The sequence below is a fragment of the Streptomyces sp. NPDC006134 genome (assembly GCF_040628835.1).
Lineage (GTDB): Bacteria > Actinomycetota > Actinomycetes > Streptomycetales > Streptomycetaceae > Streptomyces.
Genome location: NZ_JBEXTV010000004.1, coordinates 57672 through 170356, shown reverse-complemented (window position 1 = coordinate 170356; position 112685 = coordinate 57672). Strand labels below are relative to the sequence as shown.

The following is a 112685-nucleotide window of genomic DNA, read 5'->3' as shown; positions in this document are numbered from 1 at the left end:
GCCTCCCTGAAGAAGGACGCGACGTTCCGGGCCGCCATGGAGAAGTGCGCCGGCCACCTGGCAGCCGTGCCCGAGAGCATCGAGAAGGGCAATCAGTCCAAGCTCACCGCCGAACAGATCAAGGTGAAGCAGCGGTACGCGACGTGCATGCAGGACAACGGGGCCGCCGACTTCCCCGACCCGGGCCCCGACGGCCTCGGACAGGGCGAGTGGGACCAGAGCTCGGCCGGCGCGGAGCGGGCCATGCGGATCTGCGGGCCGATCGTGGGCGTTCCGGCGACCCCGGGCCCCGGCAAGGGCTGATCATGACGGATACGGTGCCGCAGCTCGATGACGGGCCCGGGACGGACGCCGGGCCGCCGCGCGGCGGACGGGGGCGGCGCACGGCGCTGATCGCCGTTGCCGTGGCCGTCGCGGCGGTGGTCGCGGTGGTGGGCGCCCTGGGGCTCGGCGGCGGTGGGGACGAGGGCCCGGACGCACCGCCCCGGACCGGTTCGCTGGTTCCGGTGACCCGGGCCACGCTGACCGAACGCACGCGGGTGGACGGCCGGCTGGGATACGGCGCGGAGACACCCCTGCCGGTCAAGGCGACCGGAACCGTGACATGGCTGCCCGAGGCGGGGACCACGGCGGAACGCGGCGACACGCTGCTGCGTGTCGACGACCGCCCGGTGGTGCTGCTGTACGGGTCGCTGCCCATGTACCGGGACCTGGGCCTGACCACCGCCGCGCCCGGGGGCGGGACCGCTCCCGGGGACGGCACCGGGGAAGGCACCGGAGAAGGCACCGGGGTTCCCGGCGAGCGGCAGCCGGACGGCGGGACCGGCAAGGCCACCGCCGCGAGCCCCTCGGCAGCACCGGCGGTCCCGGTGCCGACGGGTGCGGGGACCACCGCGGTGACGGAGCTCAGGGGCATGGACGTCCTGCAGTTCGAGACGAACCTGGCCGCCCTCGGCTACACCGGCTTCACGGTGGACGAGAGGTTCACCGCCAGGACCGCCGCCGCGGTCGAGCGCTGGCAGAAGGCGCTCGGGGTGCCGCAGACCGGCACGGTCGGCATCGGGGACGTCGTCTACTCCGGCGGCAAGGTGAGGACCGGCCGGCCGGGCGTCCGGCTCGGCGAGGCCGTCGGTGAGAACGCCCTCACGTACACCGGTACGGCACGCAAGGTCGTCGTCGACGCCTCGGCCGCGGACGCCTCCTGGGCCGTACGCGGAACGACCGTCCGGGTCCGGCTGCCCGACGGCACGTCCGTGAAGGGTGAGGTGGCGTCGGTGGGCAGGCAGGCCAGTGCGCCCGAGGGCGGCTCCGGCGAGGACGGCTCGGGGCCGGGCGCCGCGACCCTGCCGGTGACCGTCACCATCGAGGACCAGAAGTCCGTGGGGCGGCTGGAGAGCGGCCCCGTCACCGTCGAGTACGTCGGCCGCGAGGTCGAGGACGTGCTGACCGTCCCGGTCGCCGCGCTGGTGGCGCTCGCGGAGGGCGGCCACGGTCTGGAGACGGCGAACGGCGATTTCGTCGCCGTGAAGACCGGACTGTTCGCCGACGGCAAGGTGGAAGTGAGCGGTCCCGCGGTGCGCGAGGGGCTGAAGGTGAGGATTCCGGAGTGAACGGCGGGTCTCAGGCTGTCGTCGAGTTCGACGCCGTCTCCAAGACGTATCCGGGCGGTGTGGCCGCGGTCCGCGACGTGAGCCTGCGGATCGGGCGCGGGGAACTGGTCGGGGTGGTAGGACCGTCCGGGTCCGGCAAGTCCAGCATGCTCCATCTCATGGGCAGCCTCGACCGGCCGTCCGCGGGCCGGGTCCTGGTCGACGGCTACGACGTGGCGGAACTGTCCGACCGCGAGGTCTCCGCGCTGCGGGCCACCCGGATCGGTTTCGTCTTCCAGCAGTTCCATCTCGCGGTCGGGGTTCCGGTCCTGGACTCGGTGGCGGACGGACTGCTCTACGCGGGCGTCCCGCTGCGGCGCCGCCGGGCCATGGCCGAGGCCGCGCTGGCCCGGGTCGGGCTCAGCCACCGCGTCCGGCACCTGCCCCACCAGCTCTCCGGCGGCGAGCGGCAACGGGTCGCGGTGGCCCGCGCGGTGGTCGGCGGGCCCTCGGTACTGCTCGCGGACGAGCCGACCGGCAACCTCGACTCCGTGTCGGGAGCGACCGTGCTCGCCCTGCTGCGCGAGCTGCACGCGGCCGGCACCACCGTCGTGGTCATCACGCACGACCGCGAGACAGCCGCGCACCTCCCGCGGCGCATCGAGATGCGCGACGGACGCCTGGTCGCCGACACGGCGGCCGGCGCGGCGACCGGGGCACCCCGGTGACGGGCGGCACCCCGGACGTCCCCCGCCGGGAACCGGAAACGCACGACCGGCTCGCGCCGGCGGCACCGGACCGCGGCCGGGTCCGCCGACGGGCGGACGCATCCGGCGGCCGGCGGCTGCGGGCCGCCCGGCTCGGGCCCGCGGACGTCGTACGGCTCGGCGGAACGGGCCTGCGGACCCGTCCGCTGAGGGTCTTCCTCTCCGCGCTCGGCATCGCCATCGGCGTCGCCGCGATGATCGCGGTGGTCGGCATCTCCGGTTCCGGGCAGGCGGAGGTGGACCGGCGGCTCGACGCCCTCGGCACGAACCTGCTGCGGGTGGCCCCGGGCGAGTCCCTGACGGGTGAGAAGTCCGAACTGCCCCACGAGGCCGTCTCGATGATCCGCCGCATCCCGCCGGTGCGACAGGTGGCCGCCACCGGCGCGACCGACGCACACGTCTACCGCAACGACCACATCGCCATCGGCCGGACCGGCTCCCTGACCGTCCTCGCGGCCGGCACCGACCTCCTGCCGGCCGTCGGCGGGCAGGTGCGCAAGGGACGCTGGCTGGACTCCGCGACCGACGCGTACCCGGCGGTGGTGCTCGGAGCCACCGCCGCCCAGCGGCTCGACGTGTACACCCCGGGCACCCGGGTCTGGCTCGGCGGCCGCTGGTTCTCGCTGATCGGTGTCCTCGATCCGGTACCGCTGGCACCGGAACTCGACAGCGCCGCCCTGGTCGGGTGGCCGGCGGCCCGGACCTACCTGGACTTCGACGGCCACCCGTCGACGGTGTACGTCCGCGCGGAGGACAGCCGGGTCACGGCGGTACGGGCGGTGCTCCCGGCCACGGCGTACCCCGAGAAGCCGGGTGAGGTGCGGATCTCACGGCCCTCCGACGCGCTCGCGGCCCGCGAGGCCACCGAGTCGGCCCTGACCGGGCTGCTGCTCGGCCTCGGTGGAGTCGCCCTGCTCGTCGGCGGCGTGGGCGTCGGCAACACCATGGTCGTCTCGGTACTGGAACGGCGTCCGGAGATCGGTCTGCGGCGCGCCCTCGGGGCGACCGAGGGCCAGATCCGTACGCAGTTCGTGACGGAGTCACTGCTGCTGTCGCTCATCGGCGGTCTGGCCGGAACGGTCCTCGGGACACTGATCACGGCGGGATACGCCCTCAGCCGCGGCTGGCCGACGGTGGTCCCGGCGTGGGCGAGCCTGGCGGGCATCGCCTCGACCCTGGCCATCGGCATGATCGCCGGCCTGTATCCGGCGGTCCGTGCGAGCAGGATGTCCCCGACGGAGGCACTGTCCGGCACCTGAACGCCGTCCCTGTCCCGTGCGGTGTCCCCGTACGGGACAGGGGCGGCCCCGATCGGGACCGCCCCTGCCGGTGTGTCACTGCGAGGTGCTCAGTTCGGCGAAGGGGCTGTCAGAAGCCGCAGCTGACGTAGCTGCCACCGTCGCTCAGCAGGTCGTCACGCACCCAGCCGGTGACCCCGGTGGCGTCGTTTCCGAGGTACGTCCAGGTGTAGCCGTCGTTGCCGACGGTGTAGCAGTGGTAGTCCAGCGCGTGCGTGCTGTAGGCGATGCCCTTGACGGTACAGCTGGTGCTGGAGCCGCTGCGCTGGTTGGCCCCGTCGGCCCTCTTCCCCCACGAGCTGCTGTCCTTGTCCGAGGCCGTCGTGCCGCACGGGGCGTGCGCGGCGGCCGGCGTCGCCAGGGACAGCGGAACCGCCATGGCGGCGGCCGCGAGCACTGGGACGAGAGCTGCGAGTCGTTTCATACTGAATCCCCTTGTGTTGTTTTTGCCAGTGCCGCACTCGCGTGGCCGCACTCGCGTGCCGGACGAGGGCAGGGCGAAAGCGGCGGCCCCTGCATCAGCCGGGATGAGGGTGGCCTTGAGTGCGATCACCTCCGAAAAAAGATGAAGAAAGCATTCCGTCGACGAGTGACCGCTTTTGGCTCACAAGAGGCCAGAAAGCATCCAGGCGAAATGTGATGATCTATTTTTGAGTGGTATTGGCCGATTGTGCCCTTGCAGAAATCGGAAAAAAATTGAAGGAGGCGCGGTGAGCTTCCGGCTCCGGGTCCTCGGACTGCTCATGCTGGTGGCGCTGGCCGCCACCGCCGCCACCGCGTGGCTGACGCTGCGCCAGGCCAACCGCCAGGTGCAGGAGACCGTCGCGGCCGGTCGCCAGGAGGTCTCCCGGATCACCGGCGAACTGCGCGCGTACGGATTCGCGCACGGTACCTGGGAAGGGCTCTCGCCCACGGTGGCCGAGCTCGCCCGGGACACCGGTCAGCGCATCCGGGTCGTCACGGAGTCGGACGTCCTGCTCGCCGACTCCGACGCCCTCGCCGGCCGTCAGCCCCGCGCGCCGGGCAGTCAGCCCTCGGTCCTGGTCGACCCGCGCCCCGTCCTGCGGTTCCCGGAGGGCCGGGTACCGCGGACATCGATGAAACTCACCGCCACGGCGATCGCCGACTACCGCGCGGTGATGGCGTACGCGACCTGCCTGACCCGGGCCGGAGCGGAGGTGACGGCCGCCGCGGACGACTTCGGGGTGCCCCGGATCAGCGCCGACCGGCGGCCCGCGCAGTGCGAGGAGCCGAAACCGGGAGCACACCCACCGACCACGCGGGACCTTGACGCGGTCGGGTCGTGCGGGACCGAGCCGCGGCTCGCCGACTGCCTGCGACGGGTGTTCAACGAACGGACCGCCTCCGCCGCCCCGCCGCGCCTGGAGATCCGCCTGGGCGTCCAGGACGAGTCACCGCCCACCCTGGCCGCCGCGCCCACCGTGGCCGTCGCGGTGGGGGTCGCTCTCGCGGCCATCCTCGGTGCCCTGCTCCTGAGCAGGGCCGTACTGCGCCCCGTCCGGGCCATGACGCTGGCCGCGAAGGGACTCGGCGAGGGGGATCTGAGCCGCCGGGTTCCCGTCCCCGGCCGGGACGAGATCGCGCAACTCGGGGGCGCCTTCAACCGTATGGCCGATTCCCTCCAAGCCGGCGAGGAGCGCCAGCGCCGCCTCATCGGCGACATCGCGCACGAACTGCGCACCCCGTTGGCCAATCTGCGCGGCTACCTGGAGGCCCTGCGGGACGGCGTCGTCGAACCGACCCCTGAACTGCTCGCCTCCCTGCACGAGGAGGCGATGCTGCAGCAGCGGATCGTGGACGACCTCCAGGATCTCGCGCTGGCGGAAGCCGGCGCGCTCACCTACCACCCCACCGAGGTCGACTTGAGGGAGCTGCTGGAAACCGGCCGTACGGCCCACCGCGCCCAGGCCGAGGCGGCGGGCGTCTCACTCGAACTGGAGGCGTCGCGCCCCGTGTTCGTGACGGCGGATCCGGACCGGCTGCGCCAGGTCGTCGGCAATCTGGTGGGCAACGCGTTGCGGGCGACCGCGGCGGGCGGCAGCGTGACCCTGGCGCTGATCCTCCGGGGGGAACTGGCCGTGGTGGAGGTGCGGGACACCGGCAAGGGGATAGCGGCGAAGGACCTGCCGCATCTCTTCGACCGTTTCTGGCGGGCGGACGCGTCCCGGGGCCGGGCGACCGGCGGCAGTGGCCTGGGGCTGTCCATCGCCCGCCAGATCATCACCGACCACCGAGGGACGATCGAGGTGCGCAGCACGGTCGGGGCGGGCACGACGTTCACCATCGTGCTGCCCACGGCTCCGGGAGGCGGGGCGTCAGGGGGATGCTGAGCCGGGACCGTCGTTGAGACGGTAGCCCCGGCCGTACACCGTCTCCAGGTGGCGGGGACGTCCGGGATCCGTCTCCAGTTTCCGGCGCAGGTTCATCACATGGGCGTCGACGGTCCGTTCCTGCACGTGGTGGTCGAAGTCGAAGACGCGCTCGATGATCTGCGCTCGGGTGAAGACCCGGCCCGGCTCCCGCGCCAGTGTCTCCAGGATGGCGAACTCCTTGGCGGTCAGGACCACGGGCTGCCCCGCCACCCGGACCTCGAAGCGCGCGGTGTCCAGTTCCACCGCGCCGACCCGCAGCACCGCGGGCTCCGCTGCGCCGGCGGCCTTCCTCGACCGGCGCAGCAGTGCCCGTACCCGGGCGGTCAGCTCGCGGGGGCTGTAGGGCTTGGTGAGGTAGTCGTCGGCACCCAGGTCGAGGCCGAGGAGCATGTCCTCCTCGGTGGTGCGGGCGGTGAGAAGAAGAATAGGAATGTCCGATTCAGTGCGCAGAATTCGGCACACATCAAGTCCGTCGACCAGCGGCAGCATCACATCGAGAACGAGGAGATCGGGTTTCGACGAGCGGGCCCGTTCCAGTGCCGCGCGGCCATCGGCCACGACCTGCACCACGTTCCCTTCCCGCTCCAGATAGATTCGGATCAGTCGAGATTGTTTCTCGTCGTCTTCGGCCACCAGAATCCGAGCGCTCACCGATCTCCCCCAGCAAGGTCCTGCGCGTTCCTGAACGGTAATACACCAGGCGTGCCAGCCGCCCGCCGCGTCACCGGCCGCACGGCAAAGACCAGTGGCCCCCTCCCGGCCGAGAAGGGGCCACTGGCTTGCCACTCCACCGAGAGAACCTCGTCGACTCCGGAGTGACGGTGACCCGGACAGATCCAGGCGAGGATGTCGTTCCATTGTTCCGGGGTTTCCGGGGTTTCCGGGGTTTCCGGGGTTTCCGGGGTTTCCGGGGTTTCCGGGGCAAGGAACAGTCCAGGGCGGTAAGGCCCCGGGCTGGGTCTTTTGGACCGAGCAGCCTCATCGCGGCGGAAAACCGGGTTTCTCCCGCGCCAGTGAGCGGAGCCGGTCGAGGTAGTCCTGCGCCGCGGGTTCCGCGGCGTAGCGACTCCGGATCTCGGCAGCGAGTTCGCGGCTGGTCATGATCAGCGACGGCACCGACCGACGTTCCCCCGCGAGGGCCCGTTCTCCCATGGTGAGTGCCTGCTCCAAGTCGCCTTCGCGAGCTGCCGTGACTCCGAGCGTGACCCGCGCTTCCGCGTTGCGCATCGGCGAACGTTCGGTGCCGTCGCGGTCCGTCCCCGCCCTCAGCACCTCCTCGGCGAGCATGCGCGCGATCTTGTCGTCGCCGACGAGGCGGTGGCAGTCCATCGCGTAGAAGTCGAACTTGGCCGGGTCCACCACGAAGTGGTGGTCCGGGTTCTCGGGATACGGCATCGCTTCGAGCATCCGCCGGCCCTTGTCGAGGGCCACCTCGACGTGTCGTCGGTCCCCGAGCCGTGCCCACGCCTTGGCCTCCTGCGCCGCGAGCTGAACGGCGACGCCGTGATGCGGCGCCACGTCGAGCCCGGCCCGTGCTGCCGTGATGGCACCGCGGTAGTCACCGGTCGTGAGGGCGAACCACGCGCGCATCTCGTGGGCCCACCCGGCCACCTCGGCGTGCCCGGCCTCGGCCGCGAGGGAGAGAGCAGCACGCCGTGCCGACTCGGCCGCGTGACGGTCCCCCGTGTCGTACTCCACACAACCGACCAGCAGCGCGAGCCAACCGGACAGGGCCAGCACTTCGCGGCGCTGGGCGAGCGTGAGGCTCTTCGTGCGGAGCCCGATCACACGGCGGAGCCACTGGCGCCCCTCGACGAGGAGCTGTTCGCCGGGCATGAACGGGTACTCGGAGGCGAGCCGGTCGGCCGTGACGCGCAGCGCGTCGAGCGTGGCGTCGTCGACGTCGGAGCGGTTCAGCCGGCTCACGGCCTCCAGCGTCTCCATGCCGCTCGCGGCCACGATCTCCTTGTCCCCGTCCCGGCGCGACGGCGCGGGGAAGAGGGCACGCGTCACCGTGCCGAACGTGGCCGCGATGATCGGTTGGTAGAAGTCGTCCGGCAGCCGGCCCGACTCCCAGCCCTTCCACCGGCGCACCATGCTGTCCTCCGCCGGGAGCGCCGTGGGGGCGTGCGCCCGCAGCGCCCGGACCGCATCACGCCGCGACCAGCCGCGCGCCGACCGTTCGGCAGCGATGCGCCGTGCCCAGGCAGGTCTGTCGTCGGTCATGTGCCCTCCTCCGAGCGCCTCCTCCGAGTCTCCCCGCGCGAGAGGGGCCGGGAAAGCGAGGCAGAAGCAGGAGCGGGGCATCAGGGGGGAGGGAGAGGGCCCGGGAGAAGTGCCCGGCAGACCAGGAAGAGGGCGACGCGGTGACCTGATCACCCTCGTTTGGCCCCCGAACACGACAGAGGGCACGTACGGATTTCCGTACGTGCCCTCTGACCAGCGTCGGGGTGGCGGGATTTGAACCCACGACCTCTTCGTCCCGAACGAAGCGCGCTGCCAAGCTGCGCTACACCCCGAGTGTCGCTGCTGTTCGCGGCGACGACGTTTACTTTAGCCCACTGGTGGCTGGAGACGAAATCCGGTTTTCGGGCGGCGGCGGGTCGGGTCCGGGCGGGCGTGGTCGAGGCCCACCAGGAGGACGGCCAGGGCGTACAGGGACAGGCCCAGGAGGAGGGCGTTGCCCAGGACCCCCTTGTAGCCGTGCCGGGCGATGTCGAGGAAGGGGTAGAGGTGGCGGGCCGTGGTGCCTGTGACGAGGATCTCGCTCCGGAGCAGGGAAAACGCCAGGTAGGCCAGGGGGAAGAGCAGCCATGGGGCGGCGTGGCGCAGGCGCAGGCGGCCGGGGGCGGTCAGGAGGAGCCAGTCCAGGGCGGCGGCGATCGGGACGGCCGTGTGCAGGAGGTGGTCCGCCGTGGAACGCAGGCCCGTGACGGCTCCGCCCGTCAGGGAGGAGGGGCCCGCCGCGTCGGCCAGGAGCAGGTGGTGGACCAGGGCGGCGGTGAGGACGTACAGCAGTGCCGCGCCGGTCAGGGCGGCCGGCAGGGGGTGGCGGGCGGTCCAGGCGCGGCAGGCCGAGAGGGTGAGGACCAGGGCCAGCAGGATGGCGCTCTGGACCGTGAAGTGGCTCAGGGCCCGGAGCGGGCCGCCGAGGAGGAGCGCGATCGTGACGCCGGTGACGGCCAGGAGGGCGGTCAGCAGGCGGAAGGCGGCGGCGAACGGGCGCCGTACGGGGGTGAGGACGGCCGCGGCGGGCACGGGGGAGGACAGCGGCTTGGGCATGCCCGGGACCGCGGGCAGATCCGGTATGTCCCTGGGTATCGGGGCGGTCATGCCCTCACGGTAGGAATGTGGGGCGAACGGGACCATGCGGGTGGGCCGTGCGGGGGATGACCCGGCGTCCCGGGCCGCCCCCCCACACACAGTCATCGCCCGCGGCGGTGGTCGTGCCGGGCCGCGTCCTACCGTTCCCGGCCTACCGTTCCCGGCCCACCAGCGTCAGCAGCGTCGCCTCCGGCGGGCAGGCGAAGCGGACCGGGGTGTAGCGGTTGGTGCCGCAGCCCGCGGAGACGTGGAGGTAGGCCGTACGGCCGTCCGCCGTGTGCGTGGACAGGCCCTTCACGCGGTCGGTGTCCAGGTCGCAGTTGGTGACCAGGGCGCCGTAGAAGGGGATGCACAGCTGGCCGCCGTGGGTGTGACCGGCGAGGATCAGGGGGTAGCCGTCCGTGGTGAAGGAGTCCAGGACGCGCAGGTAGGGGGCGTGGACGACGCCCATCGAGAAGTCCGCGGACCCGGACGGGCCGCCCGCGACCCGCGCGTACCGGTCCCGCTTGATGTGCGGGTCGTCCAGGCCCGTCAGCTCCACCGAGACGCCCTCGATCTTCAGGGTGCCGCGCGTGTTCGTCAGGTTCAGCCAGCCTGCCGCGTCGAAGCCGTCGCGGAGGTCTTCCCACGGGTTGTGGACCGCTCCCACGGCGGGCGGGTTGCCGTTCAGGCCGTGGCGGCCCTGGACCTTCTCGATCAGGTAGCGGGCGGGATTGCGCAGCTTGGGGCCGTAGTAGTCGTTGGAGCCGAAGACGTACGCCCCGGGGAACTCCATCAGGGGGCCGAGGGCGTCCAGGACCTCCGGGACGCCCTCCGGGTCGGACAGGTTGTCGCCCGTGTTGATCACGAAGTCGGGGCGCAGGCCCGCCAGCGAGCGCAGCCAGCGCTGCTTCTTGCGCTGCCCGCCGACCATGTGGATGTCGGAGACCTGCAGCACGCGCAGGGGGCGCATCCCGGACGGCAGGACGGGAACCGTCACCCGTCGCAGACGGAAGGAACGGGCCTCGAAGCCCGCCGCGTAGACCAGACCGGCGGCGCCAACCGCCGTGATTCCCAGGGGTACTCCGTATCGCGCGCGCATGTGTCCATCGTGTCAGACCACGGCGGTACGGCACGTCCCGGCCGCCGGTACCGACGATCCGGGCGCCCATGGGCACGGACCCGGCCGCCGCCCGTCGCCGTCTTCCCCGCGCCGATGGGCGGACCGAGGGCGGACCGAAGGCGGGCCGGCGGGTAAATCGACGGCGCCTTTCCTTCCCCACCTGCGACAATCAACCCCATGACCACGCTCAAGTCGAAGCTGCAGGATGACCTCAACGCCGCGATCAAGGAGCGCGACGAGCTCCGCTCCTCGACGCTCCGGCTGACACTCGCCGCGATCACCAAGGAGGAGGTCGCGGGCAAGGAGAAGCGCGAGCTCTCCGACGACGAGGTGCAGAAGGTGATCACCCGGGAGGCGAAGAAGCGCCGCGAGGCGGCCGAGGCCTTCGCGCAGGGCGGTCGCACCGAGCAGGCCGAGCGGGAGAAGGCGGAGGGGGAGGTCCTCGCCGCCTACCTGCCCAAGCAGCTGTCCGACGAGGAGCTGGACGCGATCGTCGCCCAGGCCGTCGAGGAGGCGAAGGCGGCCGGTGCCGAGGGGCCGCGGGCCATGGGCGCCGTGATGAAGATCGTGAACCCGAAGGTCGCGGGGCAGGCGGAGGGCGGTCGCGTCGCCGCCGCGGTCAAGAAGATGCTCGCCGGCTGACCGTCCCCGAAGGCAGAACGGCCCCGGTGCCCGCGTACGCGTCCGTCGTACGCGGGCACCGGGGCCGTGTCACTCTCGTGGCCGGCGACCGGTGCGGTCGTCAGCCGCGCCGCCCCCCGTTCCCGTTCCCGCCGCCGTTCCCCTGGCCTTGGACGAAGTTCTCCGGGAGGGAGAAGGAGGGATTCGGGAAGGCGCCGCCGTTCGTGCCGCCGTCGATCAGGCCACCGAGGAAGCCGTCGCCGTCACCGCCGCCGTGGTCGCCGTTGTTTCCGTCGTCGTTGTCGGCGCCGTCACCGGCGTCACCGCCGTCACCGTCCTCCCGCTCCCGGTCCCGGGTGTCGTCCGGGATGTCGACGAGGTGGAAGGACGGGGCCTCCTTGCCCGCGAGGGCGCCGGACATGGCGTCCTTCCAGATCGGGCCGGGGACCTCACCGCCGTAGACCAGGGGACGGTAGACACCGCCGATGGTGATGTTCTTCATCTCCACCTGCTGGGTGGCGCTGCCGACCCACACGGCGCCCGACATGTTCGGCGTGTAGCCGACGAACCAGGCGTTCTTGCGCTCGTCCGTCGTACCCGTCTTGCCGGCGCTCTCGCGGTCGCTGAGGCCGGCCTGCTTGCCCGTGCCGGAGTCGACCACGCCGCGCAGGAGGGTGTTGATGCTGTCCGCGGTCTTCTCCGACATGGCCCGCGAGCAGGTCGACTTGGGCACCTGGAGCGAGCGCTTGTCGTTGCCGATCTTCTGGGTGACCGACTCGACGGCGACCGGCGTGCAGTACATGCCGCGGGAGGCGAAGGCGGCGTACGCGCTCGCCATCGTCAGCGGGGACAGGCCGATCGAGCCGAGGGAGAGCGAGGACGGGGTCTGCGGGACCTTGTCGCCGTTGCCCTGCCGGACGTGCAGCTTGTCGGTGAGGTTCACCACCGGGCACAGGCCGATGTCGGAGAGCAGCTGGACGAAGTAGGTGTTGACCGACTTGGCCATCGCCTCCTTCATCCGGTAGGGGCCGACCTCCGACTCGTTCTCGTTCTCGACCGTCTCGCCCCGCGCGTTGACCCAGGGCTTGTCGCTGCACGTCCGGACCGGGCTCGGGTACTCCATCTCGTACGGTGAGGAGTACTCCTGCGTCGGCGGCCGGCCCTCCTCCAGCGCCGCCGCCGCCACGAACGGCTTGAACGTCGAACCGGTCGGGAAGCCGAAGTTGGAGCCGCCCATGGCCGCGTCGACCGAGTAGTTGTACTCGGTCTCGTGCTTCTTGACGTCGGAGCCGAGCGGCTTCGACTGGCCCATCGCGACGATCTTGCCGGTGCCGGGCTCGACCAGCGTGGCCGCCGCGGCGACCTCGTCCGACCGGTCGACGTGGTCCTTGAGCGAGGCCTGCACGGCCTCCTGCGCCTGCGGGTCCAGCGTCGTACGGATGGTCAGGCCGCCCTGGTTCCAGAGCTTGGCGCGCTCCTCGCGGGTCCGGCCGAAGGCCGGGTCGGTGAGGAACACCTTCTCCACGTACTTGCAGAAGAAGCCGGCGTCGTTCACCGCCGTGATGCAGCCGTTCCTGGGCTGGCTGACCTTCAGGCCGAGCGGGGTCTTCTTGGCCCGGTCGGCCTCCGCCTGGGAGATGTCGCCGACCTCGGCCATGCGCTGCAGCACGACGTTGCGCCGCTTGGTGGCCTCCGCCTCGTCGTTCACCGGGTTGTAGCGGGTGGGCGACTGGACGATGCCCGCGAGGAGGGCGGACTCCTGGAGGTTGAGGTCCTTGGCGGGCTTGGAGAAGTACCGCTGGGCGGCGGCCTCGATGCCGTACGCCTGCTGGCCGAAGAAGGTGATGTTCAGGTAGTTCTCGAGGATCGCCTTCTTGCCGAGCTCCTCCTCGACCTGGATCGCGTACTTCAGCTCGCGGATCTTGCGGCCGAGGGTCTGCTGGGTGGCCTGGGCGACCTTCGTCGGGTCGTCGCCGGCCTCCTCGACGAAGACGTTCTTCACGTACTGCTGGGTGAGCGTGGAGGCGCCCTCGGCGACCCCGCCGCTCTGCGCGTTCTTGTTCAGGGCGCGCAGCACGCCCTTCAGGTCGACCGCGCCGTGCTGGTAGAAGCGCGAGTCCTCGATCGCGACGATCGCCTTCTGCATGTACGGCGAGATGTCCTTCAGCCCGACCACCGTGCGGTTGCGCGAGTAGACCGTGGCGATCAGGCCGCCGTCGGCGTCGAGGATCGTGGTGCGCTGGCTCAGCGGCGGGGTCTTCAGATTGGCCGGGAGCTCGTCGAAGCTCTCGACCGATCCCTTGGCGGCGAGGCCCAGCGCGCCCACCGCGGGCAGCGCGATGCCGGCCAGCACCGCTCCCGAGAGCACGCTGACACCGAGGAACTTGGCGGCCTGCTGTGTCGGCGACAGACCACCGCCCGAGCGCTTCTTTGGCATGAAGGAAGCCTACGTTCTCATTCGCCGGACACGCGTATATCCCTTGGCCTAAGCTGCTCTCAACTGTCACAGCAGTCAGGTCGTGTATCAACACGTCCGGCGCTGCCGAATCGTTCCGGTGCTGCTCTGTTTTCTTCCGTCGGGGCTCCGGCCGGTGTGCGCCGGAGCGCGTCGGGGTGTGGCGGCGCGTGTGCCACGGCGTGGTGAGCCCGTGTCCGAATCCGCCTCATGTGTTATCCGGTGTCCGTTGTGGCGCAGGGAAAATGGCCCGTATGCCGGGTTCGTCGCGCATGTCGCCAGGTCACTCCCCCGGGTGATCTGCCGCTTACCCATAGTCCGTTCGGACCATTCAAGATTGGGCCCGCTGGGGGTGTTGCGCTGTGCCCGCCTTCCGTAACGTCCTCAACTGGCGGCGGTGAATATGCCGCTGCCGCCGTGGGGGAGCCTCGATTCGGGAGAGGACGGCGCCGGTATGGGCTGGGTAACCGACTGGAGTGCGCAGGCTGCCTGCCGCACTACCGATCCGGATGAACTGTTCGTTCAGGGAGCAGCGCAGAACAGGGCCAAGGCGGTGTGCACCGGATGCCCGGTGCGGACCGAGTGCCTGGCCGACGCGCTGGACAACCGCGTCGAGTTCGGCGTCTGGGGAGGCATGACGGAGCGGGAGCGCCGCGCACTGCTGCGCCGGCGGCCCACCGTGACCTCCTGGCGCAGGCTGCTGGAGACGGCGCGGATGGAGTACGAGCGGGGGACCGGTGTCGTGTCCCTCGACGACGACGTGTGCGAGGCGACGACCTACGCGGCCGTGAGCTGAGGCCGGCCGCCTCCGCCTCACCCCTGCGGCTCGGGCAGCTCCGGCCGGCCCGTCGCGAGGCGGTCCCCGATGTCCCGCAGCCCCGCGAGGTCGTGCACGTCGCCGGGGAGCGCGGCCACCTCGGTCACGGCCACCTCCGGGTGGAGCGCGGTGAAGCGGTCACGTGTGCGCTGCTCGCGGGAGAGCAGGTGCATACGGTCCGCGTGCAGCCTCAGCAGACCGGCGGCCAGCTGGTCGACCGAGCGTTCCGCGTCGTCCGCGTCCGTGTCCGCGTCGTCCGTGTCCGTGTGCGTGCCTGCCGCCAGGTCCGCCTCCGGGGCCGTGGCCCCGGTAGGCCCGGTGGCCTGCGTGGTGGTGGGGGAGCCATCACCGGGATCCGGTGCCTTGGCGGCGGGAGCGTCCGGGGTGGCGGAGCCCTGCCGAGGAGCGTCTGAACTACCGTACGTGTCGGGAGAGTTACGAAGACCAGCTTTCCCGTCGTCCTGATCCACAATGCGGGACTCTTCAAGATTTTCCGCGGCGGCGAGCGCCCGCTCGGCGGAGAGCCGGGCGGCACCGCTGCCGTGGACCCGGTTGAGCACCAGCCCGGCGAGCGGCATGTCCTCGGCCGCCAGCCGCTCCACGAAGTACGCGGCCTCGCGCAGCGCGTCCCGCTCCGGGGCCGCGACCACCAGGAACGCCGTGCCGGGGGCTTGGAGCAGCCGGTACGTCGCGTCCGCGCGCGTACGGAACCCGCCGAAGGTCGTGTCCATCGCGGCCACGAACGTCTGCACGTCCTTCAGGAGCTGACCGCCCAGCAGCTTGCCGAGCGTGCCGGTCATCATCGACATGCCGACGTTCAGGAACTTCATCCCGGCGCGCCCGCCCAGCTTCGCCGGAGCCGTCAGCAGCCGGATCAGCCGCCCGTCCAGGAAGGAGCCGAGGCGCTTGGGCGCGTCCAGGAAGTCCAGCGCCGACCGGGACGGCGGCGTGTCGACGACGATGAGGTCCCACTCGTCGCGGGCCCGCAGCTGCCCCAGCTTCTCCATCGCCATGTACTCCTGCGTGCCCGCGAAGCCCGCCGAGAGCGACTGGTAGAAGGGGTTGCCCAGGATCGCGGCCGCCCGCTCCGGGTCCGCGTGCGCCTCGACGATCTCGTCGAAGGTGCGCTTCATGTCGAGCATCATCGCGTGCAGCTCGCCGCCCGCGGAGTCGTCGATGCCCTTCACCCGGCGCGGGGTGTTGTCGAGGGAGTCGATGCCCATGGACTGGGCCAGCCGCCGGGCCGGGTCGATGGTGAGGACGACGACCTTCCGGCCCCGCTCGGCCGCGCGCAGCCCGAGCGCCGCCGCGGTGGTGGTCTTGCCGACCCCGCCCGAACCGCAGCACACCACGATGCGGGTCTTCGGGTCCTCCAGCAGCGGATCGATCTCCAGCACCCGCGTGGGGGAGAGGTGACGGGCGCCCTCCTGGGCCTGGCTCCGGGCCTGATCCCGCTTGTGGGAAGGCGCCCGGGTCTCGGCCGGGTCCGGACTCATGCGATCCCCTGCTTCCGCAGCTCGGTGGCCAGTTCGTACAGTCCCGCCAGGTCCATTCCCTCGGCGAGCAGCGGCAGTTCGTGCAGCGGCAGGCCCAGCTCGCCGAGGACGGCTCGCTGCTCCTGCTCCAGCGCGTACCGCTCGGCGTACTCCTCCGCCTGCGCCAGCAGCGGGTCCACCAGCCGCTCGGCGTGCCCGCCGCGCCGCGCCCCGCCGAGCCCGGCGGAGGACAGGGACTTCGCCAGGGCCGTACGCGGTGTGGTCCGTACGAGGTCCAGGCCGGCCGCGTCCAGCACCTCGGGCCGGACCATGTTCACGATGATCCGCCCCACCGGCAGCCGTGCGCCCCGCAGCTCGGCGATGCCGTCCGCGGTCTCCTGGACCGGCATCTCCTCCAGCAGCGTCACCAAGTGCACCGCCGTCTCGCGCGACTTCAGCACGCGCATCACGGCCTGCGCCTGATTGTGTATCGGGCCGATCTTCGCGAGCCCGGCGACCTCGTCGTTGACGTTGAGGAAGCGGGTGATGCGCCCGGTCGGCGGGGCGTCCATCACGACGTAGTCGTACGCGAACCGCCCGCTCCTGTCCTTGCGCCGCACCGCCTCGCACGCCTTGCCGGTCAGCAGGACGTCCCGCAGACCGGGCGCGATGGTGGTGGCGAAGTCGATCGCGCCGAGCTTCTTCAGGGCCCGGCCCGCGCTGCCCAGCTTGTAGAACATCTGGAGGTAGTCCAGAAGGGCCAGTTCGGGGTCGATGGCGAGGGCGTACACCTCCCCGCCCCCCGGAGCGACGGCGATCTTCCGCTCCTCGTAGGGCAGCGCTTCGGTCTCGAAGAGCTGCGCGATGCCCTGGCGGCCCTCGACCTCGACGAGAAGCGTGCGCTTCCCCTCGGTGGCGAGGGCCAGCGCGAGGGCCGCGGCCACCGTGGTCTTGCCGGTTCCGCCTTTGCCGCTGACGACCTGGAGCCTGCTCACGTCTTCGAGCGTAACCAGTCCGGGCGCGGTCCGGGCGGCAGGCTGTGGACAACGGGGCCGCGGCCGGCCGCCGGACCCGCCCGCACCGGCGGCTGGAGTCGGCCGCCGGACCCGCCCGCACCAGCGGCTAGAGTCGGCCGCATGACCAAGTGGGAATACGCAACCGTGCCGCTGCTCGTCCACGCGACGAAGCAGATTCTGGACACCTGGGGCGAGGACGGCTGGGAGCTCGTCCAGGTCGTGCCCGGGCCGAACAACCCCGAGCAGCTCGTCGCCTACCTGAAGCGGGAGAAGCAGGCGTGAGCGCGGTCGAGGCGAAACTGGCCGAACTCGGCCTTTCGCTGCCGCAGGTCGTGCCGCCGCTCGCCGCCTACCAGCCGGCCGTGCAGTCCGGGCCGTACGTCTACACCTCCGGCCAGCTGCCGATGGTGGACGGCAAGCTGCCGGTGACCGGCAAGGTGGGCGGGGAGGTGACCCCGGAGGAGGCCAAGGAGCTGGCGCGCACCTGCGCGCTGAACGCCCTGGCCGCCGTGAAGTCCGTCGCCGGTGACCTCGACCGCATCGCGCGCGTGGTGAAGGTCGTCGGCTTCGTGGCGTCCGCGTCCGACTTCACCGGCCAGCCGGGCGTCGTCAACGGCGCCAGCGAACTCCTCGGCGAGGTCCTCGGCGACAAGGGCGTCCACGCCCGCAGCGCGGTCGGCGTGGCGGTGCTGCCGCTGGACGCGCCGGTGGAGGTCGAGATCCAGGTGGAGCTGGTGGCGCAGGCGTAAGAGCCCCGAACAGAAGGGGCGTCCGGGGCCGGGCGGGCCGCGGCTGTTTGCCGGTTCGGCAAAAACCCTGGTGCCGGTGTGACGGCCGTCGCAGGATCGTCGGCGGGGCCCCGCACGGGACCGTGCGGCCGTCCGCGCGCCGGCCGCTCGCGTGCCGTCCGGCCGCGCTCGCCCGGGTGCGGGCCGCCCGCGTCCGCCCGGGAGCAAGGCCGCCCGCGTCCGCCCGGGAGCAGGCCGCCCGGGAGCCGTCCGGAGCGCCGGGCCCCGTACGGACCCGGCAGCCGTCCGGATGCCGGTCGCCCGCACACGTCCGGGAGGACTCCATGCCGCACCCGTCCACGACCGGCCCCGTCCACCGCCTGGTGCCCGCGCCGGCCGGCCGGATCCACCTCGTCGAGCAGGGGAGCGGCCCCCTGGTCCTGCTCGTCCACGGCTTCCCCGAGTCCTGGTACTCCTGGCGCCACCAGCTCCCCGCCCTGGCCGCCGCCGGATTCCGCGCCGCCGCGCTCGACGTCCGCGGCTACGGGCGCTCCTCCCGGCCCGAGGCGGTCGACGCGTACCGGATGACGGAGCTGGTGGCGGACAACGTCGCCGTGGTGGAGGCCCTGGGCGAGCGGTCCGCGGTGATCGTCGGACACGACTGGGGCGCGCCGATCGCCGCCACCTCCGCGCTGCTGCGGCCCGACGTGTTCCGCGCCGTGGGCCTGCTCAGCGTGCCGTACACCCCGCCCGGCGGACCGAAGCCCAGCGAGGCGTTCGCGGCGATGGGCGGCCCGTCCGCCGGGCAGGAGTTCTACGTCTCGTACTTCCAGGAGCCCGGCCGCGCCGAGGCGGAGATCGAGCCCGACGTCCGCGGCTGGCTCGCCGGCCTCTACGCCGCCCTGTCGGCCGACACCATGCCCCCGTCCGGCGCCCCCGACCCGCACTTCGTCACCGCCGGCGGCAGGATGCGCGACCGGTTCCCCGCCGGGCGGCTGCCCTCCTGGCTCACCGAGGAGGACCTCGACGTCTACGCCGGGGAGTTCGAACGCACCGGACTGACCGGCGCCCTCAACCGCTACCGGAACATGGACCGCGACTGGGCCGACCTGGCCGCCCACCACGGCGCCGCCCTCACCCAGCCGTCCCTCTTCGTCGGCGGCGCCCTGGACGCCTCCACCACCTGGCTGTCCGGCGCGATCGAGGCGTACCCCGACACGCTGCCCGGCCTGTCCGCCGCGCACCTCCTCGACGGCTGCGGCCACTGGGTCCAGCAGGAGCGCCCCGAGGAGACCAACCGGATCCTGACCGACTGGCTGGCCGCCCTGCCCGTGTGAACCCACGGGCCCCTCGAACATCCGCCCGTCACCGGATAGCCTCCGGCCATGGCGCATGGACAGGCGAATGGTCAGTGGTACCCGCCGGAGTGGCCCGACCGCATCCGCGCGCTCGCGGCGGGCAGCCTCACCCCGGTCACCCCCAGACGCGCGGCCACCGTCATGCTGCTCAGGGACACCGGCGCCGGCCCCGTCGTGCACATGCTGCGCCGCCGCGCCTCCATGGCCTTCGCCGGGGGCGCGTACGCCTATCCGGGCGGCGGCGTCGATCCGCGTGACGACGACCGGGACATCGGCTGGGCGGGCCCCACGCGCGCGTGGTGGGCGGACCGGCTCGGCGTCGACGCGGCCGCGGCCCAGGCCATCGTCTGCGCCGCCGTACGGGAGACGTACGAGGAGGCGGGCGTCCTCCTGGCCGGTCCCACCGCCGGCTCCGTCGTCGGCGACACCACGGGCCCGGACTGGGAGGCCGACCGGGCGGCCCTGGTCGCCCGCGACCTGTCCTTCGCGGAGTTCCTCCAGCGGCGCGGCCTGGTCCTGCGCTCGGACCTGCTCGGCGCCTGGGCGCGCTGGATCACCCCCGAGTTCGAGGCCCGCCGCTACGACACGTGGTTCTTCGTGGCGGCGCTCCCGCGCGGGCAGCGCACCCGCAACGCCTCCACGGAGGCGGACCGGACGGTGTGGATCACTCCGGCCGGCGCGGCGGCCGGGTACGACAAGGGCGAGCTGCTGATGATGCCGCCGACCATCGCGACCCTGCGCGAGCTGTCGGCGTACGGTTCGGCGGCCGAGGCGCTCGCCGCGGCGCCCGGCCGTGACCTGACGCCCGTCCTGGCCCGGGCCCGCCTGGCCGACGGCGAGATCGTGCTCTCCTGGCCGGGCCACGACGAGTTCACCCGGCGCGTCCGGCCCGCCCCGGCCGCCGGGCACACCACCGAGCAGAACCCGACGACCACCGAGACCGGGGGAGCCCCCGCATGACGGACACGACCGCCCTGCCCGGCCGGCCCCGCGGCGGGGCCCTCTCGGGACCCGCCACCGCACGGGCCGTGAACGTCCTCGCGCCCAACCCCTCGGCGATGACCCTGGACGGCACGAACACCTGGATCCTCTCCGAGCCGGACTCCGGCCTGGCCGTCGTCGTCGACCCCGGCCCGCTCGACGAGGGCCACCTGCGCCACGTCGTCGCCACGGCCGAGCAGGCGGGCAAGCGCGTCGCCCTGACCCTGCTGACCCACGGCCACCCGGACCACGCCGAGGGCGCCGCCCGCTTCGCCGAGCTGACCGGCACGCGCGTACGTGCCCTCGACCCGGCGCTGCGGCTGGGCGACGAGGGCCTGGCCGCCGGGGACGTGATCACCGTCGGCGGCCTGGAGCTGAGGGTCGTACCGACCCCCGGCCACACCGCGGACTCCCTCTCCTTCCACCTGCCGGCCGACCGGGCCGTCCTGACCGGCGACACGGTCCTGGGGCGCGGTACGACGGTCGTGGCGCACCCCGACGGGCGCCTGGGCGACTACCTGGACTCCCTGCGGCGCCTGAGGTCCCTCACGGTCGACGACGGGGTGCACACGGTGCTGCCCGGCCACGGACCCGTCCTGGAGGACGCCCAGGGGGCCGTCGAGTACTACCTCGCCCACCGCGCGCACCGCCTCGCCCAGGTGGAGACGGCCGTCGAGGACGGCTACCTGACCCCGGCCGAGGTCGTCGCCCACGTGTACGCGGACGTGGACCGCTCCCTGTGGCCGGCGGCGGAGCTGTCGGTGCGGGCGCAGCTGGAGTACCTGGAGGAGCACGGGCTCATCTAGCCCGGACGGGGGAAACGCGCGAGGTCCCGCCTCCCGGAAGGGGGGGACGGGACCTCGACGGCACGGGTGACCGCGCGGACGTACGGACATACGGCCGTGCGGGCGTACGGACATACGGGCCGGACATACGGCCGTACGGGTGGCGCGGTGCGTCAGCGCGAGCGCTTGGCGAGGCGCTCCACGTCCAGCAGGATCACCGCGCGGGCCTCCAGGCGCAGCCAGCCGCGCTGGGCGAAGTCCGCCAGGGCCTTGTTGACCGTCTCGCGGGAGGCGCCGACCAGCTGGGCCAGCTCCTCCTGCGTCAGGTCGTGCACGACGTGGATGCCCTCCTCGGACTGCACGCCGAAGCGGCGGGAGAGGTCCAGCAGGGCGCGGGCGACCCGGCCGGGGACGTCGGAGAAGACCAGGTCGGACATGGCGTCGTTGGTCTTGCGCAGGCGGCGGGCGACGGCGCGCAGGAGGGCCGCGGCCACCTCGGGGCGGGCGTTCAGCCAGGGCTGGAGGTCGCCGTGGCCCAGGCCCAGCAGCTTGACCTCGGTCAGCGCGGTGGCGGTCGCCGTGCGCGGGCCCGGGTCGAACAGCGACAGTTCGCCGATCAGCTCGCCGGGGCCGACGACGGCCAGCATGTTCTCGCGGCCGTCGGGGGACGTGCGGTGGAGCTTGACCTTGCCTTCCGTGACCACGTACAGGCGATCTCCGGGGTCGCCCTCGTGGAACAGCGAGTCACCGCGGGCGAGGGTCACCTCACTCATGGAGGCGCGGAGCTCCGCGGCCTGCTCGTCGTCGAGCGCCGCGAAGAGCGGATTGCGCCGCAGAACGTCGTCCACGAGTTCTCTCCTTGTCGACCTGCTCAGGGGATCTTGCTCCCCCGGGTACCAGGGGACCGTGGTGCCCATTTTGCCGGACGGTCCAAACAGTGTGATCTGTCACAAGGATGCCGCACACGTGTCCCGGGGTACGCGGCAGGGGTCCGATTGGACGCCGATCGGGCGCCGATCTCCAGGGTCCGGGACGGATGTCCGCGCCGGGCCGTAGGCTGGCCGGGTGTCCAAATCGCCGGTGAGAGCGCAGGCCGAGGGGGCTGAACGGGTGGTTGCACCTCGTGATTCCGCCATGGGCGAACAGAGCCCGGATGGTGGCAGGAATGCGGCGAAACCCGCACAGCGGGCGGCCGGGAAGAAGACCGCCGCCGACGGCGAAGGCGCCGCCCCGGTGAGAACGGCCGCCGCGAAGCCGCCGCGGAACGAGTCGCGCACCGCGCTGGTGCGCCGCGCCCGCCGGATCAACCGCGAGCTCGCCGAGGTCTACCCCTACGCCCACCCCGAGCTGGACTTCGACAACCCCTTCCAGCTGCTGGTCGCCACGGTCCTGTCCGCCCAGACCACCGACCTGCGGGTCAACCAGACCACCCCGGCCCTGTTCGCCGAGTACCCCACCCCCGAGGACCTGGCCGCCGCCGACCCGGAGCAGGTCGAGGAGATCCTGCGGCCCTGCGGGTTCTTCCGGGCGAAGACCCGGTCGGTCATCGGGCTGTCGAAGGTGCTGGCGGAGGAGTTCGGCGGCGAGGTCCCCGGGCGGCTGGAGGACCTGGTCAAGCTGCCCGGCGTCGGCCGCAAGACCGCCTTCGTCGTCCTCGGCAACGCCTTCGGCAGGCCCGGCATCACCGTGGACACGCACTTCCAGCGGCTGGTGCGCCGCTGGAAGTGGACCGACGAGACCGACCCGGACAAGATCGAGGCGGCCGTCGGCGCGCTCTTCCCCAAGAGCGACTGGACGGACCTGTCGCACCACGTGATCTGGCACGGCCGCCGCATCTGCCACGCTCGCAAGCCCGCCTGCGGCGCCTGCCCCATCGCCCCGCTCTGCCCGGCGTACGGCGAGGGCGAGACGGACCCGGAGAAGGCGAAGAAGCTGCTCAAGTACGAGAAGGGCGGCTTCCCCGGCCAGCGCCTGAGGCCCCCGCAGTCCTATCTGGACGCGGGCGGCAGGCCGGCGCCGCCGCTGGGGGCCGGGTGACGGAACGATCTCCTCGGTACCGGGCGTTGAGCAGGGCAGGACGACGGGGGTGGCGATGACACGCGCGAGCCGGACACCGGATGTGACGCTCAGCACGGAGGGCCTGCCGGGCTGGCTGGACCCGGTGGTGCGGGCCGTGGAGACGGTCCAGCCCCGGCAGCTCAGCCGCTTCCTGCCGCCCGAGGACGGCGCCGGGCGGCAGTCCGCCGTGCTGATCCTGTTCGGCGAGGGCGAGCGCGGCCCTCAGCTGCTGCTGATGGAGCGGGCGAGCTCGCTGCGCTCGCACGCCGGGCAGCCGTCCTTCCCCGGCGGCGCCCTCGACCCCGAGGACGGCGACCCGGAGGGGGACGGCCCGCTGCGGGCCGCCCTGCGGGAGGCCGAGGAGGAGACCGGGCTCGACCCGTCCGGGGTGCAGCTCTTCGGCGTGCTGCCACGGCTCTACATCCCGGTCAGCGGCTTCGTCGTCACCCCGGTGCTGGCCTGGTGGCGCGAGCCCAGCCCGGTCGGTGTCGTCGATCCCCGCGAGACGGCACGGGTCTTCACGGTCCCCGTGGCGGATCTCACGGACCCCGCGCACCGCGCCACCGCGGTCCACCCCTCCGGCCACCGCGGCCCGGCCTTCCTGGTCGAATCGGCCCTGGTGTGGGGGTTCACGGCCGGGATCATCGACCGGCTGCTGCACTTCGCGGGCTGGGAGCGGCCCTGGGACCGGGACAGGCAGGTCCCGCTCGACTGGCGGTCGTGACAGGGTGGCCCCCGTGCTGTGTGTCCCGGGGACGCCGTGTCCCGCTGCCGCCGCGCGGCGGACAGGCCCCCGGCCGGACCGATGTGAGCGGAAGACGACGAGGCGAGGCCTGAAGCGGTGAACGTGCTGGACATCCTGTTGCTGGTCGCCGCCGTCTGGTTCGCGGTCGTCGGCTATCGCCAGGGATTCGTCGTCGGCATCCTGTCGGTGACCGGCTTCCTGGGCGGCGGCCTCGCCGCGGTCTACGTGCTGCCCGTCCTCTGGGACGCCCTCACCGAGGACGCGGAGGTGAGCACCGCCGCCGCCGTCGTCGCGGTCGTCGTCGTGATCGTCTGCGCGTCCGTGGGCCAGGCCCTGACCACCCACCTCGGCAACAAACTGCGCCGGTACATCACCTGGTCCCCGGCCCGCGCCCTGGACGCCACCGGCGGCGCCCTCGTCAACGTCGTCGCGATGCTGCTGGTGGCCTGGCTGATCGGCTCCTCCCTCGCCCAGACCACGCTGCCCACGGTGGGCCGGGAGGTCCGCGGCTCCAAGGTGCTGCTGGGGGTGTCGGAGGCGCTGCCCGCACAGGCCGACACCTGGTTCAGGGACTTCACCTCGGTCCTCGCGCAGAACGGCTTCCCGCAGGTCTTCAGCCCGTTCTCGAACGAGCCGATCAAGGAGGTCCGGCCGCCCGACCCCGCGCTCGCGAACAGCGCCGTCGCCGCCCGCGCCCAGCGCTCCATCGTCAAGGTCACGGGCACCGCCACCGGCTGCGGCAAGGTCCTGGAGGGCACCGGCTTCGTCTTCGCCGAGCGCCGGGTGATGACCAACGCCCACGTCGTCGGCGGCGTCGACGAGCCCGTCGTCCAGATAGGCGGCGAGGGCCGCGCGTACGACGCGACGGTCGTCCTGTACGACTGGCGGCGCGACATCGCCGTCCTCGACGTGCCGGACCTGAAGGCGCCCGCCCTGCGGTTCACGGACGAGGACGCGGACAGCGGCGACGGCGCGATCGTGGCCGGCTTCCCGGAGAACGGGGCGTACGACGTGCGCGCCGCGCGCGTGCGCGGCCGCATCACCGCCAACGGCCCCGACATCTACCGCCGCGGCACCGTCCACCGTGACGTGTACTCGCTGTACGCGACCGTCCGCCAGGGCAACTCCGGCGGCCCGCTGCTCACCACCGACGGCGAGGTCTACGGCGTGGTCTTCGCCAAGTCCCTCGACGACGCCGAGACCGGGTACGCGCTCACCGTGGACGAGATCCGGCAGGACATCGAGCAGGGCCGGGCCGCGAACCGGCAGGTGGACAGCGACAGCTGCGCGCTGTAGCGCGCGAGCCGGGCGCCCCTTCTGTCCGGGGCTCTCAGCCGCGGGGGTGACGCAGGCGTACCGAGACCCAGCGGGCCCGGCGGCGCAGGATGCGCGGAATGCCCACCCGCGGGTCCGCCTCCGCCGTGTGCGAGGCGCCGCCTCGCTGGTGGGTGCTCACACCGCCCGTGGAGCGGCGGTCGCGTGCTGCGTCACTGTAGTCGTGCGTCCAGCCCATACCCGGACCTGTGCCCCCGCCCCAAGGTCTATAACCGCTCGCCGGCCCTCCAATTGGCCTATGCGTCGGGCAAGTGGCCGTTCATCGGACAAGCGTTCCCGTGTGGATGCCGGGTGCGCTCGTTCGGTCACCGGTCGGGTTCGGGATCCTTCAGCCAATTGATCAGTTCGGAGGAGAAGGCGGCCGGGTCCTCTTCGTGCGGGAAGTGTCCGAGGCCGTCGAACAGCCGCCACCGGTACGGCGCTTCGACGTACTCGGCGGATCCGGCGGCACTGCGCGCCCGCACCACGGGGTCGAGCGAGCCGTGCAGGTGCAGGGTGGGCACGCGCAGGGGCCGCTTCATCCGGCGGTTGAACTGGATGCCGTCCGGGCGGGCCAGCGACCGCACCATCCACCGGTAGGGCTCGATGGAGCAGTGCGCCGTGGACGGGATGCACATGGCGCGGCGGTAGACCTCCACGGCCTCCTCGTCCACGCCGCGCGGCCCCGCCCAGTCCCGGATCAGCCGGCCCACCAGCGCGCCGTCGTCGGCGGTCAGCTGCCGCTCCGGGATCCAGGGGCGCTGGAAGCCCCAGATGTGGGAGCCGGCCCGGGTCTGCCGCAGGTCGGCGAGCATCGCCGAGCGCCAGCGGCGCGGGTGCGGCATGGAGGCCACCGCCAGCCGCCGCACCAGCTTGGGCCGCATCGCCGCGGCCGTCCACGCCAGGTAGCCGCCCAGGTCGTGGCCGACCAGCGCGGCGTCCGGCTCGCCCAGGGAGCGGACCACGCCGGTGATGTCCAGGGCGAGGCCCGCGGGGTCGTAGCCGCGCGGGGTGCGGTCGCTGCCGCCGACGCCGCGCAGGTCCATGGCGACCGCGCGGAAGCCCGCGTCGGCGAGCGCCACGAGCTGGTGCCGCCAGGCCCACCAGAACTGCGGGAAGCCGTGCAGCAGCAGGACCAGCGGTCCGTCGCCCAGCTCGGCGATGTGGAAGCGGGCGCCGTTGGCGGCGACGTCCCGGTGGGTCACCTCGCGCCCGCCGGGGACGCCGAGGTGGACGACCGAGGCGGGTTGCGCCGAGGGGGAGTGCCCCGGAGGAGCCGGAGGACCCGGAGGAAGGGAGGAGCCCGTCATGAGGACGAGCGTGCCACAGCCTCGACGGCCTCGGGGCCCCGGTCCTGCGGCAGCTCCGGCCGCGGGTGCGGCTTGGCCTTCTGCAGCACGCCCGCGGTCTGCTTCACCGAGGCGGCGACCTTCTGCGGCCCGCGGCCCTTCTTGGCCTTCTTCGCGAAGACCACGCCGATCAGCGCGAGGACCACGGCGACCAGCACGTTCGCCGCGAACGACAGCAGGAAGCAGATCGCCAGGTTCCAGTGGCTCCAGGTGCGGATGCCGTACGCGAGGGCGAAGTTCAGCATCGGCAGCGAGAACACCAGCAGCACGCCCGCCAGCGTGAACGCCCCGCCGCTGGTCGCGCCGCGCTTGACGTCCTGCTTGAGCTGCGCCTTCGCCAGCGCGATCTCGTCGTGCACCAGCGCCGACAATTCCGTGGTCGCCGAGGCGAACAGCTGGCCGATGCTGCGTTCGGTGCCGACCGGGCTGCCGTCGGGTGCGCTCATCGCGGTCTCCCTCTTGTGCCTGCGGTTCCGTGGCTGCCGTCTTGATCCTGACTGCGTACGGTCCCGTCTTTTGTACCGTCTCGTCAGATCATGCCGGACCGTCGTCCTCCTCGCCTGCCCCGCCCGGTACTTCGGCAAGCCCGTGCCGCTCGGCGGTCTTCTCCTGGGCGATCCGGCGGTGCTCGGCGGCCTTGCGGTCGTAGATGGCCGCCATGCGCAGGTGGTAGGCCGGGTCGTCCTCCTCGTAGATGTCCGGGATGCCGCTGAGGTCCTCGTCGCGCTCCTCGGCCTCGGTCAGCCTGCGGTACTTGGTGTTCCGTATCCGCAGCAGCACCATGGCCAGGCACGCCGCGATCAGGGAGCCGGTCAGGACGGCGGCCTTGACCTCGTCGGTCAGCGCCGCGTCGCCCTCGAAGGCGAGCTCGCCGATCAGCAGGGAGACGGTGAAGCCGATCCCGGCCAGGGTCGCCACCGCGAAGACGTCGGCCCAGGCGAGCTCGTCGCTGAGCGAGGCCCGGGTGAAACGCGCCGTCAGCCAGGTGCCGCCGAAGATGCCGAGCGTCTTGCCGACGACGAGCCCGAGGACGACACCGAGGGTCTCCGGCCGGGTGAACACGTCGGCGAGCGCCCCACCGGAGACGGACACCCCCGCGCTGAACAGCGCGAACAGCGGCACGGCCAGGCCCGCCGACAGGGGCCGCACGAGGTGCTCGATGTGCTCGCCCGGGGAGTGCTCCTCACCGTCGCGGCGGTGGCAGCGCAGCATCAGGCCCATCGCCACGCCGGCGATGGTGGCGTGGACGCCGCTGTTGTACATCAGCCCCCAGATCACGAGCGCCAGCGGGACGTACACGTACCAGCCCCGTACGCCCTTGCGCAGCAGCAGCCAGAAGACGGCGAGGCCCACGGCGGCGCCGCCGAGCGCGGCGAAGTTCAGCGAGTCCGTGAAGAAGACCGCGATGATCAGGATGGCGAACAGGTCGTCGACGACGGCCAGGGTGAGCAGGAAGGCCCGCAGGGCGCTCGGCAGCGAGGTGCCGATGACGGCGAGGACGGCCAGCGCGAAGGCGATGTCGGTGGCGGTGGGCACCGCCCAGCCCGCCAGGGAGCCGCCCTGGGCGAGGTTGGTGAGGGTGTAGACGAGCGCCGGCGCGGCCATGCCGCACAGCGCGGCCACCACCGGCAGGGCGGCGGCCTTCGGGTCCTTGAGGTCACCGGCGACGAGTTCGCGCTTGAGCTCGATCCCGGCGACGAAGAAGAAGACCGCGAGCAGTCCGTCGGCGGCCCAGTGGGCGACCGACAGGTGCAGGCCGAGGGCCTCGGGGCCGAAGTGGAAGTGGCTGACGCTCTCGTAGCTGCCGTGCAGCGCGGGTATGTTCGCCCACGCCAGGGCGGCTATGGCGGCGGTCAGCAGCAGCACACCGCCGACGGTCTCGGTGCGCAGCGCGTCCGCGACGAAGGTCCGCTCCGGCAGCGAGAGGCGGTCGAAGAGCTTGCGGGGGGTGCGGGGCGCGGACACGGGGACCTCCGGTCGGTGGGCAGCACGGAACACGTGCCGACCAGACTTCCCGGCGCACCATGAGGATCTTGATGTGTCTCTTACGTGTTCCTTAGCTTACCTAATGTGCGATGAGCGGACTGGATGATGTTCATATCGAGGGCGTCGCACGAAAGGGGCACCCGGCGCTGTGGACGCCGGGTGCCCCTTTCCGGATCGATCAGTCCGCGATCGCCTCGATCGTTCAGTCCTCGCTCGGTGCCTGCGGCAGCTTGGCCTGGATGAGGTCCATGACCGTGGAGTCGGTGAGCGTGGTGACGTCCCCGAGCTGCCGGTTCTCCGCCACGTCCCGCAGCAGACGGCGCATGATCTTGCCGGAGCGGGTCTTCGGCAGTTCGGCCACCGGCAGGATCCGCTGGGGCTTGGCGATCGGGCCGAGCGTGGCGCCGACGTGGTTCCGCAGCTCCGCGACGAGGTCCTCGCTCTCCGCCGCCGTACCGCGCAGGATCACGAACGCCACGATCGCCTGGCCGGTCGTCTCGTCCGCCGCGCCGACCACGGCCGCCTCGGCGACCGACGGGTGGGACACCAGCGCGGACTCGACCTCGGTGGTGGAGATGTTGTGGCCGGACACGAGCATCACGTCGTCGACGCGCCCGAGCAGCCAGATGTCCCCGTCGTCGTCCTTCTTGGCGCCGTCTCCGGCGAAGTACCTGCCCTCGAAGCGCGACCAGTACGTGTCGAGGAACCGCTGGTCGTCGCCCCAGATGGTGCGCAGCATCGACGGCCACGGCTCGGTGAGCACCAGGTAGCCACCGCCGCCGTCCGGCACCTCGTTGCCCTCGTCGTCGACGACGGTGGCCGAGATGCCGGGCAGCGGACGCTGCGCGGAGCCCGGCTTGGCCTCCGTCACGCCCGGCAGCGGCGAGATCATCATGGCGCCGGTCTCGGTCTGCCACCAGGTGTCGACGACCGGGGTGCGGTCCGCGCCGATGTGCTTGCGGTACCAGACCCACGCCTCGGGGTTGATCGGTTCGCCCACCGACCCCAGCACCCGCAGGCTGCTCAGGTCGAACTTCGCGGGGATGTCGTCGCCCCACTTCATGAACGTGCGGATCGCGGTCGGGGCGGTGTAGAGGATCGTCACCCCGTACTTCTGCACGATCTCCCAGAAGCGGCCCTGGTGCGGGGTGTCGGGCGTGCCCTCGTACATGACCTGCGTCGCGCCGTTGGCCAGCGGGCCGTAGACGATGTACGAGTGGCCGGTGACCCAGCCGACGTCGGCGGTGCACCAGTACACGTCGGTCTCCGGCTTGAGGTCGAAGACCGCCCAGTGGGTGTACGACGCCTGGGTCAGGTAGCCGCCGGAGGTGTGCAGGATGCCCTTCGGCTTCCCGGTCGTACCGGAGGTGTAGAGGATGAACAGCGGGTGCTCGGCCTCGAACGCCTCCGGCGTGTGCTCGGTGGACTGCCGGCCGACGGTCTCGTGCCACCACAGGTCGCGGGAGTCGTTCCAGGCGACGTCCTGGCCGGTGCGGCGGACCACGAGCACGTGCTCGACGTTTCCGGCCCGCTCGACGGCCTCGTCCACGGCGGGCTTGAGCGCGGAGGGCTTGCCGCGCCGGTAGCCGCCGTCGGCGGTGATGACGACCCGGGCGTCGGCGTCCTGGATGCGGGTGGCGAGGGCGTCGGAGGAGAAGCCGCCGAAGACCACCGAGTGGGCGGCGCCGATCCGGGCGCACGCCAGCATCGCGATCGCCGTCTCCGGGATCATCGGCATGTAGACGGCGACCCGGTCGCCCTTGCGCACGCCGAGCTCCAGCAGGGCGTTGGCGGCCCGGGAGACCTCGTCCTTGAGCTGGGCGTAGGTGATCGCGCGGCTGTCGCCGGGCTCGCCCTCGAAGTGGATGGCGACGCGGTCGCCGTGGCCGGCCTCCACGTGCCGGTCCACGCAGTTGTACGCCACGTTGAGCGTGCCGTCCTTGAACCACTTGGCGAACGGCGGGTTCGACCAGTCGAGGGTCTCGGTCGGCTCCTTGGCCCAGCTCAGCCGGCGGGCCTGCTCGGCCCAGAAGCCGAGCCTGTCAGCCTTGGCCTGTTCGTACGCCTCCGCCGTGACGTTGGCGTTGGCGGCCAGGTCGGCGGGGGGCGTGAACCTGCGGTTCTCACGTAGCAGGTTGGCCAGGCTTTCGTTGCTCACGACATCTCCCGTTCTCAGGATGTGCGCTGTGTCCCAGGCCACAGCTCATCAGACACGAGGGGGCGGTGACAAGGGCCGACGGCGAATTGGTTTAGACCTGTGGGCGGCTATCGGCTATCGGCTATCGGCTATCGGCTATCGGCTGTGGGGGTGTGGGCTGTCGGTCCTGCCGTCCGCGGTCATCCCTACCCACGGATGCACGGATGCCGGGCGGCAGGGGTTCACGGCGGGCGGCTGCCGACGCACCGGCGGGCGAGGCCCCCGGCACGCCGGTGCGCGGCCCGCGCCGAGGCGGACCGCGCACCGGTCTTCCCGTCCGGGGCCGTACGGGGTCAGGCGGGCAGCTCGGCCTCCCGTACGAGAGCGAACACCCCGTCACCCTCTTCCTTGGCGAGCAGGTACGCCTGGGCTTCGCCCACGTGGAAGTACATGCCCTGCAGCTCCAGTTCGCCGGCCCGCAAGGCGCGGGCCACCGAGTCGTGGGCGCGCAGGTGGTCCAATTGCTGGACCACGTTGGTCAGGCAGAGCTGCTCGACCGCGTCGGCGGGCTCGCGGCCGGCCAGCCGGACCGGGGAGCCGCCGGTGCCGGCCATGCGCTCCAGACTCGGCCGTCCGTGCCGCAGCCACCGCTTGAGCGGCGTTTGCGCTCCCCCCGGCTCGGAGCCGAGCAGTGCCTGCATCGCCCCGCATCCGGAGTGTCCGCACACGGTGATGGACCGCACCTTGAGCACGTCCACCGCGTACTCGATCGCGGCGGCCACCGAGTCGTCGCCGCTCTCCTCGCCGGGCAGCGGCACGAGGTTGCCCACGTTGCGCACCACGAACAGGTCGCCGGGGCCGCTGGACGTGATCATCGAGGTGACCAGCCGTGAGTCGGCGCAGGTGAGGAAGAGCTGCGAGGGCCGCTGCCCCTCGCGGGCCAGCCGGGCCAGCTCGTCGCGCACCAGCGGGGCGGTGTTGCGCTGGAACGCGCTGATGCCCCGCGCCAGTTCGTTCCCGGCCGGCTCGCCGGCCGGGCCCTCGGCACCGCCGGACTCGGGTGCGCTCTGCGGGCGTTCGTCGCACTGGTGGTTGCGCCAGGGCGTCCAGGGGCTGCAACGGCAGTCGCCCGATGCGGCGGGCTCGGAGATGCGCGTGCCGGGGCGGCGGCCGGTGATGTCGACGGTGCCGCCCTGCGCGGTGTGCGTCTTCTGCCAGTCCTGCAGGGTCTCGTACGCCGCGTGGTCCATGAACGACCCGTCCAGCTCGACGACGGCGTCGGTGCCCTGCGGCACGAGGTGCAGGGTGCGGCTGAGCCGTGGCACCGCGAGGAACGTCAACTGGCCTCGTACGCGTACGTGGTGGACTCCCTCCCTCTCCTCGTGCGTGATGCGGGTACGGGTCAGGCGGTGCAGGGCGACGGCGACGGCGACGGCGATCCCGAGGGCGACGCCCCCCAGGACGTTGAAGCCGATGACGCCGAGGGTGGTGACGACGTACACCAGCACCTCGCGGTGGCGGGTCACCGTGCGGATGTGGTTCAGGGACACCATCTGGATGCCGACGGACATGACCAGGGCGGCGAGCGAGGCGAGCGGGATGAGCTCCAGGGCCGGTGCCGTCAGCAGCGCGGCGATCACCACGAGACCGCCGTGCAGCATCGTGGAGTTCCGGCTGACGGCACCGGAGTTCACGTTCGCGGTGCTGCGCACGGCCACGCCCGCGATGGGCAGTCCGCCGAGCGCGCCGGAGGCGATGTTGGCGGCGCCCTGCCCGAGCAGCTCCCGGTCCAGGTCGGACCGCGCGACGCGGCCGGACAGGTCCGGCCGGGCGGCGACCAGCTTGTCCACGGCGACCGCGCCGAGCAGCGACTGCACGCTGCACACGAGCGTGATGGTCAGGACGGCGGCGGCCAGGCCCAGCATCGGGCCGTCGGGCAGCGCGGCCAGGGCGTGGTTGCTCCAGGACGGCAGGTCGACCTTGGGCAGCCGGAGCCCGGCGAGCGCCGCGACCGCGGTGGACCCGGCGACGGCGACGAGCGCGGCCGGGGCCTTGCGCAGGATCTTCCCGGTCCGGCCGGGCAGCCGCGGCCACAGCGCCAGCAGGGCCAGGGTCAGCGCGCTGACGGACACCGAGGCCGGATGCAGGTCGGCCAGCTGGCCCGGCAGGGCGCGCAGGTTGTCCGGCACCGAGCTCTGCGGGGTGCCGCCGAGGACGATGTGCAGCTGGGCCATGGCGATGGTGACGCCGATGCCGGCGAGCATGCCGTGCACGATGGCGGGGCTGACGGCGAGCGCGGTGCGCGCCACGCGCAGGCAGCCCAGGCCCAGCTGGGCGATGCCGGCGAACACGGTGATGGCGCAGGTCGCACGCCATCCGTACTGCTGGATGAGGTCGGCGGTGACCACCGTGAGGCCGGCGGCGGGGCCGCTGACCTGGAGCGGGCAGCCGCCGAGCCATCCGACGACGATCCCGCCCACCGCGGCGGCGACGAGGCCGGCCTGGAGGGGGGCGCCGGTGGCGAGGGCGATACCCAGGGACAGGGGCAGGGCGATCAGGAAGACCGCGATCGAGGCCGACACGTCGGCCCCCGCGATGCGGAAGCGGCGGGGCCGGTGCGGCGGGCTGTGGGGCTGGTGAACGCGCTTGCTCCGAGCCGATTCGTCGGCGCGGGTGGGGACGCAGGCTGACATGTTTCCCGTCTCCTCCGGGGCTACGCGGTCGCGGTACGGGGGGCTCCCCGCCTCCGGGGCGGGGGTGCGCGGCCGTGGGTCACGGCGTCAAGCGGCGGGATGAGGCAACGCTCAGTAAATGGATCGTAATGCTGAGTAAAGGGGAGGCATAGCTTTTCCATGCAAATGGCCTAATGACCCACTCTGACGAGTGAAAAGCGCATCTGATCGGCTTGTCGTATTAATTCCTTCTCTTCCCCGTGCGACCTTGACCGCGCCGACGGCACCGCCCGGCACGGCACTGCCCAGCGCTGCGCCGCCCGGCACGGCACTGCCCAGCGCTGCGCCGCCCGGCACGGCACCGCCTGGCACGGGGCTCTGCCCGGCGCGGTACTGCCCGGCGCGGCACCGTCCGGCGCTGCCCCATCGCACTGCCCCATCGCACTGCCCCATCGGCGTTGGCCCCGAGAGAAGGAAGAAGGTGGGCGGAACATGGCCGCCACCCACAGAGTCACTGCGGGAGCCGTGGTCGCCGCGGTCTGCGCCGCGTCACTCGCCGGCTGCGGAACCGGCACCGACACCTCCCGGGAGGGGGCGCACGGCCCGGACAAGGCGAAACCGGCCCCCGCCCCCGAGAACGCGGTCCGGCTGATCGGCGACGGCTCCACCGCCTACACCGGGACGCAGCCGCACCTGCCCCGGCCCGAACGTCTCAAGGCCGGCCAGAGACCGCCCCAGTTCGTGGTGTTCTCCTGGGACGGCGCGGGGGAGGACAGCCAGCGGCTGTTCTCCCACTTCCGCAAGGTGGCCAGGGACAACGACGCGACGATGACGTACTTCCTCAGCGGCGTGTACCTGCTGCCGGAGGACAAGCGCGACCTGTACCGGCCGCCGCAGCACCCCCCGGGCCGCTCCGACATCGGCTTCAACGACGCCCGGGGCATCGCCGACACCGTGGAACAGCTGCGCCTGGCGTGGCTGGAGGGCAACGAGATCGGCACCCACTTCAACGGCCACTTCTGCGGCGGCAGCGGCGGGGTCGGCGACTGGTCGGTCGCGGACTGGAAGGACGAGATCACCCAGGCCAAGCGGTTCGTGAAGACCTGGAAGACCAACGCCTCGATGGCGACGGCGGCCCCGCTGCCCTTCGACTACGACAAGGAGCTGATCGGCGCCCGCACCCCCTGCCTGGAGGGCCGGAAGAACTTCCTGAAGGCCGCCCGCGACCTGGGCTTCCGGTACGACAGCAGCGGCGTCAACAACCAGGTCTGGCCGGAGAAGAAGCAGGGCCTGTGGGACCTGTCGATGCAGCTCGTGCCCTTCCCCGGGCACACCTTCGAGCAGCTCACCATGGACTACAACTTCATGGTCAACCAGTCGGGCACCACCACGCAGGGCGACCCGTCCCAGCACAAGCGGTGGGGCGACCAGATGCGCGACGGTCTCCTCCAGGGCTTCTACCGGGCCTACCACGGCAACCGCGCGCCGCTGATCATCGGCAACCACTTCGAGTCCTGGAACGGCGGCACGTACATGCGCGCCGTAGAGGAGGTCGTGAAGCACGTGTGCACCAAGGACGAGGTGCGCTGCGTCTCCTTCCGGCAACTGGTGGACTGGCTGGACGCCCAGGACCCGGAGACCCTGCGCAAGCTGCGCACCCTGAAGGTGGGCGAGGCCCCGAAGGAGGGCTGGGCGTCCTTCCTGTCCGCCGGGCCCGCCCCGGCGCCGAGGGGCGTGCCCGGGGCGCCGGCCGTCAGGCCGTAGCCGCCGCCACGACCCCCTCGCCGAGGACGAACCCGGGGTCGACCTGCGCCTCCAGGTCGGCCCCCGTGCGCTCGTTGCCCCAGGAACGGGCGTTCTTCAGGTGGAAGTGCACCATCTGGCGGGTGTAGCGCTCCCAGTCCCGCAGCCCGTACGTCGCGTCGGCGGCCTCGTGCAGGGTGCGCAGCGCCCGGCGGTTGGCGTCCTCCAGGGTCTCGAACCGGGGCGGCCGGCCCTTCTCCAGGGCGCGCACCCAGTCCGAGTGCCCGACCGTCACGAGCAGGTCGTCCCCGACCTCGGCGCGCAGGAAGTCGAGGTCGTCCGGGCCGTGCACCTTGTTGCCGACGACCTTCAGGGCGACGCCGTAGTCGGCGGCGTACTCCTTGTACTGGCGGTAGACGGACACCCCCCTGCGGGTCGGTTCGGCGACGAGGAACGTGAGGTCGAAGCGGGTGAACATGCCGGAGGCGAACGAGTCCGAGCCCGCCGTCATGTCGACCACGACGTACTCGTCGCGGCCGTCGACCAGGTGGTTGAGGCACAGCTCGACCGCTCCGGTCTTGGAGTGGTAGCAGGCGACTCCGAGGTCGTCGTCCGTGAAGGGGCCGGTGACCATCAGACGGACGGCGTTCCCCTCCAGTTCCACCGGCCGGGCGCAGGCGTCGTACACCGGGTTGTCCTCGCACACCCGCAGCAGCCGCGAGCCCTCCCCGGGCGGCGTCGTCTTGATCATCGTCTCGGCGGAGGCGATACGGGGGTTGGTGCCGCGCAGGTAGTCCTTGATCAGTGGCAGGTGCTCGCCCATCGCGGGCAGCCGGGCCGCCTCGGCGTCGTCGAGGCCGAGGGCGGTCCCCAGGTGCTGGTTGATGTCGGCGTCGATCGCGACGACGGGTGCGCCGGTGGCGGCGAGGTGGCGGATGAACAGGGAGGACAGCGTCGTCTTGCCGCTGCCGCCCTTCCCGACGAAAGCAATTTTCATGTTCACCAACGGTAGCGGCGTGATGGCGGTGCGTCGCGCACGGACGTGAGGAAGACCACTCCTTCGTGGGGTGGGGCGCCGGTGTGCGTAGGGTCGTACCCATGAGTACGACAGGCGCGTCCGCCGGTCCTCCTCCCGGCTCTCGAACGGGCTCGGACAGGGAGGACCCCCTTGCGGCCCTGGGCTCGCTGCCCGGCGTGGCCGATTCCGTGGAGTCCGTGCGCAAGGCCGTGGACCGGGTCTACGGGCACCGGATCATGCGGCGCCGCAGCAACGAGATCACCTCCGAGGCGGCGCTGCGCGGCGCCCGGGGCTCGGCGGCGCTGTCCGGCGCGGACTGGGCCCTGGAGGAGGTGCGCCGGCGGACCGACTTCAGCGGCGACGCCGAGGCGCGCGCCATGGGGGCCGCCCTCAGGCTGACCGCCGAGGCGGGGCAGCTGCTGTCCATCTGGCGGCAGTCGCCTCTGCGCGTGCTGGCCCGCCTGCACCTGGTGGCCGCGGCGCACGGGGCCGAGCAGGTCGGGCGCCCGCGCCAAGCGGGCGAGACGGCCGACGAACCGCTGCTGGACGGCCTGCCGCTGCCGAGCCCGGCCGAGGTCTCCGCCCGCCTGGACGGCCTGTCCGAGCTGATCATCGCCGGTGGTGCGGCGCCCGCGCTGGTGACGGCCGCCGTCGTGCACGGTGAACTCCTCGCGCTGCGCCCGTTCGTCTCCCACAACGGTCTGGTCGCGCGCGCGGCCGAACGCATCGTCCTGGTCGGCAGCGGTCTCGACCCCAAGTCGGTCTGCCCGGCCGAGGCGGGCCACGCCGAACTGGGCCGGACGGCCTATCGCGCGGCGTTCGACGGTTACCTCTCCGGCACCCCCGAGGGCATGGCCGCCTGGATCGCGCACTGCGGCAAGGCGGTGGAGCTGGGGGCGCGCGAGTCGACGGCGGTGTGCGAGGCTCTGCAGCGCGGAGCTGCGTAACGCATCACACATAACGCACCACGCATCACACATAACGCACCACGCATAACGCTTCACGCATCACACATAACGCTTCACGCTTCACGGGGAACCCGAGGCGCGGAACCCGAGGCGCGGAAGGGTGAACGCTGAAGGCGTAAACGGGAAAAGGCCCCCGGAGGGGCCTCGCAGGGTTGCGGCGGTACGAGTACTCGTACCGCCGCTGGCATGATCACCGGGTTACCAGGCGTCCTCGATATGTCGCCCATCAGGTCGGGTACTTTGCCCGTCACCTGGTGCGGCTGGCCCGTAATCGACGGGTCGACGTCGCGTGGGTGCCCGATGGTCATGCTCGGTCCGTGGGGCCAATTGCGTTTCTTAAGGCGATCCTCTCGGATGTCCTTGGTCTCGCGGGCCGTTGAGTCCTTTGTACTCCAGGACCGGTACAAGCGGAAGTCCTGGCCATATTTTTTACTTTTACCTTCAAATGGGCATAAACGGTCCTGTCCGGCGCGGGCGGCGAGGCGGGCGGGTGCCGTGCGGGTCAGGCCGCCGTGGCCCGGCGCCGGGACGCGTACCAGACCAGGCCCGCGGTGGCCGCCGCGGCGCCTATCGCGGCCGCCGCCACGAGCGCCGGACGCGGCGGCACGGAGAGCCCGGGGATGCGCTGCTTGAGCCGGACCGGCCGGTGGAAGTCGAGGATCGGCCACTCGCGCGCGAGGGCCTCGCGGCGCAGCGCGCGGTCCGGGTTCACGGCGTGCGGGTGGCCGACCGACTCCAGCATCGGCAGGTCGGTCGCCGAGTCGCTGTAGGCGTAGCAGCGGGAGAGGTCGTACCCCTCGGATGCGGCCAGTTCCTTGATCGCCTCCGCCTTGGTCGGGCCGTAGGCGTAGTACTCCACCTCCCCGGTGAAGCAGCCGTCGTCGCCCACGACCATGCGGGTGGCCACCACCCGGTCCGCCCCGAGCAGCTCGCCGATCGGCTCGACCACCTCGGCTCCCGACGTGGAGACGATGACGACGTCGCGGCCCGCGGTGTGGTGCTCCTCGATCAGGGAGGCGGCCTCGTCGTAGATGATCGGGTCGATCAGGTCGTGCAGCGTCTCGGCGACGAGCTCCTTGACCTGCTGGACGTTCCAGCCACGGCACAGCGCGGACAGGTACTCGCGCATGCGCTCCATCTGGTCGTGGTCGGCGCCGCCCGCCAGGAAGACGAACTGGGCGTACGCGGTGCGCAGGACGGCCCTGCGGTTGATCAGCCCGCCTTGGTAGAACGACTTGCTGAACGTGAGTGTGCTGGACTTCGCAATGACCGTCTTGTCCAGATCGAAGAAGGCCGCCGTGCGGGGCAAGGAGTGGTTTTCCACGAGCTTGAGCATAGGCGCAGCCCATTCGGCGTAAGGTGGGGCGCGTGGGTTTGCCTGAGAGGGCTCTCGGGTACACCATGGAAGTCACGGATCGTTCGCGACCGTGCTAACCCGGTCCGACTCCTCCCCCCCCGAGTCGGCCGTGGAGACGACCCCCGCTCTCCCCCCCGGCGGGGGTCGTCGCATGTCCGGGTGGGTTTTTCCCCTCCAGTCGGGGTCCGGGCGCCGAGGTGCGGTGCCTGCGGACGCCTCTCGATGTCACCCCTGACCGTTCACTGTGTGTAGTCGTCGGGCTGCTCTGTGAAAGCCGGACAGGGGGGCGATGAAGGGTCACTGGTATGGGTGACGGTGATATTCACAACCGTCGAGTTGTCCACAGTTATCGACCAAGATCCACATGATTTCCCGGATCCCTGCACGGTGATTCCGACGCGCCACGGCCGTGCCGAGTTCCCGGCCGGTTCCGTTTGCCCGGCGCGTCCGGCCGGTTTCCGCCGGCTGTTCATGCCGTTCACAGGGAGACCGCTCGCCGGTTCTCCACACCTGAGCGCATCGCGGAGCCGCAGGGCTGCGCGAGCGGCGCAGCGAAGGGGGATGCGACCGTGGCCGGAACCGTCACACACGGCCCGCCGACCACCGCCGGAGGGCGGGGCGGCGGACCGTTGATCGTCACCGAGGACACCGAACTCCTCGACGACCTGCTGCGCCTGTGCGCGGCCGCCGGCGCCACACCCGAGGTGCACCACTCGGTACCCCGGCGCCGGGACGGCTGGGAGGCGGCACCGCTCGTCCTGGTGGGCGACGACGCCGCGCGGCGCGTGCGCGGGGTGGCGCGCAGACGCGGTGTGGTGCTGGTCGGCCGGGACCCGGACGACCCCGGGGTCTGGCGGCGGGCCGTCGAGATCGGCGCCGACCACGTGCTGGTGCTGCCCGACGGCGAACAGTGGCTGGTCGACCGCATCGCCGACGTCGCCGAGGGCGTCGGACGGCCCGCCCTCACCGTCGGCGTCATCGGCGGCCGGGGCGGCGCCGGGGCCTCCACCCTGGCCTGCGCGCTCGCCGTCACCGCCGCGCGGGAGGGGCTGCGCACCCTCCTGGTGGACGCCGACCCGCTGGGCGGCGGCCTCGACGTCCTGCTCGGCGGGGAGGCGGCCGGCGGACTGCGGTGGCCGGCGTTCGCCGCCTCGCACGGGCGGGTCGGCGGCGGCGCCCTGGAGGAGTCCCTGCCCGAGCTGCACTCGCTGCGGGTGCTCAGCTGGGACCGCGGCGACTGCGTCGCCGTGCCGCCGCAGGCCGTACGGGCGGTGCTCGCCGCGGCCCGGCGCCGGGGCGGCACGGTCGTCGTCGACCTGCCGCGCCGGGTCGACGACGGGGTGGCCGAGGTGCTTGCCCAGCTCGACCTCGGGCTCCTGGTGGTCCCGGCGGAGCTGCGCGCGATCGCGGCGGCCGGGCGGGTGGCCTCCGCCGTCGGCATGGTCGTGCGCGACCTGCGGGTCGCGGTGCGCGGGCCGTACGCGCCCGGCCTCGACGACCGGGAGGTGGCCCGCCTGCTCGCTCTGCCGCTGGCCGGCGAGGTCCCCGTGGAGTCCGGCCTGCTCCGCGCGACCGCGGCCACGGGCGGACAGCCTCCCGGCGGCACCGGGCGCGGCCCGCTGGCGCGGTTCTGCCGGGAGTTCTGGGAGCGGGTGCGGGTGGAGGCGGGGGCGGTATGAGGAGGGTGGGGGTGGCTGGAGGGCTGGGTGCGTTCGGAGGTCCTGGGGTGGCTGGAGGGCTGGGTGCGTCCGGAGGTCCTGGGGTGGCTGGAGGGCTGGGTGCGTCCGGAGGTCCTGGGGTGGCTGGAGGGCTGGGTGCGTTCGGAGGTCCTGGGGTGGTCGGAGGGCCAGGTGCGTCCGGAGTACCGGGGGTGTCCGGAGTGCTGAGGGTGTCGGGAAGGCCGGAGGTGCTGGGGCGGCCGGGGGTGTTCGACAAGGCCTCGGGGCCGTTGGAGGCGGTGGGGGCCGGGATGCCTCCGGGGTTGCTGGACGGCGTGCGGCAGTGGCTCGCCGAGCGCGGGGCGGAGCCGACGCCCGCACGGGTCGCGCAGGCGCTGCGGGAACAGGGGCGGGTGCTCGGCGACGCCGAGGTGCTCAGGGCCGCCGAGCGGTTGCGGTCCGAGCTGGTCGGGAGCGGGCCGCTGGAGCCGCTGCTGGCCGATCCCTCGGTGACCGACGTCCTGGTGTCCGCCCCGGACCGGGTCTGGGTGGACCGGGGCGGCGGACTGGAACTGACGTCCGTGTCCTTCTCGGACGCCGGGGCGGTACGGCGGCTCGCGCAGCGCCTCGCCGCGGTGGCCGGACGCCGCCTGGACGACGCCCGGCCGTGGGTGGACGCCAGACTGCCCGACGGGACCCGGCTGCACGCCGTGCTGCCCCCGGTCGCCGTCGGCTGCGCCTGCCTGTCGCTGCGGGTCGTCCGCCCCCGCGCGTTCACCCTCGGCGAGCTGGTGGCGGCGGGCACCGTGCCGCCGGGCGGCGACCGGGTGCTGCGGGCGCTCGTACGGGCCCGGCTGTCCTTCCTCGTCAGCGGCGGGACGGGCAGCGGCAAGACGACGCTGCTGAGCGCGTTGCTGGGGCTGGTGGGGCCCGGGGAGCGGATCGTGCTCGCCGAGGACTCGGCGGAGCTGCGCCCGGACCACCCGCACGTCGTCCGGCTGGAGACCCGGCCCGCCAACCAGGAGGGCGCGGGCCTGGTGACGCTGGAGGACCTGGTGCGGCAGGCACTGCGGATGCGCCCGGACCGGCTGGTCGTCGGCGAGGTGCGCGGCGCCGAGGTGGTCCACCTGCTCGCCGCGCTGAACACCGGTCACGAGGGCGGCTGCGGGACCGTGCACGCCAACGCCGCCGGGGACGTACCGGCCCGGCTGGAGGCGCTCGGTACGGCCGCGGGGCTCGACCGGGCCGCGCTGCACAGCCAGGTGGCGGCGGCCCTGTCGGTGGTGCTGCACCTGGTGCGGGACCGGTCCGGACGGCGCCGTGTCGCCGAGGTGCACGTGCTGGAACGGGACGCGTCGGGACTGGTGCGGACGGTGCCGGCGCTGCGGTGGGGCGCGGAGGCGTTCGCGTACGAGCGGGGGTGGACGCGGCTGCGGGGGTTGCTCCGGGGCGGAGGGTCCCGGGGCGGTGACGACGGGTGCGGGCGCGCGGACGGTGATGACGCGTGTCCCGCGCGGGAGTGCGCGGGGAGGTGCACGGATGACCGGGACGACCGGGATGACCGGGATGACTGAGGCGCAGACGGGTGCGGCCGTGGCGTGCCTGGGGGCGGCGGTGTGGCTGGCCGGCGGATGGCACGCCGGGAACCGGAGGGCGCGGCTGCTGCTCGCGGGCGGCGCGGTGGTCGGGAGCGGGCCACCGGTGGCCCACCGGGTGACGGCCGGACTGCGGCGGCTGCGCGGGCGGCTGCGGGGCGAGTGGTGGGCGGCGGTGGCCGGGCTGGTGCTGGCGGTGCTGGGAGCCTCGGTGCTGCCGTTCGCCGCGGGGGCGGCCGGCGTGCCGGTGCTGCGAAGGGTGCGGCTGGCCGCGCGGGCGCGGCGCGCGCGGGAGCGCCGGGCGGACGCGGTGATCGCGCTGTGCGGGGCGATCGCCGGGGAGGTGCGGGCCGGGCGGCAGCCGGGCGAGGCCCTGGTGTACGCGGCGCGCGACGGCGAGGGACTCGGGGACGGGCAGGCGGCGGTGCTGGCGGCGGCCCGGTTCGGGGGAGACGTACCGGGCGCGCTCGCGAGGGCGGCGCGGGAACCGGGCGCCGCAGGGCTGCTGGGCCTGGCCGCCTGCTGGCGGGTGGCCGTCGACCGGGGTGCCGGACTCGCGGCCGGGCTCGACCGGCTGGAGGGGGCGCTGCGCGCCGAGCGGGACCAGCGCGCCGACCTGCGCGCCCAGGTGGCGGGCGCCCGTGCCACGGCGGTGATGCTCGCCGGGCTCCCGGCGCTGGGCCTGCTCCTGGGCACCGCGCTCGGTGCCGACCCGCTGCGCGTGCTGCTGCACACCGGAGCGGGGCTGGGCTGCCTGCTCGCCGGTGCCGTGCTGGAGGGCCTGGGGATGTGGTGGGCGATGCGGATCGTGCGGGGAGCGGAGGAGACGGCGTGAACGGGGATGTCGTCCACAGGCTGGGGGCGGCCCCGGGGGTGGTGCTGGTGCTCGCGTGGACGGTACGGCGGGCGGTGGCCGTCCGGCGCGAGCGCGGGGTACGGCGGCGGATCGCGGGACTGCTGCCCGGGGAACCGCCGTGTGCCGCCCGGCACATCGACGTGCCGGGCGCCGCGCGCAGAGGGCTGCCGCCGATCGCTGCGGCCGGGGCCGCGTGGCTCGTGATCGGGGGCGTGGCCGGGGCTGCGGCGGGGGCGGCCGTCGCGGCCGTGCTGTGGCACTGGTGGACGCGCCGGTCGGCCGCCGCGGCGACCGCGCGGGCCGCCGGCACCGCGGAGGCGGCCCGGCAACTGCCCCTGGCGGCCGAGCTGCTCGCGGCGTGCATCGCGGCGGGGGCCGGCCCGGTCGTCGCGGCCCGGGCCGTGGGCGAGGCGCTGGGCGGACCGGTCGGGGACGCGCTGGCGCACGGCGCGGCGGAGGTGCGGCTCGGGGGCGAACCGGGGGAGGCCTGGCGGCGGCTCGCCGCGCTCCCGGGCGCCGGCCCCCTGGCCCGGCTGCTGGAACGGGCCGGCGTGTCCGGGCTTCCCGCGGCCGGACCGGTGGGACGGCTCGCCGCGGACGCCCGCGCCGACCGGGCGCGCGCCGCGACGGCCCGGGCCCGGCGGGCCGCCGTCCTGGTCACCGCTCCGGTGGGGCTGTGCTTCCTGCCCGCGTTCATCGCGGTCGGCGTCCTGCCGGTGGTCGTCGGGCTCGCGGGCGGGGCGCTGGGAGGGGGTGGTGCGTGAGCGGAACGGAAGGGATACGGCGCCGTCCGGAACAGCCGGGCAAGCGGAGTAAGTGATCGGGAACGCAACTCCTCACGGGGGTCGGGATGTATCAGGTCGTACGGGCGCGGATGCGCGCCCTGGTGTGCCGGGCGCGCGGGGCGCGACGGGACGCGGGGATGGTCACTTCGGAGTACGCGATGGGGACCGTCCTTATCTAGGGTTGTCAAGTGAAGATGCAGGTGGATGAACTAGAAGCCGTTCTGGCAAGTTAGGCAAGTTTCCGCAGCCCGTTTACTCGGAGCGTGGGCGGTGACTCTGATCGGCGGTACACGTTGCCTGTGGCATGCCACAGTCTGTATCCAGCCTCAGCAAGGCCAGCGCTGCCCCGGCCGGCAAGAGAAGGCGACCCTGCCGCGCCGCCGGTCCCCGTCACCGTCAGCCTCTACGTCGACGTCGCGGTCAAGCAGCTGGCCGCCGGCGGCTTCCCCGTCACCCGACGAACTACTCGCCCGGCTCTCTCCGCTCCAGTACGACCACATCAACTTCCTCGGCCGCTAAGCCTTCACCCGGCCGCCGGCGCCGGGCCTACGCCCGCTACGCGCCCCCCACACAGAGGAGGAGATGCCTGAGGGTGAGGGGGGAGTGGACCCCTAGAGTTGAAGAGGTCGGTCGAAGCCAGTTGCGTTGGCTTCGACCGACCTCGTTTGTATCTGGCTGTCCTCCTAGAAGATCTTTTCGACCCACCAGCCGAGCCCGGCAACCGCTGCGGCTCCGCAGGCGTACGCCGCTCCGCGCACGGCGTGGAAGAGGGCAGTCCTGGCCAGATGCCGGAGGGTCTGAGGCGACTTCTTCATGGTGTGCTCCTCAACTGGTTGATGGCGAGCGACCAGCATCAGCGGCTGAACCCCTGGTAAGGACAAGGCCGGTTGAACGGAGCTGAGATCAGCAGGAAGTCACCAAGCTTGTGGCCGAGGTGGGCTCACGTGAGAACATCGTTGGACGCCGTTGAACGGGAGCGAACGGAGGCAGACAGTGGGGCGTGCCGGCCGTCTAAGCAAGCCTGACATTCCACACAGGATGCACAGGGCGCTGAACGACGCTCTGCATGAACTCCATCTGGTAGCCAAGGGCCCCTCGCTATCACGGATGGCGGAGGACCTGCGGAAGAAGAAGGTGCCTGGGGTCTCGCGGACTACGATCTACAACGCGTTCTCAAGCCAGCGACTACCGATGGCCGGTGTAGTGGATGCGGTTGTCGTCTACCTAGCCGATCAGGTGCGGCACGTGACACCGGAGCAGGTCGATGCGGTATCCATCCGCTTCGACAACCTTTGGTACTTAGCCGAAGCTGAGGCCCGCTCCCACGCCACCTCTACCTCCTCTCCTCCCCGCTCTGAGGACACTGGGACGGCAGGGGCGGGTGTTCTGAGCGTGCCCGCGCTTGCTGCGCCCCGACAGCGTCTCGTTCTGGAGCCGGTTAGGCTCCGCTCGCGCCTCGACGAACTGCGCAAAGCCTTTGGCGACTTGGAGGTCAGCGAGGCAGTGATCGCTGGTGTGGCCGAAGCGATCTCGGCGCTGCCGGGCACCCGCACCGTGGCTGCCTCTGCACTGCCTTCACCCGAGGCAATCGGTCGTCAGCGTGCAATCCAGGCCACCCTCCAGAACAAGAACGATGCCCTGAATAGGACCGGAAGCAGTTACTGACAGATCGATCAACTCTTTGCTGCGCCCGGGGCCGGCCGCTCAGGCCCAAGGCATCGCGCGGCAAGGCACGGAGTTCGGCGGCCGTCGCTCACACCCAGCCGTAGCCGGGCAGGCGCCGAGCTGGTCCCCGCACTGCACGCCTCGCCGAGCGGACTTGGCCGCCTTCACGCTTTGCTGCGGAGCCGGTGCTGCTGGGTGGCGTCAGGCGTCCTCGTAGACCCAGGCCCGGCCGCTCTGCCGGTACTCCTCGACGGGGATCGGGTCGACGCCGGTGCGCATGCGGGCGGTGTACAGCAGGCCGTCGAGGTGGTCGATCTCGTGGTGGATGAGGCGGGCGAGTCCGCGTTCGTACACGGTCGTGACGGTCTCGCCGGTCAGGGCCGTGGTCTCGACGGTGATCTTTAGTGGGCGGGGGACGAGACCGCGGACATCGAAGAAGCTGAGGCAGCCCTCGTACTGCTCGTCCATCTCCTCGGAGCGGTCGGTGATCTTCGGGTTGAGCAGGATGATGGCGGGGGCGTCGCCGGGCGGCTGGACGACGGCGGCGGCCCGGCCGATGCCGATCTGCGGGGCGGCGATGCCCATGCCCTTGGCGAAGGGGTGGACCTGGCCGATCCGCTCCATGGCGGCGAACAGCTCGTCGGTGATGCGCTCGGCATCGTCGCGCTCGGCGGGCAGGTCGAAGGCGCGGGCCGGTTCGGCGAGGATGCCGGCGCCGTGCTGAACGACTCCGAGGTCTCGCATCTGCTGGCTGGGCCGCACGTCAATCACCTGAACTCCCCTTGATCCGTTTCGCGTTCGGGCCGTGCCCGGAACCGCCACTCAAGACGGTACCGAGCGTGCAGAGCGGGTGTGGCCGTGATCCACGTGAATTGCCGTAGGTCACCGTCGTCGCTGCGGACGGGCGGGGTCCGCAGGGGGGAGGCTTCGGCGGTCATCGAGGTCTCGGTGCCCCAGACCACCGGGTCGAGGTGGGCGGGGAAGGCGAGCTGGACTTCGAGTTGTTCGGTGGGCAGGCGTACGGCCCGCTGGAACCAGTTGCCCCATTTGTCGTCGCCGACGGTGTAGGCGTACTCGATCCACACGGACTCGCCCGGGTAGAGCGGGAAGCGGCCGTGTTCATTGTCGAACAGCAGCCAGACCTCCTTGAAGGCGTCCCGGTCGTGTTTGGCCTGCCAGCGCATCACCTCGCCCCGGCAGGTGGCGGTGAGGTCGAGTTCGTCCCAGGTCAGCGGGTGGGCCCGGTAGTGCGCGTTGGACCGCTCCGGATCGCCCGGGTAGCGGTCGACGGAGATGCGGATCAGGTAGCGGGTCACCGGCTCGGTGCCGGTGTTCCGCAGCAGGCGGCGCATGGTGAGCCGGTAGGAGCGGCCGTCGTACTTCAGGTGGGCGGCGTCGTGCTCGACCACGAGGGCGGAGCCGGTGGCGTACGGCTGCTCGGGCCTGCGCGGGGCCGGCGGCGCGGGCGGGCGTCTGCTGCGGGTGCGGGCCTGCTCGTAGTCGCACCAGCGCCGCCAGATCGCCTTCCCGGCGTTGAGGACCTCGTCGGCGAGCCGTGCGAACTCCTCGGTGGGTTTGTGCCGGCCGGACTCCACATGGCTGACGTAGGACGGGTCGAAGCCCATGGCGCGGGCTAAGGCCCGCTTGGACATGCCTCGCACTTCCCGCCACCGCGCCACCTCGGCGGCGAACGCCTCGGCCGCCTGCTCGACGGTGATCTCCTCGCTGTGCGCGTCCATCGAAGCCCCGCCCCGCGTCACTTGTTGGTGAGCATGAATGAACCGTGAGTGATCCAAGTTCATCATCCCGTCACGGCTCACGTCGCCGGTTTCCTTCCCTCACCGCCCCGGATCGACCCGTCCGGGCAGATGAGGGAGGCGACGCACCATGCGCGTGCTGTACCTGCTGAACATCTCCAACCCCGACCGGCTGTCCGCGGATTCGGGCTGGATCTTCGCGGACCTGCTCGCCCCGGCCCTGGCGGACGCCGGCGCTGAGGTGACCGTCGCGGCCCCGGCGGCGGCCGGGGACGCCCGCTGCCGCTTCCACCAGACCAAGGTGCCGGGGACGAAGTACCGGGCCCGGTTCTCGGCGGACATCGACGAGCTGGTGGCCCTGATCCGGGCCGAGAAGCCGGATGTGGTGGTGGCCAACCAGGTCGAGGAGGCCCCTGCGGTCCGCACGGCCCTGCTGGAGGCCGGATCGGACGCCCTGCTGGCCGGGTACTGCCACTACCTGCCGTTCTCCTTCACCGGCGGCGGCCAGCTCCTGCTCGACCCCTCCCTGAACGACGCGGGGCTCGGGCGGCCGGTGCTGCTGGCGTTCGCCGCCGGCCTGGCCGCCTGTGACCGGGTGATGGCCCACTCCGCCACGGCTGCCTCCTGGGTGTCGGCCGCCGCCGCCCGGATGACGGTGGACCTGGGCGAGAAGCTGCGGGTGGTGCCCGCCCCGCGCGACGAGCGCCTGGTCCGCGACCCCGCCGCCGTCCGGCCCGCCTCCGGCACGGGCGGGGCGATCGGCGTCTACAACCACCGGCTGTACGCGCACTACGGCACCGGGCAGTTCGTGGACCTGGCCCGCGACCTGGTCGCCTCCGGCACGGTCCGGCTGCGGGTGATGGACCTGTTCGGCCAGCGCCGGGCCGAGCGCAAGGGCCTGGACGACAGCCCGGAGAAGATGCGCGAGAAGCTCGCCGCCCTGCCGCACGTCCAGGTCGTCTCCGACCGCGGCGACCGCGTCCGCTACAAGAACCTGCTGGCCGGCGCCCACTTCGGCATCGCCCCCTTCCGGCCCGGCTGCCCCTGGTCCATGTCGGTGATCGACTGCCAGGGCATGGGCCTGCCGGTCATCTCGCCGAAGCTGGGCTGGCTGGCCGAGCACATCGACCCCGAGCTGTGCTTCACCACCCCCGCCGAGGCCGTCGCCCTGGCCGAGCGCCTGGCCACGGATGACGAGTTCCACGCCGTGCACGCCAAGCGGGCCCACGCCTCCACCGCCGACTTCGCCCCCGCCCTGGTCGCCGCCCGCTACCTGGAGGCGATCTCGTGACCGGCTTCGACGCGGTGCTGCTGTCGTACGACGAGCCGATGGCCAACTCACTGCACTCCCGGCTCCAGCGCACCCTCGGCGGCACGGTCAAGCGCCTGCACGGCGTGCGCGGGATGCGCCGGGCCTACCGGCTGTGCGCCGAGGTTGTCGACCGTGAGCAGTTCTTCCTCGCCGACGGCGACTTCGCCATCGACAACGACTTCGACGTGGCGGCCGTCGAGCCGCTGGATGAGGGCGTCTCCATGCGGGTGTGGCGGGCGGTCAACCCGGTCAACGGACTGACCTACGGCTATGGCGGGCTGAAGCTGATCCGCCGCAGTGCCCTGCGGGAGATGGGCGAGGCCGTGGACGTGCTCGCCGCTCTGCCCGGCCGCATCGAGTTCGCCCGGGAGACCGCCGGGATCACCAGGTTCAACCAGAGCCCCTTCCACGCCTGGAAGGCCGGTTTCCGCGAGTGCGCGATGCTCGCCCGCGGCAGCGAGTACGGCATGGCCGACGACGACGCCCGCCAGCGGGTTGAAGCGTGGACAATGAGCCGCAGCGGCGAGTTCGCCGCCTACGCTGCCGCCGGGGCGGGGGAGGGCGTCACCTTCGCCCGTGAAGCCGCCCGCGACCCGCAGCAGTTCGATCACCTCAACGACCCCACCTGGCTGCGGGCAAGGTTCACCGCCGCCCACGGCGACCAGGCGGTGGCGGGATGACCGCCCCGCTCGTGCTGATCGAGCCGTACGCCGACCGCTTGGGCGGGCACCACCAGCGCACGCTGGTGGCCCTCGCCCAGGCCAGGCGCGGCACCCTGGTCATCGCCCCGCACGGCGCCGCCCGCGAGGCGGTGGGTGCCCTGCGCGGGGCGGGCGCCCGGCTGGTGACCGCGCCGGCCGGGCGGCGGGCGGCTGTGCTGCTGGCCGCCTCACGGCTGGCGGCCGGGGTCTCCGCGGCCGGACAGCGTGTGTTCCGGTCGCGCCGCTGGCCCCGCCGCCTGCGGCGGCTGCCGCACCAGATCACTCTCATCGCCCGCTGCCTGACCGAGGCGGCGGCCTTGCGGTCCGCCCGCCGCCTGGAACCGGGTGCTGACGCGGTGGTGATCCTGACCGCGAGCGAGGCCCTGCACGGCGCCGCCGCCCTCCTCGGCGGACAGCCCCATCTGCGCTTCGTGCACGAGGCGGTCACCACCGAGGACGCCGCCGTGCGGCTGCTCGGCCGGCTCGCCCGCCGGAGCGAGCAACAGGTGATCGCCGTCTACCCGACGCAGGCCGTCGGCGATCAGCTCGCCACGGCCTTCCCTCACCTGCCCGCGGTGGTGGGCGCCTTCGCGGCCGATGACGGCCGCCGCCTGTCCGCCGCTGAACGCGAGGGCGGCCGGGCCGCGTTCGACATCCCCGCCGCCGAGGCCGCGGTCTGCCTGGTGGGCGGCTGGTGGCCCTACAAGGACATCGCCGTCGTCGACGCCGCCCTGGCCCGGCTGAAGGAGACCCTGCACCTGGTGGTCACCGGCTCCCCGCTCGACGAGAGCGTCCTTCAGCGCTGGCGGGCCCTGCCCGGCCTGCGGGTGCACACCGTGCCCGGCCCCGTCAGCGAAGCCGTGCTGCGGCTCGTGTACGCCGCCGCCGACGCCGCCCTCGTCGCCCGCCACCCCGGCGTCGGCAAGGAGTCCGGACTCGTCATGGACGCCGCCCGTCTCGGCGTCCCCCTCATCGTCTCCGACCACGACAGTGCCCTCACCGCCCGCCTGCACGGCCAGCCCTGGGCCCTGACATTCCCCGCAGGCGACCCGGACGGCCTCGCCAACACCCTGCACACCGTCATCCGCCAGCCGCCCCCGCTGCCCGGCCCTGACGCCCCCGGCCTGCTGGGGATGCGGTCGGCCGCCGACCAGGCCGACTTCCTCACCCGCACCTTCACCCCCCTGCGTACGAAGGAGTCCGGATGCTGAGCACACCTCCCGCGCTGATCGCCGTCGTCGGCCCCGTCGAGCCGCCGCTGCTGACCGCCTGGGTCCGGCACTACCGGTGGCTGGGCGTCGAGCGGTTCCTGATCGCCTTCCACTTCCCCGACCACGTTCCCGACCTGCGGCGGCACGAGCTCCAGGCCGCCGCCCGAGAGCTGGGCATCATCCCCACCGGCACCAGCACCGGCCCGTGGCACGAGCACACCAACACCCAGCTCAGAGACACCCTGCGGCACCGGGCCGGTCCCGGCTGGCACCTGCTCGCCGACGCCGATGAGTTCCAGCAGTACCCCGCCCCGCTGAACGAGGTGATCGCTCAGGCGGAGAAGTCCGGCCACCGCGTGGTGGGCGGGCTGATGCTCGACCGCGTCGCCGCGAGCGGACGCCTGACCGGCTGGAGGCCCGAAGGCGGACTCGATTTCGCCTATCCTCTCGGCGGCCACCTCACCCACCGGCTCCTGCACGGCGACCCCCGCAAGATCGTCCTCGCCCGCCATGACGTGGCCGTGGCCTCCGGCAACCACCGGGCCCCCGGCCACCGGCCGGACGCGGACCGCATCTGCGCGGTCCACCACTTCAAGTGGCGCTCGGGCGTCCTGGACGACCTGCGCCGCCGCATCCAGCACTTCACCTCCGGTACCTGGCAGGAACACACCCCAGCCGTCCGCGACGAGGCCGGCCGCCTGCTGGCCCACGTCGGCCGGCACGGCGGCGTGATCAACACCAGCGACCCGCGGTTCGCCTTCCGCCGGGTCAGCCTGGACCGGCTGCCGTCCAGCTGGCCCGCCGAGGCCCGCGGCATCTTCACCACCTGGCGGCCGTACGCCCACACCGGCCAGGACTGAGACAATGCCCACGCCTGCGGACAGCTCGTCGCGGAAGGGATGACCCGTGCCCCTCGCCGTTCTCCTGGCCGGCCTGACCGGCTCCGGCAAGACCACCGTCGCCCAGGCCCTGGCCGACCACGGCTTCACCCGCCTGTCCGTCGACGAGGAGGTCCACCGCCTCCACGGCCGCTACGGCGTGGACTACCCCGAGCACACCTACTTCGAGCGCGAACGGCCCGTCGTCGAGGCGATCCGCACGCGGTTCACCAAGGAGCTGGAGGCCGGGAACGACGTCGTCCTGGACCACGGGCTGTGGCGCCGCAGCGACCGGGACTCCTGGCGGCAGGCCGCCCGCGAAGCGGGCGGCCACCCCCTGGTCGTCTACCTTCCCGCCGACCGCGCCGAACTGCTGCGACGCCTGACCGAACGCAACCAACGCGAGGACGCCAACGCCCTCACCGTCACCCCCGAGGCCCTCGACGACTTCTTCACCCGCTTCGACCCCCCGGCCGACGACGAGGAAGTGATCGTCTACAGCGGAGACCTCGACGTGCTCGTGACGACGCTCCGCAACGTCCGCCAGGGCTGAGACCCGCCGTCACCCACACGGGTGCAGCTTGCCCCAACGGATGCGACAAACCGGCTGTTCACCGCCGCCGACCGTCAACTCCGCTTACCCGGCAGCACATTGAAGATCACACGCTGTGCGTTCACCCGATTACCCTGTGCGCTCGTCTTGTCGGTTCAATGAGGAATCCGTATGAGCTACACAGAGCAGGATGTGCACGAGGGGCGCCGGCTGATGGACGACGGCCGGGAGAACCGGCTGGTCATCGGGGACAAGCTGCTGTCGGTCACGGCCCTGGGCGGCGACGGTGACTTCGACCGGTACTGCGACGAGATCAGCCTCAACCCCCGCACGGCTCGCCAGTACCGGCACACCGCCCGGATGTGTACCCCGCCGGTGCGGCAACTCGTGGCCGACAGCGGCGTCCACGTCAGCTACAGCGTGCTGCGGGAAGGCGCCCGCCTGGCGCCCTCCGGCAAGCCGTACGACGAGGGCTACGGCACCTTGCGGGTGATGATCGGGGAAGCCCTTCAGTCCGGCGCCGCCCGGATCTCCGTGGCCCAGTACCAGCGGGCGCTGGGGACTGGCCCGGCCCTGCAAGACCTGCTGGACCCTTCCGGTGACACGTCCGTGGCCGATTACCTCGGCGCCCTTCCTCCTCACGAACGCGACAAGGTCCTTCGCGATCTGGTGGAGGAGAACGACGAGGTCCACGACGCCATGAAGCGCGTCATGGACGAAAAGCGTCGCAGGGACCGTGAGACCCGTGGCCCCGAGTGCGGTGGTGGCCGGCCGGACAAGGCCCAGGCCCTGGCCCGTGACCTGGTGCGGCTACGGGACCAGGCCACCGCCTTTATGAACCGGTATCCGCCGTCCTCTGCCATGGACTTCACCGACGAACAGCGGGCTGCATGCGAGGAAGCGCTCGGCACGCTGGAAGTCCTCACCACGTGGATCAAGGTCAGGGTGGGCGACCGGACGGCTGCTGCCCGCCGGGAGCGGGTCGAGACCCGGGATCTGGTGGGCGTGTGATGACGCCGGCCTCTGAGGACTGCGACGAGTGGCTGGCGGCCGATGTCGAGGAGTTCGCCATGCACGACCGCAAGGGTGGCTGGGCCCGTGCCCTTCTAGTCGCCCGGCGGATCGAGCCCGGCGAGGGCCACGGGATGACTTTCGAGCAGCAGTCCAAACGTCACGGTCGTAACGTTTACCGCCGCATCAGCGCTCGCGAGTTCGCCCGCCGGTCCGGCACCAGTACCCAGCGCATCCTGGCTTTCTACGACGCCTGGGTCCGGGCGGCGTGCGACGGGCTCGTTCCCGCCGTCCACGACCTGACCCCGGGCATCCACGTCGAACTGCCGGACGAGGAGGAGGTGCCGTTCTTCGGTGAGCACGGCTACTACCGCAGCTACCAGGCCCGCATGAAGGACGGCGATCGGCGGCAGGCGATCGAGCAGGAAGCCGAGCGTGCCGGTGTCAAGCCGACAGCGGTGGTCTACGTGGCTCAGCAGCCGAAGGCGCTGAAGACCGCGGTGTTGGCCGACGACACCGCCCGCGCGGCTGCGGAGGAGGCCATCGAGGAATACAAGCGGCGCCAGGCCCAGGCGGACAGCGAAGACCGGGCGGCGGCCCGGCAGGCCGCCGAGGACCGAGACCGGACCCTTGACCGGGAGCAAGTCCCTCCGGACCGGCAGGTGCCGGATCCGGAGGCGGCGGACGTCGAGCGGGCCGTACGGGCCACTGCCCGGGAGACATCCGATCCGGACGTGGCCTTGGCCGTCTTCACCGAGATGACGCAGGTCCGCCTGGGCACGCTGCGAGTGCTGTCCCTGCTGCAAGGCAGCCAGGTGCAGTTCACCGACGACCGCCGCCGGGCCATCGCCGAGCTGTGTGACGCATCCGAGGCGGCCATCGCGTTCATCCGCGACCTGGCCGCCAGCTCCCTCACCGCGCTGAACGATGACGCCTTGCGCGCGTTCCTGGACGAAAGCGAGAAGAAGCTGGGATGAGCCCCAAGCGCGACAGCGGCACCCCCTCCCAGGCTGAACAGGACGCGACTGACGTGCTGCTGTGGCTGGTCCACAACGCCGGCCGTGAGCTGTCCTATGCGGATATCTCCCGCGGCACCGGCATCCCCGACGGCAGCCGGCTGCGGCGGGCGGTGCCCCGGGCCCGTGCCGCCGCACACCTTCTCGGTCATCGCCTGGAGCAGTTCATGCCCTCCCGCGACCCGCAGCGGCGCGGTGCACGCGTGACCCGCTTCCACAAGTCCGGGCAGGGCGACGAGTTCGGCGCCCGCGATGCCCTGCTCGCCTGCCGCAAGGCCGTGGCATACATGGGCGACATGCACCGGGCCTGCACGTTCGAGGCCAACAACCCCAACAGCATCGAACCCGAGGCATTCGGTCAGATGGCCGAGGCCGCCGAGGGCTGCATGAAGACGGTCAGCGGTGTGGAGGGCCTGGGCAGCAAGGTTCTCCAGGCCCAGGGGACCATGCGCCGCCAGGCCCAGCGGATCGCCGACCTGGAAGCCCAGCTCGCCGAGGTGACCTCGCGTCAGTCCGCAGCCTCATGACCGGCCCCGCCCGGGTGCGGCGGGCTCAGGGGTGCCGGGCTCTGCCCGGCACCCCTCGGTCGCTCTGGGGCAGGGCGTCCGCAGCCCGGTAACGCAAACCGCCCCGGAGCCGGTTGTGTAAGGGGGTTCCTACATGGAATGGCTCCGGGGCGGGCAGGATGGTGAGACGGGAGGACCGCTCACCACGCTTCCATGACTATCACAGCAGGTCACCGGCCCCCACACCCTGGGGTGATCTTCACTCGCGCGGGAGCCGCAGGGCCCGGACAGCGCCGTCGAGATCACGGTGGGCTTCACGCGTACTCTGCACCCGCCACAACGGCTCGCCGCCGTCGTGCTCCGCTTGCACCGTCCCCAGATACCGGCCGCCCTCGTACGCCACCCACACGGGCAGGTCGGTGTCGGCAGGCCGGACGAACTGCACCGGCCGGGCGTCCACGTCACGGACGAACAGATCCGCCCACTGGGCCGGGTCCGTGCTCTCCACAGCGGGCCTTCCTTTCGTCGTGGCGGGCGCCTCGGATCACGGTGTGCGGTTGACGTGCCGCAGCATTCGCCGGCCGGCCTCTCGGGCGGCGGCCAGGTCGTCCTCGGTCTCGGTGAGCTTGGCCTTCAGCTCGTCGCGCTCGGCGCGTATTTCGTCGCGTTCCAGGGTGAGCCGTTCCACGGCCGCCAGCAGCTCGTTGATCCGGGCGGTCAGCTCCTTGGTGCCGGCTTGGTCCAACTGGGCGCCCAGCGAGCGCTGGACGGCCTTCTTGAGGCGGTCCCTTTCCTCGCGCAGGGCCTTGTTCTCCTCACGGACCAGGGCGAGGTCGGTGGCCAGGCTCGCCGCGGAGGCGTTGGCCCCAGCCTGGCCCTTCCGCCGTTCCGCCTTGGCCTGGCCCTTCATCGCGGCCTCGATGTGCTCGCGCATACCTTCGGCGTAGACAAGCCAGTTGGAGACCCCGGCGGCGCGGGCGACCGCGGTGAAGGTGATGGGCTCGCCCTTGGCCTTCATCGCGTCCAGCGTCGCCAGGACCTTGGCCCGCTTGGTCTGGCTGTCCTTCTGGCGGGATTCCCGCAGCACGTCGCCGGGAGTGCGCTTGGCCTGGCTCATGCCGTGCTCCCGTCTCGCGGGGCGGGGAAGGCGGGCATGCCCAGCGCGACCGCGGCACCACTGCCCTGGGCGGCCCGCACCTTGCGCAGGACGGTCGCGGCCTGCTCGACTTCTTCCCGCTCATCGGGGCCCATGGCCTCCACCAGCTTCCGCATCGTCTCCGCGGTCCCCTTGAACGCCGCGATCTGGTCATCGAGGTTGCGGACGACGAACTCGTCCGCCTCCATCATGACGGCCATCTCCCGGTCGGCCTTCAGCGAGCGGATGTGGTCCTCCATGGCGGGCAGGTACGAGGGGTCGGGCCGGTAGGAGGGGCAGGCGGCGCACTGGAAGCGGATCGGGCATGCCTTGCCCCCCGCCTTGACGTTGGACGGCTCGGTGCAGTTGCCGAACGGCACCGCCACCGAGCGGGCCTGATAGGCGGTGGCCGACGCCATCGGCGCGGGACTGCCCTTGCGGTCCACGGTGTGCAGGCGCATCACGTTGACCGCCTGCCGCTTCCTCTTCTGGCTGATCTTGTAGTAGCGCTGGGTGGTCTGCATCGACTTGTGGTCCATCAGCTCGCGGAGTACGTCGATCGGCACCCCGGCGTCCGCGTGCCGCTGGGCATAGGAGTGGCGGAATGCGTACGGGTAGATCAGCGAGGTGTCGAACGGCACCCGCTCGCCGTCCTTGCCGAACTCCTCGCTCAGCAGGACGGGGATGCGCTTGGTCCACTCACGGATGATGGTCGAAATCTGTCCGGAGCCCAGGTGCCGCACGATCCCGTCCTCCCCGGCCGGCGGGAACAGGTACGGCTCGCTGCCAGTGGGCAGCTCCAGCGTCTCGCGGACGTCGAGCCAGGTCCTGACCGTCGCCACGGTGTCGGAGGTGATGGGCAGGCGGCGGCCGTTGCGGCGGCCCTTGCGGTTGTCCCAGATCAACGACCAGTCGCCGCCGTCGTGCTCCAGGCAGGTCGTCCGCAGCTCGGCGATCTCGTACGGGCGCCGCCCGGTGTCCCGCAGCAGCTCGTAGACGGCGCGGGCCATCGCCCCCACCTGCTCGGGAGTCATCCGGCCGTGGGAGACGCCCTCGCCGAGCAGGGCCGTGTGCTGGTCGAGCTGGGCGATGATCGTCTCGGGCAGGGCCTTGCCGGTCTCGTCCTCGTTCGCCTCCTCCTGCTTGATGACGTGGCTGGAGTGGCGGGCGAAGCTGGCGGACATGCCGTCCAGGTGCCCGGCGGCGCGGTTGTAGTCGAGGACCTTGAAGAAGAACGACAGCAGGGCGCCCCGCTGCTTGTTCGACATCGGGTTCCCGTCCAGCTTGGGCAGGTGGCGGAAGGTGTCGACCACCGCGTTCATGTCGGCGAAGGAGAGCTGGGCCGGGTCCTCGCCGCCGCCGGGCCTGACCTGAAGGGCCCGCGAGGCGGCCAGACAGGCCCGAAGCGCCCGGCGGACCTCGCTGGTCGTCGGCTTGGTCTCGGCGATCCAGGTGACCAGGACCTGCCGCAGCCACGGCTGCCGGACCTCGGAGACGTCCACGCCGCCGGGGCGGTGGGTGGGTGTGCCGCGCAGTCCCCGTACGCCGAGTTCGGACAGGTCCAGCACGTCCCGGCTGGTCGGGTCGATGCCCTGGAAGCGGTCGAAGGCGCCGGTGACGATGCGGTGGGTCTCCCGCAGCAGGGCGTCCACGTTCGCCTGGGCCGGGCCCGTGACCCGTTCAGTGTCAGCGGCGGCGATGCTGGTCACGCGGTCGGCGAGGTGGGCGACGGCCTGGCGGACGGCGACCGGGTCGATCTTCTGGCCGCGCTGGTCGCGCTGCTGGAGCGCGTACAGCATCTCCAGGCGGGCCACCGGATGCAGCGGCGCGAGCGAGAACTGGTGGATGTTCAAAAACGGCGCCTGCCGATCCAGCCACTCCGCCGTCACCACGGGTGCCGGACGCCGGCGGCGGGAGACGGACGTGTGCTTCTTCCAGCGGGCCTGGTGCATCGAGCACAGCCCGAAGGTGGCCCGCGCGTCGTAGCGGCAGCCGGGCACCGCGCAGGCGGGCGACGGGGGGTACGGCGTCTGCTCGGCGATCCAGGATTCCAGGTCGGAGGCGGGGTCGCGTTGAAGGTGCTTGTGCCGCAGCGAGCCGTGCGCGTTGCACAGCCCCCACAGGACCGACTCGCGCGGGCACCCCGCAACGCGGCAGGCGGCCCGCTGGCCCGCGATCACCCGATTGCGGTCCGGGGCGAAGACGGCCTTGAACTCCTTCAGCTCCAACTCGCTGGACCGAAACGCCTTCTCGCAGGTGGCGCACAGACCCCGGGTGCGCGACAGGCCGTCGCAGGCTGTCGTGGGACACCGGTAGACCACCGTGCGCGGATTGTCGGCGTCCCCGCTGAACAGCCGGGCCTCACCGTCCCACTCGCCCAGGCGCCAGCCGCTGTCGATGCGCTCGTCCAGCCACGCGGTCCAGCCTGCCAGCACGTCCGGCGGCAGCGCGTCCACGGCGGTCTTCCGTGCGGGGCGCGGCTGGTGGAGCGGTACGACATTCCCCGTCGCCGTCACGCGCGGGCTTCCTTCCTCTTGGCGGCCACCATCTCGACGGCGTCGCGTTTGTCCTGGTCAGTTGCGTGGGTATAGGGGTCCATCGACTGCGGCGAGGCGTGCCCGGCCATGTTCTGGGCCACGTCCCTGGGCACCCCGGAGCGGACCCACCGCGTGATCGCGGAGTGCCGGAGCATGTGCGGCCGGGCTGCGAACCCCGCGCGCTTGGCGAGCCTTTGGAACAGCTCGTAGGTGCTGTGGTACTTCATCGGCTCGCCCAGCGGGCCGCGGAAGAGGTTGACGAACACCATGTCGCACCCGGCCGCCTCCGGTATCTCCTCGCGCTCGTAGCGGTAGTCCGCGTACAGAGCTACGGTGTCGGCCTCGACCGGAATCCAACGCGACTGCCGGGACTTGGCGTAGGCGTTGTTGCTGTTCAACCGGCGCCGCACGTGCACGTGCGGGCCCTCGATCCGGCAGCCCAGCGCGGTGGAGTCGGGCAGGAAATGCATGTCCTCCCGCCGCAGCCCCAGGGCCTCGCCGATGCGCATCCCGGTGACGGCCAGCAGCGAGACCAAGAACCGGTCGCGGGCACGGGTGGTGCAGTCGATGACCTGGGCGATCTGCTCGTCCGACAGCCACTCGTAGCCCGGCACCGCGACGCGGTACTTGATCCGCCGGGCCTGCACCGTGCGGTGCTGGCCGTCCTCACCCGGATCGAAGCCGGGCGGGGCGTAGCGCAGGAACTTCGGCTGGACGAGCTGACTGACGACGCTCGCCGGCACCCAGCCCTGAAGCGCACACCACGACAGGAACTCGCCGACCGTCCCCATGATCGCGTTCGCGGTGCCCTTGCTGCGGAACCGGGACTCGGCACCCGGCCGACGGCTCCGCGACGGCAGCGGCTCATCGACCAGCCACCGCATCATCGCCATCAGCTGGGCCAGGCTCGGACGGGTCCAGTCCACGCCGTACTCGGTGCAGTACGACAGGTACAACGCGATCCGGCCCGCGTACGTCCGCTCGGTGTTGTACGCGCGGTCCGCCCCCCGCAGACCCGCCAGGTAGGCACACGCCTCGATATGGAGCTCGAAGGACTCGTTGACGACGACCCAGTACGTAGAGCCATCGGCGGAGACGGCACGCTCAGCCCGGAAGTGTCGGTGCAGGACAGTAGACATGGCCAACGTGCCTTACACCCCTTGAATATCGTTAAGGCAAGTACGAGATCACTCTACTTGCCTCACATGCCTGCTGATCTTTGAGAACCCAAGATAATCGTCGCGGCCGTGGCGTTCGCCGCGGTTCTCTACAAGGTGCTGACGAGCGGGCCGGTCAGCGCCGAGTTGCAGGACATCGTGAAGCAGGCGCTCGATGCGCGGATGTGAGCGCGGCCCGCGCCGGGGAGACGACCGGGGGTTCGTGACCGCGGAGTCGGCCGTGGTGCTGCCGGTGCTGGTGATGTTCGCGATGGCGCTGGTGTGGGGGTTGATGGTCGTGGCCGCGCAGATCCAGTGCGTGGACGCGGCGCGGACCGGTGCGCGCGCGGCGGCCCGGCAGGACCCGGCCGGGGCCGTCGTCGCACTGGCCCGCGAGGCGGCGCCGCACGGCGCGACGGTCACGGTCGGCAGGGAGGCGGACCGGGTCCGCGTGGTCGTCGTGGCGAAGCCGCCCGTCCTGGGCGGCCTGCCGTTCGAGGTGCGCGAGGAGGCCGTGGCGATGGTGGAGCCGACGGCCGGGACGGAGGGGGGACCGTGAGGGGCGGCCGGCCGCGGGGTGGTGCCGTGACGGTGCGGCCGGGCGGCGTTCGGTGCCTCGGCCGGGTGACCGCGGCCGCCCTGCGGGCCGCTCGGCAGGCCGGCCGGTCCGGCCGGTCGTACCGGACTGTCCGGTCCGACCGAGGCTCCGCCACCGTCTGGAGCGTCGCGGTGATCGCCGCCCTGTGTGTCGTGTTCGGTGCCGTGCTGGCCCTGGGGCAGGCCGTGGTGGCCCGGCACCGCGCGGCCGGTGGCGCCGACCTGGCGGCACTCGCCGCGGCCGACCACTGGGCGAAGGGCGGTACGGCCGCGTGCGCCCGGGCGGAACGCGTGGCCCGGGCCCAGTCCGCTCGGCTCGTGCGGTGCGAGGTGACCGGCCGCGTCTCGGACGTGACCGCCGCGTCGGGCCGGGGCCCGTTCGAGGCGGAGGTCAGGGCACGGGCGGGGCCGGCGGGCCCCGCGTCCGGCGGCCCGGTCCCGCCGGCGGGCTTCCCCGGAGAGGCTCCGTGACCCGGCACCGCCGGGGATGCCCCGCCGTCCGTCATCGCCGAAGCGGCTCCGGTGCCGCTCCCTCTCCCCACCGGCCCGGCGCTCCCCACCGGCCCGGCGCTCCCCACCGGCCCGGCGCTCCCCACCGGCCCGGCGCTCCCCGCGGCTCCCGCGCGGAGCCGGTAGGCCGCTCTCCCGCCCGGCCGAGCTCCGCCGCTGCCTCTGTCTCCGCCCCTGCTGCCTCGCCTTCGGATGGTGCCTCTGCCTCCGGAGCGCGCCTCGGCCCGTCGCCCCGCACGGTCCTAGGCACCCCGGTTCTCCGGTGCTCCCCGCAGCAGCTCCGTGAGCAGTCGTACCGCGCCCCTCTTGTGCAGCGGGTCGTTGCCGTTGCCGCACTTGGGGGACTGGATGCAGGACGGGCAGCCGGCGTCGCACTCGCAGGAGGCGATGGCCTCGCGGGTGGCGGTGAGCCAGGCGCGGGCGGTGTGGAAGGCGCGCTCGGCGAAGCCCGCGCCGCCGGGATGGCCGTCGTACACGAAGACCGTCGGCAGCAGCGTGTCCGGGTGCAGCGGCACGGACACGCCGCCGATGTCCCAGCGGTCGCAGGTGGCGAACAGGGGCAGCATGCCGATCGACGCGTGCTCGGCCGCGTGGAGGGACCCGCCGAGGATCTCCGGAGTGATCCGGGCCGTGTCCAGTTGGTCCTCGGTGACCGTCCACCACACGGCACGCGTGCGCAGGGTGCGGGGAGGCAGGTCGAGTTTGGTCTCGCCGAGCACTTCGCCGGTGATCAGCCGCCGGCGCAGGAAGGAGACCACTTGGTTGGTGACCTCGACGGAGCCGTAGCACAGGCGCCCGTCGCCCCACGGCACCTCGGTGTCCGTCTCCAGGACGGAGATCGACGTGGTGTCGCGGGCCACCGTCGAGTACGGCGGGACGGCCTGCTCGACCAGGGCGACCGAGTCCTCCAGGTCCAGGGAGCGGACGAGGTACGTGCGGCCCTGGTGCAGGTGGACCGCGCCCTCGTGCACGGTGGTGTGCGCGGAGCCCGCGTCGACCGTGCCGAGCAGCCGGCCCGTACCGGCCTCGACGACCTGCACCGGCCTGCCGCCCTCGCCCCGGATGTCGGTCAGGTCGGCGGCCCGCTCCCGGCGGGTCCAGTGCCACGCCTTCGTGCGGCGGCGCAGCAGCTTCGCCGCCTCCAGCTGGGGCAGCAGCTCCGCGCAGGAGGGGCCGAACAGCTCCAGGTCCTCCTCCGTCAGCGGCAGCTCCGCGGCGGCGGCGCACAGGTGCGGGGCGAGGACGTAGGGGTTGTCGGGGTCGAGGACGGTGGACTCCACCGGCTGGTCGAACAGCGCCTCGGGGTGGTGGACGAGGAAGGTGTCCAGGGGGTCGTCGCGGGCGACCAGGACCGCCAGTGCGCCCTGCCCGGAGCGGCCCGCGCGGCCCGCCTGCTGCCACAGCGACGCCCGCGTGCCCGGGTAACCGGCGATCACCACCGCGTCCAGCCCGGCGATGTCCACGCCGAGTTCGAGGGCGTTGGTCGCGGCCAGGCCGAGCAGTTCGCCGGAGTGGAGGGCGCGTTCCAGGGCGCGGCGCTCCTCGGGGAGGTAGCCGCCGCGGTACGCCGCGACCCGCCGCGCCAGCGACCGGTCGGCTTCGGCCAGGCGCTCCTGGGCGATCACCGAGATCAGCTCGGCGCCGCGCCGGGAGCGGACGAAGACGACCGAGCGGACGCCCTGCACGGTGAGGTCGGTGAGCAGGTCGGCCGCCTCGGCGGTGGCCGTACGGCGGACGGGCGCGCCCTTCTCGCCCTCCAGTTCGGTCAGCGGCGGCTCCCACAGGGCGAACACCAGTTCACCACGGGGAGAGGCGTCATCGGCCACCTCGACCACCGGGAGCCCGGTGAGCCTGCGGGCGGCCACGGCCGGTTCGGCGGCGGTCGCGGAGGCCAGCAGGAACACCGGCGAGGACCCGTAGCGGGCGCACAGGCGGCGCAGCCGGCGCAGCACCTGGGCGACGTGGGAGCCGAAGACGCCGCGGTAGGTGTGGCACTCGTCGATCACGACGTACTTCAGTGCCTTCAGGAAGGAGGACCAGCGGGGGTGCGACGGCAGGATGCCGCGGTGCAGCATGTCCGGGTTGGTCAGGACGTAGGTGGCGTACTGGCGGATCCACTCCCGTTCCTCGAACGGGGTGTCGCCGTCGTAGACCGCGGGACGCACCGACGCGCCGAGAGGTTGTGAAAGTTCCTTCACCGATCGGCACTGGTCCGCCGCGAGGGCTTTCGTCGGCGCCAGGTACAGGGCGGTGGCGCCCCGCCCGTTCGGGGCCTCGGCGCCGTCCAGCAGCGTCGACAGCACCGGGACCAGGTACGCCAGGGACTTGCCGGAGGCCGTGCCGGTGGCGACCACCACCGAATCGCCGTCCAGGGCATGCCCGGCCGCCCGTGCCTGGTGCTCCCACGGATGCTCGATGCCCGCGGCCGCCACGGCCGCGATCACCTCCGGGCGGATCCGGTCCGGCCAGACGGCATGGCGGCCCTCGCGCGGGGGCAAGTGCTCCGTATGAGTGATGCGCGCAGCCCGGCTCGGCCCCGCGGCGAGCCGGCCCAGGACCGCGCCCGGAGCCGGCCGGGATACGGGGTCCGCCACGGGTCGATCGGATCGGTGATTCTCGGCCATCGGCACCGAGTGTGTCACTGGCGTGACGGACAATGGGAGCAAGGCGTCGTGCACGCCTGCCGGTAAGTGATTGAATGCCATCGCGGCTGGCGAACCGTCCCGGGGGCTCCAAGCCGAGGTGTCCCGAGGGACGACCGCTCGATAGCAAGGTGCTGGAGGATCCGTGGACCTGTCCCTGTCGACCCGTACCGTCGGCGATCGCACGGTCGTCGAGGTCGGTGGCGAAATCGATGTATACACCGCGCCCAAGCTGCGCGAGCAGCTGGTCGAGCTGGTGAACGATGGCAATTTCCACCTCGTCGTCGACATGGAGCGCGTGGACTTCCTCGACTCCACCGGACTCGGCGTGCTGGTCGGCGGCCTGAAGCGGGTGCGCGCCCACGAGGGCTCGCTGCGCCTGGTCTGCAACCAGGAGCGCATTCTCAAGATCTTCCGCATCACCGGTCTCACCAAGGTGTTCCCGATCCACACCTCGGTGGACGAAGCGGTGGCGGCCACCGACTGACCACCGCACCGGGCCACCGGCCCGGACGGAAGAGTTGTACCCAGGGGGCCGGGCTTTCGGCAGCCCGGCCCCCTGAAAGCACGCCCGTAGTCGTGAGGGGGATGCATGGCCACCGTCGAACTCCGCTTCAGCGCGCTGCCCGAGCACGTCAGGACCGCCCGGCTGGTGGCGGCCGCGGTGGCACGCAGGGCGGGAGTCGACGAGGCCGTTCTCGACGAGGTCAGGCTGGCCGTCGGCGAGGCGTGCAGCCGGGCCGTCGGGCTGCACCGCACCAACGGGATCACGGCGCCGGTGAAGGTGTCGCTGATCGAGGAGGAGAAGCAGTTCTCCATCGAGGTCGGCGACGAGGCGCCGCACGCGGCCCCCGGTGACCCGGCCGCCGCGGTGGCGGGCGACGACGCGGAGACCGAGGAGGACGAGATGGGCCTCGCGGTCATCAGCGGGCTCGTCGACGACGTGGAGGTCAAGGCCGGGCAGGACGGCGGGCTGATCCGTATGACCTGGCCGACCGCGCCGCCCCCGGTGCCGGTCGCCTGACCCCTCCCGTCCTCGTCCGGGCATGACCCCGCCGCCCGACGCGCCGGCCATCGGCACGCATCCGGCCCACCGGTACGCGCCCGGCCCACCGGTACGCGTCCGGCCACCGGTACGCGCCCGGCCCACCGGTACGCGTCCGGCCCACCGGTACGCGCCCGACCCACCGGTACGCGCCCGACCCACCGGTACGCGCCCGACCCACCGGTACGCGTCCGGCCACCGGTGCGCGCCCGACGCGCCGGTGCGCGTGACGTGCCGACTCGGAAGGGCCCTGCTCCGCAGGACCCTTCGTCGTGTACGGACCGGTCGTGCACGGGCCGTATGCGGACCGTGTGCGGAAGCCGAAGTCCGCGCATACAGTGGTTCCGAGCGTGCATTTCGTGAATGCATTCACGATCGATAAGCGACGCCCAGAACAAATGGATCACGGGTTGAATGCTTTCGGGGCATTACCGCTTTCGGGTCCACGGTCACCCGGCGATCATTTGCCGGGAGTGGGAAAGGTAAATCCCCTTTACCGTGCCCTGTTTCGATCGGGTTCCGGTACCTGCAATCCGTCCGCAGCGTGAGCTCAGCCCAAGCGTCAAGGAGGACGAATGGCGGAGCTTTCTCTCTCATACGAGTTGGGCGCCCCCTCGACCTTCGCGGCCGCGGCGCTGACCGACGGAAACCGTCTGCTGGTGGCGGTCATCGCCGCGGTCGCGCTGGCGGCCCTGGTGGTCGCGGGTGTGCTGGTGCGCCAGGTACTCGCGGCCGGCGAGGGCACCGACGGCATGAAGAAGATCGCGGCAGCCGTCCAGGAAGGCGCGAACGCCTATCTGGCCCGGCAGCTGCGCACGCTCGGCGTATTCGCCGTCGTCGTGTTCTTCCTGCTCATGCTGCTGCCCGCGGACGACTGGAATCAGCGCGCCGGACGATCGGTGTTCTTCCTGATCGGCGCGGCGTTCTCGGCGGCCACCGGCTATATCGGCATGTGGCTCGCCGTACGCAGCAATGTGCGGGTGGCCGCGGCGGCGCGGGAAGCGACACCGGCACCGGGTGAACCGGAAAAGGACCTCACCCTCGTCTCGCACAAGGCGATGAAGATCGCCTTTCGCACGGGGGGCGTCGTCGGCATGTTCACGGTGGGGCTCGGCCTGCTGGGCGCCTCCTGCGTGGTGCTGGTGTACGCGGCCGACGCGCCGAAGGTCCTGGAGGGCTTCGGCCTCGGCGCGGCGCTGATCGCGATGTTCATGCGGGTCGGCGGCGGCATCTTCACCAAGGCCGCCGACGTCGGCGCCGACCTGGTCGGCAAGGTCGAACAGGGCATCCCGGAGGACGATCCGCGCAACGCCGCGACCATCGCCGACAACGTGGGCGACAACGTCGGCGACTGCGCGGGCATGGCGGCCGACCTCTTCGAGTCGTACGCCGTGACCCTGGTCGCCGCCCTCATCCTCGGCAAGGTGGCCTTCGGCGACGCGGGGCTCGCCTTCCCGCTGCTCGTGCCCGCGATCGGCGTGATCACTGCCATGATCGGCATTTTCGCGGTGGCGCCGCGCCGCAGCGACCGCAGCGGCATGAGCGCCATCAACCGCGGGTTCTTCGTCTCCGCGGTGATCTCGCTGGTGCTGGTGGCGGTGGCCGTCTTCCTCTACCTGCCGGGGAAATACGCCGACCTCGACGGCGTCACCGACGCGGCGATCCAGGGCAAGAGCGGCGATCCGCGGATCCTGGCGCTCGTCGCCGTGGCCATCGGCATCGTCCTCGCCGCGCTCATCCAGCAGCTGACCGGGTACTTCACCGAGACCACCCGACGGCCCGTCAGGGACATCGGCAAGACCTCGCTGACCGGACCCGCCACCGTCGTCCTCGCCGGTATCTCCGTCGGCCTGGAATCGGCCGTCTACACCGCCCTGTTGATCGGCCTCGGCGTGTACGGGGCGTTCCTGCTCGGCGGTGCGTCGATCATGCTGGCGCTGTTCGCGGTGGCGCTGGCCGGCACCGGCCTGCTCACCACGGTCGGCGTGATCGTCGCCATGGACACCTTCGGGCCGGTCTCCGACAACGCGCAGGGCATCGCCGAGATGTCCGGCGACGTCGAGGGCGCGGGCGCGCAGGTCCTCACCGACCTGGACGCGGTCGGCAACACGACCAAGGCCATCACCAAGGGCATCGCGATCGCCACCGCCGTCCTCGCGGCGGCGGCGCTGTTCGGGTCGTACCGCGACGCCCTCACCACCGGCGCCCGCGAGGTGGGCGAACAGCTCAGCGGCCCGGGCGCGCCGATGAGCCTGATGATGGACATCTCGCAGCCGAACAACCTCGTCGGGCTGATCGCGGGCGCCGCGGTCGTCTTCCTCTTCTCGGGGCTGGCGATCAACGCGGTGTCGCGGTCGGCGGGTTCGGTGGTCTTCGAGGTGCGGCGGCAGTTCCGCGAGAAGCCCGGGATCATGGACTTCAGCGAGAAACCGGAGTACGGCAAGGTCGTCGACATCTGTACCAAGGACGCCCTGCGCGAACTCGCCACGCCCGGACTGCTCGCCGTGATGGCGCCCGTCTTCATCGGGTTCACCCTCGGCGTCGGAGCCCTGGGGGCGTTCCTCGCGGGCGCGATCGGCGCGGGCACGCTGATGGCGGTGTTCCTCGCCAACTCCGGCGGCGCCTGGGACAACGCCAAGAAGCTCGTCGAGGACGGCCACCACGGCGGCAAGGGCAGCGAGGCCCACGCGGCCACCGTCATCGGCGACACGGTCGGCGACCCCTTCAAGGACACCGCCGGACCCGCGATCAACCCGCTGCTGAAGGTGATGAACCTGGTGGCGCTGCTCATCGCGCCCGCGGTGATCCGGTTCTCCTACGGTGCCGACGAGAACACCGGCGTGCGCGTGCTGATCGCGGTGCTCGCGCTCGCCGTCATCGTCGGGGCGGTGTACGCCTCCAAACGGCGCGGCATCGCCGTGAGTGACGAAGACAACGCCGGCCCGAAGCCCAAGTCGGCCGATCCGGCGGTCGTTTCCTAGGGACCGGCACCGGCCGGACGGCCGGGCCGCAGCTCAACGCGCGGACGTGTGATGCGGTTTGACACGCCGTCCGTCCGCGCCGTGCGTCACCGGACCGCGTGCCGTGAGCCTTCTCTCGCTTGGTGCAAATGGCTGCAATAACGGTCATCACGGAAGTTCGTCACGGGAGTGTCGCCCATCTGGCGTGTATGTTCCGGGGCCGAGAGCCATGGAAGGGACCAATCCGGTGAACAAGAAGCTCGCGGCCGCACTGTCCGGCGGTGCGGTACTGGTACTGGCGCTGACGGGATGCGGCAGCGACGACGACGGCAACGACAAGCTGGACTCCTGGGCGAAGCAGGTCTGCGACGCGGTGCAGCCGCAGGCGAAGAAGATCGAGGCCGCCAACGCCGCCATCCAGAAGGAGACCTCGGACAACAGCACGCCGGAGGAGGTCCGGGCGACCGACTCCAAGGCCTTCCAGGACATGTCGGACGCCTACAAGGCGATGGGGGCCGCGATCCGGAAGGCCGGCGCGCCGGACGTCGAGGGCGGCGAGAAGAAGCAGAAGGACGCGGTCGGGGAGCTCAACGACCTCTCCTCCGCCTACGCCTCCCTGAAGAAGCAGGTCGACGCCCTCGACACCAAGGACCAGGCGAAGTTCGCCGACGGCCTCAAGGACGTCGCCGCCGAACTGGACAAGCTGAGCAAGACCGGCAGCGACGCCCTGAAGACCCTGGAGGAGGGCGACGTCGGCAGGGCCATGGCCAAGCAGCCCAGCTGCCAGTCGGCCTCCGCGTCGGCGACGGCGACGGCCGGCTGACCGGCTGACCCGGAGGTCGGGCTCCGCGCGCGTGCCGGGCGGCTCCACGAAGTCGGCCAGGTCGCCGAACTCGGGGTGGGCTCCACGCGCGCGTGCCGGGCGGGAGGGCAATTCCATCGGTTTGGCCGACGCGGCTGTGGGCTCCACGCGCGCGTGCCGGGCGGCGGGCGAGGACGCTCCCGGCCCGACGGCGTGCGATGCCGGTGCGGACGGACACAATGGGGACGTGAGTAACGCCGGCCTTTCCCCCCTGCCCTCCTCCGACCGCCCCGACGTCGCCGCCCGGCTCCGTCAGGCGCTGCTCGGGGCCTCCTTCACCGCCGACGGCCTGCTGGAGCTGCTCGGCGCCCCGGCCTACGCGGCGCTGTCGCGCAGCGAGACCGTGCCCGCGCTCCGGGCGACCCGCGGAGACACGCCGCTGGAGCTGCTCGTACGCCTGTTCCTGCTCCAGCAGCCGGTGCCGTACGCGCGCGTGGCGGACGTCCTGCCCGTCGACGCCTGCCTGGAGAGCGGGTGGCTGGTGCGGGCCGGCGGGGACGAGGTGGCCGCCACGGTGGACGTCCGGCCGTACGGCGGGCCCGGCGGGGAGGACTGGTTCATCGTCTCCGACCTGGGCTGCGCGGTCGGCGGCGCCGGCGGCATCGGCAGCCGCGCCGAAGGCGTCGTGCTCGGCGTCGGCGGCGCCTCCACGACGCTCGCCGGCATCACCGTCCGCACGCCCGTCTCCTCCGCGCTCGACCTCGGCACCGGCTCCGGCATCCAGGCCCTGCACGCCGCCCGGCACGCCACGCGCGTGACGGCCACCGACGTCAACCCGCGCGCCCTGCACATCACCGCCCTCACCCTCGCCCTGTCCGGCGCACCGGCCGCCGACCTGCGCGAGGGCTCGCTGTTCGCGCCGGTGCCGGAGGGGGAGACGTACGACCTGATCGTGTCGAACCCACCGTTCGTGATCTCGCCCGGCGCCCGCCTCACCTACCGCGACGGCGGTATGGCCGGGGACGATCTGTGCCGCACCCTCGTCCAGGAGGCGGGGGACCGCCTGAACGAGGGCGGGTTCGCGCAGTTCCTCGCCAACTGGGAGCACGTGGAGGGGGAGGAGTGGACGGACCGGCTGCGCTCGTGGGTGCCGCGCGGCTGCGACGCGTGGATCGTGCAGCGCGAGGTGCAGGACGTCACGCAGTACGCCGAGCTGTGGCTCAGGGACGCGGGCGACCACCGCGGTGACGTGGCGGAGTACCAGGCGCGGTACGACGCGTGGCTGGACGAGTTCGAGGCGCGCAAGGTCAAGGCCGTCGGCTTCGGCTGGATCACCCTGCGCAGGACCGGGGCCGCCGAGCCCTCGGTCACCGTGGAGGAGTGGCCGCACCCGGTCGAACAGCCGCTCGGCGAGACCGTGCGCGCCCACTTCGACCGGCTCGACTACCTGCGCGCCCGCGACGACGCCGCCCTGCTCGAAGCGTCCTTCACCCTGGCCGGCGAGATCGTCCAGGAGCAGGTCGGGATGCCCGGCGCCGAGGACCCGGAACACGTCGTCCTGCGCCAGAACCGCGGCATGCGGCGGGCCACGAAGGTGGACACGGTCGCCGCCGGCTTCGCGGGCGTCTGCGACGGCACGATGAGCGCCGGCCGCATCCTCGACGCCATCGCCCAGCTGCTCGGCGAGGACCCGGTGCTGCTGCGCGACCGCACGCCCGCGCAGATCCGGCTGCTCGTGGAGCAGGGGTTCCTGGAGCCGGCCGGCTGACCGCACCCGGCGGCGACGGCGGCGACGGCGGCGACGGAGGCGACGGAGAAGAGGAGAGGAAGAGGGGAGAGGGGAGAGGGAGAGAAGGGGGGCAGCGGGAGCCTCCGGCAGGATCGCGCCGTTTCTGTCGCCTCGCTCACCTCCGGTGCGCCTCGCCCCCTCACGGCCCGCCGTCCGCCCGGCGGGAGCCCGCAGCCCCGTCGTCCCCCTGTTCACCTCGGGTTCGCCTGCCCGCCGCCCGGGCGTGTCAGCCTCCCCGCGGCTGGACACGCGCGGACGGTGGCAGAGGGGCACGGGGAACCATGGAGAGCGGGCCGGGGATCTTCGCGGGAGTGGTGTTCGCCCTGTTCGGAGCCGGACTGCTGGCGTGGACGGCGGCCTGCGCGCGACGGCGCCGGCCCGTCGCCCACGGTGTGAGCCCGATCGCATCGGCGGCCCTGGCGGGCATGGCCGGAACGGCCGCCCTCGCCCTCGGGGCATGGTGCCTGACGCGCGTCTGATCGGCGCGTTCGGGCCGTGAGGCCGCGTCGCGGCAGGTAACCGGAACGTCGCGCTACGGATACAGCCTTCGGGGCCGTCGCGCACTCCGGGCGGCAGGAATAGTGGTAGTCGGGTTACCGTTCGAGTGGCCGTTGCGGGCTTTTCCCGTTTGACACGGGGGCGGCATGTACCGTCACACTCCGCAGCGTCACCAGAGCCACGAAGCACGACCCGACCCCGGGATCCAGGCCTGGGGAGGCCCCAGCGTCGACCGGAGAGAAGAGCGAAGTTGTCCCCGACCAGCGAGACCGCGAAGGGCGGCCGCCGACTCGTCATCGTCGAGTCGCCTGCCAAGGCGAAGACGATCAAGGGCTATCTCGGCCCCGGCTACACCGTCGAGGCGAGCGTCGGGCACATTCGCGATCTTCCCAACGGTGCCGCGGAGGTGCCCGAGAAGTACACCGGCGAGGTCCGCCGCCTCGGTGTGGACGTCGAGCACGACTTCCAGCCGATCTATGTGGTCAACGCTGACAAGAAGGCCCAGGTCAAGAAGCTCAAGGACCTGCTGAAGGACTCCGACGAGCTCTTCCTCGCCACCGATGAGGACCGCGAGGGGGAGGCCATCGCCTGGCACCTCCAGGAGGTGCTCAAGCCGAAGGTCCCGGTCAAGCGGATGGTGTTCCACGAGATCACCAAGGCCGCGATCCAGGCCGCCGTGGCCAACCCGCGCCAGCTCAACCAGAAGCTGGTCGACGCCCAGGAGACCCGCCGCATCCTCGACCGCCTCTACGGCTACGAGGTCTCGCCGGTGCTGTGGAAGAAGGTCATGCCCCGGCTGTCGGCGGGCCGTGTCCAGTCCGTGGCGACCCGGCTCGTCGTCGAGCGGGAACGCGAGCGCATCGCGTTCCGCTCCGCCGAGTACTGGGACCTGACCGGCACCTTCTCGACCGGCCGCGCGGGCGACCCCTCCGACCCGTCGTCGCTGGTCGCACGGCTCCAGACCGTCGACGGCCGGCGCGTCGCGCAGGGCCGCGACTTCGACTCCCTGGGGCAGCTCAAGGCCGCGAACACCCTCCATCTCGACGAGGCGAGCGCCCGCGCGCTCGCCGCCGCCCTGGAGAACACGCAGTTCTCCGTGCGCTCCGTCGAGTCCAAGCCGTACCGCCGCTCGCCGTACGCACCGTTCCGTACGACGACGCTCCAGCAGGAGGCGAGCCGCAAGCTCGGCTTCGGCGCGAAGGCGACCATGCAGATCGCGCAGAAGCTGTACGAGAACGGCTACATCACGTACATGCGTACGGACTCCACCACCCTGAGCGACACGGCCATCGCCGCCGCCCGCGCCCAGGTCACGCAGTTGTACGGCGCCGACTACCTGCCGCCGCAGCCGCGGACGTACGCCGGCAAGGTCAAGAACGCGCAGGAGGCGCACGAGGCGATCCGCCCCTCGGGCGACCGCTTCCGCACGCCCGCCGAGACCGGGCTGACCGGCGACCAGTTCAAGCTGTACGAGCTGATCTGGAAGCGGACCGTCGCCTCCCAGATGAAGGACGCGACCGGCAACTCCGTCACGGTCAAGATCGGTGGCACGGCCGCCGACGGCCGGGACGTCGAGTTCAGCGCGTCCGGCAAGACGATCACCTTCCACGGCTTCCTCAAGGCGTACGTCGAGGGCGCCGACGACCCGAACGCGGAGCTGGACGACCGCGAGCGCCGGCTGCCGCAGGTCGCCGAGGGCGACCGGCTCGCCGCCGAGGAGATCTCGGTCGACGGCCACGCCACCAAGCCCCCGGCCCGCTACACCGAGGCGTCGCTGGTCAAGGAGCTGGAGGAGCGGGAGATCGGCCGCCCGTCGACGTACGCGTCGATCATCGGCACGATCCTCGACCGCGGCTACGTCTTCAAGAAGGGCACGGCCCTGGTGCCGTCCTTCCTCTCCTTCGCCGTGGTCAACCTCCTGGAGAAGCACTTCGGGCGGCTCGTCGACTACGACTTCACCGCCAGGATGGAGGACGATCTCGACCGCATCGCCCGCGGCGAGGCGCAGGCCGTGCCGTGGCTGAAGCGGTTCTACTTCGGCGAGGGCGCGAGCAACGGGGACGCGGCCGACGCCGGCAACGGCGACGGGGACCACCTCGGCGGCCTCAAGGACCTGGTCACCGACCTGGGCGCGATCGACGCGCGCGAGGTGTCGTCCTTCCCCGTCGGCAACGGCATCGTGCTGCGCGTCGGCCGCTACGGCCCGTACGTCGAGCGCGGCGAGAAGGACACCGAGCAGCACCAGCGGGCCGACATCCCCGCCGACCTGGCGCCGGACGAGCTGACCGTCGAGCTGGCGGAGGAGCTGCTGGCCAAGCCGAGCGGCGACCACGAGCTGGGCACCGACCCGGCGACCGGCCACACGATCGTCGCCAAGGACGGCCGCTACGGCCCGTACGTCACGGAGATCCTCCCCGAGGGCACCCCGAAGACGGGCAAGAACGCGGTCAAGCCGCGCACGGCGTCGCTGTTCAAGTCGATGTCGCCGGACACGGTGACCCTGGAGGACGCGCTCAGGCTGATGTCGCTGCCGCGGATCGTCGGCACCGACACCGACGGCCAGGAGATCACCGCGCAGAACGGCCGCTACGGCCCGTACCTGAAGAAGGGCACCGACTCGCGGTCGCTGCAGTCCGAGGACCAGATCTTCACGATCACGCTGGAGGAGGCGCAGGCGATCTACGCCCAGCCCAAGCAGCGTGGCCGCGCCGCGGCCAAGCCGCCGCTGAAGGAGCTGGGCACCGACCCGGTCAGCGGCAAGCCGGTCGTGGTCAAGGACGGCCGCTTCGGCCCGTACGTCACCGACGGCGAGACCAACGCGACCCTGCGGTCCGGCGACAGCGTCGAGACGATCACCCCGGAGCGCGGTTTCGAGCTGCTCGCCGAGAAGCGTGCCAAGAGCCCCGCCAAGAAGACGGTGAAGAAGGCCCCGGCGAAGAAGGCGACGACGGCGAAGAAGGCGACGGCGGCGAAGAAGACCGCCGCGAAGAAGACGACGGCCGCGAAGACCACCGCCGCGAAGAAGACGACGGCGAAGAAGACGACGGCGAAGAAGACGACGGCGAAGAAGACGACCGCTTCCCGGGCGGCCTCCTCGGCGGCATCTCCGGCTCCTTCGGCTTCTCCGGCTTCTCCGGCTTCTCCGGCGGCCTCCTCGGCGGCGGAGGACTGAGCCGTTCCGCTCCCGTGAGCGGGCCCCGGACGGGGTGACGTTCGCAAAACGAACGCCCCGGCATCGATTCGGTGTCGGGGCGCGCGTATGTTCGGGCGGTGGCGCCGCGGTGTCGGCGGGTCCCGATAGGCTGAACGCATGACGCGAGCCGAGCAGCCAACGGCCCCTCACCCGGACCCCGACGATGCCCTGGTCGCGGACTCCCGCGAGCGCGCCGTCCGCGCCCTGTTGCGCCGGCCGCAGCTGCGGCGGTTGTGGAGCGCGCACCTGGTGGGCGGTGTCGGAGACGCGCTCGCCCTGTTCGTGCTGGTCGTCCTCGCCGTCCAGGCGGCGATCGCCGCCGGCTCCTTCGGCGGTGGCTACCGGGGCGTGGCGTTCGCAGTGGCGACCGTTTTCGGTGTGCGCATCCTGGCGACGCTGCTCTTCGGCGCGGTCCTCCTCGGCCCGCTGACGGCGCTCACCTCGCAGGACGGTCCGCTGGACCGCCGCTGGACCATGGTCGGCGCCGACGGCCTGCGGGCCGCGCTGCTGATCATCGCGCCGCTGTGGATCGACTGGACGCCGGACGACGCCCTCGCCGTCCTGCTGGTGACCGTCTTCGTCACCGGTGTCGCCGAGCGGTTCTGGACGGTGTGCCGGGAGAGCGCGGCGCCCGCGCTGCTGCCCGCACCGCCCTCCGAGGGCGCGACGGTACGGCCGCTGCCGGACCACATGGGGGCGCTGCGCCGCCTGTCGCTGCGTACGTCCTTCGTGGCGATCCCCCTCGCGGCGGCGGCCCTCGTCGTCGCGGGCCTGCTGAACAACCTGCTGGGTGCCGGCGTCGACTGGTTCGCCGCGCACCAGGCGGCCCTCGCCTCGTACGTCGCGGCCGGGCTGTTCGCCGCCTCCCTGTCCGTGCTGTCCTTCCTGGAACTGCCCGCCACCCGCACCCCGCGCGCGCGGTCGCCGCTGGAGGGCCTGCGGCGCCCGCGGACGGCCGCGGGCGCCGACAAGGGCCGCACCGGGGCGATCCCGCTGCTGGTGCTCGCCTGCGCCGCGGTCGCCGTGGCGGTGGCCGCCGCGGTCGCCGTGGCGGTGCTGCACGCCAAGGACCTGGGCGGCGGACCGGTGCTGTACGGGCTGGCCGTGGGCGCGCTGACCGGTGGTGTCGTCGTCGGCATCCGGACGGCCCCCGCCCTGCTGCCCTCCCTGTCGCGCCGCCGGCTGCTGTCCCTGGCGATCGCCTTCGCCGGTGTCGCGCTGCTGGCTGCCGGGCTCGTGCCCGACGGTGCCACCGTGCTGCTGATCCTGGTGCTGGCCGGGGCCGGCGCGGGCGTGGCCGCCAACACCGGGCACGCCCTCCTCGACCACGAGGTCGAGGACCACCGCCGGGCGCGGACGACCGATCACCTGCACGCGGTGGTCCGCGTGTGCGTGGCGCTCGGTGCGGTGATCGCCCCCCTGGTGGCCGCGGGGATCGGGCCGCACCGCCTGGAGAACGGCAAGTTCGTCTTCGCGCACGGCGGCGCCGCGTTCACGCTGATGCTGGTCGGCGCGCTGCTGCTGCCGGTGGCCGCGCTGGTGCTCGCCAAGGGCGACGACCGCTCCGGGGTGCCGCTGCGGCACGACCTGAAGGACGCGCTGCTGGGCGGCGACGACCCGGTGCAGGCGCCCGCGCCGACCGGCTTCTTCATCGCCCTGGAGGGCGGTGACGGGGCCGGGAAGTCCACGCAGGCCGAGGCGCTCGCCGAGTGGATCCGGGCCAAGGGCCACGAGGTCGTGCTCACGCGCGAGCCGGGCGCGACGCCGGTCGGCAAGCGCCTGCGGTCGATCCTGCTGGACGTCTCCAGCGCCGGGCTGTCGCACCGCGCGGAGGCCTTGCTGTACGCGGCGGACCGCGCCGAGCACGTCGACACCGTGGTCCGGCCCGCGCTGGAGCGCGGCGCCGTGGTGATCACCGACCGCTACATCGACTCCTCCGTGGCCTACCAGGGTGCCGGCCGCGACCTGTCGCCGACCGAGATCGCCCGCATCAACCGCTGGGCGACCGACGGGCTGGTCCCGCATCTGACCGTGCTGCTGGACGTCTCCCCGGAGGCCGCCCGGGAGCGGTTCACCGAGGCGCCGGACCGGCTGGAGTCGGAGCCGGCCGAGTTCCACGCGCGCGTACGGGCCGGTTTCCTGGCGCTGGCCGCGTCCGACCCGGGGCGCTACCTCGTCGTCGACGCGGGCCAAGAGCCCGAGGCCGTCACCACCGCCGTCCGGCACCGGCTCGACCAGGTGCTGCCGCTGTCCCAGGCCGAGATCGAGGCCCGGGAGGAGGCGCGCCGCAAGGCCGAGGAGGAGGCCCGCCGCAAGGCGGAGGAAGAGGCCGCGCGCAAGGCCGAGGAGGAGCGCCTGGAGCGCGAGCGCCAGGAGCAGCTGGCGCGGCTGCGCGCCGAGGAGGAGGAGCGCAAGCGGCGCGAGCTGGAGGAGGCCCAGCGCCGCGAGGCCGAACGGCAGGCCGAGGAGGCCCGGCAGCGCGCCGAGGAAGCGCGCCGACGTGCCGAGGAGGAGCGGGCGCGACTGCTGGCGGAGGAGAAGGCCCGCGCCGAGGAGGAGGCCCGGCGCCGGGCCGAGGAGGAACGCCGCCGCAAGCAGGCCGAGGAGGAGGCCCGGCTGCGCGCCGAGGCCGAGGCGCGGCGTCTGGAGAAGCAGCGGAAGGCCGAGGAGGCGCTGCTCCGCGCCGAGCAGGCCCGCCGGGCGGCGGAGGCGGCGGCAGCAGCGGCCGCGGCGGGCCCCGGGCCGGTGGTACCGGGAGCCGGCGAGGTGCCCGCGGACGCGGCGACCGTGCCGACGCCCGTGGTGACGCCGGCGAACGCCTCCGGGGGACCGTTGGAGGAGACGGCGGTACTGCGGCCGGTGCGGGACGAGCCGGACGCGCGCGGGCAGGGGGACCCGCGCGGTCCCCAGGCTTGGCAGCACGTGCAGCACACGCGGGACGTACAGGGCGTACAGGACGTACGGGGCGCAGAGGAGGCGCGGGCCGGGTACCGGGAGCAGGACACCGCAGCGGCCTCCGGCGCACCGGGCGTACCGGACTCTCCCGTGCCGGACTCCGAGGTGACGGCCGAGCTGCCGATGCCGCCGGTGCCGCCGGGCGCGGCGGAGGAGACGGCGGTGCTGCCGCAGGTGCCGCCGGGCGCGGCGGACGACACCGCGGTGCTGCCGCAGGTGCCGCCGGGGGCCGCCGACGAGACGGCCGTCCTGCCGCCCGTACGGGGCGAGGACCCCGCCGACCGGGTGCCGCCGGGCTTCTTCCGGGACGAGCGTCCGGCCGCGCAGCCGGACGGCTCCGAGGGCCGTACGCGGGAGCTGCCCCAGGTGGACGCCGGTCAGGCGCCGCGCCGGCGGCGCTCCGACTGGGCCGAGGAGACGCCCCTGGACGACCTGCCGACGCTGGCGGACGAGCTGCTGGGGCCCCGCGAGGACGGGGACGAGGAAGGCGATGGCCGGGGAAGGGGCCGGGGCAGAGGGCGCTGAGCGGAAGGTGCGGCGGCCGTACCGGACACCGTCACCGGCCCGGACGGCACGGGCCGGGCGCTGTCCCCTCCCGGCCGGGCCGGGCACCGTCCCCCTCCCGGGCGGCCGGGCGCTGTCCCCTCCCGGGTGGCCCGGCGTTGTCAGTGGGCGGCCGCACAATGGATGACGCCGCGAAGGGCGCGCATGAGCGGCACGGACGAAGAACGCATACGAAGAACGCGTACGAAGAACGCGTACGAAGAGCGCGACGCGCAGTGTGACGGAAGGACGGCGTGACCCATGAGCGTGTGGGACGACCTCGTCGGGCAGGAGAAGGTGAGCGAGCATCTCGTCGCCGCCGCCCGGGACGCCGATGCCTTCGTCACGGCCGCCGCGACCGACACCCCCCCTCCCGAGGCGTCGAAGATGACGCACGCCTGGCTGTTCACGGGACCGCCGGGCGCGGGCCGGACGCAGGTGGCGCGGGCCTTCGCCGCCGCGCTGCAGTGCGTGAGCCCCGACCGCGCGCTCGGCGGCGTCCCCGGCTGCGGCTTCTGCGACGGCTGCCACACCGCCCTGATCGGCACCCACGCCGACGTCACCACGATCGCCGCCGTCGGCACGCAGATCCTGGCCCGCGACATGCGCGACACCGTCCGCAAGTCGTTCACCTCGCCCGCGACCGGCCGCTGGCAGATCATCCTCGTCGAGGACGCCGAGCGGCTGAACGAGCAGTCGGCCAACGCCGTCCTCAAAGCCGTGGAGGAACCCGCCCCCCGCACGGTGTGGCTGCTGTGCGCCCCCTCCCTCGAGGACGTCCTGCCCACGATCCGCTCCCGCTGCCGCCACCTGAACCTGCGGACGCCGTCGGTCGAGGCCGTCGCCGACATGCTCGTGCGCCGCGAGGGCATCGAGCCGGAGGTCGCCGCCGCCGCGGCCCGCGCCACCCAGGGCCACGTCGACCGGGCCCGCCGCCTGGCCACCGATCCGGCCGCCCGGGAGCGCCGGGCCGCCGTGCTGAGGCTGCCGCTGCGCGTCGAGGAGATCGGCGGCGCGCTGAAGGCCGCGCAGGAACTGGTCGACGCGGCGGCGGAGGACGCCAAGCAGCTCGCCGAGGAGATGGACGGCAAGGAGACCGAGGAACTGAAGGCGGCCCTCGGCGCCGCGCAGGGCGGCCGGCTGCCGCGCGGCACGGCGGGCGTGGTGAAGGACCTGGAGGACATGCAGAAGCGCCGCAGGACCCGCACGCAGCGCGACAGTCTCGACCTCGCCCTGACCGACCTCACCGGGTTCTACCGCGACGTGCTCGCCCTCCAGCTCGGCTCCCGCGTGGCGATCGCCAACGCCGACGCCGAGGACGCCCTGGAGCGCCTCGCCCGCGGCAGCACCCCGGAGGCCACCCTCCGCCGTATCGAGGCGATCGCCGCCTGCCGGCACGCCCTCGACCGCAACGTGGCCCCGCTGCTCGCGGTGGAGGCGATGACCATGGCGCTCAGAGCGGGCTGAGGCCAGGACCTCACTCACGGGCGACGCACCGCGCCGGCACCCGGCGCGGGAGCGAGGCGCGTGACGGCTCCCGGCGGCGTAACTCGTCCGGGGCGCGGCGGGCACACAGCGCGTCGGGACCGTCGCACGCCGTTACTCTCGCTGAATGCACACAAGGCGCTCTCTCCGCAGGACCCGTACCGGTGCCGCGGCCACTCTCCTCGCCGCCGCACTGCTCCTCACGGCGTGCTCCGCCGAAGGCGCGTCGAGCTCCGCAGGCCCGGCGGCCGAGGCGACGCGCGCGTCCGCCACGGCGGCCCCGGTGCTGGCCGCGCTTCCCCGCTCCGTCCCGTCCGCCCTGGTCCCGTACTACGGGCAGAAGCTGCGGTGGCGTGACTGCGGGGCCCCCGACTTCCAGTGCGCCACCCTGAAGGCGCCGCTCGACTACGCGAAGCCGTCCGAGGGCGACGTCCGCCTCGCCGTGGCCCGCAGGAAGGCCACGGGCCCGGGCAAGCGGCTCGGCTCGCTGCTGGTGAACCCGGGCGGGCCGGGCGGCTCGGCCGTCGGCTACCTCCAGCAGTATGCGGGCATCGGCTACCCGGCGGAGGTCCGCGCCCGCTACGACATGGTGGCGGTCGACCCGCGCGGCGTGGCCCGCAGCGAGCCCGTGAAGTGCCTCGACGGCCCGCAGATGGACGCGTACACGCAGACGGACGTCACCCCGGACGACGACAAGGAGACCGACGGCCTCGTCGACTCCTACAAGGGGTTCGCCGAGGGCTGCGGCGCGTCCGCGCCCAAGCTGCTGCGCCATGTGTCGACCGTCGAGGCGGCCCGGGACATGGACATCCTCCGGGCGGTGCTGGGGGACGGGAAACTGACCTATGTGGGAGCGTCGTACGGGACGCTTCTCGGGGCGACGTACGCGGGGCTGTTCCCGGACCGGGTGGGCCGGCTGGTGCTGGACGGCGCCATGGACCCGTCGCTGCCGGCCCGGCGGCTGAACCGGGAGCAGACGGCGGGCTTCGAGACGGCGTTCCAGTCGTTCGCGAAGGACTGCGTGCGGCGCAGCGACTGCCCGCTCGGCGGCCCGGGCACCACGCCCGCGCGGGCCGGGCAGAACCTCAAGGCGTTCTTCGACCGGCTCGACACCCGCCCGATCCCCGCCGGCGACTCCGCCGGCCGCAGGCTCACCGAGTCCCTGGCCACCACCGGCGTGATCACGGCGATGTACGACGAGGGTGCCTGGCAGCAGCTGCGCGAGGCCCTGACCTCGGCGATGAAACGGAACGACGGCGCCGGCCTGCTCGCCCTGTCCGACAGCTACTACGAGCGCGGCCCGGACGGCACCTACAGCAACCTGATGTCCGCCAACGCCGCCGTGAACTGCCTGGACCTCCCCGCCGCCTTCTCCTCGCCCGAGGAGGTGCGCAAGGACCTCCCCGCCTTCGAGAAGGCGTCCCCCGTCTTCGGCGAGAGCCTCGCCTGGGCGTCCCTGAGCTGCGCGTACTGGCCGGTGAAGCCCACGGGCGAGCCGCATCGCATCCAGGCGGAGGGCGCCGCCCCCATCGTCGTGGTCGGCACCACCCGCGACCCGGCGACCCCGTACCGCTGGGCCCGCTCCCTGGCCGCCCAGCTCTCCTCCGCCCGCCTGCTCACCTACGACGGCGACGGCCACACTGCCTACGGCCGCGGCAGCTCCTGCATCGACTCCACGATCAACGCCTACCTCCTGCGGGGTACGGCACCGGCGAACGGAAAGCGCTGTTCCTAGCCCTGCGCGCGGCTCCTGACCGGCCCCGGGGCCTCTGCGCTCCGGGGCCGGTACGAAGCACTCCGGGAAACTGTGTAGACTTACCGTCGTTGCTGATCGCACCATGGTGCGGACAGCGCGCCGCTTTAGCTCAGATGGCCAGAGCAACGCACTCGTAATGCGTAGGTCTCGGGTTCGAATCCCGAAAGCGGCTCTGGACAAGGCCAGGTCACATCATCCGTGACCTGGCCTTTTGCCGTGCCGAGGGCGTGGTGTGTCCCGCCCGGCGGCCAGGGCGTGCGAAGCCGGTGGCCGCCGGGCGGGAGGTGTCCGCGCCGCGGGCCGCGATGCCGCCGGTGGCGCCTCCGGCCTCGGTGAGAGCCTCGCCGGGGCGCCGGCCACCCGCGTCCACCCGACGCGGCGGCGCAACGTCCGCACCGGCAGGGTGCTGCCCCTGCCGGCCGTCTACGGTCCCGAGGGGCGGCACGGCGGAGAGGGCCCCGAGATCACCCACGACGCGCTGCTGCACTTTGCCGCCGAGGGCCGCGAGCGCCGCAGCTCCTTCCGCTTCGTCCTCCCCGAGCCGGTGCGGCGGAAGGTCCTGGAGCACCGGGCCGGCCGATCACCCGGCACGCCCCGGAACCCGGTGGTGGACGGCGACAGCCGTGGAGGCCGCTCGGCGGTGTTCGGGCCGGACTTGTCGGTCTCACGGTGTTGTCTCACCTTTCCGTCCAACCGCGCGCCTCCTCCATGGAACGGCACCGTGAACGGCTAGCATCGCGCGAGCGCGGCCTCCGGCCGGAAACACGCCGGTGGATGTGCCGGTGGATGTGCCGGGAGAGGCACCGACGGAGGTGCCGTGGCGCGCCGGGAGAGGTGCCGGGGCGCCCGGAAGAGGTGCCGGGAAACGTGTCGGGAGAGGTGAGGACATGGGGTCGCCGAGGATCGCCGTGGCCGTGGTGACCATGGGCAACCGGCCCGCCGAAGTGGACGCCCTGCTGGAGTCCGTGGCCAAGCAGGACGTGCCGCCCGCGCGGATCGTGATCGTCGGCAACGGCTGCCCGCTGCCCGAGTTCACCCGGCGGCTGTCGCTGCCCGGCGAGGTCACCACCGTCGAGACCGGCGAGAACCTCGGCTGCCCCGGCGGGCGGAACGTGGCCCTGGCGCGGCTGCGGGAGTACGGCGACGTCGACGTGGTCGTGGAACTGGACGACGACGGACTGCTCGTCGACGCCGATGTGCTCCGCCGCGTGGGGGAACTGTTCGCCGCCGACGACCGGCTCGGCATCGTCGGCTTCCGGATCGCCGACGAGCACGGGGAGACGCAGCAGCGGCACGTGCCCAGGGTGGGGGCGTCCGATCCGATGCGGGGCGGATACGTGACCGGGTTCCTCGGCGGCGGGCACGCGCTGCGGATGGCGATGCTCGACGAGGTCGGCGACTGGCCCGCCGAGTTCTTCTTCGCGCACGAGGAGACCGACCTCGCCTGGCGCGCGGCCGATGCCGGGTGGCGCATCCTGTACGCGCCCGAGCTGCTGCTCCGGCATCCGAAGACCTCGCCCGCGCGGCACGCCGTCTACTTCCGGGTCAACGCCCGCAACCGGGTGTGGCTGGCCCGCCGCCGGCTCCCGCTGCCGCTCATTCCGGTGCACCTGGGCGTGTGGCTGCTGCTGACCCTCGTACGGAACCGGTCGGGCGCCGGACTGCGCGCCTGGTTCGGCGGGTTCGCGGAAGGCGTCCGGGAGCCCGCGGGGGAGCGCCGGCCCATGCGGTGGCGGACGGTGTGGCGGCTCACCCGGCTGGGACGGCCACCCGTCATCTGATGCTCAAGGGATCGGGGCTCGGGGATCGGGGCTCGGGGGCTCAAGGACCCGGGCCCAGGGACCTGTCCCGCGCGACCGGCGCGGGCTGATCACTTGGCGTCCGCGTAACACTCCACCACCGCCGTCGTGAACGGGAACCGCACCGGAGTGTCCCCGAACGTCAGCCGCCCGGCGAGGTCCGCCGCCTCCCGTATCGCCGCCACCACCGCGTCCGCCTCCTCCTCCGGACAGTGCACGATCACCTCGTCGTGCTGGAAGAAGACCAGCTCGGCCGAGAGATCCGCGCACGCGCGCCGCAGCGCGGCGAGCAGCAGCAGGGCCCAGTCGGCGGCGCTGCCCTGGACGACGAAGTTCCGGGCGAACCGGCCGCGGGCACGGGCGTCGGTGGAGGCGTAGCCCGGCACCCACGCCCGGTCGTCGGACTCCGCCTCGGCGAGGGGGATGCCGGCCTCCCCGGCGTCGTCGTCCTCCGCCCGGGCCGCCGGCGGGCAGGTCCGCCCCAGCCAGGTCCGCACCAGGCGCCCCTCCTCGCCGGCGCGGGCGGCCTCGTCGACGTACGCGACCGCCTTCGGGAAGCGGCGTCTGAGCGCGGCGAGGTTCTTCAGGCCGTCACCGGAGGTCTGGCCGTAGACCGCGCCGAGCACGGCGAGCTTGGCCTGGGCGCGGTCGCCGGAGAAGGCCCGGTCGGACACCGCCTGGTACAGGTCGCCCTCCCGGCCGGCCACCTCCATCAGCCCCGGATCGCGGGAGATCGCCGCCAGCACGCGCGGTTCCATCTGGTCGGCGTCGGCGACCACCAGCCGCCGGCCCGGGTCGGCGACGACGGCCCGCCGGATCACCTTGGGGATCTGCAGCGCGCCCCCGCCGTTGGTCACCCAGCGTCCGGTGACCGTCCCGCCGGCCAGGAACTCGGGCCGGAACCGCCCGTCGCGCACCCAGTCCTGCAGCCAGGACCAGCCGTGCGCCACCCAGATCCGGTAGAGCCTCTTGTACTCCAGCAGCGGTTTCACGGCCGGGTGGTCGACGGACTCGATCTCCCACCGCCGGGTCGACCGCACCTTGATCCCGGCCTGCGCGAACGCTCTGACCACGTCGGCGGGCAGATCGGGCCGCACCCGGCGCCCGAAGGCGGCGGACACCTCCTCCGCCAGCTCGGCCAGCCGGCGCGGCTCGCCCCCGCCCGCGTAGCGCTCGCCGAGCAGGCCGTGCAGCACCTCGCGGTGCACGTCGGCCCGCCACGGCAGGCCCGCGCGGTTCATCTCGGCGGCCACCAGCATCCCCGCCGACTCGGCCGCCGTCAGCAGCCGCATCCGGTCGGGGTGCGCGGTGCGGTCGTGCCGCCGCTGCTGCTCGGCGTAGACGGCGGTCAGGTCGCTCAGCGGCAGGTGGACGGCCTGTGGTTCGAAGAGCGGGGACTGCGCGCCGGGCTCGGCGGACCGCTGGGGCGGATCGGGCGGTACGGGGCCGCCGCGCAGCCGGGCCAGGGCGGCGGCGGCCGACCGGGGTTCGCCGTAGCGGCCCTCGTGGCCGAGCAGGAGCGTCTCGGCGTCCTCGATGTCGTAGCACCGCTCCACCCGCACCCCCGCGGCGAGCAGACGCGGGTAGACCTCGGCGGTGGACCGCCACACCCACCGTGTGACACCCGGCCGGCCGCGCACGGCCCCGGCGAGGTCCGCCTCGCGCCGCACCGGTCCGGCGGGCAGCCCGTCCGGGCCGAGGGGCGCGACCTCCACACCGCCGCCCTCGGCCACGGCGAGCGCCCACCGACCGGCCATGCTGCGAGTGTCGCAGGCGGGTCTGACAACGCCCCGCGGCCGGCTGCTGCCGGGCCCCGACCGTCGCCGAGGTACCGGCTGCTGCCGGGACCCCTGGCCGTCACCGAGGTACCGGCTGCCGCCGGGACCCCCGACTGCCGGCGCCGGTCCCGCGCCGCACCCCCGCGCCTCGGCCGGCCTCGGCCCGTCCCAGGGCCAGCCGCACCCGGCCCGCCCCGCCCCGCCCCGCCTACGACTCCTGTTCGGACGTCTCCAGGAACTGTGCCAGCACCTCGGTGACGTACTCCTCGGTCCTCCCCTTGTCGATGCCGAGACCGCTCAGCACGCCCTCGCCGTTCTCGTGCTCCAGCAGGGCGAGCAGGAGGTGCTCGGTGCCGACGTAGTTGTGGCCGAGGCGGAGCGCCTCGCGGAAGGTGAGTTCCAGGACCTTCTTGGCCGCCGGGCCGTACGGCACCAGCTCCGGGACCTCGGCGGCGGCCGGCGGGAGTGCCGCGGTCGCGGCCTCGCGGACCGTTTCGAGCGGCACGCCCTGCGCGGCGATCGCCTTCGCGGCGAGGCCCTCGGACTCGCCGAGCAGCCCGAGGACGAGGTGCTCGGGCAGGCCCTCGGCGTTCCCCGCGGCCTTGGCCGCGCTGTGCGCGCCCATCACGGCGTTGCGGGCGCGGGGCGTGTACCGGCTGAAGCCCTGGCTGTCGTCGAGGTCGGTGGACTCCTTCGGCACGAAGCGCTTCTGCGCCGCCTGCCGGGTGACTCCCATGCTCTTGCCGATGTCCGTCCAGGAGGCGCCCGAACGCCGGGCCTGGTCCACGAAGTGGCCGATCAGGTGGTCGGCCACCTCGCCGAGGTGCTCCCCGGCGATCACCGCGTCCTGGAGCTGCTCCAAGGGCTCGGCGTGGACCTTCTTGATCGCTGCGATGAGGTCGTCGAGACGCACGGACGACGTGATGGTCGTGTTCTTCGCCATGTGTCAACCGTAGGTTGACGCCAAGGGGGTGTCAACCGTTGGTTGACGACATTGCTTCAGCTACTTCGGCGAAGTGACCACCAGCCGCACCGCCAGCCCCGTGAACACCGTCCCCGAGGCGATGTTCAGCCACCGGTTCACCCGCGCGCTGCGCCGCAGCACGTTCGCCAGCCGCCCGGCGAGCAGCCCGACGGTGCCGTCGCACAGGAAGCCCATCACCACGATCGTCGTGCCGAGCAGCATCAGCTGCCCCGGGACATGGCCGAGGGACGGGTCCACGAACTGCGGGAGGAAGGCCACGTTGAAGAGGATCACCTTGGGGTTGAGCAGGTTGGTGACGGCGCCCTGCCAGAACGCCCGCCGCATCCCCGCACCCCGCGCGGGCGCCTCCTCCCCGCCCGGCACCGACCGGTCCCGGAACGCCTTCACCGCCAGGTACAGCAGATAGGCCGCGCCCGCCCAGCGCAGTACGTGATAGAGCACCGGCAGTGCCGTGAACAGCGCCGACAGGCCGAGTGCCGCGGCCACCGCGTGCACCAGCATCGCGCAGGCCACCCCGAACGCCGCCATCACGCCCGCGGCCGGCCCGCCGCGACCGCCCATCGCGACGATGAACATCATGTCGGGGCCGGGGGAGACGCACAGCGCGAAGGCGGCGACGAGGAACGCCGCGTACAAAGACATGTCCACCATGTGCGCCATGCTGGGAGACCCGCCCGGCGGGTATCCGGCAATTCCGTGAAGTGAGACGCCGCCGGTCCCGTGACACCATCGCCGGGTGAGTACGCCCAGCACCGTCGACCGCGCCCTGCGCACCGCCCTGTACGACACCACCGACGCCACCCTCGACGCCGCCGCCTCCCTGCTCGCGGCCGACCCGGCGGCGGACGCCGAACTCGGGCGCCGGGGACAGGAGTTCGTGGCCGCGGCCTGGCGGCGCGGCTGGCAGCCCGCCGACGTCGTACGGATCGTGCGCCGCGAGCTGGACGACGTCCACGTGCGGCTGGCCGCGGCGCTGATCCGGGCGCAGGCGCCGTACGACGGCCCGCGCGGGCGCCGCTGGGCCGCGCAGCTCGACGCGCTGCCCGCCGGGACCCCGCCCCGCACCGACCGCTTCTCGCACGCCACCGCCGTGCTGGAGCTCTACCGCCTGCTGCTGCGCCTGCCCGCCCTGGAACCCCTCGACACATCCGGCGGGTATGCCGCATCCAGCGCATCCAGTGCATCCAGCGCATCCAGTGCATCCGCCACATCCGGTGAATCCGGCGAATCCGCTTCCGGTCCCGCCGCCGGCTCATCCCCCGGTGCGCGCGACCCGCGACCGCAGTCCCGGACCCTCGGCCGGGTCCGCGCCCTGCTCGCCAAGGCGGAGGCGACCGCGTACCCGGAGGAGGCCGAGGCCCTCAGCGCCAAGGCGCAGGAACTGATGGCCCGCTACAGCATCGACGCCGCGCTGCTGTCGGCCCGGACGCCGGCGCCGGACGCCCCGGGTGCCTGCCGGATCGGGGTCGAGCCGCCGTACGAGCAGGCCAAGGCGGTGCTCCTCGACGCGGTCGCCGCCGCGAACCACTGCCGGGCCGTGTGGAACGAGCCCTTCGGCTTCTCCACCGTCGTCGGTTTCGAAGCAGACCTGGAGGCGGTCGAACTCCTCTACACCTCGCTCCTGGTCCAGGCCGAGGCCGCGATGACCAGGGCGGAAGCCGGGCAGCGGGCGGGCGGACGGAAGCGGACCAAGACCTTCCGTCAGTCGTTCCTCGCGGCCTACGCCCACCGCGTCGGAACCCGCCTGCGCGCGGCCGAGGAGGCCGTGATCGAGGAGACCGCCCGCGAACGGGCCGCCGGTTCCGCGGGGCCGGCCGCGGACCTGCTCCCGGTCCTCGCCTCCCGCGAGGCCGCGGTCACCGACCGCCTGGAGCGGATGTTCCCGGAGACGACCACGACCCGGCTGCGCGGGGTGAGCGACGCGGCGGGCTGGACGGAGGGCACCCACGCCGCCGACCGCGCCCGCCTCCGGCCGAAGCCTCCGCTGCCGTAACGGTCCGCCGCCCCCGGGGAGGGAGCGGACGTCAGTCGCCCGCCTGCTGGAACGGCCCCACCGAGGCGTCCGGCAGCCCTTCGCCCTTCAGCACGACCTCTCCGTACGACCACGGAAAGCCGCGCGTGTCCGAGGCGCCCGGCAGGGCGACCTCCGCCGACTTCACGGCGAGACTCCGCTCGCCGCCCGCCTCGCCGCGCACGTAGGTGAGGGTGAAGGAGACCGCCGCGTCCTCGGCGAGCGTCAGCTTCTGCGCCTGGGCGGCCTGCTCGGCGGGCACCTTCACCGAGGTGCCGCCGGCCGCCAGGGTGACGGCGGGGAAGCCGTCCAGCGTGCACGCGGCGCCGCGGTTGGTGACGGTGAAGGAGACGGTGCCCGTGTCCCCGGCGGCCGGCGCGGCACTCGCGGCGGCCTCGATGCCCACCTCGTCGATCCGGCAGGCGGCACCGCCCCGACCGGCTCCCCGGTCGTCGGTACGGGAGTCACCGGAGCTGCCGGTGCCGCCGCCGTCGTCACAGGCGGTCAGGACGAGGGCCGCGGCGACGGCGACGGCGGCGACGGGGGCGATGGCGCGCATGGGTACGTTCCTCTGAGGGCGATGACAGGGGGAAGGCACTGCGGGCGCCGCCATCAGGCTCGGCTCCCGGACGCCGCCGGCGGTGCCGGTCCGTACGTCAGGAACCGACACCGGACGTCGGCAACCCGGACGGGAACTTACCGCCCCGCGCCTTGGTGTACGTCTCCGGCCCGACGCCGCCCTCCCAGGTCACCTTCAGCGTCGTCCCGCCGACGGAGTCGACCGTCCCGTTCGTCCGGTCCTCGCCGCCGTCGGCGCACTTCAGGCGGATGACCTCCTGCCCGGCCCGCACGCCCACGGTGCCGCTGCACACGGTCCCGCCCATCGCGAAGACGGCGGCTTTGCCGCCGGTGACGACCAGGGCCACCGCCCTGCCGCCGGTCGTGGCGAGCCAGCTGCCCTCCAGCCGGCCGGCACCGGCGGACGGCGACCCGCCCGGCCCGCCGCCCATACCCGCACTCGCATCCGCGCTTGCAGCCGCACTCGCACTCGCACCGGCGCCGGACCCCGCCGAGAGCGCGCCCCCGGAGTTCCCGGCATTCCCAGCGTCCCCGGAGCCGCCCCCGCCGTCACCGCACGCGGACAGCGTCAGCACCGCCAGCACCGCCGCGACCCCGAAGGCCATGCCCGTGGCCCTGCCGGTCGTACTCCCCACAGTCACCCACGTCACCGCAAGCTCCAAGCTGTAGCCGGACGGCCGGGTCGGCCCGCGACCGCAGCAAGCTACCAGGAGGGCCCCCGGCTCCGGGGTGCGCGCCCGGCACCTACCAGGACGCCTTGCGGACCCCCGGCAGATGCCCGGCGTGCGCCTGCTCCCGCAGGCCGATCCGGGACAGCCCGAAGGCGCGGAAGTAGCCGCGGGGCCGTCCGTCGGTCCGGTCGCGGTTGCGTACGCGCGTGGCGCTGGCGTCCCGGGGCTGGCGCCGCAGCTCCCGCTGGGCGGCGAGCCGTTCGGCCTCGGTCGAGGACGGGCGCCGGATGATCTCCTTCAGCTCGGCCCGGCGGGCGGCGTACCGCGCGACGGTCTCCTGCCGCTGCTCGTTCTTCGCGATCTTGCTCTTCTTGGCCATCAGACCCTCACTCCCCGGGCGCGGATGCGGGCCACGGCCGCCTCGACGCCGATCGTGTCGACCGTCTTGATCCCCCTGGCGCTCAGCCTCAGCCGTACGTACCGGCCCTCGCTCGGCAGCCAGTAGCGCTTGGTCTGGATGTTGGGGTCGAAGCGGCGGGAGGTCCGCCGGTGGGAGTGCGAGATGCGGTTGCCGAAGCCGGGCCGGGCGCCGGTCAGCATGCAGTGCGCGGACACGGTGACGTACCTCTCCTCAGACGTTGGTGTTAATGGAATTCATTTTCAGTAAGATAGCAGCATGGCACGCAACGAACTCCGCCCGGTCATCAAGCTCCGGTCCACCGCCGGGACCGGCTTCACCTACGTGACCCGCAAGAACCGCCGCAACGACCCGGACCGCCTGACCCTGCGCAAGTACGACCCGGTCGTCGGCCGCCACGTCGACTTCCGAGAGGAGCGCTGACCGTCATGCGCGAGGGAATCCACCCGGAGTACGGACCCGTCGTCTTCCGCGACCGTGCCGCGGACTACGCCTTCCTCACCCGCTCGACGCTCTCGGCCCGGGCCGGCGGCAAGACGATCGAGTGGGAGGACGGCAACACCTACCCGGTCGTCGACGTCGAGATCTCGAACGTCAGCCACCCCTTCTACACCGGCACGGCCCGCGTCCTGGACACCGCCGGGCGCGTGGAGCGCTTCGAGCGCCGGTACGGGAAGCGGGGCGGGGCATGAGTCTGCCGGTGGTGATCGTCGGCGGACTGCACGCCGACGCCCGCCGGGCGGCCGTGGCACGGCTGCTCACCGACGTGCCCGGCAGTGTCGCCCTCCACCACGACCTGGCGACCGCCGCCGCGGGCACCGTCGTACGGACCGTGCGCGACGCCTCCGGCGTCCGGTCCGCCGGCGAGGCCCCGCTCGTCAACGACTGCGCCTGCTGCGCCCTGCGCGAGGATCTGGTGCCGGAGCTGGAACGGCTCGCGGACGCCGGGGACACCCCGCTCGCGGTCGTCGAGCTGTGGGACTCCGTCGAGCCCAAGGCGATGGCGGAGGTGGTGGCGGCCGGCGGCCTCACCGTCACCGGCGTGATCACCGCCGTCGACCCGGCGCTGGTGCTCCCGTACCTGGGCAACGGCGACGACCTCGCCGAGGGCGGCCTCGCCGCCGCGGCCACCGACCAGCGCACGGTCGCCGACACCTTCGCGCGGCAGCTGGAGTACGCCCCCGTCCTCGCCGTCGCCGACTCCCCGGAGGCCGACGACGAGGACCGCGAGCTGCTGGCCCAGCTGCACCCGACGGCCCGCCAGGTCCCGATCGGCCACGGCGGCCTGGCGGGCGCCCCACCGCGTCCGGGCCCGACGGCCCTGGCCGAGGCGGCCCTGGCCGGTTTCGACGTGGAGGCCGCGGCGGCGGCCCAGCACCCGGCCTGCGCGCTGCTGCCCGCCGAGGCCGACGCGCACGGTGTCGCCACCCTCGTCTGGCGCCGGCACCGCCCCTTCCACCCGGAACGGCTGTACGCGGCGCTGGAGGACCTGACCTGCGCCGCCGCCCGCAGCCGCGGCCGGTTCTGGCTCGCCGACAAGCCGGACACGCTGCTGCACTGGGACGCGGCCGGCGGCGCCCTGTGCGTGGAGAGCGCGGGGCCGTGGCTGGCCTCCCTGCCCGACGCGGCCTGGGAGATGGTCCCGCCGGTGCGCCGCGCCGCCGCCGCGCTGGACTGGCACCCCGAGCACGGCGACCGCTGCCAGCACCTCGTCTTCACCTCGCCCGGCCTCGACCGCGACGGGCTGGAGCACCTGCTGGAGTCCTGCCTGCTGACCGACGCCGAGTACGCCGCCGGGCGCGACGCCTGGAAGCGGCTGCCGCCCGCCTTCGACACCCTCCTGGAGGTCTGACCGCCCATGCCCCGCAAGCCCGACCGCAAGCCCGCCAAGAGCCGCCCCAATCCGCTGGACCAGGCCGGGATCACGTACATCGACTACAAGGACACCGATCTGCTGCGGAAGTTCATCTCCGACCGCGGCAAGATCCGCAGCCGCCGCGTCACCCGCGTGACGGCCCAGCAGCAGCGTCAGCTGGCCCGGGCGGTCAAGAACGCCCGGGAGATGGCGCTGCTGCCGTACGCCACCCGCTGACCGGCATCACCGCACCACCCGTCCGCAGGGGCCCGCCGCATCGAGCGGGCCCCTGTTGCTGTTGCATGGACACCTGCCGCGCCGGCTTCCGGCGCACCGGCGCTTGTTGCGAATTCACCTGTTGCATGTTCATCTAAATTGAGGGCATACGCGGGTCATACGCAGGAACGGCCCCGCCGTTGCGGGCGTCGGAGAAGCCGAGGTTGTCGGAGAGGCCGAGGTTTTCGGCAGGGCGGTCGTCACGGCTGTAGTCGCGGGACCACGCGCCGTGCACGTGCATTTGCTCCCGCAGATGCACGATCGGCGAGCTATGATCCGGAACAGTTGACCACCGCATCAATGGCCACACCAGCCAGTGCACCACCGGGGAGCGACCTGTGGACCACGACGTGTACGACGGTGAGGCGTACGACGGTGAGACGTACGGCGGCGGGACGCCCGGCGGTGCCCGCGCGTCCGGCGTGTACAACGGCATGGCGGCCACGGAGCTGCACGGCGTGGCCTGGCAGAAGAGCCGGCACAGCAACTCGCAGGGATCCTGCGTGGAGTTCGCGCGTCTGCCCGGCGGAGACGTCGCCGTGCGCAACTCCCGCTTCCCCGACGGGCCGGCGCTCGTCTACACGCGCGCCGAGATCGAGGCGATGCTGCTGGGTGTCAAGGACGGCGAATTCGACCATCTGATCGCGGGCTGACCGCGGACTGGCTGCGGACTGGCCGCAGGCTGACCACGGAAGGACCACGGAAGGACCACGGAAGGGCTGCGGAAGGGCTGCGAGAGGGGCGCGGAAGGGTCGTGGGGCGGTCGCGGATCGTGCCGCGACACGCGTAGAGCCACGGCGCCGGGAAGCGCCGTGGCGGGCCGGCCTCAGGGCGGCCGGAGCCGGAACAGCGCCCAGACGACCTTGCCCTCCAGCGGGCCGGCGAGCGGGTGCCAGCCCCAGCTGTCGCTGAAGGAGCCGACGAGGAACAGCCCGCGGCCGGACTCGGCGGAGAAGTCGTCGCTCTCGCGGGCGACCGGGCTGTCGTGGCTCGGGTCGCGCACCGCGCACACCAGCCGGTCGGTCCACCGCATGAGGTGGAGCCGTACGGGCGGCTCCTGTTCCGCCGGTTCCGGGCCGTTTGCCGGCAGCGCGTGGCGCAGCGCGTTGGTCACCAGCTCCGAGACGACCAGGCACACGTCGTCGAAACGGTCGCCCAGCTCCCACTGGCCGAGCGTTCTGCGGGCGAACCGCCGGGCCTCGCGCACCGCTTCGTAGCGGGCGGGCAGGGCGCAGGAGGCGGCGTTGTCGACGGATGCGGGGTCCAGCGGCGGAAGGCCCTGCCGTAACGGCTCGAGCATGGTCGATCCATTCGTCCCCATGCGAGGCACTCCCGGAATTCGCGGTCGTAGCGATGCGGCGGTGGTGCGGGACCATGGTTTCGGAAGCGCAGAGCAGATGCAAGGGCAGATGCACGTGCACGTGACCGAAATGGACCTTCCCGCACCGCTTGTTGGTCAATTTTTCCGTCATCTTCGCGGCTTCTTCGCTCCCTTCCTGTCGGATGTGTGCCGCACATCCGCCTTCATCTGCCCTCATCCGCTCCCATCCGCTCTCAACCGCCCCTGCCCACCCGTTCTTGCGCGGATCGTCCGGCTCGTTTCCGTCTCCGTAACCGGCCGAGTACTGCTCGGAGTGTTTTAGTGGCAGACTGCGGCCCTTGAAGACGGTTGGGGAGGCTGGCGAAGGTGAGCGCGGGAGAGCCGGGATCGGTGGTGCGGCGCATGCTGCTCGGATCACACCTGAGGCGACTGCGTGAGGCGCGGGGGATCACGCGCGAGGCGGCGGGGTACTCGATCCGCGCCTCCGAATCGAAGATCAGCCGGATGGAGCTGGGCCGGGTGAGCTTCAAGACGAGGGACGTGGAGGACCTGCTGACGCTGTACGGCGTCACGGACGAGCAGGAGCGCGCCTCCCTGCTCTCCCTGGCCAGGGAGGCCAACGTCGCGGGCTGGTGGCACAGTTACTCCGACGTGCTGCCCAGCTGGTTCCCGACCTACGTGGGCCTGGAGGGCGCGGCCTCGCTGATCCGCGTGTACGAGGTGCAGTTCGTGCACGGCCTGCTGCAGACCGAGGAGTACGCGCGCGCGGTCGTCCGGCGCGGCATGAAGGGCGCGAGCGAGGCGGACGTCGAACGGCGGGTGGCGCTGCGCCTGGAGCGGCAGAAGTGCCTCGTCGCCGAGAACGCGCCCGAGTTCCACATCGTCCTGGACGAGGCCGCCCTGCGCCGCCCGTACGGCGACCGCGAGGTGATGCGCGGCCAGTTCCAGCACCTGATCGAGATGTCCGAGCGTCCCAACGTCCGCCTCCAGGTCATGCCGTTCGGCTTCGGCGGGCACTCCGGCGAGAGCGGCGCGTTCACGATCCTCAGCTTCCCGGAGTCCGACCTGTCCGACGTCGTCTACCTGGAGCAGCTCACCAGCGCCCTGTACCTGGACAAACGCGAGGACGTCGCCCAGTACGAGACGGCGCTGAAGGAGCTCCAGCAGGACAGCCCGGGCCCGGACGAGAGCCGCGACATCCTCAGGGGACTCATTCAACTCTCTTGAAACACAAGTACGATGACGCCCCATCAGGCAGTCGGCTGGCGGTTGCCAGGGGATGGAGGGGTCACATGTCGTCGTACTTCACGGACTTGGCTCGGCAGTACATCGACGGCGAGTGGCGCCCGGGCACCGGTTCCTGGGACATCATCGACTTCAACCCGTACGACAACGAGAAGCTGGCGTCGGTCACCATAGCCACGGCCGGCGAGGTCGACGCGGCGTACCGGGCGGCCGAGCGCGCGCAGAAGGAGTGGGCGGCGACCAACCCGTACGCCCGCCGCGCGGTGTTCGAGAAGGCCCTGCGCCTGGTCGAGGAGCGCGAGGCGGAGATCACCGAGGCGATCGTCGCCGAGCTCGGCGGCACCCGCCTCAAGGCCGCCTTCGAGCTGCACCTCGCCAAGGAGTTCCTGCGCGAGGCGGTCCACCTGGCGCTGGCCCCCGAGGGGCGGATCATCCCGTCCCCGGTCGACGGCAAGGAGAACCGCGTCTACCGCGTGCCCGTCGGCGTCGTGGGCGTGATCAGCCCCTTCAACTTCCCCTTCCTGCTCTCCCTGAAGTCGGTCGCCCCCGCCCTCGCCCTCGGCAACGGCGTCGTCCTCAAGCCGCACCAGAACACGCCGATCGTCGGCGGCACCCTGATCGGCAGGATCTTCGAGGACGCCGGCCTGCCCGGCGGCCTGCTCAACGTCGTCGTCACGGACATCGCGGAGATCGGCGACGCCTTCCTGGAGCACCCGGTGCCGAAGGTCATCTCCTTCACCGGCTCCGACGCGGTCGGCCGCCACGTCGCCACCGTCTGCGCCGCCCACTTCAAGCGCGCGGTCCTGGAGCTCGGCGGCAACAGCGCCCTGGTGGTCTTGGACGACGCCGACGTCGACTACGCGGTCGACGCGGCCGTCTTCAGCCGGTACGTCCACCAGGGCCAGGTCTGCATGGCCGCCAACCGCGTCCTGGTCGACCGCGCGATCGCCGACGAGTTCACCGAGAAGTTCGTCGCCAAGGTCAGGTCCCTGAAGGCGGGCGACCCGAGCGACCCGGAGACCGTCATCGGCCCGGTGATCAACTCCCAGCAGGCGGACGCGATCACGGCCACCGTCGAGCAGGCGCTCGCCGAGGGTGCGACGGCCCTGGTGCGCGGCACGACCACCGGCAACCTCGTCGAGCCGTCCGTCCTGACGGGCCTCCCCGCCGGCTCCGCCCTGCTCAAGCAGGAGGTCTTCGGCCCGGTCGCCTTCCTCGTCCCCTTCGACGGCGAGGAGGAGGCCGTCCGCCTCGTCAACGACACCCCGTACGGCCTGAGCGGCGCCGTCCACACCGGGAACGTCGAGCGCGGCGTGCGCTTCGCCCAGCGGATCGACACCGGCATGTTCCACGTGAACGACGGCACCGTCCACGACGAGCCGATCGTCCCCTTCGGCGGCGAGAAGCACTCCGGCCTCGGCCGCCTGAACGGCGAGACGATGCTGGACGCCTTCACCACGCAGAAGTGGATCTCGGTGCAGCACGGGCGCAGCCGCTTCCCGTTCTGACGGCACCCGGCCGGGCGTCGCCGCCCCGCAGACATGCATCCAGCTGTGCACTGGATGCATGTCTGCGACATATCCCATCGCTGAAGCGAGGGGCAAGCTCGGCGAACTCGCGCGCCGAGCCGCTCAGCACGAGCACATCACCTTGACCGACCGCGGCGTTCCGGCCGCCGTCCTCATCTCCCCGGCGGAGCTGGAGGACCTGGAAGACGCCCTCGCGCTCGCCCGCCTGGAACGCGACCGCGCTCTGGGGCGGACCGAGACGCCGATACCGCACGACGAAGCCCGCCGCGCTCTGCTCGAAGCGGCGGGGAGGAGCGTGTGACCTGGCAGGTGGTGTGGGAGCCGGCGGCGCTCGACGCCGCCGCAGGACACCTCAAAACCGATCCCGGCAGCGTCGACGTCCTCCTGCGGGCCACCGACCAGCTCGCCGAGAACGAACGACCTGAGGGGGCGCGGGCCTGGGGCACGGACCATCGCCGCCTGCACCACGGTCCTTGGCGCGTTCTCTACCGCGTCGGCCCCGACACGCGCACGGTCCATATCGAGCACGTCGGCCGGACCGGCGCATGAGCCGCCCCGGGGCCACCGGTACCCCCGTGTGAGGTCCGCTCGCCGGGGAGTGGGGCGGCTCCCGGGGCGGCCCCGCACCCTACGCTGGCCCCATGTCAGCGATCCGTCTCCTCGTGCTCGGCGCCGTCCGCCAGCACGGGCGGGCCCACGGCTACATGGTGCGCAACGACCTGGAGTACTGGGGCGCGCACGAGTGGTCCAACGCCAAGCCCGGCTCGATCTACCACGCCCTGAAGCAGATGGCGAAGCAGGGGCTGCTGCACGCGCACGAGACCGCCCCGTCCACGGCCGGCGGCCCGCCGCGCACCGAATACGAGATCACGGACCGGGGCACCGAGGAGTACTTCCGGCTGCTCAGGGAGTCCCTCACCGCCTACGACCAGAAGCCGGACGTGCTCTCCGCCGCGCTCGGCTTCATGGTCGACCTGCCCCGCGAGGAGGTCCTGGAGCTGCTCCGGGAGCGGGTGCGGGCCATCGAGAAGTGGCGCGCCTCCGTCACCGAGTACTACACGCCCGAGGAGGGGCCCGGCGCACTCGGCCACATCGGCGAGATCATGCACCACTGGGTCCACTCCGCCGACTCGGGCGCCGAGTGGACCCGCGGCCTCATCGAGCGCGTCCGCGGCGGCGCCTACACCTTCGCCGGTGAGGGAGAGCCGTTCGTGGGCGTGCTCGCGGAGGGCCAGGAGAACCCGTACGCGACGGGGGAACGCCATCCCGAGGACGGCTGACCGCGGAGGACTTGCACCTCACGCCACGTGAGGCGGCAGCGTGGACGGCGTCGGAAGAAGGGAGCGGAAGTGAGCTACTCCGTGGGACAGGTCGCCGGCTTCGCCGCCGTGACGGTGCGCACCCTGCACCACTACGACGACATCGGCCTGCTCGTGCCGAGCGAGCGCAGCCACGCGGGGCACCGGCGCTACAGCGACGCCGACCTCGACCGGCTGCAGCGGATCCTGTTCTACCGGGAGCTGGGCTTCCCGCTCGACGAGGTCGCCGTCCTCCTCGACGACCCGGACGCGGACCCGCGCGCGCACCTGCGCCGCCAGCACGAGCTGCTGACCGCCCGGATCGAGAAGCTGCGGAAGATGGCGGCGGCCGTGGAGCAGGCCATGGAGGCACGCAGGATGGGCATCAACCTCACCCCGGAGGAGAAGTTCGAGGTGTTCGGGGACAAGGACCCCGAGCAGTACGCGGAGGAGGCGGAGGCACGCTGGGGCGGCACCGAGGCGTACGCCGAGTCGCAGCGCCGTGCCGCGCGCTACACCAAGGACGACTGGAAACGCATGCAGGCGGAGGCGGCCGACTGGAGCGAGCGCTACGGCGCCCTGATGGCCGACGGCGAACCGCCCACCGGTGAGCGGGCCATGGACCTGGCCGAGGAGCACCGGCAGCACATCAGCGGCTGGTACTACGAGTGCGGTTACGACATGCACCGGTGCCTGGGCGAGATGTACGTCGCCGACGAGCGCTTCAAGGCGTTCTACGACTCGATGCGGCCCGGTTTCGCCGAGCACCTCAAGGAGGCGATCTCCGCCAACGCCGCCCGGCACTCCTCCTGAGCCCTGGGAGGGCGAGCGTTTCGGCCCGGTCGCCCCGGGCCGGGACGACCGCCGGCCGGAACCCGTTCGCAGGGTTCCCCGGCGGGCTCCGGGCGCATCCTGGGTACCCTCGTGGAACCTGGACCTCCACGGCTGCGTTGATACTTTTGGCAGCCAGCCCCCGCCCGCCCCCAGCAGCAGGAGCCACATTCCCGTGACCACGCTTGCGCTCGGCCCCGAGTGGCTCAGCCCGGACTACCTGATCTCGACCTTCAGCCTGCCCGGCATCCTGCTGATCGTCTTCGCCGAGTCGGGGCTCTTCGCGTTCCTGCCCGGCGACTCGCTGCTGTTCACCGCGGGCCTGTTCGTCGCCCAGGGCGAGTACATCAGCCAGCCGCTGTGGCTGGTCTGCCTGCTGATCGTGCTGGCCGCCGTCATCGGCGACCAGGTGGGCTACATGATCGGCAAGTTCCTCGGCCCGAAGCTCTTCAACCGGCCCAACTCCAAGCTCTTCAAGCAGGAGAACCTGGACAAGGCGCACGAGTTCATGGAGAGGTACGGCCCCAAGGCGATCGTCCTGGCCCGTTTCGTCCCGATCGTGCGCACCTTCGCCCCCATCGTGGCCGGCGCCGGCCGCATGAAGTACCGCACGTTCTTCACGTACAACGTCATCGGCGGCATCGCCTGGGGCACGGGCGTCACCCTCGCGGGCTACTGGCTCGGCCAGATCGAGCTCATCCGCGCCAACGTCGAGGCGATCCTCGTCCTGATCGTCCTGGTCTCCGTGGTGCCGATCATCATCGAGTACCTGCGCGAGCGCGGAAAGAAGAAGCGCGCGGACGCCACCCAGCCCGCCCAGTCCGTTCCGGCGGCCCCGGCCGCCTGGCAGCCCCAGCCCCAGCACCCCGTCATGGACGACGCGACCACCCAGCTGCGCCGCGTCGAACCGGCCCCCCAGCCCCAGCCTCCGTACCCCCACCAGCCCCAGCAGCCGCAGTACCCCCAGCAGCAGACCGCCGCCCCGTACCCGCAGCAGGGCCAGGGGTACGGCAATCAGGGCTACGACGACCACCAGGGGTACGGCCAGGGCCACCCGCAGGGCGACGGCCAGTACTACGGCCGCCCCCAGCAGCCGCAGCAGCCCCAGCAGCCGTATGCCCCGCAGCACCCGCAGAGCTACCGGCAGGGCGAGCAGAACCCGTACCACCAGGGCTACTGAGCCGACGCGAAGGGGCGCGGGCCGATACGGTCCGCGCCCCTTCGCGTCGCCTCCTGCCGGACCCGCCGGCGCCCGCGCTCAGAATCCGCGCGTCCGCTTCGCGGCCCGCCGTCCCTCCGCGGTCGCCGCACCCGGCACCCGCAGGAACAGCCGCGAGATCTCCGACCCCAGGTGCACGCCGATGGCGATGGCCATGGCCAGCGCGACCGCCTTGGTCAGCGACACGAGCCCTCTGTCGACCTCGTTCTGCGCGATCGCCAGCAGCCCGAAGTAGGTCGCCGAACCCGGCAGCAGCGGCCCGATCGCCGCCGTGGTGTACGGCAGCGCGGAGGCGAACCGGTACCGGGACAGCAGCTGCCCGAACAGGCCCACCAGGCCGGCCGCGACCGCCGTGGAGGCCACCGGCGAGATGTCGCCGGCGTAGTGCATCGCGCCGTAGACGACCCACGCGACGCCGCCGTTGAGCGTCACCGCCAGCACGGTGGAACGTTCCTGCTGGAGCAGGATCGCGAAGGTCAGCGACAGCAGCATCGACGCGGCGATCTGCACCAGGGGCCGCTCCTCGATGCTCAGGGCGGCGTCCGGGTTGAGCTTGGCGCCGACCTGGACGCCCAGGTACAGCACCACCAGCACCCCGATGACGATGCCCACGAAGAAGTACATGACCTCCAGCAGGCGGGCGGCGGCGGTGATGTAGAAGCCGGTCAGGCCGTCCTGCACGCCCGCCACCAGCGCCCGCCCCGGCAGCAGCGCGAACAGGCCACCGGTGATCACCGCGGACGCCTTCACGTCGACGTGCGCCAGCGTGAGCGTGACCCCGATCGCGGCGGGCGGCATCGCGGCCACCATGAACTGATAGAACTCCGGCAGCCCGCGGCCCGCGCACAGCCACGCCAGCCGGTCGCCGAGCATCGCGCCGACCGCCGCCGCCACGAACACGATCGGGTCACCGCCGACCAGCACCGAGGCCGCGCCCGCGAGCAGTCCGCTCGCCGTGGTCAGGACCCAGGTGGGGTAGGGGTGCCGGTTGCGGCGGATGTCCGCCAGCCGCCGGTAGGCCTCCTCCAGGGACAGGTGGGTGTCCGGGTCGCTGAGGTCGTCCACCAGCGCGTACACCGCCGCCAGGCGCGTGTAGTCGGTGCCCCGGCGGCGCACCGTCCGCGACGCCGTGACCGGGTCGTCGACCAGGGACGGCTGGTGGGAGATCGACAGCAGCGTGAAGGTGACGTTCGGCTCGCAGCGGTCCAGGCCGTAGGAGCGGCAGACGGCGAACATGGCCGCCTCCACGTCCTCGGCGCCCTCACCGCCGGCCAGCAGCAGCTCCCCGATACGCAGGGTCAGGTCGAGCACGCGCGGCACCGCGGGGCCCGCCTCGTCGTGCCGCTGCACCGGCTCCGGCGCGGGCCGCTCGGCCACCGGCATGCGCAGCATCGTGCGCATCCGGTCCTGCCACGGCACGTGCTTGGCCAGGCTCACCGCCGGGATGCCGCTCGGCGGGGTGAAGGCGGGCGGGGCCTCCCGGGCCTTGTAGGTGCTCGGCGGGCTGAACGCCGACCCCTCCGGTTCGGCGGTCGGCGCGGGCGCCACGTCCAGCCCCTCCGGCAGGGCGAACTCCGACGTGGCCTCCGACTCCGTACCGGCGCGCGGAACGGCCAGCCCGTCCGGGATCGCGAACTCGGACGTCGTCGACGACTCGCCCTCGGCGGGCGCCGTCACCGGGCCGGGCTGCCGGAAGGCGCTCCTGGCCTCGTCCGACCGCGGCTTGCGGTCCTCCGCGTCCGTCACGTGCGCAGTGCTCCCTGGTACGACCACACCCTTCAGTAACCCTCAGTGTGCGAGCCAAACGCGAACGGGCCGCACGCGTACGCGTACGGCCCGCCGGACGGCTCGCGCCGGATCAGGGCTCAGTGGCCGCCCTGCTCCTTGAAGCGCTTGTAGGACCGCTCGATCTCCGCCTCGGCGTCCGTGCGGCCCACCCAGTTGGCGCCCTCGACCGACTTGCCGGGCTCCAGGTCCTTGTACACCTCGAAGAAGTGCTGGATCTCCAGGCGGTCGAACTCGGACACGTGGTGGATGTCCCGCAGGTGCTCCACGCGCGGGTCCGTCGCCGGGACGCACAGCAGCTTGTCGTCGCCGCCGGCCTCGTCGGTCATGCGGAACATGCCGATCGCGCGGCAGCGGATCAGGCAGCCCGGGAACGTCGGCTCGTCGAGGATGACCAGCGCGTCCAGCGGGTCACCGTCCTCGCCGAGGGTGTTCTCGACGAAGCCGTAGTCGGTCGGGTAGGCGGTCGAGGTGAAGAGTCGACGGTCCAGGCGGATCCGACCCGTCTCGTGGTCCACCTCGTACTTGTTCCGCGAACCCTTCGGGATCTCGATCGTGACGTCGAACTCCACCGGTGGCTCCTCCATGATCAGCACATCGTTCTGGTGGTTAAGTGTCCCTCACGCAGGTGTGTGATCGCGAAAGGGGCTGGTGTCCGTGCCAGAGCTGAGGCCTTGGCGGGCCGCGAGGCCGCACGTGGTGCGGGCCGCGGGCGCCGTACGTCCGCGTCTCGCACGTGCCGCCGTCGCCGTCCGGCCGCGGATCGCACGGCTCGCACGGGCCACGACGCCACGCCTTTCGCGGGGCACGAGGCCGAAGACCTGGCAGTACACCGCGGGCGCCGCCACCGCCGGGCTGGCGCTCGCCGCCGGTGTGGTGACCGCCGCCGGTCCCTGGGACTCCACGGGTCAGCGTACGGCCGAGCGGCACCGGGCCGCCGCACTGGGAGCCACGGGTGGCGCAGATCACGGCCGCGGAGCCGGCAGTTCCGGTACGGCGGCGGGGGCGCCCCGGCCCGCGCCGAGCGCCGCGGCCGTGCTCGCCGTCCTCGGCGGTGCCACCGGCCCCGTACGGGCGGCCCCGGCCGGCCCGGGCCTCGCGCCCGTCCTGGACCCCCTCCTGGACGACCCGGCGCTCGGCGACCGCCGGGCGGCGGCCGTCGCCGACCTGACCACCGGCAGACGCCTGTACGGCACCGACGCCGGCGCCGCCCTCACCCCCGCCTCCACCACCAAGCTCGCCACCGCCGTCGCCGCCCTGTCCGCCCTCGGCCCCGACCACCGCCTCACCACCCGCGCCGCCCTGGAGGGCGACACCGGGGAGCTGGTCCTGGTCGGCGGCGGCGACCCGACCCTCACCGCCCGCGAGGACGCGGACGGCCTGGCGAGCCTGCGCACCCTCGCCGCGAAGACGGCGGCCGCCCTGAAGAAGCGCGGCCTGCGCCAGGCGACCCTGTCGTACGACACCACGCTCTACGCCGGCTCCGAGATGCACCCGATCGGGGTCAACGACAACCTCGCCCCCGTCACCGCCCTGATGGCCGACGAGGCCCGCACCGACGGCTCCACCAGCGGCCCGGCCCCCCGCGTGGCGGACCCGGCGGCGGACGCGGCCCGCGCCTTCGCCCGCTTCCTGCGCGGCCACGGAATCGAGACCACCGCCCCCGGCCCCTCCAAGGCGACCGGCCGCGCCACCACCCTCGCCACCGTCTCCTCGCCCCCGCTCGCCTCCCTGGTCGAGCGGATGCTGACCCACAGCGACAACGACCTCGCCGAGGCCCTCGCCCGCCACACCGCCGTCGCGACCGGCAAGCGCGCCGACTTCGCCGGCGCCTCCGCCGCCGTCACCGCCCGGCTGAAGAGCCTCGGCCTGCCCGTCGCGGGCGCCGCGTTCCACGACGGCAGCGGCCTGGACCGGGCCGACCGCCTCACCCCCGGCCTGCTCACCGCCCTCCTCGTCAAGGCCGCCGACCCGGCCCGCCCCGAACTCCGTCCCGTCCTCACCGGCCTGCCCGTCGCCGGCTTCACCGGCACCCTCACCGGCCGCTACACCGACGGCGCCGCCGGCCTCGTCCGCGCCAAGACCGGCACCCTGACCGGCGTCAACGCCCTGGCCGGCACGGTGGTCACCGCGGACGGCCGCCTCCTGGCCTTCGCCTTCCTCACCTCCGGCGCCCCCGACCCGGCGGCCGCCCAGTCCGCCCTGGACCGGGCGGCCACGGCCCTGGCGCACTGCGGCTGCCGCTAGCGGCGCGGCGGGGCGGGGCGTGCGCGGGCCCACTCCAGCGCACCGCACGGCCTGCCCCCGACGGCAGCACTCACGTACGGTTGACGCATGACGAGCATCGGTGGTGCTGCTTCTTCCGGGATGGTCGACTGGAATCTCGCGGTGGCGACCGCGACCCGGCTCGTACGGCCGGGCCCCGAGGTGAGCCGCGACGAGGCCCGGGCCGTCGTCGCGGAACTGCGCCGGCACGCCAAGGCCTCGGAGGAACACGTCCGGGGCTTCACCCGTCTGGCCACCGAGGAGGTCCACGACACCCCCGTCCTCGTCGTCGACCGCGCGGGCTGGATCCGCGCCAACGTCGCCGGGTTCCGGGAGATCCTGAGGCCGCTGCTCGACAAGATGCAGCAGCGGCGTGGCAGCTCCCCCGGCGGCGCGGTCCTCGGCGCCGTCGGCGGCAAGGTCACCGGCGTCGAGCTCGGCATGCTGCTGTCCTTCCTCGCCTCCCGCGTCCTGGGCCAGTACGAGACCTTCGCCCCCGCCACCCGCGACCTCCCGGCCGGCGGGAACGGCGGCGGCCGGCTGCTGCTCGTCGCCCCCAACATCGTCCACGTCGAGCGCGAACTCGACGTCGACCCGCACGACTTCCGGCTGTGGGTGTGCCTGCACGAGGAGACCCACCGCACCCAGTTCTCCGCCGTGCCCTGGCTGCGCGACCACCTGGAGGGCGAGATCCAGGCCTTCCTCGCCGAGACCGACGTCGACCCCATGACCCTCCTGGAACGCGTCCGCGACGCCGCCCAGACCCTCGCCGGGGGCCGTCCCGAGGGCGAGGAGGACGACGGCGGGCGTTCCCTGGTCGAGCTGATCCAGAGTCCCGGGCAGCGGGAGATCCTCGGCCGCCTCACCGCCGTGATGTCCCTCCTGGAGGGCCACGCCGACTTCGTGATGGACGGCGTCGGCCCCGACGTCGTACCGACCGTCGGGGAGATCCGCGAGAAGTTCCAGCAGCGCCGCGCCAAGGGCGCCTCCCGGCTCGACCTCGCGCTGCGCAAGCTGCTGGGCCTGGACGCCAAGCTCAAGCAGTACCGGGACGGCGAGCGCTTCGTGCGGGCCGTCGTCGGCGAGGTCGGCGTGGACGGCTTCAACCGGGTGTGGACCTCCCCGAACACCCTCCCCACCCGGTCGGAGATCGCCAAACCGGCGGACTGGATCGCGCGGGTGCACCGCAAGCCCGAAGAGTGAATACCGCGGAGAAGTCGTGAACGGAATCCGGGCGACGGCAGGCGAACGCCCCTCCAATCACCCGTCCGAGGGACCGTGAGCCTTCGGCAGGCGTGCGATGCTCGGGGAACGGCCCGTTTCTGTCACCATCTACACACTCTGCGTGACCGAGCTCGGGCTCACCCCCCGACACCATCCTGAAGGGCACCGGACATGGGTCCCCATCCTGCGGTCGCGGCGATACGCCTGGCGGTCCGCCGCGTCCTCCACGACATCCTCATCGAACACGGCAGCACCACCGAAGGCGGCGGCATCGCCGACCGCGGTGGCGCCCTCGATCATGGCAGTCCCACCGGTCACGGAAGCGCCATCGACCACGGCAGCACCACCGGTACCGCAGCACCCATCCCGCAAGAGGCTCCCCGGGAAAGCCTCCCGGCAACCCCGAACACTCCTGCGCACGAGCGCACCACGCCGCCGCTCGTCCTCGTGGCGTGCTCCGGCGGAGCCGACTCCATGGCACTCGCCTCCGCCCTCGCCTTCGAGGCCCCCCGGCTCGGCATCCGGGCCGGCGGCGTCACCGTCGACCACGGCCTGCAGCCCGGCTCCGACCTGCGCGCCGCCGAGGTCGTCCTGCGCCTGCGCGGGCTCGGCCTGGACCCCGTCGAGTCCACCGCCGTGACCGTCGGCCGCGAGGGAGGCCCCGAGGCTGCCGCCCGCGACGCCCGCTACGCCGCCCTGGACGCCGCCGCCGAACGCCACGGCGCCGCGGCCGTCCTGCTCGGCCACACCCGCGACGACCAGGCCGAGACCGTCCTGCTCGGCCTCGCCCGCGGCTCCGGCATCCGCTCCCTGTCGGGCATGGCCGAGGTCTCGGGGGCCGGCGGCCGTTACCGGCGGCCCTTCCTCCGCATCGACCGGCAGACCGCCCGCAGGGCCTGCATGGTCCAGTCCCTGCCGGTGTGGGACGACCCGCACAACGCCGACCCGGCCTACACCCGCTCCCGGCTGCGCCACGAGGGCCTGCCCGCCCTGGAGAAGGCCCTCGGCAAGGGCGTCGTCGAGGCCCTCGCCCGTACGGCCCAGCTCTCCCGCGACGACGCCGACGCCCTCGACGCCTGGGCCCGCCAGGCCGAAGCGGGCGTCCGCGACGCGTCCGGCCTGCTGGAGTGCGCCAAGCTCTACGCCCTCCCGCCCGCCGTGCGCCGCCGGATCCTGCGCCGTGCCGCCATCGAGGCCGGTGCCCCCGCCGGCTCGCTCTTCGCCCGCCACATCGAGGAAGTCGACCGGCTGATCACCGGCTGGCGCGGTCAGGGAGCCATCAACCTGCCCGGGAAAGTCGTCGCCCAGCGCCAGGGTGGCAGACTGGTGATTCGGCAAGGCTGAAAACCGGCCCCGCCCACCGCCCGCCACCGCGGGCGGTGGCAGCGCGCCGGACCGGCCGACGAAGCGGGACGACCGAAAGTGATGCGGGTGGACGCGAAAGACATGGGTGCCGACCTTCAGCAGGTGCTCATCAGCAAGGAAGAGATCGACGCGAAGCTGGCCGAGCTGGCCGCGAAGATCGACGCGGAGTACGAGGGCAAGGACCTGCTCCTGGTCGGCGTCCTCAAGGGCGCCGTCATGGTCATGGCCGACCTCGCCCGCGCCGTGTCCACCCCGGTCACCATGGACTGGATGGCCGTGTCCTCCTACGGCGCGGGCACCCAGTCCTCCGGCGTCGTGCGGATCCTCAAGGACCTCGACACCGACATCAAGGGCAAGCACGTCCTGATCGTCGAGGACATCATCGACTCCGGCCTGACCCTGTCCTGGCTGATCTCCAACCTCGGCTCGCGCGAGCCCGCCTCCCTGAAGGTGTGCACGCTGCTGCGCAAGCCCGAGGCCGCCAAGGTCGCCATCGACGTCGAGTGGGTCGGCTTCGACATCCCCAACGAATTCGTCGTCGGCTACGGCCTCGACTACGCCGAGAAGTACCGCAACCTCCCGTTCGTCGGTACGCTCGCGCCTCACGTCTACGGCGGCTGAGCCCCGTAGCCGGCAGGCCCCGCGGTGATCGGGAACCCCTGTGGTTCCCGCGCCGTTGGAGCATGCGTAGACGGGAACGCCGGCCGTCCCGTGCGGCTGAAGGGGACCGTGCTGGGGTACCGTCCGAAGAACAGTCTTTATCAAACTCACTATGGCAGGAGGGACGGGGCGGCACCGCTCCGTATGGATGGACGTGAAGCGATACTTCCGTGGGCCGGTCATGTGGATCGTGCTGGCCGTCCTTGCCGTGGTCGTGTTGATGCAGGTCGTCGGCTCGTCCGGCGGTTACAAGACGGTGGACACGGGCCAGGTCGTCCAGGCGATCAACCAGAACAAGGTCGAGTCGGCCAAGCTGACCACCGGTGACGAGCAGAACATCAAGGTTCAGCTCAAGGACGGCGAAAAGGTCGAGGGCAGCTCGAAGATCCAGGCGAGCTACATCGGCGACCAGGGCGTCACCATCGCCAGCACGCTGCAGACCAAGTACCAGGACAAGCAGATCCCCGACGGCTACACGGTGTCGCCGTCCAAGCAGAACCCGTTCGTCGGGCTCCTGATCACCCTGCTTCCCTTCGTCCTCATCGTGGTCATCTTCCTGTTCCTGATGAACCAGATGCAGGGCGGCGGCTCCCGGGTGATGAACTTCGGGAAGTCCAAGGCGAAGCTCATCACCAAGGACACCCCGAAGACGACGTTCGCGGACGTCGCGGGCTCCGACGAGGCCGTCGAGGAGCTCCAGGAGATCAAGGAGTTCCTCCAGGAGCCGGCGAAGTTCCAGGCCGTCGGCGCCAAGATCCCCAAGGGCGTCCTGCTCTACGGCCCGCCCGGCACCGGCAAGACCCTGCTCGCGCGTGCCGTCGCGGGCGAGGCGGGCGTGCCGTTCTACTCGATCTCCGGTTCCGACTTCGTCGAGATGTTCGTCGGTGTCGGTGCCTCCCGGGTCCGTGACCTGTTCGAGCAGGCCAAGGCCAACGCCCCGGCGATCGTCTTCGTCGACGAGATCGACGCGGTCGGCCGCCACCGCGGCGCCGGCCTCGGCGGCGGTCACGACGAGCGCGAGCAGACCCTGAACCAGCTGCTCGTCGAGATGGACGGCTTCGACGTCAAGGGCGGCGTCATCCTGATCGCGGCCACCAACCGGCCCGACATCCTCGACCCGGCCCTCCTGCGCCCCGGCCGCTTCGACCGGCAGATCGCCGTCGACCGCCCGGACATGCAGGGCCGTCTGGAGATCCTCAAGGTCCACCAGAAGGGCAAGCCGGTCGCGCCCGACGTCGACCTGTCGGCCGTCGCCCGCCGCACCCCCGGCATGACCGGTGCCGATCTGGCCAACGTCCTGAACGAGGCCGCCCTGCTGACGGCCCGCAGCGACCAGAAGCTGATCGACAACAAGATGCTGGACGAGGCGATCGACCGCGTGGTCGCGGGCCCGCAGAAGCGGACCCGGATCATGTCGGACAAGGAGAAGAAGATCACCGCGTACCACGAGGGCGGTCACGCCCTGGTCGCGGCGGCCTCGCCCAACTCCGACCCCGTCCACAAGATCACGATCCTGTCGCGCGGCCGGGCCCTCGGCTACACGATGGTCCTGCCGGACGAGGACAAGTACTCCACGACCCGCAACGAGATGCTGGACCAGCTCGCCTACATGCTGGGCGGCCGGGCGGCCGAGGAGCTCGTCTTCCACGACCCGACCACCGGCGCCGCCAACGACATCGAGAAGGCCACCAACCTGGCCCGCGCGATGGTCACGCAGTACGGCATGACCGAGCGGCTCGGCGCGATCAAGTTCGGCGGGGACAACACCGAGCCGTTCCTCGGCCGTGAGATGGCTCACCAGCGCGACTACTCGGAAGAGGTCGCCGCGCTCGTCGACGAAGAGGTCAAGAAGCTCATCGAGACGGCGCACAACGAGGCCTGGGAGATCCTGGTCGAGAACCGCGACGTCCTCGACAACCTCGTCCTCGCCCTGCTGGAGAAGGAGACCCTCGGCAAGGAGGAGATCGCCGAGATCTTCGCCCCGATCGTCAAGCGCCCGCCGCGGCCCGCCTGGACCGGCTCCTCGCGCCGCACGCCGTCCACCCGCCCGCCGGTGCTCTCCCCGAAGGAGCTCGCACTGACCAACGGGGCCAACGGCGCGTCGGCGGCGATCACCGCCAAGAGCACCGCGGCGGAGCCCGCCCCGGCCCCCGAGCGGACCCCGGAGGACCGCCCGGAGAGCTGATCCCGGCACCCCCGCGGGCCCCGTCGGGCCCGGAATGTATGCCGCGCCCCCCAGGTTCTAGCCTGGGGGGCGCGGCATTCCCGTATGCCAGCACGTCAGACACACAGGAACGAGGCACCACATGACCGACCCCGTGACGCTGGACGGCGAGGGCCAGATCGGCGAGTTCGACGAGAAGCGGGCCGAGAACGCCGTGCGCGAACTGCTGATCGCGGTCGGCGAGGACCCGGACCGCGAGGGGCTGCGGGAGACGCCGGCGCGGGTGGCGCGGGCGTACAAGGAGATCTTCGCGGGACTGTGGCAGAAGCCCGAGGACGTGCTGACGACGACGTTCGACATCGGGCACGACGAGATGGTGCTCGTGAAGGACATCGAGGTGTACAGCACCTGCGAGCACCACCTGGTCCCGTTCCGGGGCGTGGCGCACGTCGGGTACATCCCGTCCACCACCGGCAAGATCACCGGTCTGTCCAAGCTGGCCCGGCTCGTGGACGTCTACGCCCGCCGGCCGCAGGTGCAGGAACGGCTCACCACGCAGATCGCGGACTCCCTGATGGAGATCCTGGAGCCGCGCGGCGTCATCGTCGTCGTGGAGTGCGAGCACATGTGCATGTCGATGCGCGGTATCCGCAAGCCGGGCGCGAAGACCATAACGTCGGCGGTGCGCGGCCAGCTGCGGGACGTGGCCACGCGCAACGAGGCGATGAGCCTGATCATGGCCCGCTGACGCGGGGAAGGCGCGTCGTCGCGCCCTCAGGCCGCCGGTGCCGCCCCCGGGCCGCCGTCGTCCTCGTCGTCCTCCGGGAGCCTGCACACCCGCTCCAGGAAGACGGCCGCCGCTATCACGCCGACGGCCGCCAGGGCCGAGAAACCGGCGTAGACGGCCTGGTCGCGGCGGGCCGGGATGTCGAGGGACTCCAGCAGGAAGACGCCCGTGCCGCCGTACACGCCGGCGACGAGGGCGGCGACCAGGGCGCTGGCCTGGCCGAAGACGACCGCGCGGGCCGCCATCAGGGGGTCGACGCCCTTGGCGCCGGGGCGGCGCTCGCGCTGGGCCCGCAGGCGGGCGCGCAGCGAGAGCGCCGTGGCCAGCAGGACCACGGCGATCAGGGCGAGGACGACGGGGGCGGCCAGCGGGACGCTGGGGAGCGTGCCGACCGAGTTCCACAGGCGGGCGCCCGCCCAGGACAGGACGCCGGCGACGACGAAGACGCCGGCCAGCACCCTGATGCGCAGCTCTCTCACGGTGTCCTTTCGCAATCCCCGGAGGTCCGGGCCGGTCTCCCGGTGGTCCGGACGGTGGCCGTCCCGGCGCCTTTGGCGCTGTCGGCCGGCGCTGTCGACCTTAACGGCTACTCGGGCAGCCTCAGTTCCAGGTCCCCGCGGGGCGTGACGCCGTCCCGGGTGACCGCCTCCAGGAGATCGGCGACCGGTCCGCGGCCGGGCAGCCGGGCGGCGGGGTCCAGGTCGTGCCAGGGGGCGAGGACGAAGGCGCGTTCGTGGGCGCGGGGGTGGGGGAGGGTGAGCTGCGGGTCGTCGGAGACGACGTCGGCGTACGCGACGATGTCGACGTCGAGGGTGCGGGCGCCCCAGCGCTCGTCCCGGACCCGGTGGAAGGCCTCTTCGACGGCCTGCGCCCGCTCCAGCAGGGAGGACGGGGGCAGGGTCGTCTTGAGGACCACGACCGCGTTGAAGTACGAGGGCTGGCTGCCGGGCTCCACGCCCCACGGCTCCGTCTCGTACACCGGGGAGACCGCCTTGACGCGCACGCCCGGGGTGTCCTCCAGGGCGTCGATGGCGCCCTGGAGGGTCTCCAGGCGGTTGCCGAGGTTGGAGCCGAGGGAGATCACGGCCCGTTTGGGGTTGTGCAGGGTGGTGTCGGCGGCGTCGACCTTCTCGACGACGGAGGCGGGCACCGGCTGGACGGTCGGGTCGCTGGGACCCCCGGTGAACGAGGCGGTCATACGCGGCTCCGGGTGATGGTGACGGTCACGTCGTCGAAGGGCACGGTGATCGGCGCGTCCGGCTTGTGGACGCAGACCTCGACCTCCTCCACCCCGTCGTGCTTCAGGCAGACCTGGGCGATGCGTTCGGCGAGCGTCTCGATGAGATTGACGGGCTCGCCCTCCACGGCGGCCACGACCTCCTCGGCCACGATGCCGTAGTGCACGGTCTTCGCCAGGTCGTCGTCGGCCGCGGCCGACCGGGTGTCCACGGCGAGGACGAGGTCCACGATGAAGGTCTGGCCCTCCTCGCGCTCCTTGGGGAACACACCGTGGTGCCCGCGGGCCTTCAGGCCGCGCAGCGCGACACGATCCACGCGAATCACTCCTGCAGTCGTCGGTCTCGGCCGGCCGGTGCCGCGTGCGGGCGGCACGCCGGCCTGGGGTCGAATCTACCCGCGAGCACCGACAGCGCCGGGCCGCGGGGGTGTGGGCCGGCGCGGTCGCCGTGAGGTTTCACCCGGCGTTCGCCCTGGAGAACCCGGCGGCTCACGGGCTGGTGGCCGCCGTTGCCCGGCGGTCCGTGATTCCAGCCACTTCCCTCCTCGTCCTCGCTCTCGTCCTCGCTCCGGCCGGTCCCGGCAGGGCGGGCTCCGCCTCCGGCCGGTCTCCGTGCCCGCCCTGTTCCTGTCCCGTTCCTGTCTCTGTCCCCGTCCTGTCCCTGTGGGCCGTCTACCCACTCAGGAGGGGGTGTCCTCCGCTTCGTCCTCGCCGTTCTCGGCCAGGACGGGGGAGGCGTGGTGCGACCAGAGTTTCCAGCCGGAGGGCGTGCGCCGGAAGACGTTGGTGGCGACCACGAGCTGGCCGACGAGCGGGCCGAGCTCGTCGCCGTCGGCCGGGGCGGGGCCGCCGCTGAGGATGTTCTCGCTGCAGGTCACCACGGCGGTGTCGCCGGTGACGGAGACGTGCACGTCGGTGAGGAAGAACTGGATGTAGTCGGTGTTCGCCATGATCAGCGCGTACGACCGCAGGACCTCGCCGCGGCCGGTGAGGACCGGCCAGCCGGGGTGCACGCAGGAGACCACGCCGGCGTCCGCCGGGTCGTGGTACGTCTCGTCGACGCCCAGGTCGGACGGGGTGAGCCAGAGCGAGGACACCTCCTCGAAGTCGCCCCGCTCGACCGCCTCGTAGAAGGCGGTGTTGGCGGCCTCGACCTGCTCGACGTCGGTGTGGGCGCTCACCGGGCTTCCTCTGTGCCGGCGACCGTTTCCGTGCCGGTGTCTGCCGCCGTGCCGGTGTGCGTGCCGTCCGTCGCGGCACGCGCTCCTTCGACGGCGCGGGCGACCCGCACCGCGTCCGCCGTCGCGCGCACCTCGTGCACCCGCACCGCCCACGCGCCGGCGTGGGCCGCGAGGGCGGAGACGGCGGCCGTGGCCGCGTCGCGCTCCCGCGCGGGCGGCACGGAGCCCTCCGGCCCGGCGAGGACCCGGCCGAGGAACCGCTTGCGGGAGGCGGCGACCAGCAGCGGGTGGCCGAGGCCCAGCAGACGGTCGAGGCGGGCGAGGAGCGCCAGGTCGTGGTCGGCGTCCTTGGAGAAGCCGAGACCGGGGTCGACGACGATCCGGCCGGCGGCGACGCCGGCCTCCAGGACGGCCTCCACGCGCGCGTGCAGTTCGCCGACGACCTCGCCGACCACGTCGTCGTACACGCCCCGGACGTTGCCGCCCTCCAGGAAACCGCGCCAGTGCATGACCACGAAGGGGGCACCGGCGTCCGCGACGACCGGGAGCATCCGGGGGTCGGCGAGGCCGCCGCTGACGTCGTTGACGAGGACGCCGCCGGCCGCGAGGGCCTGCTCGGCGACCGAGGCGCGCATGGTGTCGACGGAGACCGTGACGCCCTCGGAGGCCAGTCCGCGGACGACGGGGACGACCCGCCGGAGCTCTTCCGCCTCGTCGACGCGGGTGGCGCCGGGGCGGGTCGACTCGCCGCCGACGTCGACGAGGTCCGCGCCCTTGGCGACCAGATCGAGGCCGTGCTTGATGGCAGCCGTCGTGTCGAACCACCGACCGCCGTCGGAGAAGGAGTCGGGGGTGACGTTCACGACCCCCATGACCGCGCAGCGGTCCCATGCGGGCAGGCCCGCCACGTGGCGGCGGCCGGTCTGGTTGTTCATGTGTTCAGCGTAGGCCCAGCGGATGGCCGCCATGGTGCGTGGCCGGTGTGAGGCCGGGGTGCGGCCGGTGCGTGGCCGGGGTGCGGCCGGTGCGTGGCCGGGGTGCGGCCGGTGCGTGGCCGGGGTGCGGCCGGTGCGTGGCCGGGGTGCGGCCGGGCGCCGGGTGTCATGCCGCCCGTACGTCCCGTTCCGGCACCCGGTGGGCGCACGGGCGCGGCGTGCCCGCGTGGCGGCGCAGGAAGCGCGGCAGCAGTGCGGAGAGGGTGACGAAACCTTCCGCCTGGAGGGCGGCGAAGCCGATGCGCGGCAGGTCGGCCGAGGCGCGGTAGACGACGAAGCGGGGCTCCCAGCGGGGCTGGAACTTGGCGTTGAACTTGTACAGGGACTCGATCTGGAACCACCGGGAGAGGAACACCAGCAGCCCCCGCCAGGCCCGCAGCACCGGACCCGCGCCGATCTTCTCGCCACGCGCCAGCGCCGAGCGGAACATCGCGAAGTTCAGGGACACGCGCTCGATGCCGAGCCTCGGCGCCGCCTGGAGGGCGGCCACGATGAGCAGCTCGTTCATGCCGGGGTCGGCCGCGCGGTCGCGCCGCATCAGGTCCAGCGAGACCCCGTCGGCGCCCCAGGGCACGAAGTGCAGGACCGCCTTCAGATCGCCGTACGGTCCCGGTTCGGCGTCGGCTCTGTGGGCGGTGGCGACGAGGCAGTCGCCGTCGGCGGGGTCGCCGAGGCGGCCGAGCGCCATGGAGAAGCCGCGCTCGGTGTCGGTGCCGCGCCAGTCGTCGGCGGCGCGGCGGATGCGGTCCAGCTCGGCCTCGCCGAGGTCACGGACGCGTCGTACCCGGGTCTCGTAACCGGCGCGCTCGATGCGCTTGACCATCTGGCGCACATTGCGCATCGCGCGGCCGGCGAGCGAGAAATCCCCGACGTCCACCACCGCCTCGTCGCCCAGTTCGAGGGCGTCGAGCCCGGTCTCGCGGGTCCACACCTGGCCGCCGGTCTCCGAGCAGCCCATGACGGCGGGGGTCCAGGAGTGGGCGCGGGCCTCGTCCATGAAGCGTTCGATGGCGCCGGGCCACGCCTCGACGTCGCCGATCGGGTCGCCGCTGGCGAGCATCACTCCGGAGACGACGCGGTACGTCACCGCCGCCTTGCCGCTGGGCGAGAAGACGACGGCCTTGTCGCGGCGCAGCGCGAAGTGGCCGAGGGAGTCCCGGCCGCCGTGCCGGGCCAGCAGGGCGCGCAGGCGTTCCTCGTCCTCCTCGGTGAGGCGGGCGGCGGGGTGTTCGGGGCGGAAGGCCAGGTAGATGGTGGTGACGGCGGTGAGCAGGCCGAGGGCGCCGAGGGAGAAGGCGACCGTCCAGGAGGTGGTGCCCCGGTAGTCGACGGGACCCTCGAAACCGAACAGGCCGTACAGGACGTGGGTGAGGCGGTCGGCGAGGCTGGGGTCGCCGACCATGCGGCCGGGGTGGGCGCTGACGACGACCAGCCCGAGGGCGAGGGAGCCGGCGCCCATGAGCACGAAGTTGGCCAGCGCCCGCCACCGGCTGCGCGGGTCGGGCAGCGCGGCGAACTGGTCGCGGTGGTGCAGGACGGCCCACAGCAGCACCACCGAGAGGGCGGCGCCCGCCAGCGAGTGCCGGTAGGCGAACTGGGCGACGGCGCCGGCCGGGAGCAGGGCCACGGCGGCGCGCCACGCCCGGCGCTTGCCGCGCTTGAGCCCGTGGGCGAGCAGCAGCAACAGCACGCCGGCGCTGAGGGAGAGCGCGGCGGTGAACGGGCCGAGCGCGCCCGGCAGCACCTCGGCGAGGGCGTGCATACGGCTGTGCCGGAACCTGGGGAAGACGCCCGCGGCGATGTCCAGCAGGCCCACCAGGGCGCAGGCACGTCCGACGAGGACGGGGACGGCCTCGGGACGCGGGCCGCGGAGCAGACGCCGTACGCGGCTCGCCCGGTTCCTGGGCTGGGGGTCCTGAGAGTTCTGGGAGCTCTGGGAGCTCTGGGAGCTCTGGGGCATCTGGGAGCCCTGAGAGCCCTGAGAGCCCTGGGAGTCTCGGGGAACCTCGCCCGACATTTCCTCATCTGTCCTGGCAGACATCG

At 72.6% G+C, this 112685-nt stretch carries 106 protein-coding genes, 2 tRNA genes and 1 pseudogene (1 of these 109 only partly in view); 67 read left to right on the top strand and 42 right to left on the bottom strand.

Annotated elements, in window-relative coordinates; all coding sequences use genetic code 11:
* The 4 genes from ABZ340_RS04360 to ABZ340_RS04345 form a co-directional block, all read left to right on the top strand.
* Positions 1 to 303, top strand: the 3' portion of a protein-coding gene (locus tag ABZ340_RS04360; RefSeq protein ID WP_358780217.1) for a hypothetical protein. 234 nt of this gene lie to the left of the window's left edge; 303 of the gene's 537 nt are visible here — the last part of the coding sequence; its start codon lies beyond the left edge, outside the window; its stop codon occupies positions 301 to 303.
* Between the two features lie 2 nt (positions 304 to 305).
* Positions 306 to 1610, top strand: coding sequence for a peptidoglycan-binding domain-containing protein (locus ABZ340_RS04355; RefSeq protein WP_358780216.1), 1305 nt, complete (start codon positions 306 to 308; stop codon positions 1608 to 1610).
* Positions 1607 to 2317 (top strand): ABC transporter ATP-binding protein, encoded by a 711-nt coding sequence (locus ABZ340_RS04350; RefSeq protein ID WP_358780215.1) that lies wholly within the window; start codon positions 1607 to 1609, stop codon positions 2315 to 2317. Before ABZ340_RS04355 ends, ABZ340_RS04350 begins: the two co-directional genes overlap by 4 nt.
* Positions 2318 to 2433: 116 nt before the next feature.
* Positions 2434 to 3615, top strand: a complete 1182-nt coding sequence (locus tag ABZ340_RS04345; RefSeq protein WP_358780265.1) for an ABC transporter permease — start codon at positions 2434 to 2436, stop codon at positions 3613 to 3615.
* A gap of 109 nt (positions 3616 to 3724) precedes the next feature.
* On the opposite strand, the gene ABZ340_RS04340 is transcribed toward ABZ340_RS04345, so the two are convergent.
* The gene (locus ABZ340_RS04340; RefSeq protein ID WP_358780214.1) at positions 3725 to 4078 is read right to left on the bottom strand and encodes an SH3 domain-containing protein; all 354 of its coding nucleotides are present in this window, start codon (positions 4076 to 4078) and stop codon (positions 3725 to 3727) included.
* Positions 4079 to 4364: 286 nt separating this feature from the next.
* On the opposite strand from ABZ340_RS04340, the gene ABZ340_RS04335 reads away from it, so the two are divergent.
* Entirely contained in the window at positions 4365 to 6005 is a 1641-nt protein-coding gene (locus ABZ340_RS04335; protein WP_358780213.1) for an ATP-binding protein, read from the top strand.
* Here the strand turns inward: ABZ340_RS04335 and ABZ340_RS04330 are convergent.
* From ABZ340_RS04330 to ABZ340_RS04310, 5 genes are all read right to left on the bottom strand, one after another.
* Positions 5991 to 6698 carry a response regulator transcription factor gene (locus ABZ340_RS04330; protein ID WP_358780212.1) on the bottom strand — a complete coding sequence of 236 codons (708 nt, stop codon included), beginning with the start codon at positions 6696 to 6698 and terminating at the stop codon, positions 5991 to 5993. The genes ABZ340_RS04335 and ABZ340_RS04330 overlap by 15 nt on opposite strands.
* 327 nt (positions 6699 to 7025) lie before the next feature.
* Positions 7026 to 8273 carry an XRE family transcriptional regulator gene (locus ABZ340_RS04325; protein WP_358780211.1) on the bottom strand — a complete coding sequence of 416 codons (1248 nt, stop codon included), beginning with the start codon at positions 8271 to 8273 and terminating at the stop codon, positions 7026 to 7028.
* Positions 8274 to 8492: 219 nt separating this feature from the next.
* A tRNA-Pro gene (locus ABZ340_RS04320) sits at positions 8493 to 8566 on the bottom strand.
* A 34-nt stretch (positions 8567 to 8600) separates the two neighbouring features.
* Positions 8601 to 9380, bottom strand: coding sequence for a Pr6Pr family membrane protein (locus ABZ340_RS04315; RefSeq protein ID WP_358780210.1), 780 nt, complete (start codon positions 9378 to 9380; stop codon positions 8601 to 8603).
* A 142-nt stretch (positions 9381 to 9522) separates the two neighbouring features.
* Entirely contained in the window at positions 9523 to 10452 is a 930-nt protein-coding gene (locus ABZ340_RS04310) for a metallophosphoesterase (protein WP_358780209.1), read from the bottom strand.
* Between the two features lie 198 nt (positions 10453 to 10650).
* Here ABZ340_RS04310 and ABZ340_RS04305 point away from each other — a divergent pair, with 198 nt between their 5' ends.
* A complete protein-coding gene (locus ABZ340_RS04305; protein WP_358780208.1) occupies positions 10651 to 11115 on the top strand; it encodes a GatB/YqeY domain-containing protein in 465 nt (154 codons plus the stop codon).
* A 100-nt stretch (positions 11116 to 11215) separates the two neighbouring features.
* Here the strand turns inward: ABZ340_RS04305 and ABZ340_RS04300 are convergent, their stop codons facing one another.
* Positions 11216 to 13531 carry a transglycosylase domain-containing protein gene (locus ABZ340_RS04300; protein WP_358780207.1) on the bottom strand — a complete coding sequence of 772 codons (2316 nt, stop codon included), beginning with the start codon at positions 13529 to 13531 and terminating at the stop codon, positions 11216 to 11218.
* Between the two features lie 472 nt (positions 13532 to 14003).
* Between ABZ340_RS04300 and ABZ340_RS04295 the strand changes: the two genes are divergently transcribed.
* A complete protein-coding gene (locus tag ABZ340_RS04295; protein WP_358780206.1) occupies positions 14004 to 14345 on the top strand; it encodes a WhiB family transcriptional regulator in 342 nt (113 codons plus the stop codon).
* Positions 14346 to 14362: 17 nt separating this feature from the next.
* Here ABZ340_RS04295 and ABZ340_RS04290 read toward each other — a convergent pair whose 3' ends face one another.
* Positions 14363 to 15862 carry an ArsA family ATPase gene (locus tag ABZ340_RS04290; RefSeq protein WP_358780205.1) on the bottom strand — a complete coding sequence of 500 codons (1500 nt, stop codon included), beginning with the start codon at positions 15860 to 15862 and terminating at the stop codon, positions 14363 to 14365.
* Positions 15859 to 16836, bottom strand: coding sequence for an ArsA-related P-loop ATPase (locus tag ABZ340_RS04285; RefSeq protein WP_358780204.1), 978 nt, complete (start codon positions 16834 to 16836; stop codon positions 15859 to 15861). The genes ABZ340_RS04290 and ABZ340_RS04285 overlap by 4 nt, the downstream gene beginning before the upstream one ends.
* Before the next feature lie 141 nt (positions 16837 to 16977).
* Between ABZ340_RS04285 and ABZ340_RS04280 the strand changes: the two genes are divergently transcribed.
* The 5 genes from ABZ340_RS04280 to ABZ340_RS04260 all read left to right on the top strand — a co-directional run bounded on the left by ABZ340_RS04280 (position 16978) and on the right by ABZ340_RS04260 (position 20730).
* Complete coding sequence (locus ABZ340_RS04280; RefSeq protein ID WP_003975360.1) at positions 16978 to 17139, top strand: DUF4177 domain-containing protein; 162 nt, start codon at positions 16978 to 16980, stop codon at positions 17137 to 17139.
* A complete protein-coding gene (locus tag ABZ340_RS04275; RefSeq protein ID WP_358780203.1) occupies positions 17136 to 17606 on the top strand; it encodes a RidA family protein in 471 nt (156 codons plus the stop codon). Before ABZ340_RS04280 ends, ABZ340_RS04275 begins: the two co-directional genes overlap by 4 nt.
* A 323-nt stretch (positions 17607 to 17929) precedes the next feature.
* Complete coding sequence (locus ABZ340_RS04270; protein ID WP_358780202.1) at positions 17930 to 18922, top strand: alpha/beta hydrolase; 993 nt, start codon at positions 17930 to 17932, stop codon at positions 18920 to 18922.
* Positions 18923 to 18970: 48 nt separating this feature from the next.
* Entirely contained in the window at positions 18971 to 19903 is a 933-nt protein-coding gene (locus ABZ340_RS04265; RefSeq protein ID WP_358780201.1) for an NUDIX hydrolase, read from the top strand.
* Entirely contained in the window at positions 19900 to 20730 is an 831-nt protein-coding gene (locus tag ABZ340_RS04260) for an MBL fold metallo-hydrolase (protein ID WP_358780200.1), read from the top strand. The genes ABZ340_RS04265 and ABZ340_RS04260 overlap by 4 nt, the downstream gene beginning before the upstream one ends.
* Before the next feature lie 152 nt (positions 20731 to 20882).
* Here ABZ340_RS04260 and ABZ340_RS04255 read toward each other — a convergent pair whose 3' ends face one another.
* Positions 20883 to 21557, bottom strand: a complete 675-nt coding sequence (locus tag ABZ340_RS04255) for a Crp/Fnr family transcriptional regulator (protein ID WP_029382547.1) — start codon at positions 21555 to 21557, stop codon at positions 20883 to 20885.
* A gap of 286 nt (positions 21558 to 21843) precedes the next feature.
* Between ABZ340_RS04255 and nth the strand changes: the two genes are divergently transcribed.
* From nth to ABZ340_RS04240, 3 genes are all read left to right on the top strand, one after another.
* Positions 21844 to 22746, top strand: coding sequence for an endonuclease III (gene nth / locus ABZ340_RS04250; RefSeq protein WP_358780199.1), 903 nt, complete (start codon positions 21844 to 21846; stop codon positions 22744 to 22746).
* A 55-nt stretch (positions 22747 to 22801) separates the two neighbouring features.
* Positions 22802 to 23491 carry a CoA pyrophosphatase gene (locus ABZ340_RS04245; RefSeq protein ID WP_358780198.1) on the top strand — a complete coding sequence of 230 codons (690 nt, stop codon included), beginning with the start codon at positions 22802 to 22804 and terminating at the stop codon, positions 23489 to 23491.
* A 117-nt stretch (positions 23492 to 23608) separates the two neighbouring features.
* Positions 23609 to 24808 (top strand): MarP family serine protease, encoded by a 1200-nt coding sequence (locus tag ABZ340_RS04240; RefSeq protein WP_358780197.1) that lies wholly within the window; start codon positions 23609 to 23611, stop codon positions 24806 to 24808.
* Between the two features lie 34 nt (positions 24809 to 24842).
* Here ABZ340_RS04240 and ABZ340_RS04235 read toward each other — a convergent pair whose 3' ends face one another.
* The 6 genes from ABZ340_RS04235 to ABZ340_RS04210 all read right to left on the bottom strand — a co-directional run bounded on the left by ABZ340_RS04235 (position 24843) and on the right by ABZ340_RS04210 (position 32991).
* Complete coding sequence (locus tag ABZ340_RS04235) at positions 24843 to 25025, bottom strand: hypothetical protein (RefSeq protein WP_358780196.1); 183 nt, start codon at positions 25023 to 25025, stop codon at positions 24843 to 24845.
* Between the two features lie 127 nt (positions 25026 to 25152).
* Positions 25153 to 26136, bottom strand: a complete 984-nt coding sequence (locus tag ABZ340_RS04230) for an alpha/beta hydrolase (RefSeq protein ID WP_358780195.1) — start codon at positions 26134 to 26136, stop codon at positions 25153 to 25155.
* Positions 26133 to 26621 (bottom strand): phage holin family protein, encoded by a 489-nt coding sequence (locus ABZ340_RS04225; protein ID WP_358780194.1) that lies wholly within the window; start codon positions 26619 to 26621, stop codon positions 26133 to 26135. Before ABZ340_RS04225 ends, ABZ340_RS04230 begins: the two co-directional genes overlap by 4 nt.
* Positions 26622 to 26709: 88 nt before the next feature.
* On the bottom strand, positions 26710 to 28140 hold the full coding sequence (gene nhaA, locus ABZ340_RS04220; protein WP_358780193.1) for a Na+/H+ antiporter NhaA: 1431 nt from the start codon (positions 28138 to 28140) through the stop codon (positions 26710 to 26712).
* 223 nt (positions 28141 to 28363) lie between these two features.
* Positions 28364 to 30319, bottom strand: coding sequence for an acetate--CoA ligase (acs, locus tag ABZ340_RS04215; protein WP_358780192.1), 1956 nt, complete (start codon positions 30317 to 30319; stop codon positions 28364 to 28366).
* 332 nt (positions 30320 to 30651) lie between these two features.
* Positions 30652 to 32991, bottom strand: coding sequence for a bifunctional SulP family inorganic anion transporter/carbonic anhydrase (locus ABZ340_RS04210; RefSeq protein ID WP_358780191.1), 2340 nt, complete (start codon positions 32989 to 32991; stop codon positions 30652 to 30654).
* A 471-nt stretch (positions 32992 to 33462) separates the two neighbouring features.
* On the opposite strand from ABZ340_RS04210, the gene ABZ340_RS04205 reads away from it, so the two are divergent.
* Entirely contained in the window at positions 33463 to 34734 is a 1272-nt protein-coding gene (locus ABZ340_RS04205; RefSeq protein ID WP_358780190.1) for a hypothetical protein, read from the top strand.
* Here the strand turns inward: ABZ340_RS04205 and ABZ340_RS04200 are convergent.
* Positions 34724 to 35710 carry an ATP-binding protein gene (locus ABZ340_RS04200; RefSeq protein WP_358780189.1) on the bottom strand — a complete coding sequence of 329 codons (987 nt, stop codon included), beginning with the start codon at positions 35708 to 35710 and terminating at the stop codon, positions 34724 to 34726. The genes ABZ340_RS04205 and ABZ340_RS04200 overlap by 11 nt on opposite strands.
* A 101-nt stretch (positions 35711 to 35811) precedes the next feature.
* Here ABZ340_RS04200 and ABZ340_RS04195 point away from each other — a divergent pair, with 101 nt between their 5' ends.
* Positions 35812 to 36678, top strand: a complete 867-nt coding sequence (locus ABZ340_RS04195; RefSeq protein ID WP_358780188.1) for an oxidoreductase — start codon at positions 35812 to 35814, stop codon at positions 36676 to 36678.
* Positions 36679 to 37201: 523 nt separating this feature from the next.
* Here ABZ340_RS04195 and ABZ340_RS04190 read toward each other — a convergent pair.
* On the bottom strand, positions 37202 to 38035 hold the full coding sequence (locus ABZ340_RS04190) for an HAD-IB family hydrolase (RefSeq protein WP_358780187.1): 834 nt from the start codon (positions 38033 to 38035) through the stop codon (positions 37202 to 37204).
* Between the two features lie 590 nt (positions 38036 to 38625).
* Between ABZ340_RS04190 and ssd the strand changes: the two genes are divergently transcribed.
* From ssd to ABZ340_RS04160, 6 genes and pseudogenes are all read left to right on the top strand, one after another.
* Positions 38626 to 39735 (top strand): septum site-determining protein Ssd, encoded by a 1110-nt coding sequence (gene ssd, locus ABZ340_RS04185; protein ID WP_358780186.1) that lies wholly within the window; start codon positions 38626 to 38628, stop codon positions 39733 to 39735.
* A gap of 27 nt (positions 39736 to 39762) precedes the next feature.
* Positions 39763 to 39942, top strand: a complete 180-nt coding sequence (locus tag ABZ340_RS04180) for a hypothetical protein (protein ID WP_358780185.1) — start codon at positions 39763 to 39765, stop codon at positions 39940 to 39942.
* An 83-nt stretch (positions 39943 to 40025) separates the two neighbouring features.
* The gene (locus tag ABZ340_RS04175) at positions 40026 to 41288 is read left to right on the top strand and encodes a TadA family conjugal transfer-associated ATPase (RefSeq protein ID WP_358780264.1); all 1263 of its coding nucleotides are present in this window, start codon (positions 40026 to 40028) and stop codon (positions 41286 to 41288) included.
* On the top strand, positions 41272 to 42144 hold the full coding sequence (locus ABZ340_RS04170) for a type II secretion system F family protein (protein WP_358780184.1): 873 nt from the start codon (positions 41272 to 41274) through the stop codon (positions 42142 to 42144). The genes ABZ340_RS04175 and ABZ340_RS04170 overlap by 17 nt, the downstream gene beginning before the upstream one ends.
* Positions 42141 to 42929: a type II secretion system F family protein gene (locus ABZ340_RS04165; protein WP_358780183.1), complete on the top strand. Its 789-nt coding sequence runs from the start codon at positions 42141 to 42143 to the stop codon at positions 42927 to 42929. The genes ABZ340_RS04170 and ABZ340_RS04165 overlap by 4 nt, the downstream gene beginning before the upstream one ends.
* A gap of 86 nt (positions 42930 to 43015) precedes the next feature.
* A pseudogene (locus ABZ340_RS04160) lies at positions 43016 to 43120 on the top strand (DUF4244 domain-containing protein); the annotation flags it as partial.
* A 513-nt stretch (positions 43121 to 43633) separates the two neighbouring features.
* On the opposite strand, the gene ABZ340_RS04155 reads toward ABZ340_RS04160, so the two are convergent.
* The gene (locus tag ABZ340_RS04155; RefSeq protein ID WP_358780182.1) at positions 43634 to 43765 is read right to left on the bottom strand and encodes a hypothetical protein; all 132 of its coding nucleotides are present in this window, start codon (positions 43763 to 43765) and stop codon (positions 43634 to 43636) included.
* Positions 43766 to 44057: 292 nt separating this feature from the next.
* On the opposite strand from ABZ340_RS04155, the gene ABZ340_RS04150 reads away from it, so the two are divergent.
* The gene (locus tag ABZ340_RS04150) at positions 44058 to 44615 is read left to right on the top strand and encodes a hypothetical protein (RefSeq protein WP_358780181.1); all 558 of its coding nucleotides are present in this window, start codon (positions 44058 to 44060) and stop codon (positions 44613 to 44615) included.
* Positions 44616 to 44816: 201 nt separating this feature from the next.
* Here the strand turns inward: ABZ340_RS04150 and ABZ340_RS04145 are convergent, their stop codons facing one another.
* Both ABZ340_RS04145 and ABZ340_RS04140 read right to left on the bottom strand, forming a co-directional pair.
* Positions 44817 to 45386 (bottom strand): peptide deformylase, encoded by a 570-nt coding sequence (locus tag ABZ340_RS04145; RefSeq protein WP_358780180.1) that lies wholly within the window; start codon positions 45384 to 45386, stop codon positions 44817 to 44819.
* Positions 45383 to 46354, bottom strand: coding sequence for a helix-turn-helix transcriptional regulator (locus tag ABZ340_RS04140; RefSeq protein ID WP_358780179.1), 972 nt, complete (start codon positions 46352 to 46354; stop codon positions 45383 to 45385). The genes ABZ340_RS04145 and ABZ340_RS04140 overlap by 4 nt, the downstream gene beginning before the upstream one ends.
* Before the next feature lie 148 nt (positions 46355 to 46502).
* Between ABZ340_RS04140 and ABZ340_RS04135 the strand changes: the two genes are divergently transcribed.
* The 8 genes from ABZ340_RS04135 to ABZ340_RS04100 all read left to right on the top strand — a co-directional run bounded on the left by ABZ340_RS04135 (position 46503) and on the right by ABZ340_RS04100 (position 53581).
* The gene (locus ABZ340_RS04135) at positions 46503 to 47663 is read left to right on the top strand and encodes a glycosyltransferase (protein ID WP_358780178.1); all 1161 of its coding nucleotides are present in this window, start codon (positions 46503 to 46505) and stop codon (positions 47661 to 47663) included.
* The gene (locus tag ABZ340_RS04130) at positions 47660 to 48364 is read left to right on the top strand and encodes a hypothetical protein (protein ID WP_358780177.1); all 705 of its coding nucleotides are present in this window, start codon (positions 47660 to 47662) and stop codon (positions 48362 to 48364) included. Before ABZ340_RS04135 ends, ABZ340_RS04130 begins: the two co-directional genes overlap by 4 nt.
* The gene (locus tag ABZ340_RS04125) at positions 48361 to 49596 is read left to right on the top strand and encodes a hypothetical protein (RefSeq protein ID WP_358780176.1); all 1236 of its coding nucleotides are present in this window, start codon (positions 48361 to 48363) and stop codon (positions 49594 to 49596) included. Before ABZ340_RS04130 ends, ABZ340_RS04125 begins: the two co-directional genes overlap by 4 nt.
* Complete coding sequence (locus ABZ340_RS04120) at positions 49590 to 50456, top strand: glycosyltransferase family 2 protein (RefSeq protein ID WP_358780175.1); 867 nt, start codon at positions 49590 to 49592, stop codon at positions 50454 to 50456. Before ABZ340_RS04125 ends, ABZ340_RS04120 begins: the two co-directional genes overlap by 7 nt.
* A gap of 46 nt (positions 50457 to 50502) precedes the next feature.
* On the top strand, positions 50503 to 51027 hold the full coding sequence (locus ABZ340_RS04115) for an ATP-binding protein (protein ID WP_358780174.1): 525 nt from the start codon (positions 50503 to 50505) through the stop codon (positions 51025 to 51027).
* Between the two features lie 171 nt (positions 51028 to 51198).
* The gene (locus ABZ340_RS04110; RefSeq protein WP_358780173.1) at positions 51199 to 52038 is read left to right on the top strand and encodes a hypothetical protein; all 840 of its coding nucleotides are present in this window, start codon (positions 51199 to 51201) and stop codon (positions 52036 to 52038) included.
* Positions 52038 to 53015, top strand: a complete 978-nt coding sequence (locus ABZ340_RS04105) for a hypothetical protein (RefSeq protein WP_358780263.1) — start codon at positions 52038 to 52040, stop codon at positions 53013 to 53015. Before ABZ340_RS04110 ends, ABZ340_RS04105 begins: the two co-directional genes overlap by 1 nt.
* A complete protein-coding gene (locus ABZ340_RS04100) occupies positions 53012 to 53581 on the top strand; it encodes a hypothetical protein (protein ID WP_358780172.1) in 570 nt (189 codons plus the stop codon). The genes ABZ340_RS04105 and ABZ340_RS04100 overlap by 4 nt, the downstream gene beginning before the upstream one ends.
* A gap of 238 nt (positions 53582 to 53819) precedes the next feature.
* Here the strand turns inward: ABZ340_RS04100 and ABZ340_RS04095 are convergent, their stop codons facing one another.
* From ABZ340_RS04095 to ABZ340_RS04080, 4 genes are read right to left on the bottom strand one after another with little or no spacing between them, the layout of a single operon-like run.
* Complete coding sequence (locus ABZ340_RS04095) at positions 53820 to 54068, bottom strand: hypothetical protein (protein WP_358780171.1); 249 nt, start codon at positions 54066 to 54068, stop codon at positions 53820 to 53822.
* A 36-nt stretch (positions 54069 to 54104) separates the two neighbouring features.
* Positions 54105 to 54677, bottom strand: a complete 573-nt coding sequence (locus ABZ340_RS04090; RefSeq protein ID WP_358780170.1) for a DUF6262 family protein — start codon at positions 54675 to 54677, stop codon at positions 54105 to 54107.
* On the bottom strand, positions 54674 to 57211 hold the full coding sequence (locus ABZ340_RS04085; protein ID WP_358780169.1) for a site-specific integrase: 2538 nt from the start codon (positions 57209 to 57211) through the stop codon (positions 54674 to 54676). Before ABZ340_RS04085 ends, ABZ340_RS04090 begins: the two co-directional genes overlap by 4 nt.
* Positions 57208 to 58377, bottom strand: coding sequence for a tyrosine-type recombinase/integrase (locus tag ABZ340_RS04080; RefSeq protein ID WP_358780168.1), 1170 nt, complete (start codon positions 58375 to 58377; stop codon positions 57208 to 57210). Before ABZ340_RS04080 ends, ABZ340_RS04085 begins: the two co-directional genes overlap by 4 nt.
* A 102-nt stretch (positions 58378 to 58479) precedes the next feature.
* Here ABZ340_RS04080 and ABZ340_RS04075 point away from each other — a divergent pair, with 102 nt between their 5' ends.
* The 3 genes from ABZ340_RS04075 to ABZ340_RS04065 all read left to right on the top strand — a co-directional run bounded on the left by ABZ340_RS04075 (position 58480) and on the right by ABZ340_RS04065 (position 59457).
* The gene (locus ABZ340_RS04075) at positions 58480 to 58578 is read left to right on the top strand and encodes a DUF4244 domain-containing protein (RefSeq protein WP_358780167.1); all 99 of its coding nucleotides are present in this window, start codon (positions 58480 to 58482) and stop codon (positions 58576 to 58578) included.
* Positions 58565 to 58948, top strand: a complete 384-nt coding sequence (locus ABZ340_RS04070; protein ID WP_358780166.1) for a TadE family type IV pilus minor pilin — start codon at positions 58565 to 58567, stop codon at positions 58946 to 58948. The genes ABZ340_RS04075 and ABZ340_RS04070 overlap by 14 nt, the downstream gene beginning before the upstream one ends.
* Before the next feature lie 80 nt (positions 58949 to 59028).
* Positions 59029 to 59457, top strand: a complete 429-nt coding sequence (locus tag ABZ340_RS04065) for an Rv3654c family TadE-like protein (protein ID WP_358780262.1) — start codon at positions 59029 to 59031, stop codon at positions 59455 to 59457.
* Positions 59458 to 59738: 281 nt separating this feature from the next.
* Here ABZ340_RS04065 and ABZ340_RS04060 read toward each other — a convergent pair whose 3' ends face one another.
* Positions 59739 to 62201 (bottom strand): DEAD/DEAH box helicase, encoded by a 2463-nt coding sequence (locus ABZ340_RS04060; protein ID WP_358780165.1) that lies wholly within the window; start codon positions 62199 to 62201, stop codon positions 59739 to 59741.
* Between the two features lie 82 nt (positions 62202 to 62283).
* On the opposite strand from ABZ340_RS04060, the gene bldG reads away from it, so the two are divergent.
* From bldG to ABZ340_RS03995, 13 genes are all read left to right on the top strand, one after another.
* Positions 62284 to 62625 (top strand): anti-sigma factor antagonist BldG, encoded by a 342-nt coding sequence (gene bldG, locus ABZ340_RS04055; protein WP_358780164.1) that lies wholly within the window; start codon positions 62284 to 62286, stop codon positions 62623 to 62625.
* Positions 62626 to 62730: 105 nt separating this feature from the next.
* Positions 62731 to 63162, top strand: a complete 432-nt coding sequence (locus tag ABZ340_RS04050; RefSeq protein ID WP_358780163.1) for an ATP-binding protein — start codon at positions 62731 to 62733, stop codon at positions 63160 to 63162.
* A 596-nt stretch (positions 63163 to 63758) separates the two neighbouring features.
* The gene (locus ABZ340_RS04045; RefSeq protein ID WP_358780162.1) at positions 63759 to 66164 is read left to right on the top strand and encodes a sodium-translocating pyrophosphatase; all 2406 of its coding nucleotides are present in this window, start codon (positions 63759 to 63761) and stop codon (positions 66162 to 66164) included.
* A 208-nt stretch (positions 66165 to 66372) separates the two neighbouring features.
* The gene (locus ABZ340_RS04040) at positions 66373 to 66966 is read left to right on the top strand and encodes a small secreted protein (RefSeq protein ID WP_358780161.1); all 594 of its coding nucleotides are present in this window, start codon (positions 66373 to 66375) and stop codon (positions 66964 to 66966) included.
* A 226-nt stretch (positions 66967 to 67192) separates the two neighbouring features.
* Positions 67193 to 68713: a class I SAM-dependent methyltransferase gene (locus ABZ340_RS04035; protein ID WP_358780160.1), complete on the top strand. Its 1521-nt coding sequence runs from the start codon at positions 67193 to 67195 to the stop codon at positions 68711 to 68713.
* Positions 68714 to 69015: 302 nt separating this feature from the next.
* A complete protein-coding gene (locus tag ABZ340_RS04030) occupies positions 69016 to 69213 on the top strand; it encodes a hypothetical protein (protein ID WP_358780159.1) in 198 nt (65 codons plus the stop codon).
* Positions 69214 to 69482: 269 nt separating this feature from the next.
* Positions 69483 to 72404: a type I DNA topoisomerase gene (gene topA, locus ABZ340_RS04025; protein ID WP_358780158.1), complete on the top strand. Its 2922-nt coding sequence runs from the start codon at positions 69483 to 69485 to the stop codon at positions 72402 to 72404.
* 138 nt (positions 72405 to 72542) lie between these two features.
* Positions 72543 to 75905, top strand: coding sequence for a dTMP kinase (tmk, locus tag ABZ340_RS04020; protein WP_358780157.1), 3363 nt, complete (start codon positions 72543 to 72545; stop codon positions 75903 to 75905).
* Positions 75906 to 76184: 279 nt separating this feature from the next.
* A complete protein-coding gene (locus tag ABZ340_RS04015; protein ID WP_358780156.1) occupies positions 76185 to 77390 on the top strand; it encodes a DNA polymerase III subunit delta' in 1206 nt (401 codons plus the stop codon).
* Positions 77391 to 77535: 145 nt separating this feature from the next.
* Positions 77536 to 79143: an alpha/beta hydrolase gene (locus ABZ340_RS04010; protein WP_358780155.1), complete on the top strand. Its 1608-nt coding sequence runs from the start codon at positions 77536 to 77538 to the stop codon at positions 79141 to 79143.
* 119 nt (positions 79144 to 79262) lie between these two features.
* A tRNA-Thr gene (locus ABZ340_RS04005) sits at positions 79263 to 79336 on the top strand.
* A 60-nt stretch (positions 79337 to 79396) separates the two neighbouring features.
* Positions 79397 to 79897: a hypothetical protein gene (locus ABZ340_RS04000; RefSeq protein ID WP_358780154.1), complete on the top strand. Its 501-nt coding sequence runs from the start codon at positions 79397 to 79399 to the stop codon at positions 79895 to 79897.
* 154 nt (positions 79898 to 80051) lie between these two features.
* Entirely contained in the window at positions 80052 to 80945 is an 894-nt protein-coding gene (locus ABZ340_RS03995) for a glycosyltransferase (protein WP_358780153.1), read from the top strand.
* A gap of 89 nt (positions 80946 to 81034) precedes the next feature.
* On the opposite strand, the gene ABZ340_RS03990 is transcribed toward ABZ340_RS03995, so the two are convergent.
* From ABZ340_RS03990 to ABZ340_RS03980, 3 genes are all read right to left on the bottom strand, one after another.
* Complete coding sequence (locus ABZ340_RS03990; RefSeq protein WP_358780152.1) at positions 81035 to 82720, bottom strand: bifunctional 3'-5' exonuclease/DNA polymerase; 1686 nt, start codon at positions 82718 to 82720, stop codon at positions 81035 to 81037.
* A gap of 229 nt (positions 82721 to 82949) precedes the next feature.
* The gene (locus tag ABZ340_RS03985; RefSeq protein ID WP_358780151.1) at positions 82950 to 83684 is read right to left on the bottom strand and encodes a Clp protease N-terminal domain-containing protein; all 735 of its coding nucleotides are present in this window, start codon (positions 83682 to 83684) and stop codon (positions 82950 to 82952) included.
* Between the two features lie 60 nt (positions 83685 to 83744).
* Complete coding sequence (locus tag ABZ340_RS03980; RefSeq protein WP_358780150.1) at positions 83745 to 84377, bottom strand: LysE family translocator; 633 nt, start codon at positions 84375 to 84377, stop codon at positions 83745 to 83747.
* A gap of 85 nt (positions 84378 to 84462) precedes the next feature.
* Here ABZ340_RS03980 and ABZ340_RS03975 point away from each other — a divergent pair, with 85 nt between their 5' ends.
* The gene (locus tag ABZ340_RS03975) at positions 84463 to 85719 is read left to right on the top strand and encodes a DUF2786 domain-containing protein (protein WP_358780149.1); all 1257 of its coding nucleotides are present in this window, start codon (positions 84463 to 84465) and stop codon (positions 85717 to 85719) included.
* A 31-nt stretch (positions 85720 to 85750) separates the two neighbouring features.
* Here the strand turns inward: ABZ340_RS03975 and ABZ340_RS03970 are convergent, their stop codons facing one another.
* From ABZ340_RS03970 to rpmB, 4 genes are all read right to left on the bottom strand, one after another.
* A complete protein-coding gene (locus tag ABZ340_RS03970) occupies positions 85751 to 86296 on the bottom strand; it encodes a DUF4232 domain-containing protein (protein ID WP_358780148.1) in 546 nt (181 codons plus the stop codon).
* A 97-nt stretch (positions 86297 to 86393) separates the two neighbouring features.
* The gene (locus ABZ340_RS03965) at positions 86394 to 86747 is read right to left on the bottom strand and encodes a hypothetical protein (RefSeq protein WP_358780147.1); all 354 of its coding nucleotides are present in this window, start codon (positions 86745 to 86747) and stop codon (positions 86394 to 86396) included.
* A 313-nt stretch (positions 86748 to 87060) separates the two neighbouring features.
* Complete coding sequence (gene rpsN / locus ABZ340_RS03960) at positions 87061 to 87366, bottom strand: 30S ribosomal protein S14 (RefSeq protein ID WP_358780146.1); 306 nt, start codon at positions 87364 to 87366, stop codon at positions 87061 to 87063.
* Entirely contained in the window at positions 87366 to 87602 is a 237-nt protein-coding gene (gene rpmB, locus ABZ340_RS03955; RefSeq protein WP_358780145.1) for a 50S ribosomal protein L28, read from the bottom strand. Before rpmB ends, rpsN begins: the two co-directional genes overlap by 1 nt.
* A 61-nt stretch (positions 87603 to 87663) precedes the next feature.
* Here rpmB and rpmG point away from each other — a divergent pair, with 61 nt between their 5' ends.
* The 5 genes from rpmG to ABZ340_RS03930 all read left to right on the top strand — a co-directional run bounded on the left by rpmG (position 87664) and on the right by ABZ340_RS03930 (position 90189).
* Positions 87664 to 87828, top strand: coding sequence for a 50S ribosomal protein L33 (gene rpmG, locus ABZ340_RS03950; RefSeq protein ID WP_033321692.1), 165 nt, complete (start codon positions 87664 to 87666; stop codon positions 87826 to 87828).
* Between the two features lie 5 nt (positions 87829 to 87833).
* On the top strand, positions 87834 to 88097 hold the full coding sequence (locus ABZ340_RS03945; RefSeq protein WP_358780144.1) for a type B 50S ribosomal protein L31: 264 nt from the start codon (positions 87834 to 87836) through the stop codon (positions 88095 to 88097).
* Complete coding sequence (locus tag ABZ340_RS03940; RefSeq protein ID WP_358780143.1) at positions 88094 to 89257, top strand: GTP-binding protein; 1164 nt, start codon at positions 88094 to 88096, stop codon at positions 89255 to 89257. The genes ABZ340_RS03945 and ABZ340_RS03940 overlap by 4 nt, the downstream gene beginning before the upstream one ends.
* A 6-nt stretch (positions 89258 to 89263) precedes the next feature.
* Entirely contained in the window at positions 89264 to 89497 is a 234-nt protein-coding gene (gene rpsR / locus ABZ340_RS03935; RefSeq protein WP_358780142.1) for a 30S ribosomal protein S18, read from the top strand.
* A 473-nt stretch (positions 89498 to 89970) separates the two neighbouring features.
* On the top strand, positions 89971 to 90189 hold the full coding sequence (locus ABZ340_RS03930) for a DUF397 domain-containing protein (RefSeq protein ID WP_358780261.1): 219 nt from the start codon (positions 89971 to 89973) through the stop codon (positions 90187 to 90189).
* Positions 90190 to 90362: 173 nt separating this feature from the next.
* Here ABZ340_RS03930 and ABZ340_RS03925 read toward each other — a convergent pair whose 3' ends face one another.
* Positions 90363 to 90836 carry an ATP-binding protein gene (locus ABZ340_RS03925; protein ID WP_358780141.1) on the bottom strand — a complete coding sequence of 158 codons (474 nt, stop codon included), beginning with the start codon at positions 90834 to 90836 and terminating at the stop codon, positions 90363 to 90365.
* Positions 90837 to 91259: 423 nt separating this feature from the next.
* Between ABZ340_RS03925 and ABZ340_RS03920 the strand changes: the two genes are divergently transcribed.
* The 7 genes from ABZ340_RS03920 (at position 91260) to ABZ340_RS03890 (ending at position 96940) form a co-directional block, all read left to right on the top strand.
* Entirely contained in the window at positions 91260 to 92084 is an 825-nt protein-coding gene (locus ABZ340_RS03920) for a helix-turn-helix transcriptional regulator (protein ID WP_358780260.1), read from the top strand.
* Positions 92085 to 92149: 65 nt separating this feature from the next.
* Positions 92150 to 93610: an aldehyde dehydrogenase family protein gene (locus tag ABZ340_RS03915; protein WP_358780140.1), complete on the top strand. Its 1461-nt coding sequence runs from the start codon at positions 92150 to 92152 to the stop codon at positions 93608 to 93610.
* Between the two features lie 58 nt (positions 93611 to 93668).
* A complete protein-coding gene (locus ABZ340_RS03910; RefSeq protein ID WP_358780139.1) occupies positions 93669 to 93932 on the top strand; it encodes a type II toxin-antitoxin system prevent-host-death family antitoxin in 264 nt (87 codons plus the stop codon).
* Positions 93929 to 94180, top strand: a complete 252-nt coding sequence (locus tag ABZ340_RS03905) for a type II toxin-antitoxin system RelE/ParE family toxin (RefSeq protein ID WP_358780138.1) — start codon at positions 93929 to 93931, stop codon at positions 94178 to 94180. The genes ABZ340_RS03910 and ABZ340_RS03905 overlap by 4 nt, the downstream gene beginning before the upstream one ends.
* A gap of 92 nt (positions 94181 to 94272) precedes the next feature.
* Positions 94273 to 94911, top strand: a complete 639-nt coding sequence (locus ABZ340_RS03900) for a PadR family transcriptional regulator (RefSeq protein ID WP_358780137.1) — start codon at positions 94273 to 94275, stop codon at positions 94909 to 94911.
* 69 nt (positions 94912 to 94980) lie between these two features.
* Positions 94981 to 95742 (top strand): MerR family transcriptional regulator, encoded by a 762-nt coding sequence (locus ABZ340_RS03895; protein WP_358780136.1) that lies wholly within the window; start codon positions 94981 to 94983, stop codon positions 95740 to 95742.
* Between the two features lie 193 nt (positions 95743 to 95935).
* Positions 95936 to 96940, top strand: a complete 1005-nt coding sequence (locus tag ABZ340_RS03890) for a VTT domain-containing protein (RefSeq protein ID WP_358780135.1) — start codon at positions 95936 to 95938, stop codon at positions 96938 to 96940.
* Positions 96941 to 97018: 78 nt separating this feature from the next.
* On the opposite strand, the gene ABZ340_RS03885 is transcribed toward ABZ340_RS03890, so the two are convergent.
* Together ABZ340_RS03885 and ABZ340_RS03880 are read right to left on the bottom strand one after the other, a co-directional pair.
* On the bottom strand, positions 97019 to 98725 hold the full coding sequence (locus ABZ340_RS03885) for a threonine/serine exporter family protein (protein ID WP_358780134.1): 1707 nt from the start codon (positions 98723 to 98725) through the stop codon (positions 97019 to 97021).
* Between the two features lie 119 nt (positions 98726 to 98844).
* Positions 98845 to 99336: an inorganic diphosphatase gene (locus tag ABZ340_RS03880; RefSeq protein ID WP_029381130.1), complete on the bottom strand. Its 492-nt coding sequence runs from the start codon at positions 99334 to 99336 to the stop codon at positions 98845 to 98847.
* Between the two features lie 79 nt (positions 99337 to 99415).
* On the opposite strand from ABZ340_RS03880, the gene dacB reads away from it, so the two are divergent.
* From dacB to folE, 6 genes are all read left to right on the top strand, one after another.
* The gene (dacB, locus tag ABZ340_RS03875) at positions 99416 to 101011 is read left to right on the top strand and encodes a D-alanyl-D-alanine carboxypeptidase/D-alanyl-D-alanine-endopeptidase (RefSeq protein ID WP_358780133.1); all 1596 of its coding nucleotides are present in this window, start codon (positions 99416 to 99418) and stop codon (positions 101009 to 101011) included.
* A gap of 87 nt (positions 101012 to 101098) precedes the next feature.
* Positions 101099 to 102232 carry a zinc-dependent metalloprotease gene (locus ABZ340_RS03870; protein ID WP_358780132.1) on the top strand — a complete coding sequence of 378 codons (1134 nt, stop codon included), beginning with the start codon at positions 101099 to 101101 and terminating at the stop codon, positions 102230 to 102232.
* 192 nt (positions 102233 to 102424) lie between these two features.
* On the top strand, positions 102425 to 103597 hold the full coding sequence (gene tilS, locus ABZ340_RS03865; protein WP_358780131.1) for a tRNA lysidine(34) synthetase TilS: 1173 nt from the start codon (positions 102425 to 102427) through the stop codon (positions 103595 to 103597).
* An 81-nt stretch (positions 103598 to 103678) separates the two neighbouring features.
* A complete protein-coding gene (hpt, locus tag ABZ340_RS03860) occupies positions 103679 to 104239 on the top strand; it encodes a hypoxanthine phosphoribosyltransferase (RefSeq protein WP_358780130.1) in 561 nt (186 codons plus the stop codon).
* Between the two features lie 187 nt (positions 104240 to 104426).
* On the top strand, positions 104427 to 106463 hold the full coding sequence (gene ftsH / locus ABZ340_RS03855) for an ATP-dependent zinc metalloprotease FtsH (protein WP_358780129.1): 2037 nt from the start codon (positions 104427 to 104429) through the stop codon (positions 106461 to 106463).
* Between the two features lie 121 nt (positions 106464 to 106584).
* The gene (folE, locus tag ABZ340_RS03850) at positions 106585 to 107190 is read left to right on the top strand and encodes a GTP cyclohydrolase I FolE (protein ID WP_358780128.1); all 606 of its coding nucleotides are present in this window, start codon (positions 106585 to 106587) and stop codon (positions 107188 to 107190) included.
* 26 nt (positions 107191 to 107216) lie between these two features.
* Here folE and ABZ340_RS03845 read toward each other — a convergent pair whose 3' ends face one another.
* The 6 genes from ABZ340_RS03845 to ABZ340_RS03820 all read right to left on the bottom strand — a co-directional run bounded on the left by ABZ340_RS03845 (position 107217) and on the right by ABZ340_RS03820 (position 112602).
* Positions 107217 to 107708: a DUF3180 domain-containing protein gene (locus ABZ340_RS03845; RefSeq protein ID WP_358780127.1), complete on the bottom strand. Its 492-nt coding sequence runs from the start codon at positions 107706 to 107708 to the stop codon at positions 107217 to 107219.
* Positions 107709 to 107815: 107 nt separating this feature from the next.
* Complete coding sequence (folK, locus tag ABZ340_RS03840) at positions 107816 to 108427, bottom strand: 2-amino-4-hydroxy-6-hydroxymethyldihydropteridine diphosphokinase (RefSeq protein ID WP_358780126.1); 612 nt, start codon at positions 108425 to 108427, stop codon at positions 107816 to 107818.
* Positions 108424 to 108783, bottom strand: a complete 360-nt coding sequence (gene folB / locus ABZ340_RS03835; RefSeq protein WP_358780125.1) for a dihydroneopterin aldolase — start codon at positions 108781 to 108783, stop codon at positions 108424 to 108426. The genes folK and folB overlap by 4 nt, the downstream gene beginning before the upstream one ends.
* A gap of 363 nt (positions 108784 to 109146) precedes the next feature.
* Positions 109147 to 109647 carry a nuclear transport factor 2 family protein gene (locus ABZ340_RS03830; protein ID WP_358780124.1) on the bottom strand — a complete coding sequence of 167 codons (501 nt, stop codon included), beginning with the start codon at positions 109645 to 109647 and terminating at the stop codon, positions 109147 to 109149.
* Positions 109644 to 110582 (bottom strand): dihydropteroate synthase, encoded by a 939-nt coding sequence (gene folP, locus ABZ340_RS03825; RefSeq protein ID WP_358780123.1) that lies wholly within the window; start codon positions 110580 to 110582, stop codon positions 109644 to 109646. Before folP ends, ABZ340_RS03830 begins: the two co-directional genes overlap by 4 nt.
* Before the next feature lie 166 nt (positions 110583 to 110748).
* Positions 110749 to 112602, bottom strand: coding sequence for a phosphatidylglycerol lysyltransferase domain-containing protein (locus ABZ340_RS03820; protein ID WP_358780122.1), 1854 nt, complete (start codon positions 112600 to 112602; stop codon positions 110749 to 110751).
* Between the last annotated feature and the right edge of the window lie 83 nt (positions 112603 to 112685).

Coding starts and splice junctions, on each gene's coding strand:
- ABZ340_RS04355 (WP_358780216.1), top strand. CDS start 306: ATGACGGATACGGTGCCGCAGCTCGATGACGGGCCCGGGACGGACGCC.
- ABZ340_RS04340 (WP_358780214.1), bottom strand. CDS start 4,078: ATGAAACGACTCGCAGCTCTCGTCCCAGTGCTCGCGGCCGCCGCCATG.
- ABZ340_RS04325 (WP_358780211.1), bottom strand. CDS start 8,273: ATGACCGACGACAGACCTGCCTGGGCACGGCGCATCGCTGCCGAACGG.
- ABZ340_RS04315 (WP_358780210.1), bottom strand. CDS start 9,380: ATGACCGCCCCGATACCCAGGGACATACCGGATCTGCCCGCGGTCCCG.
- ABZ340_RS04310 (WP_358780209.1), bottom strand. CDS start 10,452: ATGCGCGCGCGATACGGAGTACCCCTGGGAATCACGGCGGTTGGCGCC.
- ABZ340_RS04305 (WP_358780208.1), top strand. CDS start 10,651: ATGACCACGCTCAAGTCGAAGCTGCAGGATGACCTCAACGCCGCGATC.
- ABZ340_RS04300 (WP_358780207.1), bottom strand. CDS start 13,531: ATGCCAAAGAAGCGCTCGGGCGGTGGTCTGTCGCCGACACAGCAGGCC.
- ABZ340_RS04295 (WP_358780206.1), top strand. CDS start 14,004: ATGGGCTGGGTAACCGACTGGAGTGCGCAGGCTGCCTGCCGCACTACC.
- ABZ340_RS04290 (WP_358780205.1), bottom strand. CDS start 15,862: ATGAGTCCGGACCCGGCCGAGACCCGGGCGCCTTCCCACAAGCGGGAT.
- ABZ340_RS04280 (WP_003975360.1), top strand. CDS start 16,978: ATGACCAAGTGGGAATACGCAACCGTGCCGCTGCTCGTCCACGCGACG.
- ABZ340_RS04270 (WP_358780202.1), top strand. CDS start 17,930: ATGCCGCACCCGTCCACGACCGGCCCCGTCCACCGCCTGGTGCCCGCG.
- ABZ340_RS04265 (WP_358780201.1), top strand. CDS start 18,971: ATGGCGCATGGACAGGCGAATGGTCAGTGGTACCCGCCGGAGTGGCCC.
- ABZ340_RS04260 (WP_358780200.1), top strand. CDS start 19,900: ATGACGGACACGACCGCCCTGCCCGGCCGGCCCCGCGGCGGGGCCCTC.
- nth (WP_358780199.1), top strand. CDS start 21,844: ATGGGCGAACAGAGCCCGGATGGTGGCAGGAATGCGGCGAAACCCGCA.
- ABZ340_RS04245 (WP_358780198.1), top strand. CDS start 22,802: ATGACACGCGCGAGCCGGACACCGGATGTGACGCTCAGCACGGAGGGC.
- ABZ340_RS04235 (WP_358780196.1), bottom strand. CDS start 25,025: ATGGGCTGGACGCACGACTACAGTGACGCAGCACGCGACCGCCGCTCC.
- ABZ340_RS04230 (WP_358780195.1), bottom strand. CDS start 26,136: ATGACGGGCTCCTCCCTTCCTCCGGGTCCTCCGGCTCCTCCGGGGCAC.
- ABZ340_RS04225 (WP_358780194.1), bottom strand. CDS start 26,621: ATGAGCGCACCCGACGGCAGCCCGGTCGGCACCGAACGCAGCATCGGC.
- ABZ340_RS04210 (WP_358780191.1), bottom strand. CDS start 32,991: ATGTCAGCCTGCGTCCCCACCCGCGCCGACGAATCGGCTCGGAGCAAG.
- ABZ340_RS04205 (WP_358780190.1), top strand. CDS start 33,463: ATGGCCGCCACCCACAGAGTCACTGCGGGAGCCGTGGTCGCCGCGGTC.
- ABZ340_RS04200 (WP_358780189.1), bottom strand. CDS start 35,710: ATGAAAATTGCTTTCGTCGGGAAGGGCGGCAGCGGCAAGACGACGCTG.
- ABZ340_RS04195 (WP_358780188.1), top strand. CDS start 35,812: ATGAGTACGACAGGCGCGTCCGCCGGTCCTCCTCCCGGCTCTCGAACG.
- ABZ340_RS04190 (WP_358780187.1), bottom strand. CDS start 38,035: ATGCTCAAGCTCGTGGAAAACCACTCCTTGCCCCGCACGGCGGCCTTC.
- ABZ340_RS04175 (WP_358780264.1), top strand. CDS start 40,026: ATGCCTCCGGGGTTGCTGGACGGCGTGCGGCAGTGGCTCGCCGAGCGC.
- ABZ340_RS04170 (WP_358780184.1), top strand. CDS start 41,272: ATGACCGGGATGACTGAGGCGCAGACGGGTGCGGCCGTGGCGTGCCTG.
- ABZ340_RS04155 (WP_358780182.1), bottom strand. CDS start 43,765: ATGAAGAAGTCGCCTCAGACCCTCCGGCATCTGGCCAGGACTGCCCTC.
- ABZ340_RS04150 (WP_358780181.1), top strand. CDS start 44,058: ATGGCGGAGGACCTGCGGAAGAAGAAGGTGCCTGGGGTCTCGCGGACT.
- ABZ340_RS04140 (WP_358780179.1), bottom strand. CDS start 46,354: ATGGACGCGCACAGCGAGGAGATCACCGTCGAGCAGGCGGCCGAGGCG.
- ABZ340_RS04135 (WP_358780178.1), top strand. CDS start 46,503: ATGCGCGTGCTGTACCTGCTGAACATCTCCAACCCCGACCGGCTGTCC.
- ABZ340_RS04125 (WP_358780176.1), top strand. CDS start 48,361: ATGACCGCCCCGCTCGTGCTGATCGAGCCGTACGCCGACCGCTTGGGC.
- ABZ340_RS04120 (WP_358780175.1), top strand. CDS start 49,590: ATGCTGAGCACACCTCCCGCGCTGATCGCCGTCGTCGGCCCCGTCGAG.
- ABZ340_RS04110 (WP_358780173.1), top strand. CDS start 51,199: ATGAGCTACACAGAGCAGGATGTGCACGAGGGGCGCCGGCTGATGGAC.
- ABZ340_RS04105 (WP_358780263.1), top strand. CDS start 52,038: ATGACGCCGGCCTCTGAGGACTGCGACGAGTGGCTGGCGGCCGATGTC.
- ABZ340_RS04100 (WP_358780172.1), top strand. CDS start 53,012: ATGAGCCCCAAGCGCGACAGCGGCACCCCCTCCCAGGCTGAACAGGAC.
- ABZ340_RS04090 (WP_358780170.1), bottom strand. CDS start 54,677: ATGAGCCAGGCCAAGCGCACTCCCGGCGACGTGCTGCGGGAATCCCGC.
- ABZ340_RS04070 (WP_358780166.1), top strand. CDS start 58,565: ATGCGCGGATGTGAGCGCGGCCCGCGCCGGGGAGACGACCGGGGGTTC.
- ABZ340_RS04060 (WP_358780165.1), bottom strand. CDS start 62,201: ATGGCATTCAATCACTTACCGGCAGGCGTGCACGACGCCTTGCTCCCA.
- ABZ340_RS04050 (WP_358780163.1), top strand. CDS start 62,731: ATGGCCACCGTCGAACTCCGCTTCAGCGCGCTGCCCGAGCACGTCAGG.
- ABZ340_RS04045 (WP_358780162.1), top strand. CDS start 63,759: ATGGCGGAGCTTTCTCTCTCATACGAGTTGGGCGCCCCCTCGACCTTC.
- ABZ340_RS04040 (WP_358780161.1), top strand. CDS start 66,373: ATGGAAGGGACCAATCCGGTGAACAAGAAGCTCGCGGCCGCACTGTCC.
- ABZ340_RS04030 (WP_358780159.1), top strand. CDS start 69,016: ATGGAGAGCGGGCCGGGGATCTTCGCGGGAGTGGTGTTCGCCCTGTTC.
- tmk (WP_358780157.1), top strand. CDS start 72,543: ATGACGCGAGCCGAGCAGCCAACGGCCCCTCACCCGGACCCCGACGAT.
- ABZ340_RS04015 (WP_358780156.1), top strand. CDS start 76,185: ATGAGCGTGTGGGACGACCTCGTCGGGCAGGAGAAGGTGAGCGAGCAT.
- ABZ340_RS04010 (WP_358780155.1), top strand. CDS start 77,536: ATGCACACAAGGCGCTCTCTCCGCAGGACCCGTACCGGTGCCGCGGCC.
- ABZ340_RS03995 (WP_358780153.1), top strand. CDS start 80,052: ATGGGGTCGCCGAGGATCGCCGTGGCCGTGGTGACCATGGGCAACCGG.
- ABZ340_RS03990 (WP_358780152.1), bottom strand. CDS start 82,720: ATGGCCGGTCGGTGGGCGCTCGCCGTGGCCGAGGGCGGCGGTGTGGAG.
- ABZ340_RS03985 (WP_358780151.1), bottom strand. CDS start 83,684: ATGGCGAAGAACACGACCATCACGTCGTCCGTGCGTCTCGACGACCTC.
- ABZ340_RS03980 (WP_358780150.1), bottom strand. CDS start 84,377: ATGGTGGACATGTCTTTGTACGCGGCGTTCCTCGTCGCCGCCTTCGCG.
- ABZ340_RS03970 (WP_358780148.1), bottom strand. CDS start 86,296: ATGCGCGCCATCGCCCCCGTCGCCGCCGTCGCCGTCGCCGCGGCCCTC.
- ABZ340_RS03965 (WP_358780147.1), bottom strand. CDS start 86,747: ATGGGCGGCGGGCCGGGCGGGTCGCCGTCCGCCGGTGCCGGCCGGCTG.
- rpsN (WP_358780146.1), bottom strand. CDS start 87,366: ATGGCCAAGAAGAGCAAGATCGCGAAGAACGAGCAGCGGCAGGAGACC.
- rpmG (WP_033321692.1), top strand. CDS start 87,664: ATGGCACGCAACGAACTCCGCCCGGTCATCAAGCTCCGGTCCACCGCC.
- ABZ340_RS03945 (WP_358780144.1), top strand. CDS start 87,834: ATGCGCGAGGGAATCCACCCGGAGTACGGACCCGTCGTCTTCCGCGAC.
- ABZ340_RS03940 (WP_358780143.1), top strand. CDS start 88,094: ATGAGTCTGCCGGTGGTGATCGTCGGCGGACTGCACGCCGACGCCCGC.
- rpsR (WP_358780142.1), top strand. CDS start 89,264: ATGCCCCGCAAGCCCGACCGCAAGCCCGCCAAGAGCCGCCCCAATCCG.
- ABZ340_RS03930 (WP_358780261.1), top strand. CDS start 89,971: ATGGCGGCCACGGAGCTGCACGGCGTGGCCTGGCAGAAGAGCCGGCAC.
- ABZ340_RS03925 (WP_358780141.1), bottom strand. CDS start 90,836: ATGCTCGAGCCGTTACGGCAGGGCCTTCCGCCGCTGGACCCCGCATCC.
- ABZ340_RS03920 (WP_358780260.1), top strand. CDS start 91,260: ATGCTGCTCGGATCACACCTGAGGCGACTGCGTGAGGCGCGGGGGATC.
- ABZ340_RS03915 (WP_358780140.1), top strand. CDS start 92,150: ATGTCGTCGTACTTCACGGACTTGGCTCGGCAGTACATCGACGGCGAG.
- ABZ340_RS03910 (WP_358780139.1), top strand. CDS start 93,669: ATGTCTGCGACATATCCCATCGCTGAAGCGAGGGGCAAGCTCGGCGAA.
- ABZ340_RS03900 (WP_358780137.1), top strand. CDS start 94,273: ATGTCAGCGATCCGTCTCCTCGTGCTCGGCGCCGTCCGCCAGCACGGG.
- ABZ340_RS03870 (WP_358780132.1), top strand. CDS start 101,099: ATGACGAGCATCGGTGGTGCTGCTTCTTCCGGGATGGTCGACTGGAAT.
- tilS (WP_358780131.1), top strand. CDS start 102,425: ATGGGTCCCCATCCTGCGGTCGCGGCGATACGCCTGGCGGTCCGCCGC.
- hpt (WP_358780130.1), top strand. CDS start 103,679: ATGCGGGTGGACGCGAAAGACATGGGTGCCGACCTTCAGCAGGTGCTC.
- ftsH (WP_358780129.1), top strand. CDS start 104,427: ATGGACGTGAAGCGATACTTCCGTGGGCCGGTCATGTGGATCGTGCTG.
- folE (WP_358780128.1), top strand. CDS start 106,585: ATGACCGACCCCGTGACGCTGGACGGCGAGGGCCAGATCGGCGAGTTC.
- folK (WP_358780126.1), bottom strand. CDS start 108,427: ATGACCGCCTCGTTCACCGGGGGTCCCAGCGACCCGACCGTCCAGCCG.
- folP (WP_358780123.1), bottom strand. CDS start 110,582: ATGAACAACCAGACCGGCCGCCGCCACGTGGCGGGCCTGCCCGCATGG.
- ABZ340_RS03820 (WP_358780122.1), bottom strand. CDS start 112,602: ATGCCCCAGAGCTCCCAGAGCTCCCAGAGCTCCCAGAACTCTCAGGAC.